Raw genomic sequence first — 82,205 nt, 5'->3', positions numbered from 1 at the left:
TGGAACGCCTGACCCTTCCACTCCTCACCAATGGTCGAATTCATCTGATTCACCTTCTGAATAGCCTGCTCGATCTCTTCCTTCGAGCGGGTATACACCTGAGCCTGCTGCTTCAACTCTTCCGGCGTAACACTAATCTGAGCCATGAAACGTTCCCTTTCTTGAAACTGCCCGAGACCGTAGCACGCCGCCAGCACACACAACAGGAGCCCCCGGGAGCCGCCACTACGCACCCCCACACCTCAGCCACGGACTGCGAGCGGTACTGCTCGATGGCTCCGCCGACAGGCACGCAACTCGATGTGGTGACCCGTGGCCAGATTCCCCGTCATTCCGGCGTTCCACTAGAAGATTCAATTGACTCGAAAGGTCAGGGCAACCGTCGATTACTGCCCGGGAGGACACCCGAACTAGTGCCAAAGCCGTCTCGCGATAAGGTCCGCCAAGACGTCGCCGCTCAGGCACGAAGTAAAACACCGATGGCGCAGACCGCGAAGGACCCGACATCTCGGAGAACCCGATCGCGAACGGAACGCAAAAACGGTTTATGCAAAAACCCTTACACGCCCAACCAAGACTCCACCGCCCCGGGCATCTGTGGCACCTCACGTCGCAGTTCCGTCCTGCATTGAAGCCCATTGACAACGCTTGAGCAATGAGAATCCGATACTCGTGACATAACCGAAATTGGCGGTTCCTCTGAGAGGATTACGTTATGAGAACAAACCCGTGAAGAAGAACCGCCACGGGTGTATCACGACGCGCCGCGAAGTCCTCCCGAGGAGCCGTCGATCCGTCACGAGAGGCCCGCGTTGCAGTGATGCGCGGGCCCCGCGCGACGGATCGACCGCGGAGTCAGCGCGCGAACGTCTCCGTGCGGCGTGCGAGGGCTGGGCCATGCGCGGCAAGGACCAGGTCGCGCACAGACGTCGCCGGGAGAGAGCCGGCGCCCGCCGGCAGCAGGTCCGGGTCGGAGGCGAGCACGAGCGGAGTGTCGGCGGCCGAGACCGGCAGTCGCCCGTGGGTGCCGCGCACCAGCGACGCGTCCAGCGGCACCAGGTTCATCGCGTACCGCAGCCCAAGCGCCTTCTTGGCGAGGTTGCCCGCCGCCTTCACCTTCACCAGCGGGTCGGCCGGGTCGAAGAAGAGCTCGGCCGGGTCGTAGCCGGGCTTGCGGTGGATGTCCACACCGCGGGCGAAGTCGGGGGCGCGGTCGTCGTCGAGCCAGTAGTAGTAGGTGAACCACGCCCCCGGCCTGGCGACCACGACGAACTCCCCCGAGCGCTCGTGGTCGAGGCCGTAGCGGGCCTGCGCCTCCCGGTCGAGCACCTCGTCGACGCCGTCGAGCGCCTCAAGGAGCGAGCGCACGCGCGGCAGGTCCGCCGCATCCTGCACATACACGTGGGCGACCTGGTGGTCGGCGACCGCGAATGCGCGCGAGGTCCACGGATCCAGCTGCTCCCGTCCCTCCTGCACGTAGACCTCGAGCAGGCCCTCACGGCGCAGGGCCCGGTTCACATCGACCGGGGTGTCGGCGCCGGCGATACCGTACTCGGCGACCACGATCACCGACGCGCCCAGCGCCTCCGCGTCATCGAGTAGCGGAGCGAGGACGACGTCCAACTCGGACGCGGCCCGGCGTGCCTCGGGCGAGTCGGGCCCGAAGCGCTGGAGGTCGTAGTCGAGGTGCGGCAGGTAGGCCGTGGTCAACTCGGGCGGGCCGGAGCCGTCCCCGGCCAGCACGTGCCGGGTCGCGTCGACCATCCACTGCGTCGAGCGGAGCGACGCGGTCGGCCCCCAGTACTGGAACAGCGGGAAGGCGCCGAAGCGCGAGACCAGCTCGTCGTGTAAAGCCGGCGGGCGCACGTAGGCGTCCGGCGACTTGCGGCCGTCGGCGTGGTAGATCGGACGCGGAGTGACGGTGACGTCGGTCGTCGCCCCCATCGCGTACCACCAGCCGATGTTCGCCGCGCGGTACGGCTCTCCGCTGAGGCGCCGCGCGGTCTCCCAGACCTTCTCCCCCGTGACTAGGCGATTGTGCTGGCGCCACAGGTGCACCTCGCCGAGGTCGCGGAAGTACCAGCCGTTGCCGACGATCCCGTGCTGCGCGGGCATCGTGCCGGTGAGCATCGTGGACTGCACGCTGCACGTGACCGCGGACAGGATCGTGTCCAACGGCAACCGTCCACCGGCGCGGGCCAGGCGCGACAGGAAGGGCATGTCGGCGAGCGCCGTCGCGGTCAGCCCCACGACGTCGAGCAGCAGCACGGGCCTCACAGCGCCGCCGCCTGAGGGAGCAGCGGTGCCAGCAGCGCATCACGGGAAGCGGTCGTGAGGAGGTGTTCGGCCGCCCAGGCGAGTTCGGCTCCGATACCGGTCGCGAGGTCGGCGGGCGCATCGGCGAGCACCGACCAGGTGTACGTCTCGACGTCGAGGTGGATGTCGTCGGACGGCCAGGCTGCGTCGACAGCCGAGACCGCCTCCGCGAGTACCGCTGTCGTGGCCGAGAGCGGTGGCTCGGGCCGGTGGTGCAACGGCACGTGGAAGTGCACGCGCCAGGGTCCCGTGCCGGGGAGAGTTTCGAGCGCCTCGGGCAGGTCGTCCACGCGGAGCACGCCGTCAACTCCGTTTTCGCGGGTCTGGTGCAGGTAGCGCTTCTCCACGAACGGAGTGAGCGCCGCGCGGCCGGCTGGATCCTCCAGGTGCAGTGCGGCCGAGGCCTGCACCTTCACCACGCGCAGCCCTGCGTCGCGGATGCGGCGAACCGCCGAGGCCGGGTCGACGAAGGAGACGGCGAGGTGGCAGGTGTCCAGGCAGACTCCGACAAACGCCGGGTCGACCACGCCGATCCGCGGGTGCAGCCAGTCGACGACATCATCGACGGTGTCGAGGATGCAGCCGGGTTCGGGCTCGATCGCCAGGCGGATGGCGTGGCCGGTGGAGCGGCGCAGGTCCCGCAACTCCTCCACCAGCAGGGCGAGCTGCCGGGTCGCCGCCGCATCGTCCGCGGCTCCCCAGCCCTCGCGCCAGCCCAGCGGGAGCGTCGAGATGCTGCCGTCCGCGCCCGCAGGCAGCAGGTCGGCGAGGACCCGCGCGCAGTCGATCGTGTACTGCAGGCGCTCCGGCGTGGTCCAGTCGGGCCGGTAGACGGCGAGCTTGACGACCTCGGCGTGGAAGGCCGCGTAGGGGAAGGCGTTGAGCGTGCGAACCTCGAGGCCGTTGCGCTGGAGGGCCGCCCGAAGCACCGCGCGGTCCTCCGCGCTGGCGACCAGCTGGGCGGCGAGGTCCCGCGGGATCCACAGGCCCACGCCGACCGTGTCGAGACCGGCCGCGACGCGGGCAGGTCCGGCGTACACGTCGAGCTGGCGGACGACTCCAGCCAGGTCCTCGGCGGGATGGACGTTGGTGCAGTACGAGAGGTGCATCAGACGACCTCCGCCACACGCGGCGCGCCCCGAAGCACGGAGTTGCCCTCGAAGGTGCGCCCGGTGTGGGCCGCATCGAAGCCCACGACGGGCGAGAGGTCCAGGCGTCCGCTCTGCCCGTAGAACTCGACCGGGTTCTGCCAGAGCAGCCGGTCCACGTCGGCGGCACTGAAGCCGGCGACGAGGAGGAGGCGGCCGGTCTTCGCGGTCGTGAGCGGATCGGAGCGGCCCCAGTCGGCGGCAGAGTTGACCAGCACGCGGTCCAGCCCAATCCGCTCGACCAGCGTCACCAGACGGGTTTCGTCCATCTTGGTGTCGGGGTAGATCGAGAAGCCCATCCAGCAGCCGGAGTCGCGGACGGCGTCGACCGTGACTTCGTTGAGGTGATCGACGAGCACCTGACCGGGCGCGAGCCCCGAGTCCGCGACCACCTCGAGGGTGCGGCGGGTGCCCGACTCCTTGTCGCGGTGCGGGGTGTGCACCATCGCGGGGAGGCCGTGCTCGCCGGCGAGCTCGAGCTGTTGCCGGAAGACCTGGTCCTCCTCCGGGGTGAGCGAGTCGTAGCCGGTCTCGCCGACCGCGACGACGCCGTCCTTGGCGAGGTAGCGGTCGAGCTCGGGGAGGACCGCGCGGCAGCGGACGTCGTTCGCCTCTTTCGGGTTCAGTCCGATGGTGCAATGGTGGCGAATCCCGAACTGCGCGGCACGAAAGCGTTCCCAGCCGATCAGGGCGTCGAAGTAATCGGTGAAGGAGCCGACGTTCGTGCGCGGCTGGCCGAGCCAGAAGGACGGTTCGACGACCGCGCGGACGCCGGCGTCGAACATCGCCTGATAGTCGTCGGTCGTGCGGGAGGTCATGTGGATGTGCGGGTCGAAGATGCGCATCGTCGCGCCTTTCTCATCGGTGGTGGAAGGACCCGGGTCCGGGGCGGCGGTCAGCACGGCAGGAGCACCGCCAGATCATCGGGGAGAGCACGCCCGGCCGCGCGGCGCTCGTCGGCGAAGCGGCCGGCCATCGCGCGCAACTCCGCGTCGCTGCGCTCGTGGAGCCCGGCGACCGCTGCGAGCGGGATACCCAGGAACACGAGCTTGAGCACGCCGTGCCGCCACGAATGCGCGTCGAGGTAGTGGTGAGCGAAGGAGCCCATCGCCGCGGCGACGAGCCGGGTGTCGTTCGCGCGCAGGGCGTCGGCGGCCAACTCGACACCGGCGGCCGTGGTGGCGGGGCCCGGGTCGGGCAGCGTTTTCCGTCCGGCCAGCGCGTTCAGTCCGGCCAGGACGCCGCGCCGCTCGGCGCCGTCTCCGCCGCGGTAGAGACGGAGGAGCAGGGCCGCCAGCTCCTCGTCAGCGAGCGCCTGCGCGGCCGTCTCGACGAGGCTCGCGCGAGCCGCGTCGTCCCGGCTGCCGTAGACGAGGCCCTGCGGATCCACGTCCGCCCGCAGCGGCTCCCGCCCGGCCTCGCGCCCCGCCGCGGGGAAGAAGCGCTCAATCCGGGACGGCCGCTCTCGGACGGCGGCTCGGGCGCTCGCGGTCCACGGGTGCTCGACGCGCGCGGAGGCGCCGCCGCGCGCCTCCTGTATCGCCGCGATGCTCGCGACGGCCAGGCGTGGCGCGTCGTGCGAGTGCCGGGGCAACTCGACCGCCGCGATCCCCTCGTAGCCGATCTCGGCGAGGGTGGCGAAAGCCGCAGCGAGGTCGAGGGAGCCGGTGCCGAGTTCGAGGTGCTCGTGCCGCTCCGGGAGCATGTCGTCGACCTGCACGTTCAGGAGCAGCCCGGCGGCGCTGCGCAGGGCGCCGACCACGCCATCCGGCTCGACCACGACGCAGTGCCCGAGATCGACCGTCAGCCCGAGGGCATCCGGGTCGCCGAGTTCGCGCCGCAGCAGCAGCGCGTCGGCGACCGTCTCGACCAGCATCCCGGGCTCGGGTTCGAAGGCTAGCCGCACGCCGTGACGCTCGGCCAGGGCGACCAGACCGCGCATCCGCTCGACCAGGAGGCGCCAGGCCGCGGCCCGGTCGCCGCCCGCTGGCACGACGCCCGACCAGAGCGAGACCGCATCGGCGCCCAGCAGCGCCGCGATCTCGATGGCGCGCTCCAGGAACCGCAGCCGCGGTTCCGCCTCCTCGTCGACCAGCGTGGGCCAGTGCTTCGTAAAGGGGTCGAGCAGATAGCGGGCGCCGGTCTCGATCACGACATGCAGGCCCAGCGCCTCGAGCCGCGACCGCAGCGCGAGGGTCTGCTCGCGGCAGTCGGCAGCGAATGGATCCAGGTGCGGATACCCGAGGGTGAGCGCGACGGCGCGGTAGCCGGCGGCGTGGATCACGGTCAGCGCGTCCTCGAGAGTGTGGTCGGCGAAGCCGTTCGTGCCGTAGCCGAGCACCGGGCCGGTCATGTGATGTCCGCCGTCCGCGGACGACGGAGCAGGAGGGAGCCGAGCGCGTCGAGCGCGAGCAGCGCCGCGCCGAGTTCGGGTCGCCGCAGCCCCGTGAGGGACGCCTGGAGCGGGATCATCCCCGTGATGCCTGCGCGGGTGGCGGCGCGAGCGGCCGCGGCCGTCGGCGTCCGCGCGGCTTCAAGCTGAGCCCGCAGCACCAGGAGCAACCAGCGCCAGAGGCCCGCGGCGACCACGGCGGCCGGGGCGGCCCTGCGTTCGGCGAGAGCGCCCGCCGCGATGGCGAGCGCGATCGTCGCGGTCCCGGCGGCTGCCGCCCCCGCGGTCACGGGAGTGGTGCCGTGCACCTCGCCGCGCGAGAGCACGGTGACTCCGAGCGTGTGCGCCGCGACGGCGACGGAGGCGGGTGCCGCGGCGCCCAGGCCCGACGCTCCCGCGCCGAGCAGCACGTCGAGCCCGCGGCAGGCCGCCATCACCACCGGGCCGAGCGGAGTCGGCTTCGCGAGCAGGTCGTACGACCAGATTCCGGCGGCGAGGGGCAGCGCGAGGGCGAGCGAGCGGCGACCGTCGGCGAGGGCCGCGACCGCGACTCCCGCCACGGTCAGACCCGCCGCAACCCCGAGCGCCGCCGCGCGGCTGATCCGCCCGGACGGGATCGGTCGCTCCGGCCGCTCCTTGGCATCGAGTGCGGCATCCGCGTAGTCGTTCAGCGCCATGCCCGCGGAGTAGAGGAGCGCGGAAGCCAGCGGCAGCGCGACGGTCCGCGCCCCGATCCCGCGACCCGCCCAGGCTCCGCCCGCGACCGTGTCACCGATCACCGTCAGCGCCGCCCGTGCCCGGACCAACTCAAGATAATCGCGCAACTCAGCCATCGCGGCGCTTCCCTGTCGCGACGGGTGCGCGATGCTCCGCGACAAGCGCCCCGGTGCGGGCGGCCCACGCCACAAGCTCGGCGGTCTGCTCCGCGAAACCGTGCACGTCGCTCCCCCACGGGTCCTTGAAGAAGAAGCCGAGCTCGCCGACCGGCCCCGACAGACCCGCCTCGTCGGCGAGCGCCAACAGACGCGCGAGGTCGAGAATCAGCGGAGCCGCCAGCGCGGAGTCGTACGCCGACCAGATCGTCTGCACCGTGATCCGCGAACCCAAGAAGCCCTCGGCGTGCACGTGGTCCCAGGCCGTCTTCACATCGCCGAGGTCGGGCACGTTGTCGATGTGCAGCGGAGTGACGACATCGTCGCCAAGGAGGCTGCGCAGTCCGCGGTTCTTCGAGACGAGCTTCGAGCGCACCGCCTCCGGGTCTGCGAGGGTCTGCCCATCCCCGCCGCCGAGGAGGTTGGCGCCCGCCCACGAGAGCACGCGCATACCGCGGGCGGTGAACATCGGTGCGAGCACGCTGCGCAGGAGGGTCTCGCCGGTCTTCCCGTCCTGGCCCGCGGTCGGGATACCCGCCTCGGCGGCCCACTCTTCCAGCGCCGGGAGGGCCAGCGCGGTCGACGGAGTGAAGCAGGCGTAGGGCGCGCCGGCGACGACAGCCGAGAGCGCGGCGATCGAGCTCGGCGGGAGAATCCGCTCCCCCGGGCGCGCGAGCGCGGCGCGCAGGGCAACGAGGTCGTGGAACTCGGGACGGTCGGCGGGAAGAACCTCGGTCGAGGCGACGTCGATCACGACAACGCGGGCGAGACCGTGGCGCTCGCGGAACGAGACGATGTCGGCGGCCCGACGGTCGATCTCCTCCTGCTGCGACGCAGCGTCGGCGGCGAGGGGACGCAGCTCGGCGTCGGTCGCGTCGATCCGCTCGGCTACCTCGGCGACGACCGAGGTCGGGAACATGCCACCGGCGGCAAGCCCCATCGCTCTCTCGAGCAGCCCCGTGGAGGACGGGTCGTGGCCGCCGACGACGATGTCGGCGAAGTCGGCGAGCGGGACGTCCTCGAAGGCGGGAGTCGCGGTGGCGCAGCCCGAGCTGGGCGCGGCGCCCGCGGCGATCGCGTGCAGGCCGACGGCGGCGGTCGTGGCGACGCTGCCGCGCGCTCCGATCAGCCAGAGGCCGATACGCTCGCCCGGTCGGGTGGTGGTGGTGTCGGACGAGGTCATCGTTCTCTCCTGGCTGGATGTGCTGTCGGGCTGAATGTGCTGTCTGGATGTACTGGACGATCGGTGACGGCCGCGACGGGGAGCGGACTCCGCCGCGCGGTCGAAAGAGAAGGGGAAGCTGCGGTGCATCGGCGGCCGACGACGGCTCGACCCACCTGCACAGAATCGCAGCGCGCGCGTCCCGCTCGTGCCGCGCGCCACAATTGCATCGGCGCTCAGCGACTGCTTTCCTCGGAGGTGCCCCCGACGACACCGACCACGTGACCGAGAGAAGGAGCTGAGCGTGAGCGAGCGAGCGGGGACCGCGACGGGCGACATGCTTCGGTTGTTCGCCGACGGGCGTCCGCGCACCCGAGCGGAGCTGGTCGAGGAGACGGGGCTCGCCCGCACCGCGGTCATGACGCGGCTGGATCTGTTCTTCGAACTGGGCCTGATCGCACACCTCGACCGTGCGCCGTCGACCGGGGGTCGCCCCTCGGCGCGGCTCGTCTTCGACCCGGCCGTGCGCTCGCTCCTGGCCATCGACCTCGGGGCGACCCACTCCACGATCGCGGTGACCGACTTCGACGGCCGCGTCATCGCCGAGCGGCGCGAGGAACTCGACATCGCGCAGGGGCCCGTGCCGGTGCTCGAGCACGCTCTCGACGTCTGCGACGACATCCTCGCGGCGGCGGGCGTCGCTCCGTCGGCGATCGCGGGCATCGGCGTCGGTGTCCCGGGCCCGGTCGAGCATGCCAGCGGTCGACCGATCCGACCGCCGATCATGCCCGGCTGGGACGGCTTCGACATTCCCGCGTGCGTCCGTCGCCGCTGGGACACCACCGTGCTCGTCGACAACGACGTGAACCTGCTGACCCTGGGCGAACGCGCCTCGCGGTTCCCCCATGCGCACGATCTGATGTTCGTGAAGGTCGGCACCGGCATCGGAGCGGGCATCGTCTCGAGCGGGCTGCTCCAGCGCGGAGCCCTGGGCGCGGCCGGTGACCTCGGTCACGTGCAGGTGCCGCGCACCGCTCCTCTCGCCGCCGGCGGCCAGGAGGGCGACCTCGAGGCCGTCGCGGGCGGCTCCGCTCTGGCCGCTGGCCTTGCCCGGTCGGGACGGGATGTGCACTCCGTGCGCGAGCTGATCGACCTGTTGCGGGCGCGCGACCCCGAGGCCGTGGAGGCGGCGCGGATCGCGGGACTTCAGCTCGGCGAGGTGCTGGCGACCTGCGTAAGCCTGCTGAATCCGTCCGTCATCGTGCTCGGCGGAGCGGTCGCGCTCGCCAGCCCCGAGATCGTCTCGGCCGTCCGCGCGGTGATCGACGAGCGCTCCCTCCCCCTGGCAACGCAGCGTCTCAAGGTGGTCACCGCCGAGCTGGGCGGCAGCGGAGGCGTGCGAGGCGCCGCGCTGATGCTGCGCGGTCACCTGCTCGCCCCGGGCACGGTCGACGCGTTCCTCGAGCACCTGCGTGCCGCGCACCGCGCCGCACGCTGAGCCGCCCACCCAGCGACGTGCAGGATCGTCTTCCCGACGTGCGATCTGCAGGACTCCGTGCGATGTGCAGGGGATTCGGTCCTCGCCGCCGTCCCGACGGGCCGGAATGGGCGTCCGCGGCGCGATCCCCTGCACATCGAACCGGCCGCCGCACCCGGTCAGGAGCCGACCTCCGCACGCTCGGGCGCCTGCAGCGCGGCGGCAACGGCCGCGTCGATCCGCCCCTGCTCACGCACCGCGCGCCGCCGCCGACGCACCACGCCCAACACGATCAGCCCACTCAGCAGAGCCAGCAGGAGCAGCGCACTCCACGGCACCGCAGCGGCGGCGGCGTCGGCGGACGCGACGGGCACCTCCGGGACGTCGGCGGTAGGCGCGGCCGCCCCGAAGTCGGCGGTGACGACAGTGCCCGAAAGCGCGGCCCGAGCAGTCGCGACGAAGAGCGGCCAGACACCCGCGACCGTCACACTGCGGGTAACGGTCGTGCCGGGCAGCAACTCGGGCAGTGGCTCCGGATCGGTCGCCGCGACCGGAGCGAGGCCGAAGAGCCCGGCGACGCTCAGCTCAGCACCCGGCGCGATGCGCGTGTTGCCCGCGTTGGTCACGGTGTAGTCGATGGTCGCGGAGCCGGGGGCAAACGGATTCCAGCCGCCGTCGTACGCGACAGTGAGGTCGTCGATCGCCAAGCGCGGGGCGAGGTCGCCGCCCACGCGGAGGTACATCCGCGAGCCGAGGCGCCGGTCGACCGAGACTCCGGTCTCGCCCTGCACCAGGATCGAGGAGACGACGCCCGCGGCGTAGTCGCCGGGCGTGACGTCGGCGGGCACAGCGAGTTCGAACGGCACCTGCACGCTCTCGCCCGCCGGCACCGTGATCTCGGGGGCCGCGAACGAAATCCAGCTGCCGAGCTGGGTCGAGGGCTCCGCGGCGGGGAGCAGGTCGAGCTGGCCGGCCTCGGTGATAAAGCCGTCGGAGCCGTAGACGCGGAATGTTTGGGGCTCGTCGTCGTAGTTCGACACAACCAGGGCGTCGCTCAGCTGTCCGCCCGGATCGAGCGCGTAGGCATAGTTCGGTCGCTCGCTCCCCTGCTCAGTGTCGGCGGGGCGCACCCCCCAGGTGACAGCGGCGTCCGCCTCCTGCGCACCCGCCTGCGCCGCGAGCCCTCCCGCCGCGAGAAGCGAGGCCAGCAGCAGGACAGCGGTGGTTCGAGAGGTGCGTGGCATGAGCCGAACTTCCATTCACGAAGGGGTTCCCCCGCGAGATGCCTCTTCGGCACGCGACACGCCGGGCGTGGCGTACCGAAGAGGCATCTCGCGGAGGGGGTGGGAGTGGTTAGCCGAGCGCGGTAAGCGTCAGCGTCGCCGTGTAGGTGCCGGTTCCGACCGAAAGCGGGAGCTTCAGGTCGAGGTCGGCGCCGAGGACCGAGGATCCGGTCGGGTGCTCGGCCGCGGCCGAGCCGAGGACGCGGGCGGTGGCGAGGCCGTCACCCGAGTCGAAGCCGGAGGGAACGGGAGCGCCGGCCACGGCATCACCGTCGTTCTCCAGGACCTCCGGGGTCCAGCCGAGGTACTTGCCCGAGACGGTCTGGGCACCCGCGCGGAAGTCGCTCAGCTGTCCCGAGACCGACCAGGCCGGCCCGTTGAGGCGCGAGTCGGTCACCCGGACCGGCACGAGCTCACCGGAGGCGGCGAAGTGGTCGCCCTTCTCCTCCGCTACCCCGAGGTTCACCAGGTTGCTGGTGCCCTCCAGGCTCCACGTCAGTTCACCCTCGCGCGCCTCCGGGACGATGACGGCCACGGACTGGTCGCCCTCGGCCGCAGCGCCCGCCGCGGTGCCGGTGAAGTCGCCCGAGACGGAGGCGGCGGAGTTGCCCGCACCGAAGTTGACGGCCGGCGCGTTCTCCGCGAGCACGATGCGCCCGCCGACCGTCGCACCCGCGAGCTGCACGTTTCCGGAGTTACCCGAGAGCGAGACATCCCCGCCGACGGTGTTGCCCAGCGCGCTCGGCGAGCCGTCCTCGTTCGCGCCCAGCAGGACGCCGCGCGAGGAGCCGCTCACCGTCAGCGAGCCGCCGACGATCGCGCCCTGCACGTTCACACCGAAGTCGCTGTCGGCGAAGACGGCGTCGCCGCCCACGCTCGTGCGATCAACGTCGACGTAGTTCGCCGCCGCGGTGCTCACGCCGCCCGCGACCGAGAGGTCGCTGAACTCGACGTCGATTCCTCCGGCCTCGACCATGCCGCCGACCGTGAGGTCACGCAGGTAGAGGAACCCGGAGCGGCTGCCCTCCGAGAACGACACGACATCGCCGGCGACACTGGTGCCGTCGATCGAGATGCCGTAGGCGTCGGTGCCGATGACGTCGCCGCCGATGGTCGCCGAGGTGGCGTCCAGCCAGGCGTCGTCACCGACGATGACGTTCCCGGTGACACTCACGTTGCCGAGCACGCAGGTCTCACCGGCGGCGACCGTTAGGTCACCGGTGATCGTCTGGTTGCCGAGCTCGGTCGTGCAGTCCGTCGTCGCTGCGAAGGCCGACGGAGCGGCAACCATCGCGAGGGAGGCGGCCGCGAGGACCGCCGTGGGCGTCTTCCACTTCATGGGGGTTCTCCTCGGTGCGCTCGTGCGCGTGGTCGTGCTGGAGGGGGTGCTTGCAGAGGTGCGCGCGGGGCGCCGACGCTCAGCCACGGAGCGCCGCGATCGCGGAGTAGCTGCGGGCAGCGGCCTCGAGGGAGTTCCCCGTGCTCGGCGGCGTCGCCAGGGTGGGAGCGGTGTCCTGCTCCCAGACGCCGAAGCGCTGCCCGCGGTCGCGCAGCTCCGAGAGGAACGCCTGGTAGGGCAGGTTGCCCGCACCAAACTCGACGATGTCGTAGCCGTTGGTATTCGCGTTGTTCGTCTTCCCGTCCTTGAGGTGCAGGATCGGGTACCGGCGCGGGTTGCGCTTGATGTAGTCGAGCGGCTCGAAGCCCGGGTAGAGCTTCTTGCCGACATACGCCCAATAGACGTCCATCTCGAGGTACACGTGACGGGGGTCGGTGTTGTCGTAGAACACGTCGTAGAGACGGGTCTTGGGGTCGTCCGAGCCGAAGGCGAACTCGCCCGCGTGGTTGTGCTGGTAAAGCTTCATGCCCGCGGCCGAAACCTGCTGGCCCCAGGTGTTCCACTCGTCCGCTGCGGCGCGGTAACCGGCCACAGTGTTGACGTTGGTGGGCGCGTTGCCGGTGCCGAGGTGCGGCGTGCCGAGGACCTGAGCGATCTCGATCTGCTTCCCCAACTCCGAGCGGAGCAGGTTGGTGCCGACGTGCGAGCCGACGGCACGCAGGCCGTTGTCGTCGAGCAGTTGGCGAATCTGCTGCGGCGTGATCGCGCCGATTTGGCCCTGGGTGTATCCGGCGAACTCGATCTCGCTGTAGCCGATACGGCCCAGCTCCTCGAAGACGGCCCGGAAGCCGAGCGACGAGACCTTGTCGCGGATGCTGTAGAGCTGGATGCCGATGCGGTTGATCGGGACCAGGCGCGTGGATCCGGACGAGGGCGCGGGGGCGGCCCCGGCGGGCGCCGCGAAGGCTCCCGCTCCGACTCCGACAGCGACCGTCGAGGCGGCCAGGGCCGTCATCAGCGAGCGCCGGCTCATCGGCTTGGCCGTGATGGATGCGTGGTGGTGCATCATTTCTCCTTCGAAATGGCAGGTGGTTCGGGGGGTGGGGCCGGCCCGGTCGGGCCGGCCCCTGCGCGGTCGTTACTGCTGGACGGTGAGGTTCAGCAGCGTCGACGCGGCAGTCGTGTTTGCCGTGGCGGAGTGGGTGACGGTGAGCTTGTAGCTCCCCGCGGCGAGCTTGGGCAGCGTCACGACGACGTTCCCGCTCTCGTCGAGGGTCCCGGTGAGCATGGCGACGGTGGAGAGGTTCCTCTTCACCATCACGCTCACCTGGCCCGTGCCGGCCACTCCGGTCGCGGTCTCGGCGCCGATCGTGACCTGCGCGCTGGCCCCGGGCTTGACCGGGTTCGGCGCGACAGTCGCGGTGAGCACCGAGGCGGCCTTCGAGACGATCAGACGGGCAGTGCCCTCCGACGCCTTGTAGGTGCCGTCCGCGCCGTAGGCGACTCGGAGGGTGTGCGTACCGGCGCCGAGGGTCTGCGGGAGGGCGAAGGTCGCCTTCCCCTCCTTCAGCGCGGTGCGCCCGAGCTCGGTGCCGCCTTCGAAGAGGACGACCTCTCCGCTCGGCGTTCCACCCTCACCGGTGACGGTGACGGTCGCCTCGCCCGGTGCCCCGAAGGTCACGCGGGGAGCCGAGAGCGCCAGAGTCGTCGTCGATGCGACGGTCGGGGCGTTCGCCGCGGCCAGGTCGATCGTGAACGACACGGTGCCGACGGTCGAGACGTTGCCGCCCGTGTCGGTGGCGCGGTACTGGATCGTCCGGGCGCCGTTCGTGGTGAACGGCACCGTGTACGCACCATTGGTGGCGCGGACCGTGGTCCACGTCGTCCCGTTGTCGGCGGAGTACTGCACGGTCGAGATCGCGCCGTTGTCCGCGGCGGTGAGGCCGAGGGTGACGGGCTTGTTGTAGACGCCGCCAACTCCGGTGGGAGCAGCGGGGTCGAGCGTCGCCGCCACGATCGGAGCCGTCTTGTCACCGGCGCCGACACCCTGGAAGGTGAGGGAGTCGAGCGACAGGCCGTTGGGCGAGGTCACATAGAGCGACCCGGTGCCCTGGGGAGCGTTGGCGAAGGGGACGAGGACGTCCTTCCAGCCTGCTCCGGCGGGGATGGTGGCGGTTGCGAAGGGAGCCGCGTCGGCAGCGTTCCACCGCAGATCCACGGTGCCTTCACCGGTGGCGCGGACCACGACGCCGGTCAGGTTGGCGAGGTTCACCGGGTCCCAGCGCAGGAAGGATCCCGCACCGAGTCCGCTGACCGCGTTGCCGCCGCTGGCGGTGGTGTCCGCGTAGGGCAGGACGCCCTCGCGGGCGGCGTGCTCCGCCTCCTGCGTCTTCGGGTTCAGCCGCAGCGTCGCCTCGGCCGCGGCCGGGGGCAGTCCGTTGAAGCCGGCGTCCGTGTAGGTCACGACGACGGTACCGTAGAGCAGGGCGCCGGGGCCGTGCTCAGGCGAGTCCTTCGACGTGGGGAACGCTCCCTTGGCACCGGTGCCGGTGACCTCGGGGTGAGCGTGCTCGTCGTGGCCCAGACCGTAGGTCCAGTTGACGCGGCTGCTGACGATCTGGTCGCCGTCCTCCGCGTCCTTGCCGGTCACGGAGTAGGGAATCGCGTCGCCCCACGAGAAGAACGAGCCGTTGCCGGGCGTCTGGATCTGGATTTCCGGCGCCTGGTTACCGACAGAGATGACCCGCGAGGTCAGGCTGAACTTGCCCTTGGCGTCGGTGACGCGCAGTCGGGCCGTGAACTGTCCGAGCTCGGTATAGGTCTTCTTGGCCGTGACTCCGGTGGCGTCGAAGGTACCGTCGCCGTCGAAGTCCCAGTCGTAGGTGAGCGCGTCACCCTCGGGGTCGGTCGATGCCTTGGCGTCGAAGGTGACCTCGAGCGGCGTCTGGGAGGCCGACAGCGGGGTCGCCGTGAAGCGCGCCTGCGGAGCCTTGTTGCCCTCGGCGTAGTCGATCCGGTACAGGCCCGCGTCGGGGTTGGCGCGGAAGAATCCGTCGCCGTACTCGAGCACGTACATCGACCCGTCCGGGCCGAATTCCATGTCCATCGGGTTGTCGTGGATCGGCTGCGCGGCCTGGCTGAGCGCCGTGTTGGGCAGGAAGTCTTCGATGTGCGTGACCGCGCGGTCCTCATCGAGCGTGAACGCCGCGATGTAGTCCTGCGAGAACTCGCCGAAGAAGGTCTTCTCGTTCCAGTACGCCGGGAACTTCGACGTGGAGGTGTTCGCCTCATCGAAGTGGTACACCGGTCCGCCCATCGGGCCCTGGCCGGAGCCGGTGCCGAAGTTGACGAGTTCGTCGAACGGCTGGTCGCCCGGGTTATCGCCGTAGTAAACGGTCGCCGGCTTAGCGTCCGGGATGTCGACAAGGCCGGTGTTCCAGCGCGAGTTGTTCTTCAGGTTCTCCGGGTCGAAGAAGCCACGGGGCGTCGCCGTCTCGAAGTTCCACTCGTTGTACGCCGCGTTGGGTCCGTGGACGTAGGGCCAGCCGGAGTTGTGTGGCTGGTCGAGACCGGTCGCATTCCACTCGACAAGGCCCATCGGGCCGCGGATGCCGTCGGCCGCAGCGGCCTTCGTGGCGTCGGGACCGTAGTCGCCCCACGAGAGGGTGTTCGTCTCGGCGTCCACGTCGATCTTGAACGGGTTACGGACACCCATCACGAAGATCTCGGGGCGGGTCTTCTCGGTTCCCACCGGGAAGAGGTTGCCCTCGGGGATCGTGTAGGTTCCGTCCTCCTGGACAGCGATCCGGAGGATCTTGCCGCGGAGGTCGTTCGTGTTGCCAGCGCCGCGACGGGAGTCGAAGCCCGGGTTCATCCGCGGCGCGTCGTTGTTCGGCGCGAATCCCGCGGCTCCTGGCGCGCTCGCCGGAGTGTTGTCTCCGGTCGAGAGGTACAGGTTGCCGTCGGCGTCCCAATCGAAGTCGGCACCCACGTGGCAGCACTGCCCGCGCTGGGTCTCGACCTCGATGATCTTCTGCTCGGTCGAGAGGTCCAGGCCCGATCCGGTCCACTTGAAGCGGGAGAGGCGGTTGACGCCCTTCCACTGGTCCCAGTAGCTGTCATCGGCGCCCTCGGGGAGCATGTTGGGGGCGGCACCGGTCGGCGTGTTGCCGGGGGGCGCGTAGACGAGGTACACCCACTGGTTATTGGCGAAATCGGGGTCAATGCCGACCGACTGAAGCCCGTCCTCGGAGTTCTGATAGACGGGGATCGTGGTCACGACTCGCGTGGTGCCGGTCTTCGGATCGGTGTGGCGGATCTCGCCATTCCGAGCCGTGTGCAGGACCGTCTGGTCGGGCAGAACGGCGAGGTCGAGGGGTTCGCCGACGTTCTTCGTCAGCAGCACCTTCTCGTAATTGGTCCAGTCGAGCGCGGACTCCGCGCCCGGCTCTGAGCCGTGGTCCACTCCATCGTGGGCCGAGGCGGGCAGGCCGAGAGCGGTAAGTCCGGAGACAGTTACCAACCCGGCGATGCCGAGAGCGAGAAGTCGCCTGATGCTTCTTCTCGAGGGTCGCTTATCATTCATGCGTGATGTGATTCCTTCAACGAGGTGTTCATCGCAGAGGCCGGGTCCGTTCCTGTCCGCACGACGTTGCGGACCCGGTCTCCTCCTATCCGGCCCTCGGGCCGGTGTCCTACAGCTCCTCCCCTTTTCTCGTAGTCCGATGGCGCGGCGCCCGGGTCGTCAACGACCTCGCGGCGGCGCCGGAGCAAGGCTCGGCGCGGGAGCGTTCCCGCGCCGAGCCTGGTCGGCGGGGTCGATCAGGATTCGAAGGCCGAGGGAAGATACTCGGAGACGTTGTCCTTCGTGACGACCGGAGCGAAGAGCTGGATCTGGCGCGGGACTCCCAGCGAGGTCGTGTCGCTCATCGACTTGTTCTGCTCGACGAGGCGGGCCAGCTTGATGCCGTCCGCTGCCTGTGTGGAGGGATAGACGACCGTGGCCTTCACGACAGTGTCGTCGGCCTCGATCGAGCGCATCACGTTCGCCGAGCCGGCGCCGCCAACGAAGAGGAATTCGCTGCGGTTCGCGCTGTCGATGGCCGCGAGGACGCCGACGCCCTGGTCGTCATCGTGGTTCCAGATCGCGTCGATCTTCGGCGCCGCCTGGAGGAGGTTGGCCGCGGCCTGCTCCCCGCCCTGCACGGTGAAGTCGGCGGCGACGCGGTTGCTCACGCTCAGGCCACAGCCCTTGAGCGCGTCCGCGAAGCCCTGGCTGCGGTCCTGCGTCAGCGGGAGGGAGTCGATGCCCGCGATCTCGGCGACGACGGCGCCGGGAGTGTCGCCCAGCTGGCCGCAGATGTAGGTGCCGGCGCTGACGCCCATCCCGTAGTTGTCGCCCAGGATCGTGGAGCGAGCCGCGAAGGGGCTCGAGAACTCGCGGTCGACGTTGATGACGGTGATGCCCGCCTCCATCGCCTGCGTCGCCACCTGAGTGAGCGCCGCTCCGTCAATGGGGAGGAGCACGATCGCATTCACGCCGTCATTGATAAAGGTCTCGACCTGGCTGATCTGCAGATTCACGTCGTTGGTGCCCTCTGCGGTCCGCAGCTCGACATCGTCGTACTTCGCTGCCTCGGCGATGGCGGCGCGGCTCACGGCGCCCATCCAGCCGTGGTCGGCCGCGGGAGCGGTGAAGCCAATGACGACCTTGTCGCCCGAGGCGTCGTTATCGGAGGCGGCAACGGCGGCGGCGCTCCCGCCAGCGTTGCCCGAGGCGACGGGAGTGTTCGAGATGCAGCCGGTGAGCATGAGGGCGACGGCGCCGAAAGCGAGTCCGGCCGAGCCGAGCCGTGCAGTCCGGGTAAGGCGGCTGCGGGAGAAGGGGCGTGCAGGCATGGGAATGATCTCCTTCGATCGATCCGTGGTGCCGCAGGGCACAGAGGTCCTGCGGGAAGTGACCTGAGTGGTCGGGTGGGTGCTGTGGAGGGGTCGGGGCCGAGGCCCCGGGGTCAGGATGTCCGGCTGCGGGCGGCGAAACGCTGCTGCAACAAAACGGCGGCGACGATGATCGCGCCCTTCGCCACGGCCTGGGCCGAGGTCGACATATTGTTTTGCGTGAAAACGTTGGTGAGGGTCGTGAAGATGAGGACGCCGAACACGGTGCCGACGATGGTGCCGCGGCCTCCGGCGAGCAGAGTGCCGCCGACGACGACCGCCGCGATGGCGTCGAGTTCGTACAGCTGGCCGTGAGTCGAGGTCCCCGCCGTGGTGCGGGCGAGCATCATGACCGCGGCGATACCGGCGGTGAGACCAGCAAGACCGTAGATGTACATGGTGTGTCGGCGGACCTTGATGCCCGCGAGACGCGCCGCCTCCGGATTGCCGCCCACCGCGATGGTGCGTCGGCCGAAGGTGGTGCGGTTGAGCAGAATCCAGCCGGCCACGGCGACGACCACGAAGATCAGCACGAGCACCGGGATACCCAGCACATCAGCGCGGAAGAAGTCCAGGAACGGAGTGACTGTGACGATCTGCGTTTGCCGATTCGAGATCAGCTCCGCGAATCCGCGGGCGGCGACGAGCATCGCCAGCGTCGCCATGAAGGCCACAACTCGCCCGTAGGCGATCAGCGCGCCGTTGATGAGACCGCAGACAAGGCCGACAACGACCGCGGTGAGCACGATCACCAGCCACGAGGTGTTCGCCGCGTAGAACTGCGTCGAGACCGTGCTCGCCCAGACTGTGGCCAGGCCCATCACCGAGCCCACCGAGAGGTCGATCCCGCCCGACGTGATGACGAACGTCATCCCAATGCTCAGCACCCCGATGACCGCGGCGAGACGGAGGATCGTGAGCACGTTCTCGACGCTCGCGAAGCGCTCCCCCGCCGTCGCGAATCCGACGATGCACAGGATCACCAGCGCCAGCACGAGGCCGATGTTGCGGCCAAGCGAGCCCTGCATCAGGCCGGCCAGCCCCGAGCGGGCTCGGGGTGGGGTCCCGCCGCTGGCGCCTCCGGCGGCGGCCGACGCGTGACGGGCGGCGTCCTCCTGCGGACCGCCGATCGACGGCGTCGCGGTATCGAGCTGTCCGCTCACGCTGCACTTCCTTCCATGACGAGATCGAGCACACGGTGCTCGTCGATCGAATCGGCGGGGCCCTCGTGGACCACGGCGCCATCGGAGATCACGAGCACTCGGTCAGAGAGTCCGAGGACCTCGCCGATCTCGCTGGAGACCACGAGCACGGCGGCGCCGTTCGTCGCAAGGTCCCGGATCAGGGTGTAGATCTCTGCCCGCGCGCCGACATCGACCCCGCGGGTCGGTTCATCCAGAAGCAGAACCCGACAGCCGCGCACCAGCCAGCGGGCAAGGAGCGCCTTCTGCTGGTTGCCTCCCGAGAGGGTGCGGGCGTCGCGGTCGACACCGGCGGGCCGCAGGTCGAGTGCGACCGCCTGCTCCGCCGCCGCCGCGCGCTCGGAGCGCTCGTCGAGGAAGCCGCGCTTGGCGAAGCGGTCAAAGGTCGAGAGGGTGATATTGCGGTAGACCGGCTCGTCTAAAAGCAGGCCCTGACTCTTGCGCTCCTCCGGGCACAGCCCGATCCCCGCATTGACCGCCGAGGTGACGGAGCCGGCGCGCAGCCGCTTGCCCGCCACGCTGACCGTCCCCGAGCTGGCGTGGCGTGCCCCGTAGATCGTCTCCAGAATCTCGGACCGACCGGAGCCGACCAGGCCCGCGAGCCCGACGACCTCGCCCGCGCGAATCTCGAGGGAGACGTCGGTGAAGGAGCCACGCAGGCCCAGGTTCTCAACCTTGAGCAGCGTCTCGGCCTCCGTGGCGACCTCTGGCCGGTCGGGGAACACGTACTCGACGGCGCGACCGGTCATCAGGGTGATGAGCTTCGAGGTCGGAGTGTCCACCACCTCGAGATTCTTGGCGACCGTCGCGCCGTCCTTGATCACGGTGATTCGGTCACCAATGGCGCGGATCTCCTCGAGCCGGTGCGAGATATAGACGATCGCGACACCGGATTCGGTGAGTTGGCGGACGACGTGGAAGAGGTTCTCGACCTCCTCCGAATCGAGTACCGCCGACGGCTCGTCCATGATGATGACCCGAGCGTCGTGCGAGAGGGCGCGAGCCATCTGCACGATCTGCTTGCCCGCCGCCGAGAGGCTGCCCACCTCGCGGTGCGGCGTGATCTCGGGGTGGCCGAGGCGCTTCATCAGCTCGCGGGTGATCTTCGACGCCTTGGATCGGGCGGTAAAGCCGCCGCGGGAAAGTTCGTGCCCGAGGAAAATGTTCTCGGCGACAGAAAGACCATCGACGACATCCAGTTCCTGGTACATCGTCGCAATACCCAGCGCGAGCGCGGCGGTCGGGGACGGGATCGTGACGACGGTGCCGTCCACGAGGATTTCGCCCTCGGTGGGCTGGTGGGCCCCGGCGAGGGTCTTGATGAGGGTGGACTTGCCTGCGCCGTTCTGACCGAGGAGGCAGTGCACCTCGCCCGGTCGGACATCGAGGTCGACGCCGTCGAGGGCACGGGCGCCGGGGAAGACCTTGACGATCCCGCGCATCTGCAAAAGCAGCTGCTGAGACTCGTCGGAGGTGCGGGGAAGAGGCTGTGCAGCAGTGCTGCGGGGGTCTGCGGTGACCATGCGCTCGAAGCTACTTCTACTTACGTCGCCGGTCAAGCAAAAGTTCTGAACCGATTCGAAGGTGATTTGGGCGCTTGTCCAGCGAGCATCGGGGCCGACTGCACCCGCGCCAGCACTGGGATCCGCGGGATTACGCGACATCTGGGGGTGTGCTTTGAGACATCACATCGTCGGGAGAGCGCTCTCCGAGAGCTCCGAGTCTTGTCGAGTACCTGTCGCCCGGGCGCGTCGCCGTCCGCCGTTCATCGGTCACGTCGCGATTGAGCGTGCTCGGGTCATTGCCGCTCGCGCCCGAAGGGGTTCTCGTGGCGCGTAATGGCGTCGTGAACGGCCAATAATGACCGCCGTCCTTCGATGCTCCTCAGCGGAACTCACGCTGGGCGCCTCGGTTCGGCTGGTCGGGAAGGGGCGGTGTGGTGGCGGATGTCGGTGCGATCGAGGAGGACGTTCCGTTCGATGCGGGGGGTTGCCGGCTCGGTGGCGTTGACGGATGCGGCGACCGCAGTCGAGGGGCAGGCGGGCGTCCAGCGGCTCGGGCGCTCCGAGCGCACAACCGGTCATCAACTGTTTGAGCTCCGCAAGCACGGTCCGTCGACGCCGATCCGACTCGCCGAGCAACTCCGCCTGAATCGCACGCTCGTTCGCCGGAATCTCCTTGCGCTCAAGCAACTTGGGATAATCGACATCGACCCGGCGCGCTCGGAAACCGATGTCCGCAAGCGCCACTTCTTCATTAATGACACAGCTCTCGCGGCCATCCTCGACACCGTGCAGACGCTTGCCGCGGATTCGGGAGGCCGAGAGTCGTAGCGGTGAGAGACCGGGCAACCGACCATGACCAGGTTCGGCCCGTCCATGACCTGACGCACGAGCTGGATCGCTCACCGAACTTCTCGTGACGACGCGGGTAAGGACGGTCAGTGCTTGGCACGATCGACCTCTCGCGAGGAGGATCGACATCGAGTTACGCGATCGACTCGACGAACACGTGTCGCTGCACGAGGGGCCCCCATCGCGCGTTTCCGTGGTGAAGCCCTCGGCAGTAGGTTCGACAAATAATTACGTCTAGATGTTAATAATTTGCTGAGGTCTGCTACAGGCCGGTGCCTGCGGCTCGCTCTTGGTCGCGATAGAATCCTCTATAGGAGGTGGTTGTCATGTCGATCGCTCAGAGGTCCAATGCTGATGCGGAGGCGGTTCGTCGTCTGCGAAGCCGGCAGGTCGTATCGCGAGTGTCCTATCTACGGGAGTTGCGTCGCGTAGCGCAGGACACGACGCAGAGGCAGCTCGCGCGTGTGATCGGCATTTCCCAGCCTTCCGTGAGCAGCGCTTTGAAGTCCGCCGCGTCGGTGCTCGACGTGCGCCCCGGCTTCTCAGGTGCGACGCCGTACGAGATTGCGCAGCGTTTCGACGCGGGCGAGTTGACGCGCGAGCAGACCATCGATGAGCTTGGCCGCTGGTCTTACCGGCCGGGGTTGCCCAGCGATGGCTACGACTGGTCGACCGCGGACGCGGGGGAGTTCGAGGATGTTGAGCGCGCACACACTGATCACTTGATTGACGGGGCGATGTACGAAGAGATCCTGATCCGCCACAGCGAGCAAGGTCGGTGACGGGCAAAGACTCGTCAGCGATCGCCGCGCACCGCGAGACGGTGCGCGAGTGGGCCCGGGTGGGCGGGCCGCTGAGCCCCGCAAGCGCGTGTGCGACGGTCAACAACCCTGACTGGTTCATCCGCACTCCCAACGGTGTGGACAGGCCCCTGTTGGAGCGTAAAGAGTTGCACGATCGCCTCGTCGCCGCGTACCGCGACGAGTTCCCCGACATCCGCGCGGAGCGGAAAGCGATCATCCTCGCCGGCCCACCAGGGGCCGGGAAGTCGACCGTCCTCGCGGACGTGCTCGGCGCTGACCGCAGCGCCTGGATCACCATTGACGCGGACGAGTTCAAGCGTGCCCTGCTCACCGAAGCAATCAAGGACGGCAGCTACGCTCGCTCAATCGTTCCACCCGAGGTCCGCGCCGCCGAAGCGGCCGGGGAGCGGTTTTTCCCGCTCGAGCTGGCTTCCCTTGTGCACGAGGAGTCCTCTCAGCTCGCGATCCGCGTCCGTAACGAGGCGGTGCGGGAGGGGCTGAACGTCGTGATCGACACCGTGCTCTCCTCACCCGAGAAGGCCGTTGAGCTGGGGCAGCGACTTGGTTCCGTCGGCTACAGCGTCGAGGTCATCGACGTGGAAGTCCCCTTCGAGTTGTCGGAATCACGCATCGCCGACCGCTGGCAGCAGTCCTACGAGCGCGCCCTCGCCGGCGACGACGAACTCGGCGGCCGCTGGGTGCCCAGCGAGTACGCCCGCGGCGTCTACGCCGGACCGGGCGGGCGGTCCCTGCCCGACGTCGCCGCGGAGCGGCTGGCTGATACAGGACCGACTGTGATGCGGTACCGCCGCTACAGCACCCCCGCCGAAGGGCAACCGCGCACGCTCGACGTCGACAAGTGCCGCGCCGCATTCGGAGAACCGCTGATCGACACGGCCCTCGACCGAGGCCGCTAGGCGTCAGTCCCTAGCGCCTTTCGTGCTGCGGCCTGGAATGCGTCGAGCGCGTCAATGAACGGCGAGGTGTCTCCGGTCCTCGGTTTATCAACGCTGAGCACCAGCTCGGTAACCAGCCGAGCGACGTTCCGAGGTCCCACGATATCCAGGCGCGTCTAGGTGCCCACCGTCACGGTGGACTTTCGCTACGTCGTCGGCCCGCCGGCTTCGCCGGGTCATCCTTCGCCGTGTTGGCACTGCAAGGCGCTCCGCCGCGCTGTGGGCCTCTCGGATGGACGCTCCGTGAGTGCGATCCCACTGTTCGCGAGTCGCGACTGACTATCGGCGAAGGCTCTACGAGCGGTAGCCGCTCGCCCGAAGAGATTCCTCAGCCTGGGTCCTCACCTCGCGTGCGAGCGTGCGGACGGTCGTCTCGACGAGCGACCGGACGCGGAGGCGCAGCGCCTCCGACACGACCGGGTACACCTCGCGGAGGAACGCCTGCAACACAGTGCGACTCGCCCCTTCTACGACAAGAAGATCCGCACCGTCTGTATCCGCCTTCGCCACAAAAGTGGTGAAGATTCGGATACCACGCCCCGCCGCGGGCGCCGCGCTCGACAATTCCATCTGTGGCGACCGCTGAGTGACCGAACGATAGCCGGGCGGGGGCTCGGCCGGCGTGTAGGCGCGTGTCACCTGTAGTTTGAAAAGGTTCTGACCAGGAAATTCAGCGGCGGACTCATGGAGAGTATCGACCATAAGCGCATCGAGCCGAGCCACCGCTTCATCCAGGGTCTCGTGTTGCAGGCCCTCTCTGCCCGTCAAGAGAGTCGAGAACTGAGCCATCTCCTTCTCGAGTTCGGGACTCTGTGCAGACTCGAGCTGCGTCCGGATGAGATTGACCGTATCGATCACGCAATCACGGAAGAAGACGGTGAACTGGCTGCCACGTCCAGCGTCCGCCGCCTCCAAGCAGTCGAGGTAGCGGCCCTTCTGGTCTGCGAAGATCACGATCGGCACACCGTAGGCCCGGTAGAGGTAGACCGAGGCGAGTGCGCGCGAGACCCGGCCGTTCCCGTCAGCAAAGGGGTGGATGCACACGAACGCGTAGTGCACGTAAGCGGCCTGAACGACCGGGTGCGCAGCGATGAACTCCGGCGATCGCAACTCGCCGACGAATCGAGCCATCTCGGGGGTGACGTCCAGCGGCGGCGCGTAGCTGTGAACGTGATTCGACGCGAGGTTCAAGGGATTGTTCGGATCGGTCTTATAAGCCCCCTTCACGAGAGGCCGCTCCTGCCAACCGATCGAGGTGAGCACTCGATAGGTTTTCTGAGAACGGCACAGGACTTCGTGGAGACCACGAATCCAGTACTCCGAGATCTCAACGTTCGCTGTCGCCGCATCGAGCACGTGTTCGTAGCCGGCCAACTGGTCGGCGATGACGCGCGCCACATCCTCGCCCTTCTCCTGCGGGATGCGCGCCCAGGCGACGGTTGTTGCAGCGACGGTGTAGGTGAAGCCGCGATCCACGTCGTAGAGGTTCTCGATAGCTCCCGTATCGACTGCCGCCCACTTGTTCGTGATGTCGAGCATTTGGCTCCACAGATCGCTTCCCGCCGCATCTCTGTCACTCGCGAGGAGGCGCGCGAATTCCTCGACGAGCGCGACATCCGCGGATCGCCCGTCCCACGACAGGAACGAGGGGAACGGCGCGTAGGGGTCGATGATGGGGTCGTCGTTCGACACGTCGTCTCCTCAGAAGTGCACCACGCTGGCTCCCGGATCGATCGACCGGACCAGTTCCTCCATCCTGTCCGATATCGGCAGGAGAGGACGGACCGCATCGCCGTCGGACGGACGTCGATCGGACCGGAGCGTGGTAGCGCCCGCGCCCGCACCCGTGGCAGGGTCGAGGAGCCGACGAAAGGACGACGATGTCGAACGACCGAGCTCTGCGAGTTGCGATGGTAGGGACCGCCTTCATGGGCCGCACCCACTCGCACGCCTGGCGCACCGCCTCCCGCTTCTTCCCCCTCCCGCTGCGCCCCGAACTGGCCGTGCTCGTGGGGAGCAACCCCGACACGACCGCCGAGCGCGCCGAGCAGCTCGGCTGGAGCGAGGCCTCGACCGACTGGCGCTCCGTGATCGCCCGTGACGACATCGACCTCATCGACATCTGCACTCCCGGCGACACCCACGCCGAGATCGCGATCGCCGCCCTCGAGGCCGGCAAGCACGTCCTCTGCGAGAAGCCGCTCGCCAACTCCGTCGAGGAGGCCGAGCGGATGGTCGCCGCAGCCGCCGCCTCCGGCAAGATCGCGATGTGCGGTTTCAGCTACCGCCGCACACCCGCGCTGGCCCTGGCCAAGCGCTTCATCGAAGAGGGGCGGCTCGGCGCGATCCGCCACGTCCGCGCCCAGTACCTGCAGGACTGGCTCTCCGACTCCGAAGCGCCACTGACCTGGCGCTTGCAGAAGGAGCGCGCCGGTTCAGGCGCCCTCGGCGACATCGGCGCACACAGCATCGACACCGCCCAGTGGCTGACCGGCAGCAGCATCACGTCCGTCTCGGCGACGCTACGAACCTTCACCACCGAGCGCCCCGTGCTGAGCGAGCAGGTCGGCCTCGGCGGGCGGGCCGGCGCCCACGCTCCCCGCGGCGCTGTGACGGTGGATGACGCCGCGGCCTTCATCGCGGCCTTCGAGGGTGGCGCGCTCGGCGTCTTCGAGGCGACCCGCGTGGCTACGGGACGCCGCAACGCAAACCGCATCGAGGTCAACGGCGAACTCGGCTCCATCGCCTTCGACTTCGAGCGGATGAACGAACTGGAGTACTACGACGCCCGCGACCCCGAGGAGGCGCAGGGCTTCCGCCGCATCCAGGTCACCGAGCCCGCGCATCCGTATATGGCGGCATGGTGGCCGACCGGGCACGGCATCGGCTATGAGCACCTCTTTACACACCAGGTCGTCGACCTGGTCGAGGCGATTGCCAGTGGCACGGCCGCCACGCCGACGTTCGCCGACGCGCTCGACGTGCAGCGCGTGCTCGACGCGGTCACCACGAGCGCCGCCGCCTCCTCCACCGCCACTCCGATCGCGCGCTGACCCCCTTCCGCGAGATGCCACTCGTGACGCCCCTCGTCGGCGTCACAAGTGGCATCTCGCAGCGGGGAGGCTGGACTCCTACTTACCCGCGATCTTCGCCGTGAGCGTGTCGGCCCAGGCTTGCGCGAGTCCGCGCATCTCAGCGTCGGTGGTCGTCGACGGCCCCACGATCTTGTTCTCGTCGAGAGCGAGGAACGCGGTGCGCAGGTCCGCTTCCTCGGAATCCGAGGTCGTCAACCAGTGCACCGCAGCATCGCGCGCCGCCGTGATGTTGCCCTCGAAACGGGCGTCGAGGAATTGCTGGAATCTGGTGCGGTACCCGTCGGAACTTGCGGTGTAGTAGGAACGCATCGCGGCCGCGACAGAGACGTCCTTTCCCTTGGTGAGAAGGCCGAGGACACATCCGTCCACATCGCCCTGGTAACGGTCGGTGTCGAAGTTCCTCCCTCGGTGCGCGATTGCCGCTAAGCCGAACGCGTGGGCATCGGATGTCGCGCCCGAGTTGCGGGCATTGACGTACTCCACGAGAGTCCTCGTGAGGTCGCTGGCCCAGCCAAGGAAGTCTCCCACCGTCGAGGTGGATCTGTTGGCGGGGAGTTCATAGCGACGAGCCCCCACCAACGCCAATGCCATGCGATCGGCGGACATCATGGTCGAGATCTCCGGACCGATAGTGTGGTAGACCCGCTCCCGCTTCTGCGCCTCGACGAAGGAGACGAAGTCTTTATTGACGTCGCCGGCCAGGCTCTCCCATCGCCACGTCGTGTAGCGGGGCGCTCGGAGGAACTGCAGCGTCAGCTCGTTCGGGCACCTCGGGGCGGCATCGGGGTGGGCTTTGAGAAACGCGACGGCCTGCAAGTACAGCCAGTCCGCGTAGTCGAAGAAGCTCTGCGGAGCGTCGAACTCCTTCGCCCCCTCGTCTCGACCGGTGGCGATGATTTTGTCGAGATCCATCGAGTCAGCACCCGAACCGATTGTATAGCTGTCGATCTGCTCGAAAGCCCACTCCGACGGGAAGGGCTGCGCAAAATTTCCGCCCCAGAGATAAGACTCGTCGGCGATGAAGCAGAGTCTGGCCAGCTTTTTCTCGATGATGATCCGACAGGCGAGACGGGAGCCGTATATTCCCACACTATAGGCGCTACCGACGCTGGCGAGACCATCCTTCACTCCCTGGAAGTGTGACGCGATAACGCCCCTCACCTCCTTTTCTGTCGCATCGAAGTCGACCGCAAAGTAGATCGTCACCCCGGCTTTCAGGCCGTAGCCACGGCCCGCGGCATGTGCCTTCTGCCCAGCGGCGTACCCGAGCGCGTAGGAGAAGAAACTGGCGTCGTCTCCCCCCTCCTGAAAGATAGGGAAGACCCGCAGGCCCGCATCGGTGATGATCTTCAGCTCGTCTGGCTGAATCTTCTTATTGTTATAGTCCGCCACCTCGGTATTGGTCAGGTACCGCCCGATGACCTGGTAGCCATTATCCGTCAGGAGCTTCGCGCGCGCCGTCGTGACATGGTCCACACTGCAATCGGCGGCTATCGCATTCTGGGCGGCGGTCCGATCGGGATCGCCATGAGACATCAGGAGCGAGGACCAGGTCGACAGATCGCCAACCCCTGTCTCAGGCAGCAGGACGATTTTTTGGAACGAGGTGAGGGCCTCGACCATAGCCGAGGTGAATCGGCCGTCATAGGGTCCGTCGGTGCAGTAGCCGTTGACGAGGAGCGATGCCTGAAGAAGATGGACGAAGTACTTCGAGGAGTCGACGGCACCGGCTTTCATGCCCGCCGCGTAGTCCTTCAACGCCGCTCGCGACTTGGGACCGAGGTAGCCATTGGCGACGTCATCGGCGAGGCCGGCCTCGTACTGGATGCCGTACACAAGTCCCTTATTGAACTGGGGCGAATACAACCCATCACAGGGAACGACGAAGAACGTGCCGCGGCCCAGATACCGCTTGTTGAGATCCTGTTGAATCTGACGCATCAGTGACGAGCCGCCGGACGCCAGGACGTAGGTATCGCTCGAGAGGAGGCTTTTCACGAGCTTGGGCATGAGGTCCGGGCCCGCGTCGATCCCGATCTCCGTTCGAATCTTCGCGATCGCCGAGGAGGTCTTCGCGTCGAATGTCTTCCACGTCGTTCCGCCATAGTATCCTTTGCACCAGAGAGCACACTGGACGATCGCGATGATGTTCTTGTTCGGCGTCATGTCATTGATCACCTTGTATTCGCTGGTCAACGTCGAGAGCATCTCGTCCGAGAATTCATCCGAGCGCTTCAGTTTTAGCTCGACCTGCAGGGCCCGGGTGAGAGCGATCCGCGTGGCCTGGTCGGCATCACCCGACTCCTTCACCGGAGAATAGCCCTCGGCACCCTTGTAGGTGGAGTTGACCCACTTCTGAGATTCTAGAATCCACTTATCCGCCATTTTTTGCTCCTCCTAGTTCTTTCCCTGTGGGACGTCACTGCCCTGCGGTGATGCAGAAGGCGTGAAGTCAGTCACTTCGTACTTGCTGGTTGCACGCGCCGCGTTCTCGGCGCCCTTCGGTCCCGAGAACGCGACGGAGGGGTAGACGACGTTCTGCACCGCGGGCACGGGATCGGGAGTCGTCGTCGAGACGGTGACCTCGATAGCCGATCCCGCGTCGATGCTCCGATGCAGCGTGATGGTGAGAGTCCTACGCTCATCCGTTGTCTCCTCCGAGACGTCGAATGCAGCCGCGTCCCACGGAACGGGGTGCTCCGTTGCCTTCGAGACGTCGTCGGCCCCCGAGTCGGCGAGAGCAGGCGCGATACGGGTGACTGTGCACGAGCTGCTGAGTCGGGAGTCGAGCACGATCGCGAGCACGGACTCAGCGGGTGCGGGCGCCGGCCCCACGCTGGTGCACGTGACCGAGACCGGTGAGCGGAACGCGCTTCCGAGCGAACGCCAGGACGCCTCCAGCTCGACGCCCCACGCGAGTCCGGATGCCGCGGGCGTCTGGGGAGTCCACTCGATTCTGGCGAGTTCAGTGTCCGACTCGTCGAGGATCGCCACCGTCATCGGCAGTGGATTGTCGATGTTCTCGTGCGGATAGTTGTCGCGGATGGTGAGGGGCACGTCGATAGTGAGGAGAGGGGCAGTCGGGCCGTCTGAGAGGTCGGGCACGGAGTACGAGACGGTCGACTGCTCAGGCGGCTCTTTCTGGGAGATGTCCGTCGAGATCACCTCGTAGCGGTCCTCATGGGCGACCACCGCCGCGCCCGAGGCGGAGAAGAGTCGAGTGTCGTAGCGGACGACGACGCGGCAACCGGCGGGCCGGCTGAGCTGCACTTGTTCGGACAGGGAGTACGCGAAGGCGTGGCGGGAGGCGAAGTCTCCACTCGGGATATCGAGCGTGGCGACCTCTCCGGGCACGATCGTGGCGGCGAGAGGAGGCGGAGCGGGTGCGGCGGAGGCAGCGGGCGCAGCGCCCGCGACGAGCACGGGAGCACTGGCGATGGCCGTGACGAGAAGCTGGCGTCGGTTGAAGAGCATCGTCTGGACGGTCCTTTCTATCGAAGGCGCGCCCCGGGCGGCTGCTCCGGAGCGCAGGCGGACGCGACGGTACGGCGCGCGGCAGTGACGAGGATGCGAGAACTCCCCGCGGGCACTCACATCCTCGAAAACCGTCCCGCGCGCCCTCGTCTCCACGCACTCCCGCGTCGCGAGCGACTCCACGAAGAAATTCCGCGACCAGCCGCTTTTTGCCTGATCCGTCGGCGTGTTGACGGCATCGACGGCGGCTCGCGGGGGGAGAAACTCGCCGACCGGCCAGAGCGGACGGCCGCGAGCGCCGGTCCTGCGACATAATGCGCCTATGAGCAAGAAAATTGACGCTGCGCATCGCGCGCTTGTGGCAGCCCTCGGCAAGCACGCTCGACTCGTGTCGGACAAGTCCGCGAAACCGCGGAAGGTCGAGCGGGCGGCCGCTGAACTGCGGGCAGCGACGAAGGCTTACGCAGCCCTGGTCTCGGCCCGCACCGGCACCGCAAGCCCCTTCGCCGACCTCGCCGATCCGCGGCTGGACAAGCCGACGATCACGTCGCTCCGGGCCGAGCGCGACGCCATCGCCACCAAGATCGCAAAGCACGAAGCCGGCGAGAACGGCGCGCTCGCGGGCTGAACGGCGTTCCGAGTCGCCCTGTTACGGACGAGTTTCGCGCTGATCGCACCACCTTCGTACGGTGGTCCCTGGGTTCCGCGCGGATGCGGCGTCACGCGACCGGAGGCCGGTCGCAGCGCTCGCGGTGACCAGCACCGCGCGGCGGACGCGCACTGCTCGGCTGCTCGCCACGGAAGGATCCCCACAGCATGTCCCTGCGCAGTATTTCCCCCCGCAGCATCTCCCTGCACATGAAACTCCTCGCAACCACCGCGATCGCCGCCTCCGCCGCTCTCCTCCTCGCCGGCTGCTCCAGCGCCGGGGGCGCAGACGCCACCGTGCGGATTGGCGTGGTCGGCGCGAGTGACCCCTACTGGGCCACCTACGAGCAAGCCGCGGCCGACGCCGGCATCGCTGTCAAAATCATCGACTTCAGCGACTACAACCAGCCCAACCCGGCGCTGACGGAGGGCGAAATCGACATCAACCAGTTCCAGCACATTGCCTACCTGGCGCAGTACAACGCCTCCGCCGGTGCTGACCTTGTGCCGATCGGCACCACAGCCATCTACCCGCTCGGCCTGTACTCCTCGAAGTACAAGGACGTCGCCGACATCCCCGCGGGCTCGACCATCGCGATCCCGAATGACACGACCAATCAGACCCGCGCCCTGCTCGTGCTGCAGTCGGCCGGGCTCGTGCAGCTGAAGGACGGAGGCACCGTGCTCTCGAACGTCGATGACGTCGAACCGTCCTCAAAGGTCCAGGTCACCGCTCTGGAGGCCTCGCTGACGCCGACCTCGCTCCCCGATGTCGCCGCGGCGGTCATCAACAATGACTTCATCGCCAACGCCGGTCTGAAGGCCGAGGACGCGATCGCGCAGGACGACCCGAATGACCCCTCCGCCCTGCTCTATGCCAACATCTTCGCGGCGCGCGCCGCCGATGCCCAGAACGAGACCTACACGAAACTCGTCTCGATCTACCAGGACACGCAGTCGGTACTCGACGGCGTCAAGGAGCAGTCCGGTGGCACCGCGGTCTTCTTGAAGACACCCGCCTCCGACCTCGAGCGTTCGCTCCAGTCCGCCGAAAAGGCCATCACCGCTGCCTCCTAACCGCCCTCCCCGCGCCTCCCCCCTCCCGCCCTCCGCGAAATGTCGCGAGAACTTCGCGAGATCGGGCCGTTCGGTCGAAATCCCCTGCCGCGGCAGCACATCTCGACCGGATCGGCGCATCTCGCGACATTTCGCGGCAAGGCGCGGCAAGGCGCGGCAGGGCAGGGCCGGCGGGACCGACAGAAAGGGCGCACCGTGCCGCTCATCCGATTGACCGACGTGCGCAAGGTGTACCCGGGGCGAGGCGCAGCGCCAACCGCGGCCGTGGACGGGGTGAGCCTCGAGATCGAGACGGGCGACGTGTATGGCGTGATCGGCTACTCCGGCGCCGGCAAGAGCACGCTCGCCCGGCTGATCAATGCGCTCGAGCCTGCGACGAGCGGCAGCATCGAGATCGACGGCCGCGAGACCGTCGGGCTCCCCGAGCGCGAGCTGCGTCGGCTCCGCCTGGGCATCGGGATGATCTTCCAGCAGTTCAACCTCTTCGGCTCGAAGACTGTCCAGCAGAACGTCGCCTACCCGCTGCAGGTCGCGGGCGTCTCGCGAAGGCAGCAGCGTTCCCGCGTCGAGGAGATGCTCCGCTTCGTGGGCCTCTCGGACCGGGCGCGCAGCTACCCGGAGCAGCTTTCGGGCGGGCAGAAGCAGCGCGTCGGCATCGCCCGGGCGCTCGCGGCGAGCCCGCGGATCCTGCTCGCCGACGAGGCCACGAGCGCCCTCGACCCGGATACCACCGGTGAGGTGCTCGCCCTGCTCCGGCGGATCAACGAGGAGCTTGGCGTGACCATCGTCGCGATCACGCACGAGATGGATGTCGTCCAGCAGCTCGCGACGAAGGTCGCGGTGATGGAGTCGGGTCGGATCGTCGAGCGCGGACCGGTCTTCGATGTGTTCTCGGCGCCACGAGAGCCGGTGACGCGGCGCTTCGTGTCGACCGTCGTCCGCTCTCTGCCCTCGGCGGCGGAGGCGGCGGTGCTGCGCGCGCGCCACTCCGGCCGACTGGTCACGCTGTCGTTCTCGGACGACTCCGCCTCGCAGGGCACTGTCTTCGCCGAGATCGCGGCCGCGGGCGTGCCGCTCGAGCTTGTCTACGGGGGCATCACGGATGTCCGCGGGCGCACTTTCGGCCACCTCACCCTCGCCCTCGACGCGCCGGACGACGTCGTCGACCCTCTCCTCGCCCGCCTGGGCGGCCGCGTCGCCCTCTCGGAGGTGCCCCGATGAACGAGCTGATCCCGCTTCTGCCCAGGCTGGCCCAGGCGACCGGCGAAACCCTCTACATCGTCGCGCTGAGCCTGGTGTTCGGCGGGCTCGGCGGGTTGCTGATCGGGCTGGGACTCGCCCTGACCCGCGGCGGCGCTCTCTACGCGAACCGTGTCGCCTACGGGCTCCTCAACGTGATCGTCAACATCTTTCGCCCGATCCCGTTCATCATCTTCATCGCCGCAGCCCAGCCGCTGGCTCGGCTCGTCGTCGGCTCAGGCATCGGTACCGACGCGATCGTGTTCACCCTCTCGCTGGGCGCGGCGTTCGGTATCGGGCGGATTGTCGAACAGAACCTGCTGACGGTGCAGCCAGGCGTCATCGAGGCGGCCCGCTCGGTGGGGGCCAGCCGGTTCCACATCGTGCGGACGGTGCTCCTCCCGGAAGCGCTCGCCCCGCTGATCCTCGGCTACACGTTCGTGTTCGTCGCCGTGATCGATATGTCGGCAGTGGCCGGGTACGTCGGCGCGGGCGGGCTCGGCAACTTCGCGATCCAGTACGGCTACCGGCAGTTCGAGCCGATCGTCACCTGGGCGGCGGTCCTGGTCATCATCGTCATCGTGCAGCTCGTGCAACTCCTGGGCAACATCCTGGCTCGCCGCATCCTCCGCCGCTAACCCCCTCCTGCGCTCCCACCCTCGTCCTCCCTCCGCGAGATCCCGCTGAGGCATCTCGCGGAGGGGGAGGGAGGGTTAGTAGCGGGGCTTGCGCTCCGGGCGCTCGGAGGAGCGACTCGGGCCGGCGGGACGGCCGGCGCGGCTCGGGCGGCGGTCGGGCTTGAGTTCGATCAGCTGCCCGCTGATGCGCGTGTCGGCCAAGCGATCGAGCACGTCCTGCGGCAGATCGGCCGGGAGTTCGACGATCGAGAAGTCCGGACGGATGTCGATGTGGCCGAAGTCGCCGCGGTTGAGGCCGCCCTCGTTCGCGAGAGCGCCGACGATCTGGCGAGGCTCGACGCGCTGGCGGCGGCCAACCTCGATCCGGTACGAGGCGAGGTTGCCGTTCGAGGGCCGCTGGCGGCGCTCCGGACGCTCACCACGCTCTCCCCGGTCGCCGCGATCCCCGCGGTCGGGCCGCGCGTCGCGCTCCTCGCGCTCGCGCCGAGCGAAACGGGGGTCGTCGGGCGAGAGCAGCAGCGGCTCATCCCCCTGCGCCACGATCGCCAGGGCGGCAGCGACATCCGACTCGACCACGTCGTGGTGCTCGACGTAGTGGCCGATGATGTCGCGGAAGCGCTGCAGACGCTCGGTGTCGGCCAGCGCCGCCGTGATCGCGTCGTCGAAGCGCGAGAGCCGAGTGACATTGACGTCCTCGACGCTCGGCATCCGCATCTCGGTCAGCGGCTGGCGGGTGGCCTTCTCGATCGCTGCGAGGAGGCGGCGCTCGCGCGGCGTGACGAAGCTGATCGCCGCTCCGCTGCGCCCGGCGCGACCGGTGCGGCCGATGCGGTGCACGTACGACTCAGTGTCGATGGGGATGTCGTAGTTGACGACGTGGCTGATCCGCTCGACATCGAGGCCGCGGGCAGCGACGTCGGTGGCGACGAGGATGTCGAGCTTGCCGGACTTGAGCTGCTCGACGGTGCGCTCGCGCTGAGCCTGGGCGACGTCTCCGCTGATCGCGGCGGCGGTGTAGCCGCGGGCCCGCAACTTCTCGGCGAGCGTCTCGGTCTCGCTCTTGGTGCGGACGAACACGATCATGCCCTCGAAGTTCTCGACTTCAAGAATGCGAGTCAGGGCGTCGACCTTCTGCGGATACGACACCATCAGGTAGCGCTGGGTGGTGTTGACGGAGGTCGTGGTCTTGTTCTTGACCGTGATCTCCTCAGGGTCCTTCAGATATTTGCCGGAGATACGGCGGATCTGCGCGGGCATCGTCGCCGAGAACAGCGCGATCTGCTTCTCGACCGGCGTCTCGGCGAGAATCGTCTCGACGTCCTCGGCGAAGCCCATCTTGAGCATCTCGTCCGCTTCGTCGAGAACCAGGTACTTCAGCGCAGAGAGGTCGAGCGTGCCCTTCTCGAGGTGGTCCATGATCCGGCCGGGCGTGCCGACGACGACGTGGACACCACGACGCAGGGCGGAGAGCTGAGTGCCGTAGCCCTGGCCCCCGTAGACGGGGAGCACGTGCACGCCGCGAAGGTTTGACGCGTAGCGCTCGAACGCCTCGCAGACCTGAAGAGCGAGTTCGCGAGTAGGCGCCAGCACGAGGGCCTGTGGCGTCTTCTGCGCCAAATCGAGGCGCGAAAGGATGGGCAGCGCAAACGCGGCCGTCTTGCCGGTGCCGGTCTGCGCGACGCCGAGGACGTCGCGGCCGGAGAGGAGGGACGGAATCGTCGCGGCCTGGATGGCCGAGGGCGTCTCGTAGCCGACCTCCTTGAGAGCCTTGAGGACGGGATCGCCGAGTCCGAGGTCGGAGAAGGTGAGCGCGGGGGCGCTCTCGGATGAGGTGTCGGCCTCGGGAGCGGAATCGGGAGTATCGGTAGACGCCATGGTGCAACGGTAGTGCTCAGACGCCGCACCCGTTCGAGGGAACGCGGAGAGGGCGGGATGGGCAGCCTCGTCCGCCGCGCGCAAGGGGGCCCCGCTCATCCGCCGCCCGGCCTAGCGTCGGGAGACAGGCATACCGAGGAACGGAGCACGACATGGCATCAGGAGTCGCAACAGTCTGGGTACCGGTCACCGATATGGAGCGAGCGGTCGCGTTCTATCGCGACACGCTCGGACTCGAGGTGACGAGCACCTCCGCCGACTGGTCGGAGCTCGACGCGGACGGGCTGATGATCGGTCTCAACGCGCGCGCGTCAGCCGGCGTGTCGGAGAAGGGCGGCGCGGTCATCTCGTTCCAGCCCGACGGAACGATCGAGGAGGAACTCGACCGTCTCGCGGCCCGAGGCGCCTCGATCGAGGGCGAGATCAGCGACCACGAGTGGGGGCGGATCCTCCCTTTTAAGGACTCTGAGGGCAACGACCTCCAGTTCTACTCGCCGCCGGCGAGCTGACCGCGGCAGGAGGCGCCTCGGCTGGAGGCGCCTCAGGCGGCGGCGTCGCGCGTCGCCGTCCGGATCCGGTACAGCGATGTACTCGCCGCGATGAAGAGATCGTGGCCGTCTTCGCCGCCGAAGCAGAGGTTGCCGACGACCTCCGGCACCGGTATGCGGCCCAGCGCGGCGCCGTCCGCGCCGAAGACCTGCACACCGTCAGCACTCGAGGTCCACACCCGGCCCTCCACATCCACGCGCAGGCCGTCCGGAACCCCCGGCTCGATCGTCGCGAGCACGCCGAGCGGAGTCAGCTGCCACTGCTCGCTGACTGAGAACGTGCGGATACAGTGCTCCCCCGTTCCGTCCCGGCGCAGGGCAACCGAGGTGTCCGAGACGTAGAGGATGCGCTCGTCGGGCGAGAAGGCCAGTCCATTCGGCTCCTGGACCGCGGTGGTCGCCACGCTCAGTTCGCCCATCGCCTCGACGAAGCGGAAGACGTGGCAACCGCCGTACTCGCGCTTGCCGGGGTGCCCCTCGTGCGGCTGCACGATCCCGTAGGGCGGATCGGTGAACCAGATCGCGCCGTCGGAGGCGACCACGACGTCGTTCGGCGAGTTCAACCGTGCCTTGCCGTGCCGCTCGACCAGCACCTCCACATCGCCGTCGACCTCGCGCTCGATGGCCCGACGACCGTGCGAGCACTGCACGACCCGCCCCTCACAATCCAGGGTGCGCCCGTTGGTGAATTCGACGTGCTCGCGGTGCACCCGCGTCTCGCCCGTTGCCGCGTCCCACTCCAGGATCCGGTCGCCCGGGACATCGCTCCACCGCACCACTCGCTCCCGCGGGAGCCAGACCGGCCCCTCACTCCATGCAGCCCCAGTGGCGACCCGCTCGAGCCTCGCACCGGGCGCCAGCAGCCTGCGCAGACCGGCGGCCGAGCCGCGGCCGCTCCTTCGTTGGTCGCCGCCGAAGAGCCGGCGCCGTATCCAACGCAGCGCTCGTCGCCGCGCCGCGGTCCGTTCGGCCGAATCAGCCAACGCTGGGGTCCCGATCACCGTCGCCAGCACCACCGCCACGACGAACTCTCGCCTCGTTGCCACGTCGGATTCCCCCCGATTGATGGATCGACAATCTCGATGTCTGCGGCCGGCCCACATCTCGTCACTGACGAACAGCGAACCGCTGGGCCAAGCCAGCAGATCGCAGCAAGGGCCGCACCGTGTCTCCCCCGAGACATCACCTGCCTATCAAAGATTCCTGGTGAGCGTCGCCTCCCTCGCGGGCGACTAGGACAGATCGCAGGTCGTTCAGCACGCTTCCACCGCGTGATTCCCTCGGCGGAGGGAGAGCCGCAGTTCCAGCGCCGGCTTCGTGGCGGAGGGAGAGAAAGCGTTCCGTCAGTAGATGATCGGTCAGAGATTTATGCAATGACCTCAGGAGTCTTCCGTGACATCGTCAGGAATTCGTCGCACATCCGTCATTACACTCGCTGCGTCTCCGCACGTGCGGATCCACCGAGGAGGTCGCCGTGCACTGTCGTCCATTCATCCCCGCGCTCTCCCTCGCGGCGCTCCTCCTGCTCTCGGGCTGCGCGAGCGGAGCGACTCCCTCACCCTCCGCCGCTCCAGAATCGGGCAGATCGATCACCGTGTTCGCGGCGGCCTCGCTGCGGGGCGCGTTCACGGCACTTGCCACCGGGTTCGAGAGCGCGCAGCCGGGCGCGCACGTCGAAGTGTCGTTCGCCGGATCATCCGACCTCGCCTCGCAGATCGTCAATGGAGCCCCAGCCGACGTCTTCGCGGCAGCGGATGAGCGCACGATGGCGAGCCTGACCGACGCGGGGCTTGTCGCCGGCGACCCCGTCGACATCGCGACGAACACGCTCGAGATCGCGGTGCCACCCGGCAACCCCGCGCACGTCGCCTCCCTCGCCGACCTCGCCCGGCCGGGTACAGCCACCGTGCTCTGCGCGCCGCAGGTGCCGTGCGGAGCGGCAGCCGCAGCAGTCGAACGAGCGGCGGGCCTGGACATCGCGCCGGTGAGCGAGGAGTCGTCGGTGACGGACGTGCTCGGTAAGGTCTCGTCCGGCGAGGCGGACGCCGGGCTCGTCTACACGACCGACATCCGCGGCTCCGGCGGCTCGGTCACCGGCATCCCTTTCGTCGAAGCCTCGGAGGCGATCAACACCTACCCGATCGCTGCGCTCACCGGAGCACGCGACTCCGAGACGGCCACCGCGTTCGTGGCCTACGTCTGTTCGGAGGCGGGACGCTCGGTGCTCGCGGCGGAGGGATTCGGGGCACCGTGAGAGTCGTGCGCGCGTCATAGCCGGGTCATCGAACGCTCATAGCTCGGCTAATCAGTCCGGCTACTCCGTGGCGCTGACCGCGAGCGTCGACACGCGCACGACGCCGACCGCTGCTCGGCGATGACGAGGTATCTCCCCGTCACGTCAACGACGAGGTGAATGAGCGAGGAACGGCCTCAGGCGTACAGCGCACGTCTGGAGGCAGTGGTGATGTAACCGAGCTGAGTCAGGAGGGCACGAGACACCGCTTTACCAAGTTCAACGGGTACGGCGTTGCCGAGTTGGCGTTGCGCGTCGGCCCGGGTGCCGACGAGGTGGAAGTCGTCGGGGAAAGACATCAGGCGGAGCATCTCCCCCACGCGGAGTCGGCGTGCGCGCTCGGTTCCGTTGGCGAGGTCGACGTTCTCCCAGTGGAACGGTCCGACCCAGGGCCCAGGCTGAGCCTGGACTGTCGAAGACGGTCGGTCGGGGTCGAGGCGGAGCAAGAAGGTCCAGTATCGGCTTCGCCATTCAAAGCGGTCGTGTCCGCCGTAGCGGCTCGTGTGCCACAGATAGTTCTGCCCCGGCGGTACTTCCGCGGCGAGCTGTCCGTATTCGCCATCGACGATTTCGTCGTCCGCCGCCAGCGCAAGAGGAAGGCCACGGAAGGCAGCGCTGGCGGTAACGTGCGGGATCTTTGTGGCATCGATCGTGCGGTCGCGCTCGCTCCATCCTGAGTGGGTCGGCTCAGGAAAAGTGAAAGCCTCGCCGTCTCGACGGCCGACGACGAACACTCGTCGGCGAAGCTGTGGGACGCCGTAGTCGGCGGCGAGGAGGACTTTCCACTGAGGGTTGTAGCCGAGTTCACCGAGGCTTCGCAGAAGCCGCTCGAACTGGGCACGGTGAGTCTTGTAGGTGAGGCCTTGAACGTTCTCAAGAATGAACGCCTCGGGTCGGGTCTCGCGAACCATACGCACATATTCGTCGAGCAAAGACGCATTGGGGTCTCGGCTCTCGCGCTTCTCTTCGAGCCAGAAGCCGGACTTGCTGAACGGCGTACAGGGAGGTCCGCCGATCAACAGGACGGGTTCTTCGCGATTGAGGCCCGCGGTCGCGAGCAGTTGCTCGGAGGGGATGGTGCGGATATCGCCCGTCAGGGTCCGCGCCTCGCTGAAGTTGGCGCGCAGCGTCGTCAGGGCCGGATCGTTGTAGTCGGTGGCGACCGCGATGCGGACGAGACCGGACCCCGGGTCGTCGCGCTCGAGCGGCCGCGCATCGGCGCGTTCGGTGGCGAGGTCGAGACCGCCGGCCCCCGAGAAGAGGCTGATGACAGGCAGGCCGTGTTCCATCGTCATACCTTCGTTCGTGCCTGGAGTCGGGGCGGGGAAGCGGGACCGCTTCGGCTCTCCAGTATCGTCTAGGTATCGTGCCCGGAACCTCTGACATCAGCACCCGACCGGCCGCCCAGGCCGCTGCTGGGAACGAGGGCCGGAAGTGACAGACGAACTCGCCGGTCGCGCCTACGCGGAGGTATACAACGTCTCGAGACGCAGCGACATCCACACGTTTCTCGTTCAGGCTGTCGAGCGGTCAGGTGGTCTCGTTCTTTACGCCAGCTCGCCGCAGCGCGCACCGGTCTATTTCGGCGTTCAACTGCCGAGCGGAGAACGGCTGGGGCTTCTCATCTATCCGTTCCGGATGACCAATCGCATCATCACGAATCGCCCGGACGACGAAATCCGGGGGCAGATCCGCTACGGCGGCGAGGACACGTGGAATCGTGAACACCGACTTGGGCGAGACGTTGCCGGCGTCGACATCACGCTCGTCCTCGGTGTCGACCTCGACGACGGGGTCCTCTTCGGCCTCGACCCGCAACTGTACGAAATTCTCCCGATGGGGATCTCCCTCTATGCCAATGCAGCGCAGATCGAGGAGATTCGAAAGTCGAGCTGGCACGTCTGGGAAAAGGAGAACCGGGCTGGATCGAAGCGGGAGGCTCCACGGTCGCCGACGCACCTGGAGACTTGGGTGGGCTTCACTCCGAACCGGCTCCTCGACTTCGCGCGGTTCGAACGCCAGGCAAGTAGCCTCGCCCTCGATCCTGCGTTGCGCTTCAGCGCGGCCGCGAGCGCGGGAACCACCCCTGTCCCGACGCCGTCGGCGCCGCACGCACTGGAGGAGCAGTTCGACCTCGACAGCCGGCAGATCATCGACATCATCGCCCAGCGCAACCGGCTCGCCGTCGCTGTCCGGGGAGGCGTCGCGGAGTACCACCTTGAGGCGCACCTCACCGAGAGCCCGAACGTGCGCGCCGTGGTCCCCCTGGACGTCGACGCGATGCACGACTTCACCGTCACCCTCGCCTCCGGCCAGACCCTGCGGGTGGAGTGTAAAAACGCCAGCCCCACTCGGTTCGCGAACGGCGACTACAAGGTCGAGGTGCAGAAGACCCGCGCGTCCCAAAGCGATCCCGCGAGCCGGTTCTACCGCATCACCGCCTTCGACGTCGTCGCCGCCTGCCTGTACTCCCCGACCGGAGCGTGGACCTTCCGCTTCGCGCTGACCAGCACCCTCACTCCGCACAAGCACTTTCCCGACCGCCTCGCCGCGATTCACCGCATCGACGGTTCCTGGAGTGAGACGCTCGCCGCGCTCCCCCTCTGAGCCGGGTCTCCTCCCCGGTGTCCCTTGGTGTCAGAGCAGCACTTGTCCCGTGCCGTCGTTCCCTCCGGCGGCTCGGCGCCGCAGGAGCAGGAGTGCAGTGAATACGGACGTAGGATCGGGGACATGCCGCAGATACGGGTTCGCGACGCCGCCGCTGCGCTCGGAGTGAGCGACGACACGCTGCGACGGTGGATCGAGAACGGGACGCTCACGAGCGCGAAGGACGCCTCCGGACGCCGCGTCGTCGATGGGCTCGAGGTCGCCAGGCTCGCTCGCGCCAACGCCGTGCTGCCGGAAGATCCGTCGCCCGTGGCACGCTCAGCCCGGAACCGCTTCGTCGGTATCGTCACGGACATCGTGCTGGACACGGTGATGGCGCAGGTCGAGCTGCAGTGCGGGCCGCACCGGGTGGTCTCGCTGATGAGCAGCGAGGCGGTTCGCGAGCTGGGGCTCGAGCCCGGTTCGCCCGCGGTGGCGGTGGTCAAGGCGACGACGGTGATCGTCGAGACGTCGCTCGCGCCCCGCTGATGGGCTCCGGCCTCCCGCGCTGGGTCGTGGTGGTCGCCGCGGTCGGTTCGCTGCTGGTCCTGCTGCCACTCGTGGCCATCCTCATCCGCGTCGACTGGCCGCACTTTCTGCCGCTGATTACCTCCGACTCCTCCGTCGCCGCGCTCCTGCTGAGCCTGCGCACCTCTGCGACGGCGACCCTCCTCTGCCTACTGCTCGGGACGCCGATGGCGCTCGTGCTCGCGCGCACGACTTTCCGCGGGCAGCGCCTGCTCCGCTCCCTCGTCCTGCTCCCCCTCGTGCTGCCGCCCGTGGTCGGCGGGCTCGCGTTGCTCGCCACGTTCGGGCGTCTGGGCCTGCTCGGCGGGGTGCTGGAAGCGCTTGGCGTGCGCATCGCGTTCTCGACCACTGCCGTGGTGCTCGCGCAGACGTTCGTGGCGCTGCCGTTCCTGGTGCTGACGCTGGAGGGGGCGCTGCGCAGTGCCGGCGCCCGCTATGAGGCTGTCGCGGCGACCCTCGGCGCCTCGCCGGGCACAGTGCTGCGCAGGATCACCCTGCCGTTGATCCTGCCGGGTCTGATCTCGGGCGCCATTTTGTCTTTTGCCCGGGCACTCGGTGAATTCGGCGCGACCCTCACGTTCGCAGGGAGCCTTGAGGGCACGACCCGCACCCTGCCGCTCGAAATCTACCTCCAGCGCGAGACCGACCCGGACGCCGCAGTCGCGCTGGCGCTCGTGCTGGTTGCGGTCGCGGTGCTCGTGATCGGCCTGGCGCACGGGCGCTCACCGCGCGGGGTCCGGGCGTGAGCCTGCGACTGGACGCGCGGCTCGCGGCGCGCGGATTCGCAGCCTCGGTTGACGTCGCAGCCGGAGAGACCGTCGTCGTCCTCGGGCCGAACGGCGCGGGCAAGTCGACTCTGCTCGCGCTGATCGCCGGACTGGTGCGCGCCGACTCCGGGACCGCGCTTCTCGACGACGCCCTGCTCTTCGACGACCGCCGCTGGACACCTCCGCACCGCCGCGCCGTGGCGCTGCTCGCGCAAGACCCCCTGCTCTTCCCGCACCTCAGCGCCCGCGAGAACGTGGCCTTTGGACCACGCAGCACGGGCCTTGGCCGAGCCTCGGCGCGGGCGAGGGCCGAGCGCGAGCTGGCCGCCGTGGACGCGCTCGAGCTGGCCGACCGGCGCCCGAGCAGCCTCTCGGGCGGGCAGGCGCAGCGCGTGGCGCTCGCGCGCGCCCTGGCGGGAGAGCCGCGCCTGATGCTGCTCGACGAACCGCTCGCCGCCATCGACGCGCGCGATGCCCCGGTGCTGCGGCAGATGCTGCGGACAGTCCTCGCCGAACGCTCGGCGATCGTGGTCACCCACGACGTGCTCGACGCCTGGACCCTCGCCGACCGGGTGGTCGTCCTCCGCGAGGGCCGCGTGGTCGAGGAGGGGCGGACCGAGCGGGTGCTCACCCGTCCGCGCACCGAGTTCACCGCCGAGCTGGCGGGGCTGAACCTGCTCGCGGGCAGACGCACGGCGCACGGACTACGGACGAACGAAGGCCACGAGTTCGCAGGAGTCGCGACAGAGCCGATGACTCCCGGCACCCCGGTGCTTGCAGCCGTTCGACCATGGGCTGTGGGGCTCGGGGACGGCGGGCTGCGCTCGATCATCACCGACATCGAGCCGCGAGGCGACACGGTACGGGTGCGCAGCGCGTCGTTGCGGGCCGACGTCGATCCTGCACGGGCGGCGGCGCTCGACCTCGCGCCGGGTCGCGAGATCGGCTTCGCGGTCGATCCCGAGGCGCTACTGATTTACCCGACCTGAGGAGCGCAGCACTCACAGAGCACAGGATTCGGGACGCGCCACGGCGGACCGCTCAAGACAGCCGCACACCGGTCAGTGCAAGCCCGGCCGCGGCACCGACGAAGGCGAGCGCCCCTGTTCCGAGGCCATAGGCCAGACCCGCGACCCATCGCCGGGCGAGCACCAGCCGCACGGTCTCGACGCTCGCAGTGCTGAAGGTCGTGAATCCGCCCAGCACACCCGTGCCGAGCACGTCCCGCGAGGCAGGATCGACGGCGCCGGACAGGGCCAACCCAACGACCACGCCGAGCAGCAGTGACCCACTCACGTTGATGAGCGCCGTGCCGATCGGCCAACGGACCGGGATCAGCGACCGCGCGACTCCGTCGACGACCAGCCGCGCCGCGGAGCCGATCCCACCGGCCACCGCGACCGCGAGCAGCAGTCCGACACTCACCACGCCTCCCCGCGGCGCCGGCCTGCGACCGCGATGCCCAGTGCGGCCGCGGCGAGACCGAGCACGAGAGTTCCACCCGTGTAGAGAAGCGACTCAGCGAGGTGCCCACCCTCGATCAGCGCCACGGTGTCGAGCGAGAACGTGCTGTAGGTGGTGAAGCCGCCGAGCACGCCGGTGCCGAGCAGAAGTCGCAGCCTGCGCCGTCCGCCCTCGTCCGGGCCGCGCCGCGCAAGCCCTTCGAGCAGCAGCCCCAGGAGGAAGGCACCGACGAGGTTCACGACGACAGTCGCGATCGGCAGCACGCCCACCCGGGGCAGCACAACGGCGAGCGTGAAGCGGCCCGCCGTACCCACCGCGCCACCCAGGGCGACCAGGAGGATCGCGCCCGGCCGCAGGAACAGGGGCAGCGTCACTCCGAAAGATCCCACGGCGCCGGACGCGCGGGATCGTGGTCGGCCCGCGGGACGACCAGGACGGGACGGTGCTGACGGTGCGCGAGGTGCGCGGCGACACTCCCGCCAAGGAACTCGGCGATGCTCGCGAGCACCCCCGCGTCGCGCGTGCCGACCACGATCATCCGCGCGTCGACCTCTTCCGCGACGTCGGCGAGTGCAAGCGCCGGTTCACCCGTGACCGCGCGGAGGGTCCACTGCACGTCGGTGCCGGCGAGTTCCTGCTCGACCGCCTCGCGCAACCCAGGCGGGAGGGTCGGGCTCTGCCCGCGGTCGGGCGAGGCCCCGACGAAGCCGAGCGGGATGCCGCCGGTCATTGGATCGACGTACTCGCCGACGAGAGAGGGGTCGACCGAGACCGACACGAGCAGCAGCGGCGCCCCGGAGTCGGCAGCGACCCGTGCCGCGGTGCGGAGGACCTCGGGGCGACGAACATCGACGACGCCGACGAGAACGGGGCCGGTAAGGCGGGGAGTGCTTCCGGCGGAGGGGGTGGGTGCGGTCATGAGGGGCTCCTTCCCGAGTGCGCCCCATCCTGGCACCGCGGGCTGAAACGCATCGGAGCGTGTCAGGAGACTTCCGTCAGGATCCGCCGTGACCGTTCCGTTATCGACCGACCCGAGTTAGAGTAATGCGTCGTCCGGTCCTGCGCCGGCCGAGAGGTGAGATCGGCCACGGCTTCCGGATCAGTCACGGGCCAGTACGTCCAGAACCGTCCTCGAGAGGAGACCGCACGCGTGTCGAAGCCAGGCATCCCCACCCCTGAGGACTGCCCCGGCACCTCGAGCACCGCGTCCGGTCGCCCGCTCACCCGCAGGGAGGCTCTCGCCGCCGAGAGGCGTGCCGCGCAGGAGGCAGGCGAGGTCACCGAGACTGACGCCGCGGCGGTCACCGCCGCCATCGGCTCCACGTCCCCGACGATCTCCGTCGAGATCCCGACCGTCGTCTCCGCCGCCTCCTGGTCGAACCGCACAGCACCTCAGCGCGCCGCCCCACCCCGCACCTCCGCCGCACCAGCCCGCTCTCGGGGCCTCAGCCGCCGCGCCCTCGCCTTCGGCACCTTCTCCGTGGTCGGTGGTCTCTTCGCCACCGCCGCAATCCCCGCGTATGGGGCCCGCAGCTCCTCCTCCACCGCGACCGGCCGGCCCGAAGCCGAGCGTGTCGGCCTGCAGAACCTCACCGTCTCGTCAGAGGCGGCCGGCCAGACAGCCGTGCGCGACGCGTTCGCCGCGCCGACCCAGGCGCAGCTCGACGAGGCCAGCCGGCAGGCGGCGGTGCTCTCCGGCGCGAACGGCGGCCAGTTCTCGACCGTGAAGACGCGCGCCGCCGGCGACGACTACCCCTGGCCCTACGAGACCACCGACGACAACGGCGGCGGACTCTCTCCGCTCGGCTACTACTACCGCGAGTGCGTCGACTTCGTGGCCTGGCGCCTCAACCGCGATGCCGGCCGCGCCTCCGCGCCATGGAAGTACACCTGGGGGAACATCACCCCGCTCGGCGGCAGCGCCTACGAGTGGCCCGACAATTGGGCCGCGAAGGGGTGGGCGACCAGCAGCGTGCCTCTTGTCGGCTGCGTCGCGTGGTGGACCTACAACCACGTCTCGTACGTGCAAAAGGTGAACGACGACGGCACCGTGCTCCTCGAGGAATACAACTACGGCGGCAAGCACAGCTACGTGACCCGCACGTTCCCTACGGCCAAGGTGCCCCTCTTCCTCTACCCGCCAGTTCTCTGACGTCGACCGTCCAGCCTCACGGGCGGCGCAGCACCACGTCGGGTTCGCGCGCGGCCGTATCGAGGGCTCCCGGGAGGACGTTGGTCCCCCCGGATCCCGCAGCGTCAGCTCGGGGGCGCCCCATTGCCGAGCCCGATCACGTGGTAGCCGAACGTCAGCGAGGTTCCGCGTGGGATCGACTCGCCGGCGTACACGGTGAAGCTCGTGCCGCCGTCGTGATCGAGATAAAGTCTGGCGGCGTTAGCCGTGCTGGTCGTCGGGCTCATGGTGACGACCGGCGGCGTGACGAACGGCCGCTTGAAGGTGACGGTCGCGAGAGGCTCCGCGGCGGCCATGTCCTTGCCGGTGTCGACCGTGATGTGACCGGCGATGTCGTTCCCCCGGATTCCACCCTTGCTCGCCGCTCACGACGCGTTCGTCCCGCTGTGGCGGGTGATCTCGGTGAAACGACCCGTCGCCGGCTCGGTCGGGTCAGCGTAGTTCGTTTCGGATGCCAGCAGCTGCCGGTTGAACACGACCTGTTCGTCGAACGACGCCGGCGGCACCAGCCCCATGCCGTTGAAGGCGCGCGAGCGCCGACTCCGGTTGTCCACAACGGGGCTGTCGACGGCAGCGATGACCCGGAATCGGTTCGTCCAATCCGCCAGCACCGCGCCGTAGTCCTTCCCCACGGTGACAGCAGGGACGCGAAGATCATCGAAGCGGACACCGCTGATCACGAAGTCCGCGCCCTTGGTGAGTGTGAATAGCGTGGAGTGCGCTGGCGTGAAACCATCCGGCGTCCCGCGTTGTGTGATCTCTCCGCCGATGAATTGCACGCCCCCGGGCCGGGCGATACCGTCCCTACTGTGATCGTGCTCCACCAGTGGTGACGCGAGTCCGAGGATGTACGAGGACAAGAATGTCAGCTGTCGGCTGTTGCCGAGCCGAAGCAGGGGACCCGTGTTGAGCCTGTCGTTATTGCCCTGATCCGCAGTCGATTCGACGTGCAGGCCAATGAAGGTCAGGTTCGTTGCGACGTCCTTCGCCGACGAACCCCACCCGATGTCGAGAGCCGCGTTCTTCGAGTGCTGGATCGTGAGCTGGTCGAAGATGTTGTAGTTAGTCTCGCCACCGTCGGACTCGATCACCATCGCCGCATCGGTGGACGTGCCGCAGCCATCGATGTAGACGTCGTGCCACCGGGAGTTGTTGAGCTGCTTGATTCTGATACCGGTTCCCGCGAAATTCAGCACCTGCACCATACCGAGACGCGCCTCAAACCCACCGGCGACCTCGATCCCGAGCGACCGCGACGGAGCAGACTGACTCCATCGCTGCCCACGCACAGCGAGGTTCTCCAGCGAGGCACCCGCGCCCAGGCGGAACATCGGTTCCGAGCTCATGTCTTCGTTGAACGGCTCGAACTGAACACCGTTGAACCGGGAGCCCAAGGCGAACTGGAACGCCGCGGCCCCGAAGCCGACGATGCGGACCTGCGTCTTCACGTCAAGCGAAGTGATCAGGTAACGGCCAGGAGGCACGAGCACCGCTCGCCGCCGATCCCCGGTGGCCGCGTCATCAATGGCTTTCTGAAACACCGCGATATCGTCGGCGCGACCGTCCCCGTTCGCGCCGTGATCGCGGACATTGATCCAGTACTCCCGATCCGGCTCCGCGGCAGCTGCTGGAGTCGCAGGAAGAAGCGCGCCACCAGCTCCCGCTACTCCCGCTAATCCAGCGAGAGTGCCGGTCGCAATGAATGCCCGGCGATTCGACTGAGTGCGTTCCTCATGTTCCATAACGGACATCATTCTGCACGCCCTCCGCATACTCCGGAGTCGGCATCGTGCGCGCCGCTGTGCGAAGGGTCCTCGCCCTCCTCCGCGAGATGCCACTTCGGTATGCGACTCGCCGGGAAATGCGTGCACAAGTGACATCTCGCGGGAGGTGTCACTGCTCGAACCAGCCCCGGGGGTGGTGGTCGGCGGTGAGGGGGGTGCGCGGGCGCGTCGGGCGGGCCCAGCGGACGGCGTTGGCCAGCACGCGCTTGATGTCGGGGTGGTGGTAGACGGGGTAGTCCTGGTCCCCGGGCGAGAAGTAGAACACCCTGCCGAGGCCGCGCGTGTAGGTCACTCCGGAGCGGAACACCTCGCCACCCGTGAACGTCGAAAGGAAAATTGTCTCCTCGGGAACCGGGATGTCGAAGTATTCGCCGTACATCTCTTGCTCGGGAATGATGAGCGGGCTTGGCACGCCCTCGGCGATCGGATGCGTGGGGGCGATCGTCCAGACCAGCTCGCGGTCGCGGTCGTTGCGCCACTTCAGCGAGCAGGTCGTACCCATCAGGGCCTTGAAGATGGACGAGTAGTGGCCAGAGTGCAGCACCAGAATCCCCATCCCCTCCTGCACGTGCCGCAGCACCCGCTGCACGACCTCGTCCGACACCTCCTCGTGCGCGATGTGCCCCCACCAGAGCAGCACGTCCGTCTGCGCCAGCGCCTCCTCGGTGAGGCCATGCTCGGGCTCGGGGAGCGTCGCCGTCCGCACCGAGACCGCGGAACCCAGCGACTCGGCGAGCCCGTCGGCGATCACGCGGTGGATGCCGTCGGGGTAGTGGCGCAGTACGGTCTCGTCGCCGCGGGTCTCGTGGCGGAACTCGTTCCAGACGAGGACCTTGATCGGGGCGCTCATGCGAGCGTCACCTCCTTCTTCTCGGCGGCGGAGCGGTAGATCGCATCGACCACGCGGCTGCGGTGCAGCGCGTACTCGCCGTAGTGGCCCAGGTAGCGAGGCCCTTCCGTGGGAGTTCCCGAGGCGATCGCCGCCAGGAACTCGGCGATGACCGCGCGGTGGTGGCCGGCCGGGACTTTCACGTCGGGGTGCGAGACGGTCGGCGCTCCGGCGACGTCGGAGTAGAGCGTGAGCGTCCCCTCCGTGGCGTAGTCGGCGATGTGCAGGCGCGCGCCGCCGGCTGAGCCGAGCAACTCGACCTCGATGTCCTCGTACACCTTCGAGTAGCTGGCCCAGGAGGCGTCGAGCTGGAGGGAGCGGCCGTTGTCGAGGCGCAGCAGTGCGCTCGAGAAGTCCTCCACCTCGAACGCGTGCGTGCCGGCGGCGGCCACACCGTGCGGGCGCCCGCCGCGACCGGAACGGCCGATCTCGCCGTACGCGACCGCCGAGACGCTGGTCACGCGCGGCTCGTCAAGCAGGTGCAGCGCGATGTCGAGGACGTGCGAGCCGAGGTCGATCAGCGGACCACCGCCAGCGAGTTCCTTGCTGGTGAACCAGGAGCCGATGCCGGGGATACCGGTGCGGCGCTGCCAGCTCGCGCGCGCGTGATAGATGTCGCCGAGCGGAGTGTCATCGAGGTAGTCGCGGAGGAACGCGACGTCGGCGCGGCGGCGGTGGTTATAGGCAATCTCGAGCACGCGATCATTCGCGCGCGCAGCCTCGACCATCTCAGCGGCCAGCTCGGCGGTGGTGGCGAGCGGTTTCTCGCAGAAGACGTGCTTGCCGGTCGCGAGCGCTGCGACGGCGATGGGGTGGTGCAGGTGGTTCGGGACGCCGATCGAGACGACGTCGAGGTCGTCGCGGGCGACCAGGTCCTCCCAGTCGGCGTAAAGGTCGGAGACGTCGCGGGTCGCGCCGAGTTCGTGCAGGCGCGCCTCCTCTTGGCCGGCAAGCGCGACGACGCGGGCGCCGGGGAGGGACTGGAAGGCGTCGAGATGAGTAGTGCCGGCGAAGCCGAGGCCGACAACGCCGACCCGCAGTTCGGTGGTGGTGTCTGTCATGCGCCGAGCCTACTCGAATCGATTCGAAGCGCTCCAGCGCCAATGCGTACGGCGACTCTCGCGTCATACAGCGCGCAGTCGCCGCGACTCTGTGCTCGGCTGGGCAGTGATAAAAGGGGAAGTGTGCGTCGACCGAACCCCTACCAGTCGTTCTATCTCGCGTGATGAGAGACCAGCCGTGGCGAGCCGTTCTCCCAACGACGCGGCTAGGTCGGGCTGTTCGGGCGGGAGGCGATCGGAATTCGGTTCGCCTGTGCGCCAGCCCCGTACGGACATCTGCTTGTAAATCCGTGTCCGATCTTCACGGGTGAGCTTCCCGAGGCGGTACGCGTGCTCGACAATTGCTTGCATCGACACGCCCCACTCCAACTTAAGGTCGGACAGCTTCCCTAGTGTGAGATTCCGCAATTCTGGAACGATGAGGTGCCGGGGCATCAAGAATTCGGCAGCGAACTCGTTCGCTTGAGCTTCCATGTCCTCGTCGACGTACGTCGAATGCAGAACAAGGTGTCCCAACTCGTGGGCGAGTGTGAGGCGTTTCCGGTCGGTGGGCAGCCCTGCGTTCACGATGATCACAGCGTGCTCGCCGGCCCACTGTGACATTCCATCGATGCGGTGCGTGCCGAAATCGTCTTCGACAACGATGACGCCGGCAGACTCAATCCACTGCACGAGAGATCGAATCGGCCCGATTGGCATATACCACGCAGTCCGAAGCAGAGCGGCCGCGTCCTGGGGGGAGCGATCAAGGGGGTCGACCTGGAGGACGTGGTTCTGCGCGGACATCGGTACTCGCTCTAGCAGGTAGGACGAGTGCATGCGGTGTGCGTTGAGGCGCGCTTCAACACGCTTCCAGTCCGAGGGCTTAGTTGTCTTCTGCCGGCGCATGTGGGCGTCGGTCGCGATACCTCCGCGGAGCTTGTAGTCGTGCGTCAGGAAGGCAGTCGTCACACCAAGTTGCTCCGCGAGGCGCTCCAGTACGTCCGACTCTGGGTCTCGCAAATTGTTCTCGTATCGCGACAAAGCAGCCTGGGTGATGGCAGCGCGCTCGGCGAGTTCTTCTTGGGTGATGTCTGCTCCACGTCGGAGGACCAGGAGCACATCCCCAATGTGAGCACTCATGCGCTTTCTTCCTCGGCGTCCTGCTCGGCTGCGACGCCCGACAGGTCCAGCTCCGGTCGAGCCGGAGAGACGGGGACGTAGCTGAAACCGGTGGGCGCCGCTGCGTCGGAGGTGAGGCGGATAGCCCAGATCGGAGTGTCCTTCCCGTCGCGGAACGACAGCACGGCCTCGCCGACTGCGCGAAGATCCGCGTCCCACTCGTACCCGAGTGCCAGCGCGAACGACTCGAGCCCGTCGAGGGTGAGGATGCTGTTGGACCAGAACAGCGAGCTTCCCTCTGTCGGGTAGGCGGCGATCTTGTTGTGCTGGCCGTGGCGCTTGATGCGAATCAGGTACTGCTGGCCGGAGTGGATCTCGCGCGTGGGTTCACGGTCGATGACCGTGATGTTGGGCGCACCTTCGATCGCGCGGACCAGGCGGTCCCAGATCCGTTCGTGCAGGAAGTTGGCGGTGAAGCGGTTGCTGAAGTTGGCAAACCATGCCGGCTTCCACCCGCGCAGCGCATCGAAGTCTTCGCGAGCGCCGTCAACAGCTTCGATGAAAGAGCCAACGAAGTCCGTCCCCAGGTTGGTGAGCACGCTCTCTTCAGACGGAAAGCCGGAGGAAATCATGCCAAGAAATATACCAAGCAGATTCCACAGCCGATCAGCGTCCTCGTCATCTTGTCCCTGGCGCCCCGCCCCGCCGCCCCCGTGATCCGCCCGGCGCTGCCGAGGCCCGCTGCCTCAGTTCACGTTGATGAGCGTGCGCTGCCAGCCGGAAGAACCGTCGGGCGCGACCGGCGCGCGGTCCTCGATCTGGACCATGCCGTTCTTGTCGACCGCGCGCACCGCGACGTAGTGCGAGCCGGGCTGAGCATCCCAGTCGACGAACCACTGCACCCAGGTGTCGAGATTGACCGGGGTCGAGAGCGTCGCTGTCTGCCAGTCGCCGCTGTCGATACTCACCTCGACCTTCTCAATTCCCATGGTCTGCGCCCAGGCGACGCCTGCGATCTTGGTCGCACCTGACGGGACCGGCGCACCGATACGAGGCGTATCGATCCGCGAGGACATCTTGATCGGGGCCTGCGCGGAGTAGCCGCGCGGCGTCCAATAGGCCTCGTCGGCCGCAAACGTCGTGACCTTCAATTCGGTGAGCCACTTGGTGGCCGAGACGTAACCGTAAAGGCCGGGGACGACCATCCGCACCGGGAAACCGTGCTCGAAGGGCAGCGCCTCGCCGTTCATGCCGACCGCAAGGATTGCGTCGAGCCCGTCGTCGGTGAGGGAGGCGAGGGGAGTCGACGCGGTGTAGCCGTCGATGCTGCTGGAGAGGACCATGTCCGCTCCGCTCTGCACCCCGGCCAGGGCGAGCACGTCGCGGATCGGGACGCCGAGCCACTTCGCGTTGCCGACCAGATCGCCGCCGACCTGGTTCGAGACGCAGGTGAGGGTAACGCCGTACTCATCGACGCCCATGTCGAAGAGCTGCTGGAGGGTGAGCGTCACCTCCTGGTCAACCATGCCGGTGACCTTCAAGGCCCAGGTGGACGGGTCGATGTTCGGCACGGTGAGAGCGGTATCGACGCGGTAGAAGTCGGCGTTCGGCGTGTAGAGCGGCGTGAGGCCCTCGATGTCGAGTTCGGCGCCGGCCGGCACAGAGACGGTGCTGCGCGGAGTCGGCAGGCGCAGCGCCTCCCGCACGCGAGTCAGCGACGATGTGGCGGCGTTGACGAGGCGGGCCCCGGTTCCGACGACGGCAGCGCCGACCGCGGTGATCAGGGCCACTCGGAAGAAACCACGGCGCTCGAGAGCCCCGGGGCGGGCCTCAGAGGCGGTTCCCCTCACCTCCGAGACCCGAGCAGCGCGCCAGCCACGCAGGCGCGAGAAGAGGAGATGCATGACGATGACGGCGACGATGATTCCGGCCAGCGTGGGCACCGCGGCGAGCGGCGTGGCTCCGGCGCGGGTGACGATGGCGGCAAGCGTCAGGCCGCCGGCGATGATGAGCAGCACCTGGCCCAGCGGCGGCCGGATCAGCTGGAGCACGCCTGCAATTGCGGCAGCCACCACGACAGCGGCGCCGACGCTCGCCAGCAGGAAGACCTTGTCGTTCTCGCCGAATGTCTCGATCGCAAACTCCTTGAGAGGCCGCGGAACGATGTCGACAATAAAAGCCCCGAGCGCGAGCACGGGGCTCGCGGTGCGGGCGACCGCGAGGGCGACAAGTTCGGCAACGGCGAGGAGGACGCCGCCCGTCACGACTCCGGCGAAGGCCGCGAGCAGAAAGAATCGTGCACGGTGCTCGCTGGCCCGGCGCACGGGTGCCGCTGTCTGGTTCATGGACAGGAGTGTTCGCCTCGGACCTGCCGATTCCCAGGGTGCCCCTAGTTTGGTCACTTAAGCGCTTTTTCCATAACGAAATGGTAACGCCCCGGCCCTGGAGGCGTACCACCGCCGATGGGCGGGGCGTCGGCATGCAGTGCGCTCTCGTACGATGCAGCAGCGCAGGTCGTTCCACCGGCGCGCGAGAGGGTAGGGGCGCACCGGTCATGACAGTTGTGCTCATCATCGACGACGACCCCCGCGTGCTGCTCGGCATCCGCGTGGCGCTCGAGACCGACGGCCACCGAGTCGTTACCGCACCTGACGGACGTACGGGTCTCGCCGCGGTCGCCGAGCACGACCCGGACGCTGTCGTCCTGGACCTGGCCATGCCGTTCCTGGACGGCCTCGGAGTCTGCCGTGCGCTGCGCGCGGCAGGCGACTCCGTGCCGGTGATGATGCTCACCGCCCACGATCGCGCGCCGCAGCGCGTCGCGGGGCTGGATGCCGGCGCCGACGACTACCTCGGGAAGCCCTTCGACGTGGACGAGTTGCGCGCCCGCGTGCGCGCCCTGATCCGCCGCAGCGCCCCCGCCTCCGCTGCTGTGACGTGGCGGGACGTCGTGCTCGACGGAGACCAGCGCCGACTGAACGGCCCCGGGGGCGTGACCGAACTGACCCGCCTCGAGACGATCGTCGCGGAGCTGCTGTTCCGCGACCCCTCCCGGATTCGCACGAGGGAAGAGCTGACCGAGGCGGCCTGGCCGGACGGTCCCGCGCCGACCTCGAACACGCTGGACGTCACCGTCAGCTCCCTGCGCCGCAAGATCACCTCCGCGACGGGCACCCCGGCGATCCGCGCCGTCCGCGGCCTCGGCTACCGGCTCGAACCGTGACGCGGAGGCGGGGCGGATCACTGCGACGCAGGGTCGCCGCGGTCGTCGCCGCAGCGGTGGCTCTCGCGGTCATCCTCGTGTCGGCGCTGACCTGGTTCGTCGTGTCCACCCAGCTCGACAGCTCCCTCAACACCGCCCTGGATCGCGAGGCGACCCGTGTGCAACGCCTGATCGCCGCGGACCCGGAGTGGACGAACGAGAACGGGAGCACCTGCCGCTTCGTCATCGAGCCGGCCTGCGTCCGACGGGTCGATGCGGCGACGGAGCCCGGTGAGGGCCCACTGCGGGTGAGCCGAGAGGCGCTCGCCGTGATCGATGGCTCCTCGCCACGCGAGCGGTACACAGCGGAGGGAGTGCGGGTGCTGGTCCTGCCGACGGGCGCGGGAGAGGCAGTGCTGGTGGGCCTGCCCACGCGACAGACCGACACGGCACTTCAGCGCACCGCGCTCGCTCTCGCCGTGGCGAGCGCAACAGGGATCCTGCTCGCGGCGGCACTCGGCGCACTCGCCGCGACGGCGGGCCTGCGTCCCGTCCGGCGCCTGGACGATGCCGTCCGGAGGGTGAGGGCGACGACAGACCCGCACGCCCCAATCGACCTTGGCGACACCGGACGCGACGACGAACTCGGCCGCTTGACGCGTTCGTTCTCGGCGATGCTCGGCGAACTCGCCGCCGCGCAGGACACGCAGCGCGACTTCGTCGCCGACGCCTCGCACGAGCTGAGGACTCCGCTGACCACCCTGCGCACGAACGTCCAGCTGCTCACCGGTGACCGCCCGCTCAGCGACCAGACACGGGCGGCGCTCCAGGCCGCACTCCTCAAGGAGCTCAACGCGATGACCCTCACCGTCGATGACCTCGCCGAGCTCGCTCGCGGCGATCGGGCACCTCGCGCCATCCTGGCCGCGACCGATGTCATTGACGCGGCACGCGAGGCCGTTGCGGCCGCGGGGCGCCGCTGGCCCAGCGCCGTGACGCTCAAGACAGAGGCGGAAGGCGTGCTGGCGCGTGTTCCGGAGGGACGCCTCGGCCGGCTTCTGGACGTCGTACTCGATAACGCGGGGAAGTACGGCGCAGGCCGCCCGGTCGTGCTCCAGGTCGACCGCGACGGGGATCGCCAGGTGATCATCCGCGTCGTGGATCACGGCGTCGGCATCCCGCCCGCAGAACGGGAGCGGGTGTTCGAGCGGTTCCACCGTGGGACGGCTTCCCGCGGGACCCCGGGATCGGGTCTGGGCCTGGCGATCGCCGCGCAGATCGTCGCGGATGCCGGCGGACACATCACCGCCGAGGACTCCCCCGGCGGCGGCACGACCATCCGGATTTCGCTCGCCGCCGCCTGAGCTCATCTCCCCCTCATCCGTCGCCCGGATGCTCACCCCATGATGCCCACGACCGCGATCCGTCTCCCCGCTGCCGCTCGCCCCGCCCAGAAGCGACGCAGATCACCGGCGCGCACCGCGCTCATCGTCCTCGTCGTGGTTGTGCTGCTGGCAACGGCCAGTCTGCTGATCCTCCCCCAGCCGCTCGCCGCCCTCGGAGCAACCGGCTCCATCCTCGGGACCCTCCTGCCGTGGTCGGCGGCACTGCTGCTCCCGACAGCGGTGCTGGGCCTGGCCGCCCGCTCGCGACGCATTATGGTGGCTGCACTCACGTTGGCGCTGACCTGGACAGTGATCTTTGTGCCGGCCTTGACCGCACAGCTCGATCCTGCGGCGGCGGAATTGTCGATCATCACCGAGAACCTGCACTCCGAGAACGAGGATCCCGCGGCCACGGCACGCTCTCTCGCCGCCCGGAACCCGACCATGATCGCGCTGCAGGAAGTCACTCCACAGGCGGCCGAAGCGGTCTCCGACACCCTCGCCGAGCACTATCCGCACGTCTACCGAGTCGGGTCCGTCGGCGTGTGGAGCACCCGACCACTCAGCGACGGCTCCCCGCTCGCACTCGGCCTGGACTGGAACCGGGCACTGCGCGTGGACGTCGGCACGGACCTCGGGGCCGTCCGCCTCTACGTCGTCCACGCGGCCTCACTGCGGGCGGGCGGCGACGACGACCGGGAGGGGATGCTTGCCGCTCTGGGGTCCGAACTCGCCGACGACGACTCCAGTCGGATCCTCGTCGCCGGTGACCTCAACGGCGGCTCCCTTGATCCGCTGGTCGCCCCTCTGCGCGCCCGGGTCAACGAGGCGGCCGACCTGCGCCCGACCTGGCCGGCGGACGCTCCCATCGTCCGGCTCGATCACGTCCTCGTTCGCGGGTTCAACGCCGTCGGCAGCGTCCTCCCCGCGAACGGCAGCGATCACCTCGGGGTCGAGGTGCTGCTGAGGTCGGCCCATCACTCCGGCGACGAGAGCTGACCGGACGAGCGGAGGCGCTTCGCGTAGCAGCGGACGTTGGGCTTCTCGCCCCAGTAGCCGTAGCCGGGGATGAGCGCGTAGCCGGCGCTCGCGTAGAGGGACATCGCCTCGGGCTGCTCGGTGCCGGTCACCAGGCGCAGCATCTCGATGCCCGCGCGCTCGGCCAGCCGCTCCACTCCGGCGAGCAGGACCCGGCTCATCCCCCGCCCGCGTGCGGCCTCGACCACGAACATCCGCTTGATCTCGCCGACCCCGTCTTCGACGGCGAGGGCCACGCAGCCGACCAGGGCGCCGCCCGACTCGAGCAGGAGGGTCGGCGCGTCGAGCGGGGGCCGCGGGCCGGTGTCGTCATCGCCGTAGCGGGCCAGGAGGTCGGCCTCCTGCAGGGCGAAGAGGGTGGTCACGGCAGGATCGGCGGCCGTCGTCTCGATCAGGCGGGGTTCGTCGGGCACTGCATGATGCTACGACGGGTCCGTCGCGTTCATAACTCAGGAAGGATGCCTCCGCCCGACCCGTTTTCCGCGGATCTCGGCGCCTCCGGACGAATCCTTCCGGAGTTATGAACGGGAGATCGTCGCAGCGGCACCCGCGACCGGACGTCGCTGCGTCCGCCGCCCGAGGGGGTCCGCGAAGTGCAGGCCGACCTCCGCGACCGCGACGCCGTAGGCACAGCCCTGGGCGGAGCGAGCCTCGACGCCGTCGTCGCGTTCACCCCGGAGCACGTGCAGCAGGACATCGACCTGTTCGCCAGCCGCACCGGCCGCCGGTGTCGAGGCCCGCCCCGTGCACATCACCTCCGACGCAATTGCCGCCGCCGATCCCGACCTCGGCGCCGGCCTGATTGGCGACAAGGCGCACTCGATAGTCTTCGGCACCGCAAAGATCCGCGGCGTCGTCCCGGCGTACTCCCCCTCGGTCCGCTTCAGCGATGGCGCCCGGGAGACCCCACGAGTGGTACGACGCCGATCCGTCGCGCCGCGCAGTCGACGAGCGGATGAACGACCTCCTCGACGCGCTGATCAGCACCTACCGGCCGCGCCCGCCCACCCGCTGAGGTCAGTCGATCGGGACGACCCGCACGAGGAAGCCGCCCGGCGTCCCGGGCCGCAGCTCCTGGTACTCGAGCGGAATTATGTACTCGTCGGTACCGACGGAGGTGACGGTGAAGGAGTCGTCCGTGCGCGTGCCTGCGAGGAACACCGTGTAGACGCGGGTGCCGTCGTCGAGGGTGCGCCTGCCCTCCGCCGCACCGACCCAGCGGTGCCCACCCGGATCGGCCGTGCCGGTCTCGCCGAGGGTGGCGTCGATGGCTGCGGGATCCACGCCCTCGGTGCGGATGGCGTCCCCGCACTCCCGCCAACTCCCGGTGAAGCCCGGGTCGACGGGGACACGCAGAACAGCATCCCGCCGTCGGGCGCAACGTGCAGGTCGCCGTAGCCGCCGACGATCTGCAGGTCGGACGGCTGCGCGGACGCAGGCGCGGACGCCGGGGACGATGTCGGCGGACCGCCGGGGGCCGACGTGCAGCCCGCGAGCGCGAGAACGAGCACAACCGCCGCTCCCGCTCGCCACCTCATTCCCGCAACCTACTGGAGCGGCGGCCTTGGCGGGAGCCGCGTCCTGTCGGCTCAGAGCAACTTGGCGACGAGGTCCTGCACGCGGCGCTTAATGTCGTCGCGAATCGCCCGCACCTCGTCGAGATCCTTCCCGTGCGGGTCGGCGAGGTCCCAGTCCTCGTAGCGCGTGCCGGGGAACACCGGACAGACGTCGCCGCAGCCCATCGTGATGACGACGTCGGATGCCCGGACCTGCTCAGTGGTCATCAGTTGCGGCACAGCCTGCGAGATGTCGATGCCCTCCTCCGCCATCGCCTGCACCGCGACCGGGTTGATCGAGTCTCCCGGCTCGGAGCCGCCGGAACGCACCTGGACAGAGCCGCCGGAGAGTTCGCGGAGATACCCCGCGGCCATCTGCGAGCGGCCAGCATTGTGAATGCAGACAAAGAGGACGGTCGGATCAGCCATAGAGGCTCCCTCGGTCGGAGGCGGTTGCTCGGGTGGAGCACCGCCGAGGGTAATGGGCCCTCTCGAACGACGGGTAGCCAGCCTCAGCCCCGCAGTCGCCGGTAGTGCCGCTGACGGATCGAAAGGATCGCGCCGCCGATCAGCGCGGCGATGAGCGAGCCCGCCAGCACGCCGACCTTGACGTGGTCATCGGAGTCGCTGCCAGCGCCGTAGGAGAGCTCGCCGACCAGCAGCGAGACCGTGAAGCCGATACCGGCGACGAAGGCCATGCCGATCACATCCGCCCAACGCAGCGACGCATCGAGGCCGATCCCACGGAAGCGGGTCAGCAGGAAGGTGCTGCCCGCGATGCCGAGCGGCTTGCCGATCACAAGACCGGCGATGATGCCCACTGCGATCGAATCCTGCAGCGAGTCGAGCAGACCGGTGAGGCCGCCGACCGTCACTCCGGCTGAGAAGAAGGCGAACACCGGCACCGCGACCGTCGAGGAGAGCACGCTCCATCGATCGGCGAAGTGCGCGGCGAGCCCGTCGTAGAGCGGCTCGTCGGAGGTGCCCACCTGCACCCGCGCCCGCTTCGTGGCGAGGACCGGCACCGTGAAGCCGAGCAGCACGCCGGCGACCGTCGCGTGGATCCCTGAGGCGTGCACGAGCGCCCAGGTCGCCACCCCGAGCGGGATCAGCACCCACCACGCGCGCACGCCGCGCTGCACGCACACCGCGAAGACCGCGAGCGGGATCAACGCCAGGGCGAGCATCAGGACGTCGATGCTCGCGGTGTAGAAGACAGCGATGATCGTGATCGCGATCAGATCATCGACCACGGCGAGCGTCAGGAGGAAGGTCCGCAACGCCGGCGGCAGAAACGTCCCGACCACGGCGATCACGGCGACCGCGAAGGCGATGTCGGTGGCGGCGGGGATCGCCCAACCGTCCAGCGCCGCTCCTCCACGGGGCAGGTTGACGGCGGTGAAGATCAGCGCGGGGACAACGACTCCGCCGACCGCCGCCACGATCGGCACCACGGCGGCGCGAACATCGCGCAGCGTGCCGGCGACGAACTCCTCCTTCAGCTCCAGTCCGACGACGAAGAAGAAGATCGCCAGCAGCCCGTCGGCGGCCCAGGAGCCGACACTGAGGTTCAGGTGCAGCGCCTCGGGGCCGAAGCGGATATCGCGCACGGACGCGTACAGGTCTGCGGCGGGGCTGTTCGCGATGACGAGCGCGAGCAGGGTTGCGAAGAGGAGGAAGCCGCCGCCGACGGTGTCCTTCCGCAGGGTCCGGCGCAGGCCCCGCCAGATCGAAGGGGGGACCTGATTAGCGGGCACGTGCGGCATAGGTCTTCCGTCTGGAGTGGTCGCGAGCGCGGGACTCGGGACGCGGATCAGGAGCGCGGGCGGGGAGAAAGCCGCACGAACCGAGGGTATCGGCGTGGTCCAAGGGCGGACGGACTCCCGATGATGTTCCCTACTCAGGATGGACGCGTGGTCGGGCGCCGGAATCCGCGTGTTTCGGCCGCGCGGACGGCATCCATCCTGAGTATGGAACAGGAGGAGGTCATTCAGGTCGCGGCGAGGACCTCAGAGAAGCGGCAAGCGCTGCGAGCGGCTAGCCGGCACAGGCGACCCCTCGATCGCGGTCATCCGCCCTTGGGAGGCATAGCCCCGCACAACGCTTGGCGGCAAAATATCCTGCAGCAGCGCACGCGCGCGCACCGCCACGAGCGCCGCCAGGGCGGGATGCACAGCATCCGGTCGCCGCAGAGACTCAAGGAGCTGAATCAGAATGTCAATGCTCTCGGCCCGTTCGGCCGCCTCTCGTGCCTGTCGCGCCCAGTTCGTGCCCATCGTGCGTTCTCCAGGGGATCATCATGCAGGCCGCGCTACCATCCGTCGCACTGGCGCAAGAGTAGACCCGCACGTCACCCCGATCTAGGGGCATCGTCAACCTGCCTCCGGCGCGGTTTTTTTAGCGCGCGCAGTCGCAAGGCGGGAGCGGACGAGGAGAAGCGTCGGGGTCTCCCGAGCGACCTTCGGGATCGCCTCGATTGCAAAGTCCTCGACGACTCCGGGCTCGAACACGATGCAGAACGTTGATCCTCCGTACTGGAAGAAGCCGACCTCGTCCCCCTTGTCGACTCGGGCGCCGGCCACGATCGGCTCCGCGAAGACGCACGAGGAGACGTCGAACATCCCGATGAACACGACCGCGACGAGCCCGATCGCCGGATCGTCCGCGTCGATGAGGAGGATCGCGCGCGTCGCGACGTGGGCGAGGTAACCCTGCGAGACGGTCACGTCCGAAGCATCCGCACCGTAGCAATCGGCCGCCGAGAAGTAGGTTCCGGGCACGACGACGGCACGCACGACGGTCCCGGTGACGGGCGCGTGCCAGCGGTGATAGTTGAGCGGGCTCAGGAACGCCTGGAACACGGTGCCACCGACGAAGCCCTCGACGGTCTCGTCGCCGGCTAGCAGATCCTCGAGGGAGTACAGCTCGCTCTTGGCCCAGAAATCGTCGCGCCGCTGCACCCCGCTTGCGATTCGGTACGGCGTCGCCTCGCACGGGCTGACGATGACCGCGGAGTCGTCCGCGCCGGCGACCGGTCGTCGGCCGTCCCGGAAGCGGCGGGTGAAGAAATCGTTCCACGACGCGAAGCCGCCGTGCTCGTCGTCCGCGTCGTACTGGTACTCGTCGAGATTGACCGCCTCTCGAGCCTCGGAACTGAGCCAGCCGGACTCCCCGTCCGTCAGCACCGAACGGGAGTCCGGACCCGAGAGAAAGGCCGACCACGCCTTCAGAATGTCGCGAAGCGCATCGTTCACCCGCTGGTCCCGGTAGAAGGCGAACCCGGCGGGAGTCGCGATGGTCCAGTCGAGGATGCCGACGAAGGGAACAATCACCATGAGGTCGGAACTGAACTCGGGGGCCACGTGCAGGAGCGCGTCGATCAATTCCAGCATTTGCTCGACGCTCTCGAGGCGCCGCCGCTCGTAGTCCCCGCCGGACGGCACCTGCTCGATCATCTGGTGCGCGTGCATCCGCAGGACGGGGTCACCGTCGATCAGACACCGGAACGCCTCGACGACCGGATGGAGAGGCTCGCGCCGCAGCCCGAACTCCGCCCACCCCCGGATCCACGACTCGAGCTGGTCTTGGCACTTCGGCAACCAGCCGTCGGGCCCACGGACATCTGTCAATCCCCCTGAAGTCACCCGTGCAGCATAATCAGCACGAGCACCGCGGACGCCTCTTCTGCGACCCCCGCGTAACCTCTCCTCACCGTCACGGTCAACGGATCCCCTGCACGCGGTCCGGTCCGTAGCGTCACCCGTGCGAGGAATCGCAGAGGAGGCGGCAGTGCTGCAAATCACGGTGCACGAGAGGACGTACCGGCTCGCATCGGGCGTGCGAATGGCCGAGATGAAGAAGGCTGTTCTCGAGGCGATGCGCGCCGCTCCTGCGTTCCTGGCCTTGCGTACCGCGGACAGCGGGCCGGTGGAGGTGACGATCGCGGCGACGACCACGGTCGTTCTCGAGGAGCAGGACGATCCGGTGCCGACCATCCCGCGCGCCGACGGTGCCGATCCGGACGATGAGGCGCCGTACGACATCGACTTTCTGTGATCGCTCCGCCATCAGTCGAGGAACGGCTGCGGTGAGGCTCAAGCGGAGGAGCGCCGACTGCTCCAAGACCCGAAGGGGGGTCATCTCCCGTTCACCGAGAGAGGGGATCATGTCTGCATGACGACTGATTTCGATGCCGACCAGGTCGTGCGAGACGTGACTGCGGCCGTGCGCAAAAAGTTCCCCGAGCAGAGCGAGGAGCAGGTGACACCCCTCGTGCGCGAAGAACTCGCCGGCCTCGTGGACCGCCCCGTGCAGGACTACCTCTCGGTGCTCACCGAGCGTGCCGTGAAGCGCCGGCTCAAGCGCGAGAAGCGCGACGGCGCGGCACCGAGTTGAGGCCGGGGTCGCCCACACATCGTCAGCCGAGACGCCCTCTTCTCCACCAGAAGAGACGCAGTCGACCACCAGAAGAGACGCAGTCGACGTCCCAGCTCACGGTGCCTTCGCGCCACGCCTAGGCTGATTGGATGACCGACACGGGGCTGCACCGGCACGACGTCCTCATTATCGGCGGCGGCAACGCGGGCCTCTCGACCGCGGGGCGCCTCCGCCGCTACGGAGTGTCGGACGTCGCGGTGATCGAACCCCGCAGCACTCACTTCTACCAGCCGATGTTCTCGCACGTCGCGGGAGGGACGGCCCCGGCCTCGAAGGCGACGCGGCCGCAGGGCTCCGTGACGCCGAAGGATGTCACCTGGATTCAGGACCGCGTCGAGTCCATCGATCCTGACGCGCACACGGTCACCCTCGCCTCCGGGCGACGGCTGAGCTACGGCCAGCTCGTCGTCTGCCCGGGCATCCAGAAAGACTGGGCGGCGGTCCCCGGCCTGGTCGAGGCGATGGAGTCGCCCGTTGGAGTCTCGAACTATGAGTACGAGTACGCGCAGAAAGCGTCGCGCGTCCTGCGCGATGTCCGCTCGGGCACGGTGGTCTTCACACAGCCCGGCGGACCGGGCACCTGCTCGGGCGCCGCTCAGAAGCCGATGTACCTCGCCTGCGACTTCTGGCGGCAGACGGGTGTGCTCGCGGACATCCGCGTCGTGCTCGTCGTGCCGACCCCGACCCTCTTCGGGATGCCGCTCATCGACGCCGAGCTGGAGCGCAAGGTCGCGGAGTACGGCATTGAGGTCCGGTACGGCCGGGAGCTGGTCGAGGTCGACGCCGCCCGGCAGACCCTCGTTATCGCCGGCTCGGACCGCGGCACCGCGCTGACCGGTCCCGACCGGGCGACGCGCTCCGTGGACGGCCCTCGCGAGACCCTCTCGTACGACGTCCTCCACGCGGTCCCTCCGCAGTCCGCTCCACACTGGCTCGCCGACACGGGTCTCACGGCGGAGGGCGACGATGGCGGCTTCGTCGAGGTCGATCCGCTGACCCTCCGCCATCCCCGGTACTCCGACGTGTGGGCGCTCGGCGATGCGGTCGCCACCGTGAACTCAAAGTCGGGCGGCGCGCTCCGGCAGCAGACCACCACGCTCGCGAGGAATCTCGTCGCGGCGCTGAAGGGGAAGCCGCTCCCCCGCGTCTACAACGGCTACTCCGTGTGCCCGTTCGTCGTCTCGCGCTCGACGGTCGTCTTCGCCGAGTTCGACGACCGCTACCGCCCGAAGCCGACGATCCCCTTGTGGACGGGCCTCGCGAAGGAGCGCCGCGTCACCTTCCTCGCCGACCGCTACGTGCTGCCCTGGGTGTACTGGAATCTGATCCTGCAGGGCCGCGCCTGATCGGGTCCATGCGTCCCCCAACGGGGCCACCCGAGCGGACAGTCGGGGGACGACGTGGGCTTGTTCCGCGTGCCCCAATACGCGGCCACCACCGGTGCGCGGTCAGCCGGTCCGGATCCGCTCGAGGAGCCGCCGGTGAAACGGCGAGGTCACGACCGCCGACGCTCTCAGAGTCGGACGACGAGCTTCACTGCCGAGACACCGTTGTGAAGGCGCTCGAGCGCCGGCTGGATCGCTCCAAGCCCCTCGCCCACCACCTCGGGAGAGGGGGCGCAGACGTGACGGCCCTCGGCGAGAGCCGACGGCAGGTAGTCGCGCCAGAGCATCGGGCCGACCTCGTTGGTCATCAGCGTGCTGCCCCAGATGTACCGCGCGCGGATCCCGCGGCGGCGGGCGCTGATCTGTAGCGCGACGTTTCCCCGCACCAGGCTCGCCATCGTCCGCGCGAATGCCGGTCCGAACGCCGCGCGGCGCGGCAGGGAGCCGAATGAGACGGAGGGGCTGGCCAGCGCGACCCGCTGGGCTCCGGTGGCCGCGGCTACGGCCACCGAGGGCTCGGCCGAGCCCGTCCCGATGGCGAGGACCCCTGCCACGTCGTGTCCTGCGAGCGAGTCGATCAGGTCGGCGACCACCGTCGGGCTGCGGTAGTCGAGCACGACATCGGCACCGAGTTCGTGCATCCGCTCGTGATTTCGGGGCGCCGCCGTCGTCGCGACGCGGTGGCCGGACGCGACCGCGAGCTGGATCGCGTTGCTTCCGACGCTGGTCGACCCGCCCCACACCACGACTGTCCGGCCGGTCGGACGTGGCGGCGTCGACGGGTGCGGCAGAGCGAGGTGATCCTTTTGGAACAGCGCGGTCGCCGCGGTGGAGACGCCGAGCGGCAGCACGACGGCGTCCTCGAACCGCAGCTCGGGCGGGATCGGCGCGGCGAGGTCCTCGCGGACGACGGTGAACATCTGGAAGCCGCCCTCGTCGCGGTGCCGGCGCCCCTTCTCCATCCCGACGGCATAGCCGACCACACGGTCGCCGATGGCGAAGCGCGTCACTCCGTCGCCGACGGCCACGACCTCGCCCGCGACATCCTCGCCGAGGACCACCGGGTAGGGCAGCCAGCGGAACATCAGGTTTCCGGTCCACTGCTTGAGTTCGTCGAGCGGGTTCAGGGCGAGGGCGCGGTTGCGCAGAAGGATCTCGCCGGAGCCGGCGACGGGCATCGGCGCGGCGGAGACGAGAAGGTCGGCACCCGGGGCGGGCAGCAGTGCAGCGGTGTTCGAGGGCACGGGAGGCTCCTGAGGTCGATCGGTTCGCGACGGCATGTCGTGTCATCAGCCTACGCCTGATGGCACTGCCTGTCGTCGTCTATCCTGAGCGGATGGCACGCTGGGCACCCGACGCCGCACTCCGCCTCGAGCGCGCCGCACGAGAACTCTTCGCCGAACACGGCTACAGCGGGACGACCGTGCCGGCAATCGCCGAGCGCGCAGGGCTGACGACGCGGACCTTCTTCCGCCATTTCGCCGACAAACGCGACGTACTCTTCCTCCGCGAACGCGAGTTCCCCGAGGTCGTCAGCCGGCTTCTGGTCGACGCGCCTGCCGGGCTGGATCCGCTGGCGTTGGCGATGCACGGCTTCGAGGCGGCGACCGGCGAGCTTGAGCGCTGGCGGTCCGAGATCATGGCGCGTCGGGCCGTGGTCCGCTCTGATCCCCGGCTCCGCGAGCGCGAACTTCTCAAGACGGCCGCACTGGCCGAGAGTGTGCGCGCGGCCCTGATCGCCGCGGGTGTCGAGGCCGCCGACGCGACACTCGTCGCGCACACTGCCTCCGCTCTCTTCGAGGTGGCCCTCGAACGGTGGATCACCGCAGCGGTGACGCCCTCGCTGCTCGACGTGCTCCGAGCCGAGCGCGCGCGGCTCGACGCGCTGGTATCGCCTCCGCCGAACTGATGTGCACGCCAACGTGTCCCGGTCGGCTCCCGGGCGTCGGCGGGGTTCAGGCCCCGATGGCCCAGGGAAATACGGGCGCGTTCGAGCGAGCGCCCTCGCGGGCCCGGGAGCGGTTCGGCTCGCCGAGGTCCACGAGCAACGCCTCCGACTCGCCGACGAGAGCGGCGAACCCCGACGGCGTGAGCCAGCTTGGACGCAGCGCGAACAGCAGATCCTCGGTCGCCGTGTTGCCGCTGGCGCCCGGAGCGAATGGGCAGCCGCCGAGGCCTCCGAGGGCGCCGTCCACGACGCTCGCTCCCGCCTTCACGGCGGCGATCGCGTTCGCGACGCCGGAGCCCCACGTGTCGTGGCCGTGGAACACAATCTCGCGCGCGGGCGTCTCCGCTGCGACTCGGCCGATCAGCGAGGCGACCTGGCCCGCGTGGGCCTGGCCGAGCGTGTCGCAGACGACCACGTCCTCCGCTCCCTCCGCCCGGTGGTCCTGAGCAATCGCGAGGACGCGGTCGGGATCGACGGCCCCCTCGAACGGGCAGGTGAACGATGTGGCGATGCACAGCTGAATCCGTCCGCCGACGCCGTGGGCGAACGCCACCGCGTCCGGCATCGCGTCCAGGCTCGCCTCGGTCGAGCGACCGATGTTGGCCCGGTTGTGCGAGTCGGATGCCGATAAGCAGTATTGGAACCGCCGGGCGCCGGCGGCCGCGGCGCGCTCGACGTGGCGCGGAGTCGCGACCCATACCCAGCAGCGTTCGAGTTCTTCCGGGGTCAGCGCCGCAATCACGTCGAGCGTGTCGGCCATCGGCGGCACGAGGTCGCCACGCGCCAGCGATCCGATCTCGAGCTCGGGCACGCCCGCGGCGAGCAGAGCACGGGCGAGGTCGACCTTGCGCTTGGTCGAGAGCAGCTTGCCGGTCAGTTGGAGGCCGTCGCGAAGGGTGACGTCGCGCAGGCGCGCGGCGGCGAGCGCGGTCACCGGTCGCCGTCCTCGATAGCAGACGCGCGCGTCGTCCCGGTGCGCTGGAGCATCGCCAGCACCTCCTCGGTGTCCTGGCCCAGGGCGGGCGCGAGAGTCCGGATGGGCAGGGAGCGCGCACCGAACACCGGCACGATCCCGGGGAAGCCGACGCTCGGAAGGGTCCCGCCGCCGTCCTCGACGTCGAAGCGCTGGATCATGTCGCGCGCGGCATACTGCTCGCTCGTGCTGATATCGGCGGCGGTGTAGATCGGCCCGGACGGAACGCCGTTCTCGTCGAGGACCGCGAGCGCCTCCGCCGAGGTCAGGCGGCCCGTCCATGCTCCGATTGCCGCATCTAGCTCGTCGCGCCGCCCCCACCGCAGCTCGTTCGTGGCGAGCCCCGGGTCCTGGCCCAGGTCGCTCCGCCCGATGATCGCCATCAGGCGCTGGAAGATCGCGTCGGCGTTTCCGGCAATGACGATGCTCGACCCGTCGGAGCAGGTGTAGGCGTTCGTCGGGGCGATGCCCTCCATCCGCCCGCCGACGCGCTCGCGGATGATGCCGTGCGCCTCGTAGTCGGGGATCAGCGACTCCGTCATCGAGAACATTGCCTCGTTCAGCGCAACGTCGACGATCCGCTCGACCAACGGAGCCGGACCCTGCCCGGCCGCGCGCCGCGTCTCGCGTTGGAAGAGCGCCATCATTACGCCGTACCCGGCGTACAGGCCTGCGATGGAGTCGCCGATCGACACGCCGACACGCACAGGCGGGCGGTCCGGGTCGCCGACGAGTTCGCGGAAGCCGCCCATCGCCTCCGCCACGGCCGCGAAACCAGGCCGGGCCGAGAGCGGGCCGGTCTGGCCGAACGCGGAGATGCGGCCGATCACGATGCCCGGATTCGCCTCGTCGAGCACGTCGGGCCCGATCCCCCAGCGTTCGAGCGTGCCGGGCCGGAAGTTCTCGAGCACCACGTCACACTCGGCGACGAGGCGCCGCACGACGTCCCGACCCTCCTCCGTCCGCAGGTCGAGGGCAATTGAGCGCTTGTTGCGGTTGATCGTGTGGAAGAGCAGCGACGTATCGGAGCCCTCGTGCAGCCGCCACCGACGCAGCTCGTCCCCAGTACCGGGGCGCTCGACCTTAATCACCTCGGCACCGAAGTCGGCCAGCAGCCGCCCCGCGGTGGGCGCAGCGATGAAGTTGCCGAGTTCGAGGACTCGGACCCCCGCGAGCGGGGCGAGCGGTGCCGACATCACTCCCCTTCCGACCCGATGCGCCGCCACTCGACGCTCCCCCGAGGCTAACGGAGCCCCCACCCCAGACCCGATCCGGCCTCCGAACGCGGGGGATCCGTCGCGGACGGCCCGTGCCACGCGCGTCCACGCACCACCCGCGACGGATCGACGCGGGGACGGGCGCGGTGAAGCGCCGCGCGTCAGCCGCGCGCGGTGCGGAGCGCGTCGGCCGCCTGCTGCGCGGCGCGGCGGACGTCGCGGTCGGGGTCGCGGAGCATCCCTGTCAGTGTGCCCTCGACGCTCGCCGCGAACTCACCCCTCTCGTCGCGACCCGACGATATCCCCGCGAGCGCCGCGGCGACGAGCGCACGAGCGCCGGCGGACCGGACGCGCGGATGCTCATCGGTCGTGAGGCGCCCCAACTTCTTCTGGCCGCCGAGCACGCGCTCAGCGCAAACGCGCGCGCACATCTCGCGCACCCGCCACGAGGCGTTCGCCAGGCCGGCGGTCACCGCGTCCGCCGCATCGTCGTCCCACACATAGAGCAGAGCGCGGGCGCCCCAGAGTTCGGGCCAGTACAGCGACGGAGCACCCTTCAGCACTCCGTCGGCGTGCTCGCCGCCCACGGTCAGGAGGAAGGATTCGCCTTCGTAGCCACCCGCGAGCAGCGACGCGGAGCGCAGAGCGACCGTGCGCTCCCCCTCCCGGGCGACCTGGGCGCGCAGACGCTCCTCAAGGGAGTCGGTAAGAGTGACGGTCGGTTCGTTGTCGCGTGCCATATGGCTCCCGACAGTACCCGCCCCGACACTCACCTCGAGCAACTCCTCACGCTCAGCGACCGCGTGACCGTGCTGCGCGGCTGGGCGCACCCTCTCTCGGCGGCCGAGACCGACGAGTTGGCGAGAACCAACGTCGAGGCGCTCAACACCTCGCCGGCCGACCGCGACGACGACTGACCCTCACCGCGGACGCATCGCCACCCCGCGTCATGGGGGCCCCGTCGAGTCGTCACGAACGGCTGTATCCGGCGGGGAACGGGCAGCCATTCGTGACGAATCGAAGCGGGTCGCGGGAAAGTCGCGGAAAAGAGGGGCGGGCTCGGGGAAAGCGGCGAGCGGGGCAGCGCACGCTCCTCCGTACCGCCCGGGACGCCGCTGAGGGACCTCTGTTGAGACCGGAGCGGACGCGATGACAAGCTCGAGAGTTGGAAGCCCCGCGGCGGTCCCGGGCACCTACTCCCTGGAAAGGCCAGCCATGCCCTCGGTCTCCGCGCACGTCGCCCACGTCCTCGCCTCCTCCGTCAGCCACGTCTTTGGGGTGATGGGCAACGGCAACGCGCACGTGATCGACGCGCTGGAGCGGCAGCCCGGCACCCGTTTCCTCGCCCTGCGCCACGAGGCCGGCGCCGTCGTCGCAGCGGACGCGCACTACCGCACGGGCGGCGGGATCGCCGCGGCAACGACCACGTATGGGCCCGGGTTCACGAACACGCTCACCGCGCTGGCGGAGGCGGCGCTGGCGCACTCGCCGCTGCTGCTCATCGTCGGCGACGAGCCGAGCACGGGGCGGCGGCCATGGAGTGTCGACCAGCCGGCGATGGCCTCCGCAGCGGGAGTACGGACCTTCACCGTCGGCTGTCACGATGCCGCGGCAACGACCTCCCGCGCACTCACGCACGCGCTCGCCGCGCAGGTCCCAGTCGTCCTCGCGATCCCCGCTGACCTTGCCACCGCGGATGCTGGCGGCCTGCCTGCCGTGCCGAGCATCCCGTCGGCCGCGCGCGTCGCACCCTCAGACGCATCAATTGCGCAGCTCGCCGCAGCGATCTCGACGGCCGAGCGCCCCCTGCTCGTCGCTGGTCGCGGTGCCTGGCTCTCGGGCGCCGCGGACGCACTCGGCGAACTCGCCGACCTCACCGGAGCCATCACCACCTCGAGCGTGCTTGGCCTTGGGCTGTTCCCGCGCGCCGAGTACGACCTCGGCGTGGCGGGCGGCTTCGGCGCGGAGGGAGCGATGTCGCTTATCCGCGAGGCCGACCTCGCAATCGTCTTCGGGGCGTCGCTCGCCCGCTTCTTCCTGCGATCCGGAACTCTCTTCTCCCCCGGCACGCACGTCGCGCAGGTCGACGTGGTCGACGCCGCAACGGATGATCGGGTCGATCACTACGTCCGGGGCGACGCGCGTCTGGTCGCCGAAGCGCTCGTGCGGAAACTCCGCGACCGGGAACCGGCACCGAAGGGCTGGCGTGACTGCGTCGACCCTGTTGTCCTCCGCGCGCACGAGGAGGGCGATCCCCTAGCTCCCGACGGCCGGCTCGACCCGCGCTCGACGGCCCGGGCGCTGGCCGAGCACCTTCCCGAGGATCGGGTCGTCGTGACCGACGGCGGCCACTTTCTCGGCTGGCCGATCATGTACTGGCCGTACACCTCCCCCGACCGCCTGGCGACGCTGGGTACCGCGTTCCAAGCGATCGGCCTCGGCTTCCCGGCGGTGGTAGGAGCGACGCTCGCGAGACCGGACGCCACCGTGGTGCTCGTCACTGGCGACGGCGGCGGCCTGATGGCGCTCGCCGACCTCGAGTCCGCGATCCGCGTGGCGGGCGGACGGGGACTGGCGGTGGTGTGGAACGACGCCGCCTACGGAGCCGAGTTGAACGTCTACGGCGCGCTGGGCCTCGCCGATGCTCCGATGCTGATCCCGGAAGTCGACTTCGCGGGTGTGGCGTCCTGCTTCGGCGCTGAGGGCGTGGTCGTCCGTGAGCTGGCGGATGTGCGGGCGCTCGCTGACTGGACGGCGCAGGATCCCGTGGAGCGGCCCTTCCTCCTCCTGGACCTGCGGATCTCGGCGCGGATCGTGGCGCCCTACCTCCACGACCTCGTTCGCGCCGCTGCCGCGCACTGACTGGCGGTGTTCGGAACCGAGGTTCAGCGGGCCCCAACCTGGACTTTGCGGGCTCTCGACGGATGTGAACCTCGGTTACAGACAGGAACGGGCCTGCGAGACTTCGAGGATGGAAGATGACGAGCTCGCCGAGCTGCAGCGGCGAGCCTACGGGCGCCGCTCCGACATCGAGCGCGATCCCGGTGCACTCGCCCGGCTGCACCACCTCGAGGCTCGGGAGCGGCGCGGCGCGAACGAGCCCGCACCGTCGCTCCTGACCCGGGATGAACCGACCCTCGCCCAGGAGGACGCGGTCGCTCCGCCCGAGGACATGCCGTCTGCGGGCGGCTCCGGAGCACCGAAGAGGCGCCTGCTCCTGCACCTCGCCGCCCTCGCCGCGACGGCCGCTCTCGCCGTCGGAGCGACCCTCGTCGTCACGAGCGCGGCGGAGCCGCCCGGCCGCGAGACCGCCGTGCTGCCGCTGACCAGCGGCACCGACATCCCGGGCTGGGAGGACCTCGGCTTCGAGGGTTCGCTCACCACCGAGGACTTCGACGGGCTCACCGTTGTCAAGCAGCGCAGCGGCGGGGACGGCGGGGCGTGCCTCTACGTCGTGCGCACCGTCGACCCGCGGGAGGGGCCTTTCCACTCGGGCTGCACAGCGAACTCCTTCCCCGCAATCGCCCAGTTCACGGTGTCCTCTGTGTCGCCAGAAGCCCTGCAGGAGCGCTTCCCCGTCGGCTCCGCGCTGCAATTCATCTTGCGCGGCGAAGAGGTGCACGTCGTCTCCGATGCCTCGACGGCGTAGCCCGTCGTGATCGCTGAGGCACTCAGCCGTCGCGCGGCGGCTGTGAGGACCTCTGGGCAGCGGTCGTGGATGGGTATCTCGTCGCCGCGCGCCACCGCCTCACCGGGCGTGAGAAGATTCTCCGTGTCGCGGCGACAAGCTCCGGGAATGCCGCTGATCAGGAGGCGAGAGATGGCGTCGACAGCCCTTGGGGGCGTGTATGTGCTTTCAGAGTCGGGAGTCGATCAATTGATCGAACTCGAGAGATCACAGAACAGTGCACCGTTGTCTTCTCCCGGGTTTGTTTCTCGTCGACCATCCGACCGAGAAAGCTTGGATCGAACATTGTCGGCCCTCCAGCGCCGAGTGAGTGGACGGTCGAGCCGAAAGGCGTGACGTCTCTTTCAACTGGGCGGATCGCGTACAACGTATAACACCGTACGGTCTACGCGATGGGCGGCTCCGAGCGGTCCGCGGCTCTGATGGGCCTGCCGGTCGTGCGGACGAAGCTGTTCATTTACATCATCAGCGGCCCGCTCGCCGGTCTGGCGGGAGTGGTCTACACGGCCCGCCTCGGCAGCGCGCAGAACATCACTGGCGCCGGCTGGAAACTCGACGCCATCGCGGCGACCGTCATCGGTGGCACGCTGCTCACGGGCGGCGTCGGCTTCGTCCTCGGCTCGGTGATCGGGGCCCTCGTGCTCGGCCTGATGAACGTCGTGATTACCCGCGACGGTGGCATCCCGCCGGAGACGACCACGATCATCACCGGCGGCATCCTGTTGATCTTCGTACCCCTCCAACACGCGGTCATGGCCCGGAGTAAGACGTAACCGGGCTCTCGACCCAGATCGGTGCCTCCCTCGTCCCCGTGGATGAGGGACGCACCGTCGCGTTCGGGCGGGGGCGAAGCACGGTCGCTACGCGCTGATTGGCCCCTCCGCTCCCATTTTTTAAATGATCGACATATGTTGCCCATAAGTGCCCAACCTCCACAATGAGGGATTGCCCGCACGGCCTCGGCCGCCCTAGAGTCGGCACCGTCAAACTTTGGAGAACAAATGAAGAGAACCAACAAATCGTCTCGCGAGATCGTGAGCCGCATCTTCGCCATGTTGTGTATCGTCGTGGCCCTTATTGGAGGGGCCTCGACCGCTGCGCTCGCCGAGGGGATCAACTCGACTAAGTCTGGATCCGATCTCACCGCAGGCCAGACACTGAAATCGCCCAATGGGACGTTTAGCGCAACGATGCAGACCGATGGAAACTTTGTAGTTTACTCCGGCTCGCAATCCACGTGGTCCAGTGGAACGAACGGAAACGCGGGCACAAAACTCTCGGTGCAATCCGATGGCAACCTTGTCCTATACTCCGCCGCAAATAAGCCGGAGTGGCAAAGTGGAACTAGCGGCACCGCCACCTCAACAGTTCTCACAATGCAGAACGACGGAAACCTGGTTCTGTACAGCACCGGCGGGATCTCCCTCTGGTCAACCCTCAACGGCCCGACCGGGTACAGCCAAGATCACATGGTGAATTCTCAGACACTGCGATCCACATGGGCACTCGTTTCGAGCAACCTGCGCTACAAAGCAGCAATGCAATCAGACGGAAATTTTGTCGTCTACGATAATTTAACTCCGACATTTTCGACCGCGACAAACGGCGGCAATCGGCTGGTTCTACAAGATGACGGCAACGTAGTGGTTCTCGCTAGCGACGGGAGTCCATTGTGGAACGCTGGCACTGGAGGATATTCAAGATCAACAACACTCACGATGCAGAATGATGGGTCTCTCGAGCTAACTTCCACCGGAGCCATTAAACTCTGGAGTGCCAGACTTGGGGACATTATCAAGCCTGCTCTCAGTGCGAGCATATCTGCGGACATCAATCATCGAAACGCTCAGTCCCTTGTCGCTGGAGCCGCTCAAATCAGCCAGTACCCGCAACCTACATCCAGTGAGACACAAGGCCGAGCGTCGTCGGTGGCTACACAAGACGAGCGCCTAAGAAGACAGCGCGATCTCTACGTAAATGCCGGAGAGAAGCTGACAAGCTTCTCGACCGATTACTCGATAGACTCGATCACAATAAGTGGAACGAGCGCTTCCGCGGTTGTTTCCGAAAGAACCTATCTGACAAGAGCCGGGGTAGCGTCTTCAGTGAACCAACACCAATCATTCTACGCTCTCCAGCAAACAGCTCGGCTCGAGTACGGCAATGAAGCCTGGAAGCTCCACAACCTGGACCATCGAGAGATTTCGGACGACAGGATCCCGGAAACGATCCTTCCCAGCAGCCAGTCCGTCGCGGCCCAGTCTGATGGCTCAGCCGCAAAGAAACTAGATCAGCTTATGGAATCAAAAAGTTTCTCTCAAAGCGACGATGCTCTTTCATCCCCGATGGTCGCTCAAGGCAAGGCGCAAGCAGAAAAGGAAGAGGCTGACAAAAAGATAAGTCTGCAATACGTATCCGGCTCACCGTACGACAAAAGGGCTGCGGTTCTTTATGCGCGTCAGCACGCCGAAAATCGGGCGCCCGCAACGCAGTTCAAGCCAAATGACGATGATTGCGCCAATTTCATCTCGCAAGCGTTGTGGGCGAGCGGCTGGCCACAAGTTGGAGGGCCCATTTCTGGAGACGGCGATGAACATAACTGGTTCGGCAATGCGGCAAAATTGTCTGATACTTGGGGCAAAGCTCAGCCGCTATTTGACTACGGTTTTCACACGACCGGCCGATTCCATTACGTTGACAACTCCGCGCGACCTGGACTAGGAGACATTACGTTCTGGATCTGGTCCAACAAAAAGACACACCTGCCAGGGAATAACGTCTTCGACCACGCGTCAATTGTCACCTCTCTCGACCCTAACGGAATGCCGTACTACAGCTACCACTCGGACGACATCCGTGACAAACCGCTCTCCGCAATCCTTGCTCAAGATCCGAACGCCATTTATTCCGATTGGAGCTACTAACATCAACTCAGATTGGTGGGAATCCCCCGAGCCGCCGCTTGCACTGCCAAGATCGCAGCGTAGCCGGATCCTTCGGCGAACCATTGGACTCTGCGCACTGCTTGTAGTGATTGTCGCAATCGTCGCGATTACTCTGATTCTCAACGATGACCCGACCGCCGGCACTGTGCCTCCGGTCGGCGCCGATCGAGCCACTGTGACCGATATTTTCACGGCTTTAGATGCGTCCGACAATGAAGCGCTCCGTCGAGTTACCCCGGCGACATCGGACGATCTCCGACAGGAAGTTGTTCGCAGCTGCGGAGACATCGACCCAGACGGGCGGTCCATCGACATCCATAACGACCTTGTGCCGACGCCCGTCGGTGTCGAAGTGAGCGGAACGTCACGACGAGGCAACTTGAGAGAAGTCTGCACGCTCAACCTACAATGGCTGCCGGATCAAGGGTGGCAAGTCTCGGCCCGCACAGGAGGACTGAACGATCCCTCCTGAGGGTCGTGAACTAGCGTCGATAACGGGACGCGCTCCTCTTCAGGGCGCGTAGCACAGGCGGGTCGCCAATTCCCCTGTAGCCGTGAGCGAGCGACCGATATGGCAGTTCTCCTGCATGACGCGGGTTCTGCGATAGCCCTGGCAAACACCCGCGTATTCTTTTTTCCAACGCGCAGGAACGGGCACACCTCCTCAGCGTTCAGCGGGTGAACGCGAGTCGGGCCTTACATCGACGCTCCTCCTGGGCCACCTTGTCGCGGTGACGGCCGGCACCCGGGCGGAACCGCGCTCCTTCGGACATCACCTTGTACGTTGAAACAGCTTCGATCAGCGGGAGCGATGTGTCCCAGCGCCGGTCTGGTCTACACGGCTCGTCTCGGCAGCGCGCAGAACATCACCGGCACCGGCCGGGAACTCGACGCCATCGCAGCGACCGTCATCGGCGACACGCTGCTCACCGGCGGCATCCTGCTCGTCTTCGTCGTCGTCACTGAGATCTTGCTCAGGGGACACCGGCTGCCGTATGGTCGGCAACCGCGAGCGATGCTCGAACGCGTCGGTCCTCCTCGGGACGCCGATGCCCCCTCCTCGGATCGGAGTGACCGCCATGAGTTCGGAGTGGTTCTTCTCTCCCGAGGCCGAGTTCCACCGGCCGGGAACCCGCGGCGGTCGGATCCTCCGTCGGATCGTCGGGCTCAGCGTGCTGCTGCTCCTGCTGGTCGCGATCACCGTTGTTGCCGCCATGATCAACGACGACCCGACGGCCGGCACAGTGCCTCCGGCCGGTGCCGACCGGAGCACCGTGGCCGACATTCTCCGCGCGCTGGACGCTTCCGATCCCGACGCCCTCGGTCGAGTCGTCCCGGCGACCTCCGCCGAGCTCCGCGAGCAGCTGGCCCTCAGCTGTGGGGACATCGCCCCGGACGGGCGGTACGTCGACATCCACGACGACCTAGTGCCGATGCGGGTCGGAGCCGAGATCGGCGGATCCTCGCGACGAGACGGATCAAGCGAGGTGTGCACGCTCGACCTGCGCTGGCTGCCCGATCAGGGGTGGAAGGTGTCGGCCCGCTCGGGAGCCTTCGCGGACCGCTGAGGGCTTTTCGAGCGGTCGGCTCAGCGCCGCGCGCTTCCGTCGCCGAGCAGGCGGTCGAGCAGTTCGCTCAGCAGGGCGCGCTGGTCGGAGTCGAGGGGGGCCAAAAAGGACTCCTCTGCAACGAGGTGGGTCGGTAAGGCGCGATCGGCGAGCGCCTTCCCCTCTGGGGTGAGTGTCACGATCCGCCCGCGGGCGTCGTCCGGGTTCGGCTCGCGGCGGATCAGTCCCGCCGCGTCGAGGCGATTGAGCCGCTGCGCGACAGCCGCCGTCGTCACCATGCTCGATGCGGCCAGGGCCGACGGCGAGAGCGAGTACGGAGCACCGGAGCGCACCAGCGTGAACAGCACGTCGAAGGACCCGGCGTCGAGGCCGTAGCGCGCGTGATCGGCCGAGATCTCGGAGTCGAGCTTCGCCGCGACGCGAGCGAGGCGTCCGATTACTCCCATCGGCGAGGCGTCGAGGTCGGGACGCTCGCGCGCCCAGGCGGCCAGGATCTCGTTGATTGCAATCATCGCGCCATTCTAGAACTGACGCTAAGCACTTAGATATACTACCTAAGTGCTTAGCAAACTGACTCCGTCTCTGACCGCCCTTGCGCCGATCCTCTGGGGTACCACCTACCTCGTCACCGCCACCGCCCTGCCGCCCGGGACGCCGCTGCTCGCGGCCGTGCTGCGAGCGCTCCCCGCCGGCCTGATCCTCCTCCTGGCCACCCACACCCTGCCGCGCGGCTCCTGGTGGTGGCGCTCCCTCCTCCTCGGCGCGCTCAACATCGGAGTCTTCTTCCCGCTCCTGTTCATCGCCGCCTACCGACTGCCCGGCGGCGTCGCGGCGACGCTCGGAGCGGTACAGCCGCTGATCGTGCAGACGATCGCCGCCCGCCTGCTCGGCGAGCGCCTCCGGCCGCGAGCACTCGTCGCCGGAGTCGTCGGGCTGGTCGGAGTGGGCCTGCTCGTCCTCCAGTCGGGCGCGCATCTGGACGCGCTCGGCGTCGCGGCCGCACTCGGCGGCACCTGCTCGATGGCACTCGGGATCGTGCTCGCGAAGCGCTGGCCCGCCCCGGTCCCTCCTCTCACCGCGACCGCCTGGCAGCTGACCTGGGGCGGGCTGCTCCTCGTGCCAGTCCTGCTCGTAGTGGAGGGACTGCCTCCGAGCCTGAGCGCCACGAACGTCGCGGGGTTCGCCTATCTCGGGATTATCGGCGGCGCGGTGGCCTACGCGCTCTGGTTCGCCGGTCTCCGCCGCCTGCCGGCAGTGACGAGCTCGTTCCTCGGGCTGCTCAGCCCGCTGGTGGCAACACTCCTCGGCTGGCTCGTTCTCGCACAGGACTTCACCCCCGGACAGGCGCTCGGAGCGGCCCTCGTCCTCGGTGCGCTCGTCGCGGTGACGACGGCCCCGCGGGGAGGGGAGTCGCCCCGGTGACGGAGGCGCTGACAGTCGCCGCCGCCCCGTGCCCGTGAGGGAACCCCGAACCGTCACCGATGTCCTGGGACAGAACCGTCACCGATGTCCCGAGACTTCACCGTCGAGGGCGCCCGCTACCCGGGGCTCCCTCGACGGTCCGGGGTTCCCCCGGCGCTGGGCCGTGCACCAGAGTGAACGGATGACCACCTCTCTGGAGGCGCCGACTCGGCGTCTCGGCCTCATCGCGCTCGTGGCGACCCTCGGGGGACTGCTGTTCGGCTACGACACCGGCGTCATCAACGGGGCGCTGGAGCCGATGTCGGTCGAACTCGGGCTGACCGCGCTGACAGAAGGGGTCGTCACCAGCTCGCTGCTCTTCGCGGCGGCGGTCGGCGCCGTCAGCGGCGGCCGCCTCTCCGATGCGATCGGCCGGCGCGCCACCATCCACCTGCTCGCCGTGCTCTTCCTCGTCGGGGCGCTCGTCTGCGTCGTGGCGCCGGGCTTTGGAGTGATGGTGATCGGCCGCGCGGTCCTCGGCCTCGCCGTGGGCGGAGCTTCGGTGGTCGTACCGGTCTACCTGTCCGAAATCTCGCCGTCCGAGATCCGCGGCTCCCTCGCCGGGCGCAACGAGCTGATGATCGTAATCGGCCAGCTCGCCGCCTTCGTCGCGAACGCCATCATCGGCACCGTGTGGGGCGAGCTGCCCGGAGTCTGGCGTGTGATGCTCGCCGTCGCCGCGCTGCCCGCCGCGGCGCTCCTGATCGGCATGACCCGCGTGCCGGAGTCGCCCCGCTGGCTGCTCGCGCACGGCCGACGCGAGGAGGCGCTCGGCGTCCTGTCGATGATCCGCACGCCCGAACGGGCCGAAGCGGAGGCGGAGGAGATCGCGCGATCGGTCGGCACCGCCGAGGGCCCGAAGGCCCCGCTGTTCCAGGCCCTCCGCGAGCGCTGGGCCGTCCGCATCCTCCTGGTCGGCATCGGCATCGGAGTCGCGCAGCAGCTCACCGGCATCAACTCGATCATGTATTACGGCCAGTCGGTGCTCAAGGAGGCGGGCTTCGACCATGACAGCGCCCTGGTCGCGAACATCGCCCCCGGCGCGATAGCCGTGCTCGGCGGGCTGATCGGCCTGCGGCTGATGCAGACGATGAACCGCCGCACGACCCTCCTGCTCGGCTACTCGCTGACGACCACGATGCACATCCTGATCGGCCTCGCCTCCCTCGCCCTCCCCGTCGGCAATCCGGCGCGGCCGTTCGTGATCCTCGTGCTGGTGGTCGCGTTCGTCGGCAGCATGCAGACGTTCCTCAATATCGTCACCTGGGTGATGCTGTCCGAGATCTTCCCACTGCGGATCCGCGGGGTCGGCGTCGGCATCGCGATCTTCTGCCACTGGCTGACGAACGCGGTGCTCGGCCTGTTTTTCCCCACCCTCGTCTCCGGCGTCGGCATCACCGGCACGTTCTTCCTCTTCGGCGCGGTCGGCGTCCTGGCGCTCGTCTTCATCGCGAAGCGCGTGCCCGAGACGCGTGGCCAAGCCCTCGAGGAGGTCGAGGCTGGCGTCGTCTCAGGCTCCCTCCTCCACCGCTGACCGCCGTTCCGCGAGGGAGCGGGCGCCTACTGGTAGGTGATGAGGTCGGGGAGCGGGCGGACGTTGGCCAGGGTCTCGGCGGGGGTCAGCATGGGCTTGTCTTCGTCGTAGAAGTTCTTCCACCCCCAGGCGATGTCCGCGGCTGCGTCCTGGTGCAGCGCCTCCCAGGTCGCCTGCTTGTCGGGCTGCGAACCCTGGCCGTCGACGTGGATGAGGAACTCGAGTTCAGGTCGGTCACGGCGGATGTTCTCGCGGTCCTGCAACATCGTGAGCCGGAACTGGTGCAGGACGAACATCTTCGGCGGCAGGCCCTCGCTGTGCACGAGGTCGGCGAGCCACTCCGACACGCTGTCGACCTCAGCGGCGGACACGCGGCCGATTTGCTGGAGCGGCTTTTGACCCGGCAGTAGCCGCCACTCTGGATCGAGGGCCAGCCCGACGTGCGGCAGCCGGAGCAGATCGGCGTACTGCTTCGCCTGCGTGAGGAAGTCGGTCAGCCCCGACTGCAGGTCGAGCACCACGTACATCCCGGTCTCCTGCGCGGCGTCGACGTAGGGGCGCAGGTCGGCAGGATCGAGCTCGTTCGAGTAGTTAGCGTCCGACCCAGGATCGCCGGCCGCGACCGTCGTGATGATCTCGAGACTCGGGACCACCTGCTTCTTGGTCAGCGCGCGATACGGCTCGGCGACCGCCTGAGCCCTGGCGATGGTCGGCTCAAGCCCCTGCTCGCCCAGGACGCCGAGCACCGGCGCTCCCGGGGTGCCATAGATCGCGACGAACAGGTGATTGCCGAAGGCGCGCTGGCCTCCGCCGGGCAACTGCCACCCGTTCGCGGCCGCGCGCACGGCCCACTCGGGCTCGGGCTGGGCGGCGAGCACGGGGCCCAGCAGCAGAGTGCAGGAGGCGTCAGCGTCGGCAATCGCGGTGACGGCGCCTCCCGAGGCGAGCAAATCGTCGCCGTCGACCATCGTGATAGGGACGCCTGCGGCCCGGGCGGTCGCGAACGCGGCGACGTCCGCGTCCTCGGCGCGGGCGAGACCGTGCAGGCCCGTCAGCACCTCGGCCCGCGGTGGGAGGGCGCCGAACGGAGCGTCCGCCGGTACCGCAGGGGTGTAGGCGGCGAGGTCGGCCAGCGTGAGGTCGGTGACGCTCACGCCAGTCGCCTGGGCAATGGCCGCGGCGTCGGGGGTCGAGACGACCACGCTGACTCCCTCTGGAGCGGTGACGTTGCCGATTGCGATAACCCGCGTGGCGCCGAGGCGCGCGAATTCGGCGGTAAGAGCCTCGGCGGCCGGAGCGGACACGGTGGGCGTCGGAGGATCGACGGAAGACGCAGATTCGGCGGGCGCGAAGTTGGCGGACGCGGAATCCGTGGACGCGGCCCCAGAGTCCGCCGTCGCCGCGGGCGTCGCTCCGGCGTCGTCTGCCGCGCCGATCAGCAGCGGCACGCCCCACGCGATGCTCACCTGGGCGGCGCGAATTCGCGAGGCCGGCACATCCTCCACGAGCACGACCAGCGGAGCCGCCGAGAAGAGGGCAGCGCTCGCGGCAAGAGCGTCCGGGACCAGGGCAACCGGACCGCTCGGCGCAGCCGTCCGGGTCCGCGGCGCCTCCTGTGGCCCGCCGTCCGGCGCACTCGCATCCGGCACACAGGCACTGAGGAGAGGGAGCGCCGCGAGCCCGCCGAGAACGACGCTGCGACGGGAGAGGCGAGCGCGGGGCGGGGCGGTCGGGGACGGTGTGGGCACGATGGGTCTCCTCTCGGAGCCCGGGCGGGGGCTCAGTTCGGCACGGATGTCCCGTCGACTATTGCAGCCCCCGCACCCCCATCACCCGGTCCCTCGCCGCGAGACGTCACTTGCGCGCGCCCCCCTTCGGCGTGTCAGGCGCCGCGGGGTCCCCTCGCCGCCTCCCGCCGCTCTCTCGCCGGAAACCGCACTTAGACCGTGCGCGGTGCCTGTGCGAGGTTCGCCTCAAGCTCGTCGCGGTTCTGGCGCACGACGTAGGCCGGACGGTTCCGCTCGACCCGCCACGACTCGCTCAGCGGCGTGATCGCGACGGTGTCGAAACCCATCCGGTCGTAGAGGTCGGTGACGAACTGAATCGCCTCGGGGTAGTCGCTGGAGGTAGCGAGCGCCCGGCGGTCGGGGGTGCCGGCCGGCGATCCCGACGTGGTGATGTCGGCCGCCAGGATGTGGTTGAAGGCCTTCACGACCCGTGATTCCGGCAGGTGCTGCTGCAGCATCTCGCTGGTCGTGGTCTCGCCCGCGTCGAGCGCCTCAATGTGCCCGTCGCGCTCGAAGTAGTAGTTGTTCGTGTCGAGCACGATCTTGCCGGCGAGCGGAGCGACCGGCACCTCCTCGAGGTTCTTCAGCGGCACCGTGACGACGGCGATTTCCGCGGCCTCGGCCGCCTCCTGTGCTGTAGCGGCGCGGGCTTTCGGGCCGAGTTCCGCAACGAGATCGGCGAGGGTCTCGGGGCCACGGGAGTTGGCGATGACCACCTCGTCCCCGAGGGCGATGACCGCCCGTGCTACCTGGCTGCCGATATTGCCTGCTCCGATGATTCCGTAGGTTGTCATGCTGGCTCCAACACGGTCGGATCGACGGCATTCCAGCGTGCGGCGGACTCACACGGCGCATCCAGGTGCGGCGGCTTCTGCGGTAGTTTCGGACGTCGGGCGCCGCCGCTCGACGCTGTCGGGCGTCGTCCCCTTCAAGCCGCCGCCTCAAGGAGCCCGTGATGCCGCAGTACGACCTCCCGCTCGATCTTCTGGAGCAGTACCGTCCGGAGCTGCCGCAGCCCGAGGGCTTCGCCGAGTTCTGGCGCGACACGATCGCCCAGGCGCGGTCGGTCGCGACGGACCCGCGCTTCGAGCCGGTCGACGCCGGCTTACGCCTCCTCGATACCTACGACGTCACCTTTTCCGGCTACGGCGGCCACCCGATCCGCGGTTGGTTAATCCTCCCCCGCGGCATCGAGGGCCCCCTCCCCGCCCTCGTCACCTACATCGGCTATGGCGGCGGTCGGGGCCTGCTTGAAGAGTGGACCGCGATGAGCGCTGCCGGCTACGCGCACCTCGTGATGGACACCCGCGGGCAGGGCTCGGGGCACCGCACCGGAGTGACGCCCGACCCCGTGGGCAGCGGTCCGCACGTGAGCGGAGTCATGACGCAGGGCATCGAGGCCCCCGCCGACCATTACTACCGCCGCGTGTTCACCGACGCCGTCCGTGCGCTCGACGTCCTCCGCGCACACCCCACTGTCGACGCCTCCCGAGTCGCCGTCTCGGGCGGGAGCCAAGGCGGC

General features: G+C 68.6%; 79 protein-coding genes (1 of these 79 cut by a window edge). 34 read left to right on the top strand and 45 right to left on the bottom strand.

Annotated elements, in window-relative coordinates; translation table 11 throughout:
- From B0H03_RS10835 to B0H03_RS10805, 7 genes are all read right to left on the bottom strand, one after another.
- Nucleotides 1-146, bottom strand: a 146-nt coding sequence (locus B0H03_RS10835) for a WXG100 family type VII secretion target (RefSeq protein WP_207774247.1), incomplete at its 3' end; no start/stop codon positions are given.
- Between the two features lie 709 nt (nucleotides 147-855).
- Nucleotides 856-2,277, bottom strand: coding sequence for an alkaline phosphatase family protein (locus B0H03_RS10830; RefSeq protein ID WP_104265550.1), 1,422 nt, complete (start codon nucleotides 2,275-2,277; stop codon nucleotides 856-858).
- Nucleotides 2,274-3,425, bottom strand: coding sequence for a metabolite traffic protein EboE (gene eboE, locus B0H03_RS10825; RefSeq protein WP_104265551.1), 1,152 nt, complete (start codon nucleotides 3,423-3,425; stop codon nucleotides 2,274-2,276). Before eboE ends, B0H03_RS10830 begins: the two co-directional genes overlap by 4 nt.
- A complete protein-coding gene (locus tag B0H03_RS10820; RefSeq protein ID WP_104265565.1) occupies nucleotides 3,425-4,309 on the bottom strand; it encodes a TatD family hydrolase in 885 nt (294 codons plus the stop codon). Before B0H03_RS10820 ends, eboE begins: the two co-directional genes overlap by 1 nt.
- A gap of 50 nt (nucleotides 4,310-4,359) precedes the next feature.
- Nucleotides 4,360-5,817 (bottom strand): EboA domain-containing protein, encoded by a 1,458-nt coding sequence (locus tag B0H03_RS17110; protein ID WP_104265552.1) that lies wholly within the window; start codon nucleotides 5,815-5,817, stop codon nucleotides 4,360-4,362.
- Nucleotides 5,814-6,689, bottom strand: coding sequence for an SCO3242 family prenyltransferase (locus tag B0H03_RS10810; protein WP_181075074.1), 876 nt, complete (start codon nucleotides 6,687-6,689; stop codon nucleotides 5,814-5,816). The genes B0H03_RS17110 and B0H03_RS10810 overlap by 4 nt, the downstream gene beginning before the upstream one ends.
- Nucleotides 6,682-7,911: an inositol-3-phosphate synthase gene (locus tag B0H03_RS10805; protein WP_104265553.1), complete on the bottom strand. Its 1,230-nt coding sequence runs from the start codon at nucleotides 7,909-7,911 to the stop codon at nucleotides 6,682-6,684. The genes B0H03_RS10810 and B0H03_RS10805 overlap by 8 nt, the downstream gene beginning before the upstream one ends.
- Before the next feature lie 283 nt (nucleotides 7,912-8,194).
- Between B0H03_RS10805 and B0H03_RS10800 the strand changes: the two genes are divergently transcribed.
- Nucleotides 8,195-9,388, top strand: a complete 1,194-nt coding sequence (locus tag B0H03_RS10800) for an ROK family protein (RefSeq protein ID WP_241560449.1) — start codon at nucleotides 8,195-8,197, stop codon at nucleotides 9,386-9,388.
- A gap of 158 nt (nucleotides 9,389-9,546) precedes the next feature.
- Here the strand turns inward: B0H03_RS10800 and B0H03_RS10795 are convergent, their stop codons facing one another.
- From B0H03_RS10795 to B0H03_RS10765, 7 genes are all read right to left on the bottom strand, one after another.
- Nucleotides 9,547-10,611: a DUF916 domain-containing protein gene (locus tag B0H03_RS10795; protein ID WP_104265554.1), complete on the bottom strand. Its 1,065-nt coding sequence runs from the start codon at nucleotides 10,609-10,611 to the stop codon at nucleotides 9,547-9,549.
- A gap of 109 nt (nucleotides 10,612-10,720) precedes the next feature.
- On the bottom strand, nucleotides 10,721-11,989 hold the full coding sequence (locus tag B0H03_RS10790) for an autotransporter outer membrane beta-barrel domain-containing protein (RefSeq protein ID WP_104265555.1): 1,269 nt from the start codon (nucleotides 11,987-11,989) through the stop codon (nucleotides 10,721-10,723).
- Nucleotides 11,990-12,068: 79 nt separating this feature from the next.
- Nucleotides 12,069-13,055: a sugar phosphate isomerase/epimerase family protein gene (locus B0H03_RS10785; RefSeq protein ID WP_237399531.1), complete on the bottom strand. Its 987-nt coding sequence runs from the start codon at nucleotides 13,053-13,055 to the stop codon at nucleotides 12,069-12,071.
- Between the two features lie 72 nt (nucleotides 13,056-13,127).
- Complete coding sequence (locus tag B0H03_RS10780; RefSeq protein ID WP_104265556.1) at nucleotides 13,128-16,574, bottom strand: PQQ-dependent sugar dehydrogenase; 3,447 nt, start codon at nucleotides 16,572-16,574, stop codon at nucleotides 13,128-13,130.
- Nucleotides 16,575-16,810: 236 nt separating this feature from the next.
- Nucleotides 16,811-17,887, bottom strand: a complete 1,077-nt coding sequence (locus B0H03_RS10775) for a substrate-binding domain-containing protein (protein WP_104265557.1) — start codon at nucleotides 17,885-17,887, stop codon at nucleotides 16,811-16,813.
- Nucleotides 17,888-18,000: 113 nt separating this feature from the next.
- Nucleotides 18,001-18,954 (bottom strand): ABC transporter permease, encoded by a 954-nt coding sequence (locus tag B0H03_RS10770; RefSeq protein WP_104265569.1) that lies wholly within the window; start codon nucleotides 18,952-18,954, stop codon nucleotides 18,001-18,003.
- A 131-nt stretch (nucleotides 18,955-19,085) separates the two neighbouring features.
- Nucleotides 19,086-20,570 (bottom strand): sugar ABC transporter ATP-binding protein, encoded by a 1,485-nt coding sequence (locus B0H03_RS10765; protein ID WP_104265570.1) that lies wholly within the window; start codon nucleotides 20,568-20,570, stop codon nucleotides 19,086-19,088.
- 537 nt (nucleotides 20,571-21,107) lie between these two features.
- On the opposite strand from B0H03_RS10765, the gene B0H03_RS10760 reads away from it, so the two are divergent.
- The 3 genes from B0H03_RS10760 (at nucleotide 21,108) to B0H03_RS10750 (ending at nucleotide 23,202) form a co-directional block, all read left to right on the top strand.
- A complete protein-coding gene (locus B0H03_RS10760) occupies nucleotides 21,108-21,461 on the top strand; it encodes a helix-turn-helix domain-containing protein (protein ID WP_104265558.1) in 354 nt (117 codons plus the stop codon).
- Between the two features lie 347 nt (nucleotides 21,462-21,808).
- The gene (locus tag B0H03_RS10755) at nucleotides 21,809-22,264 is read left to right on the top strand and encodes a helix-turn-helix domain-containing protein (protein WP_104265559.1); all 456 of its coding nucleotides are present in this window, start codon (nucleotides 21,809-21,811) and stop codon (nucleotides 22,262-22,264) included.
- Nucleotides 22,261-23,202 (top strand): zeta toxin family protein, encoded by a 942-nt coding sequence (locus tag B0H03_RS10750; RefSeq protein ID WP_241560451.1) that lies wholly within the window; start codon nucleotides 22,261-22,263, stop codon nucleotides 23,200-23,202. Before B0H03_RS10755 ends, B0H03_RS10750 begins: the two co-directional genes overlap by 4 nt.
- 333 nt (nucleotides 23,203-23,535) lie before the next feature.
- On the opposite strand, the gene B0H03_RS10745 is transcribed toward B0H03_RS10750, so the two are convergent.
- Complete coding sequence (locus tag B0H03_RS10745) at nucleotides 23,536-24,933, bottom strand: Fic family protein (RefSeq protein ID WP_104265560.1); 1,398 nt, start codon at nucleotides 24,931-24,933, stop codon at nucleotides 23,536-23,538.
- Between the two features lie 188 nt (nucleotides 24,934-25,121).
- Between B0H03_RS10745 and B0H03_RS10740 the strand changes: the two genes are divergently transcribed.
- A complete protein-coding gene (locus tag B0H03_RS10740) occupies nucleotides 25,122-26,294 on the top strand; it encodes a Gfo/Idh/MocA family protein (RefSeq protein ID WP_104265561.1) in 1,173 nt (390 codons plus the stop codon).
- A 78-nt stretch (nucleotides 26,295-26,372) separates the two neighbouring features.
- Here the strand turns inward: B0H03_RS10740 and B0H03_RS10735 are convergent, their stop codons facing one another.
- A complete protein-coding gene (locus B0H03_RS10735; RefSeq protein ID WP_104265562.1) occupies nucleotides 26,373-28,721 on the bottom strand; it encodes a glycoside hydrolase domain-containing protein in 2,349 nt (782 codons plus the stop codon).
- A 12-nt stretch (nucleotides 28,722-28,733) separates the two neighbouring features.
- Nucleotides 28,734-29,810, bottom strand: coding sequence for a hypothetical protein (locus B0H03_RS10730; RefSeq protein WP_104265563.1), 1,077 nt, complete (start codon nucleotides 29,808-29,810; stop codon nucleotides 28,734-28,736).
- A gap of 322 nt (nucleotides 29,811-30,132) precedes the next feature.
- On the opposite strand from B0H03_RS10730, the gene B0H03_RS10725 reads away from it, so the two are divergent.
- The 4 genes from B0H03_RS10725 to B0H03_RS10710 all read left to right on the top strand — a co-directional run bounded on the left by B0H03_RS10725 (nucleotide 30,133) and on the right by B0H03_RS10710 (nucleotide 33,412).
- Nucleotides 30,133-30,438 (top strand): hypothetical protein, encoded by a 306-nt coding sequence (locus B0H03_RS10725; RefSeq protein WP_104265564.1) that lies wholly within the window; start codon nucleotides 30,133-30,135, stop codon nucleotides 30,436-30,438.
- 230 nt (nucleotides 30,439-30,668) lie between these two features.
- Nucleotides 30,669-31,535 carry a MetQ/NlpA family ABC transporter substrate-binding protein gene (locus B0H03_RS10720; RefSeq protein WP_104354365.1) on the top strand — a complete coding sequence of 289 codons (867 nt, stop codon included), beginning with the start codon at nucleotides 30,669-30,671 and terminating at the stop codon, nucleotides 31,533-31,535.
- 195 nt (nucleotides 31,536-31,730) lie between these two features.
- Nucleotides 31,731-32,756, top strand: a complete 1,026-nt coding sequence (locus B0H03_RS10715) for a methionine ABC transporter ATP-binding protein (RefSeq protein WP_104265573.1) — start codon at nucleotides 31,731-31,733, stop codon at nucleotides 32,754-32,756.
- A complete protein-coding gene (locus tag B0H03_RS10710; RefSeq protein WP_104265574.1) occupies nucleotides 32,753-33,412 on the top strand; it encodes a methionine ABC transporter permease in 660 nt (219 codons plus the stop codon). The genes B0H03_RS10715 and B0H03_RS10710 overlap by 4 nt, the downstream gene beginning before the upstream one ends.
- Nucleotides 33,413-33,487: 75 nt before the next feature.
- On the opposite strand, the gene B0H03_RS10705 is transcribed toward B0H03_RS10710, so the two are convergent.
- Nucleotides 33,488-35,287, bottom strand: a complete 1,800-nt coding sequence (locus tag B0H03_RS10705) for a DEAD/DEAH box helicase (RefSeq protein ID WP_104265575.1) — start codon at nucleotides 35,285-35,287, stop codon at nucleotides 33,488-33,490.
- Between the two features lie 152 nt (nucleotides 35,288-35,439).
- Here B0H03_RS10705 and B0H03_RS10700 point away from each other — a divergent pair, with 152 nt between their 5' ends.
- On the top strand, nucleotides 35,440-35,796 hold the full coding sequence (locus B0H03_RS10700; RefSeq protein WP_104265576.1) for a VOC family protein: 357 nt from the start codon (nucleotides 35,440-35,442) through the stop codon (nucleotides 35,794-35,796).
- A 32-nt stretch (nucleotides 35,797-35,828) separates the two neighbouring features.
- Here the strand turns inward: B0H03_RS10700 and B0H03_RS10695 are convergent, their stop codons facing one another.
- Nucleotides 35,829-36,881: an SMP-30/gluconolactonase/LRE family protein gene (locus tag B0H03_RS10695; RefSeq protein ID WP_337189971.1), complete on the bottom strand. Its 1,053-nt coding sequence runs from the start codon at nucleotides 36,879-36,881 to the stop codon at nucleotides 35,829-35,831.
- Between the two features lie 428 nt (nucleotides 36,882-37,309).
- Here B0H03_RS10695 and modA point away from each other — a divergent pair, with 428 nt between their 5' ends.
- Entirely contained in the window at nucleotides 37,310-38,089 is a 780-nt protein-coding gene (gene modA, locus B0H03_RS10690) for a molybdate ABC transporter substrate-binding protein (RefSeq protein ID WP_104265578.1), read from the top strand.
- A gap of 176 nt (nucleotides 38,090-38,265) precedes the next feature.
- Here modA and B0H03_RS10685 read toward each other — a convergent pair whose 3' ends face one another.
- Nucleotides 38,266-39,417, bottom strand: a complete 1,152-nt coding sequence (locus B0H03_RS10685; protein ID WP_104265625.1) for a DNA cytosine methyltransferase — start codon at nucleotides 39,415-39,417, stop codon at nucleotides 38,266-38,268.
- Nucleotides 39,418-39,562: 145 nt separating this feature from the next.
- Here B0H03_RS10685 and B0H03_RS10680 point away from each other — a divergent pair, with 145 nt between their 5' ends.
- From B0H03_RS10680 to B0H03_RS10665, 4 genes are all read left to right on the top strand, one after another.
- The gene (locus B0H03_RS10680; protein WP_104265579.1) at nucleotides 39,563-40,735 is read left to right on the top strand and encodes a hypothetical protein; all 1,173 of its coding nucleotides are present in this window, start codon (nucleotides 39,563-39,565) and stop codon (nucleotides 40,733-40,735) included.
- Between the two features lie 123 nt (nucleotides 40,736-40,858).
- The gene (locus B0H03_RS10675; protein WP_104265580.1) at nucleotides 40,859-41,263 is read left to right on the top strand and encodes a TOBE domain-containing protein; all 405 of its coding nucleotides are present in this window, start codon (nucleotides 40,859-40,861) and stop codon (nucleotides 41,261-41,263) included.
- Entirely contained in the window at nucleotides 41,263-42,048 is a 786-nt protein-coding gene (locus B0H03_RS10670; protein WP_104265581.1) for an ABC transporter permease, read from the top strand. The genes B0H03_RS10675 and B0H03_RS10670 overlap by 1 nt, the downstream gene beginning before the upstream one ends.
- On the top strand, nucleotides 42,045-43,058 hold the full coding sequence (locus B0H03_RS10665; RefSeq protein WP_104265582.1) for a sulfate/molybdate ABC transporter ATP-binding protein: 1,014 nt from the start codon (nucleotides 42,045-42,047) through the stop codon (nucleotides 43,056-43,058). Before B0H03_RS10670 ends, B0H03_RS10665 begins: the two co-directional genes overlap by 4 nt.
- 52 nt (nucleotides 43,059-43,110) lie before the next feature.
- Here the strand turns inward: B0H03_RS10665 and B0H03_RS10660 are convergent, their stop codons facing one another.
- From B0H03_RS10660 to B0H03_RS10650, 3 genes are read right to left on the bottom strand one after another with little or no spacing between them, the layout of a single operon-like run.
- Nucleotides 43,111-43,494 (bottom strand): fluoride efflux transporter FluC, encoded by a 384-nt coding sequence (locus tag B0H03_RS10660; RefSeq protein ID WP_104265583.1) that lies wholly within the window; start codon nucleotides 43,492-43,494, stop codon nucleotides 43,111-43,113.
- Nucleotides 43,491-43,907: a fluoride efflux transporter CrcB gene (crcB, locus tag B0H03_RS10655; protein WP_241560452.1), complete on the bottom strand. Its 417-nt coding sequence runs from the start codon at nucleotides 43,905-43,907 to the stop codon at nucleotides 43,491-43,493. The genes B0H03_RS10660 and crcB overlap by 4 nt, the downstream gene beginning before the upstream one ends.
- Entirely contained in the window at nucleotides 43,904-44,452 is a 549-nt protein-coding gene (locus tag B0H03_RS10650) for a universal stress protein (RefSeq protein ID WP_104265585.1), read from the bottom strand. The genes crcB and B0H03_RS10650 overlap by 4 nt, the downstream gene beginning before the upstream one ends.
- 231 nt (nucleotides 44,453-44,683) lie before the next feature.
- Between B0H03_RS10650 and B0H03_RS10645 the strand changes: the two genes are divergently transcribed.
- Nucleotides 44,684-45,685, top strand: coding sequence for a CHAP domain-containing protein (locus B0H03_RS10645; protein ID WP_119854495.1), 1,002 nt, complete (start codon nucleotides 44,684-44,686; stop codon nucleotides 45,683-45,685).
- Nucleotides 45,686-45,789: 104 nt separating this feature from the next.
- Here B0H03_RS10645 and B0H03_RS10640 read toward each other — a convergent pair whose 3' ends face one another.
- The 7 genes from B0H03_RS10640 to B0H03_RS10610 all read right to left on the bottom strand — a co-directional run bounded on the left by B0H03_RS10640 (nucleotide 45,790) and on the right by B0H03_RS10610 (nucleotide 52,904).
- The gene (locus B0H03_RS10640) at nucleotides 45,790-46,020 is read right to left on the bottom strand and encodes an H-type lectin domain-containing protein (protein WP_104265587.1); all 231 of its coding nucleotides are present in this window, start codon (nucleotides 46,018-46,020) and stop codon (nucleotides 45,790-45,792) included.
- Between the two features lie 69 nt (nucleotides 46,021-46,089).
- Nucleotides 46,090-47,466 (bottom strand): glycosyl hydrolase family 28-related protein, encoded by a 1,377-nt coding sequence (locus tag B0H03_RS10635; protein WP_160487334.1) that lies wholly within the window; start codon nucleotides 47,464-47,466, stop codon nucleotides 46,090-46,092.
- A gap of 151 nt (nucleotides 47,467-47,617) precedes the next feature.
- Nucleotides 47,618-48,358: a ThuA domain-containing protein gene (locus tag B0H03_RS10630; protein ID WP_104265589.1), complete on the bottom strand. Its 741-nt coding sequence runs from the start codon at nucleotides 48,356-48,358 to the stop codon at nucleotides 47,618-47,620.
- Complete coding sequence (locus tag B0H03_RS10625; RefSeq protein WP_104265590.1) at nucleotides 48,355-49,458, bottom strand: Gfo/Idh/MocA family protein; 1,104 nt, start codon at nucleotides 49,456-49,458, stop codon at nucleotides 48,355-48,357. The genes B0H03_RS10630 and B0H03_RS10625 overlap by 4 nt, the downstream gene beginning before the upstream one ends.
- A 63-nt stretch (nucleotides 49,459-49,521) precedes the next feature.
- A complete protein-coding gene (locus B0H03_RS10620) occupies nucleotides 49,522-50,580 on the bottom strand; it encodes a helix-turn-helix domain-containing protein (RefSeq protein ID WP_104265591.1) in 1,059 nt (352 codons plus the stop codon).
- The gene (locus B0H03_RS10615) at nucleotides 50,577-51,191 is read right to left on the bottom strand and encodes a hypothetical protein (protein ID WP_104265592.1); all 615 of its coding nucleotides are present in this window, start codon (nucleotides 51,189-51,191) and stop codon (nucleotides 50,577-50,579) included. The genes B0H03_RS10620 and B0H03_RS10615 overlap by 4 nt, the downstream gene beginning before the upstream one ends.
- Nucleotides 51,192-51,305: 114 nt before the next feature.
- Nucleotides 51,306-52,904: a molybdopterin-dependent oxidoreductase gene (locus tag B0H03_RS10610; protein ID WP_104265593.1), complete on the bottom strand. Its 1,599-nt coding sequence runs from the start codon at nucleotides 52,902-52,904 to the stop codon at nucleotides 51,306-51,308.
- A 209-nt stretch (nucleotides 52,905-53,113) separates the two neighbouring features.
- Between B0H03_RS10610 and B0H03_RS10605 the strand changes: the two genes are divergently transcribed.
- From B0H03_RS10605 to B0H03_RS10595, 3 genes are read left to right on the top strand one after another with little or no spacing between them, the layout of a single operon-like run.
- Nucleotides 53,114-53,782: a response regulator transcription factor gene (locus tag B0H03_RS10605; RefSeq protein WP_160487336.1), complete on the top strand. Its 669-nt coding sequence runs from the start codon at nucleotides 53,114-53,116 to the stop codon at nucleotides 53,780-53,782.
- Nucleotides 53,779-55,125 (top strand): HAMP domain-containing sensor histidine kinase, encoded by a 1,347-nt coding sequence (locus tag B0H03_RS10600; RefSeq protein ID WP_104265595.1) that lies wholly within the window; start codon nucleotides 53,779-53,781, stop codon nucleotides 55,123-55,125. Before B0H03_RS10605 ends, B0H03_RS10600 begins: the two co-directional genes overlap by 4 nt.
- Nucleotides 55,126-55,164: 39 nt before the next feature.
- The gene (locus B0H03_RS10595; protein ID WP_104265596.1) at nucleotides 55,165-56,145 is read left to right on the top strand and encodes an endonuclease/exonuclease/phosphatase family protein; all 981 of its coding nucleotides are present in this window, start codon (nucleotides 55,165-55,167) and stop codon (nucleotides 56,143-56,145) included.
- Here B0H03_RS10595 and B0H03_RS10590 read toward each other — a convergent pair.
- Nucleotides 56,124-56,597: a GNAT family N-acetyltransferase gene (locus B0H03_RS10590; protein WP_104265597.1), complete on the bottom strand. Its 474-nt coding sequence runs from the start codon at nucleotides 56,595-56,597 to the stop codon at nucleotides 56,124-56,126. The two genes, B0H03_RS10595 and B0H03_RS10590, sit on opposite strands and share 22 nt — an antisense overlap.
- 105 nt (nucleotides 56,598-56,702) lie before the next feature.
- Nucleotides 56,703-56,936, bottom strand: coding sequence for a hypothetical protein (locus B0H03_RS10585; RefSeq protein ID WP_104265598.1), 234 nt, complete (start codon nucleotides 56,934-56,936; stop codon nucleotides 56,703-56,705).
- A gap of 137 nt (nucleotides 56,937-57,073) precedes the next feature.
- On the opposite strand from B0H03_RS10585, the gene B0H03_RS17260 reads away from it, so the two are divergent.
- Nucleotides 57,074-57,199 carry a hypothetical protein gene (locus B0H03_RS17260; RefSeq protein WP_258062064.1) on the top strand — a complete coding sequence of 42 codons (126 nt, stop codon included), beginning with the start codon at nucleotides 57,074-57,076 and terminating at the stop codon, nucleotides 57,197-57,199.
- Between the two features lie 2 nt (nucleotides 57,200-57,201).
- Here B0H03_RS17260 and B0H03_RS10580 read toward each other — a convergent pair whose 3' ends face one another.
- From B0H03_RS10580 to B0H03_RS10560, 5 genes are all read right to left on the bottom strand, one after another.
- On the bottom strand, nucleotides 57,202-57,468 hold the full coding sequence (locus B0H03_RS10580; protein WP_104354367.1) for a hypothetical protein: 267 nt from the start codon (nucleotides 57,466-57,468) through the stop codon (nucleotides 57,202-57,204).
- Between the two features lie 305 nt (nucleotides 57,469-57,773).
- Nucleotides 57,774-58,169: an arsenate reductase ArsC gene (locus B0H03_RS10575; protein WP_104265600.1), complete on the bottom strand. Its 396-nt coding sequence runs from the start codon at nucleotides 58,167-58,169 to the stop codon at nucleotides 57,774-57,776.
- A gap of 83 nt (nucleotides 58,170-58,252) precedes the next feature.
- A complete protein-coding gene (nhaA, locus tag B0H03_RS10570) occupies nucleotides 58,253-59,506 on the bottom strand; it encodes a Na+/H+ antiporter NhaA (RefSeq protein ID WP_104265601.1) in 1,254 nt (417 codons plus the stop codon).
- 243 nt (nucleotides 59,507-59,749) lie between these two features.
- Nucleotides 59,750-60,016, bottom strand: coding sequence for a hypothetical protein (locus B0H03_RS10565; RefSeq protein WP_104354368.1), 267 nt, complete (start codon nucleotides 60,014-60,016; stop codon nucleotides 59,750-59,752).
- A 96-nt stretch (nucleotides 60,017-60,112) separates the two neighbouring features.
- A complete protein-coding gene (locus B0H03_RS10560) occupies nucleotides 60,113-61,384 on the bottom strand; it encodes a phosphatidylserine decarboxylase family protein (RefSeq protein ID WP_160487337.1) in 1,272 nt (423 codons plus the stop codon).
- Between the two features lie 145 nt (nucleotides 61,385-61,529).
- Between B0H03_RS10560 and B0H03_RS16620 the strand changes: the two genes are divergently transcribed.
- The 3 genes from B0H03_RS16620 to B0H03_RS10550 all read left to right on the top strand — a co-directional run bounded on the left by B0H03_RS16620 (nucleotide 61,530) and on the right by B0H03_RS10550 (nucleotide 63,523).
- Nucleotides 61,530-61,796 carry a hypothetical protein gene (locus tag B0H03_RS16620; RefSeq protein WP_160487338.1) on the top strand — a complete coding sequence of 89 codons (267 nt, stop codon included), beginning with the start codon at nucleotides 61,530-61,532 and terminating at the stop codon, nucleotides 61,794-61,796.
- Between the two features lie 117 nt (nucleotides 61,797-61,913).
- Nucleotides 61,914-62,135, top strand: coding sequence for a three-helix bundle dimerization domain-containing protein (locus B0H03_RS10555; RefSeq protein WP_104265604.1), 222 nt, complete (start codon nucleotides 61,914-61,916; stop codon nucleotides 62,133-62,135).
- 131 nt (nucleotides 62,136-62,266) lie between these two features.
- Nucleotides 62,267-63,523 (top strand): NAD(P)/FAD-dependent oxidoreductase, encoded by a 1,257-nt coding sequence (locus tag B0H03_RS10550; RefSeq protein WP_104265605.1) that lies wholly within the window; start codon nucleotides 62,267-62,269, stop codon nucleotides 63,521-63,523.
- Nucleotides 63,524-63,690: 167 nt separating this feature from the next.
- Here B0H03_RS10550 and B0H03_RS10545 read toward each other — a convergent pair whose 3' ends face one another.
- Complete coding sequence (locus B0H03_RS10545; RefSeq protein WP_104265606.1) at nucleotides 63,691-64,806, bottom strand: zinc-binding alcohol dehydrogenase family protein; 1,116 nt, start codon at nucleotides 64,804-64,806, stop codon at nucleotides 63,691-63,693.
- A 59-nt stretch (nucleotides 64,807-64,865) separates the two neighbouring features.
- Between B0H03_RS10545 and B0H03_RS10540 the strand changes: the two genes are divergently transcribed.
- Complete coding sequence (locus B0H03_RS10540) at nucleotides 64,866-65,471, top strand: TetR/AcrR family transcriptional regulator (RefSeq protein ID WP_104265607.1); 606 nt, start codon at nucleotides 64,866-64,868, stop codon at nucleotides 65,469-65,471.
- 46 nt (nucleotides 65,472-65,517) lie between these two features.
- Here the strand turns inward: B0H03_RS10540 and B0H03_RS10535 are convergent, their stop codons facing one another.
- The 3 genes from B0H03_RS10535 to B0H03_RS10525 form a co-directional block, all read right to left on the bottom strand.
- Nucleotides 65,518-66,444: a beta/alpha barrel domain-containing protein gene (locus B0H03_RS10535; RefSeq protein WP_181075075.1), complete on the bottom strand. Its 927-nt coding sequence runs from the start codon at nucleotides 66,442-66,444 to the stop codon at nucleotides 65,518-65,520.
- The gene (locus tag B0H03_RS10530) at nucleotides 66,441-67,679 is read right to left on the bottom strand and encodes a CaiB/BaiF CoA transferase family protein (RefSeq protein ID WP_104265608.1); all 1,239 of its coding nucleotides are present in this window, start codon (nucleotides 67,677-67,679) and stop codon (nucleotides 66,441-66,443) included. The genes B0H03_RS10535 and B0H03_RS10530 overlap by 4 nt, the downstream gene beginning before the upstream one ends.
- 182 nt (nucleotides 67,680-67,861) lie before the next feature.
- Nucleotides 67,862-68,440 (bottom strand): HEAT repeat domain-containing protein, encoded by a 579-nt coding sequence (locus tag B0H03_RS10525; RefSeq protein WP_237399532.1) that lies wholly within the window; start codon nucleotides 68,438-68,440, stop codon nucleotides 67,862-67,864.
- Here B0H03_RS10525 and B0H03_RS16615 point away from each other — a divergent pair, their 5' ends adjacent.
- The 6 genes from B0H03_RS16615 to B0H03_RS16240 all read left to right on the top strand — a co-directional run bounded on the left by B0H03_RS16615 (nucleotide 68,441) and on the right by B0H03_RS16240 (nucleotide 74,805).
- Nucleotides 68,441-68,617 carry a hypothetical protein gene (locus B0H03_RS16615; protein WP_160487339.1) on the top strand — a complete coding sequence of 59 codons (177 nt, stop codon included), beginning with the start codon at nucleotides 68,441-68,443 and terminating at the stop codon, nucleotides 68,615-68,617.
- Nucleotides 68,618-68,915: 298 nt separating this feature from the next.
- Nucleotides 68,916-70,562, top strand: coding sequence for a thiamine pyrophosphate-binding protein (locus B0H03_RS10520; RefSeq protein WP_104265609.1), 1,647 nt, complete (start codon nucleotides 68,916-68,918; stop codon nucleotides 70,560-70,562).
- Between the two features lie 109 nt (nucleotides 70,563-70,671).
- Complete coding sequence (locus tag B0H03_RS10515; RefSeq protein WP_104265610.1) at nucleotides 70,672-71,349, top strand: hypothetical protein; 678 nt, start codon at nucleotides 70,672-70,674, stop codon at nucleotides 71,347-71,349.
- A gap of 431 nt (nucleotides 71,350-71,780) precedes the next feature.
- A complete protein-coding gene (locus B0H03_RS10510; RefSeq protein WP_237399533.1) occupies nucleotides 71,781-72,161 on the top strand; it encodes an ABC transporter permease subunit in 381 nt (126 codons plus the stop codon).
- A gap of 228 nt (nucleotides 72,162-72,389) precedes the next feature.
- Entirely contained in the window at nucleotides 72,390-74,312 is a 1,923-nt protein-coding gene (locus tag B0H03_RS10505; protein ID WP_104265611.1) for an amidase domain-containing protein, read from the top strand.
- Nucleotides 74,313-74,418: 106 nt separating this feature from the next.
- The gene (locus B0H03_RS16240) at nucleotides 74,419-74,805 is read left to right on the top strand and encodes a hypothetical protein (RefSeq protein ID WP_127844001.1); all 387 of its coding nucleotides are present in this window, start codon (nucleotides 74,419-74,421) and stop codon (nucleotides 74,803-74,805) included.
- A gap of 327 nt (nucleotides 74,806-75,132) precedes the next feature.
- On the opposite strand, the gene B0H03_RS17480 is transcribed toward B0H03_RS16240, so the two are convergent.
- Nucleotides 75,133-75,318, bottom strand: coding sequence for a hypothetical protein (locus tag B0H03_RS17480; RefSeq protein WP_160487340.1), 186 nt, complete (start codon nucleotides 75,316-75,318; stop codon nucleotides 75,133-75,135).
- A gap of 94 nt (nucleotides 75,319-75,412) precedes the next feature.
- Here B0H03_RS17480 and B0H03_RS16605 point away from each other — a divergent pair, with 94 nt between their 5' ends.
- Nucleotides 75,413-75,901, top strand: a complete 489-nt coding sequence (locus B0H03_RS16605) for a hypothetical protein (RefSeq protein ID WP_160487341.1) — start codon at nucleotides 75,413-75,415, stop codon at nucleotides 75,899-75,901.
- A 20-nt stretch (nucleotides 75,902-75,921) separates the two neighbouring features.
- Here B0H03_RS16605 and B0H03_RS10495 read toward each other — a convergent pair whose 3' ends face one another.
- Nucleotides 75,922-76,413, bottom strand: a complete 492-nt coding sequence (locus B0H03_RS10495) for a MarR family winged helix-turn-helix transcriptional regulator (RefSeq protein ID WP_104265612.1) — start codon at nucleotides 76,411-76,413, stop codon at nucleotides 75,922-75,924.
- Nucleotides 76,414-76,459: 46 nt separating this feature from the next.
- Here B0H03_RS10495 and B0H03_RS10490 point away from each other — a divergent pair, with 46 nt between their 5' ends.
- Together B0H03_RS10490 and B0H03_RS10485 are read left to right on the top strand one after the other, a co-directional pair.
- Nucleotides 76,460-77,323, top strand: a complete 864-nt coding sequence (locus B0H03_RS10490; protein ID WP_206612069.1) for an EamA family transporter — start codon at nucleotides 76,460-76,462, stop codon at nucleotides 77,321-77,323.
- Nucleotides 77,324-77,504: 181 nt separating this feature from the next.
- Nucleotides 77,505-78,896 carry a sugar porter family MFS transporter gene (locus B0H03_RS10485; RefSeq protein WP_104265613.1) on the top strand — a complete coding sequence of 464 codons (1,392 nt, stop codon included), beginning with the start codon at nucleotides 77,505-77,507 and terminating at the stop codon, nucleotides 78,894-78,896.
- A 26-nt stretch (nucleotides 78,897-78,922) separates the two neighbouring features.
- Here the strand turns inward: B0H03_RS10485 and B0H03_RS10480 are convergent, their stop codons facing one another.
- Together B0H03_RS10480 and B0H03_RS10475 are read right to left on the bottom strand one after the other, a co-directional pair.
- Nucleotides 78,923-80,644, bottom strand: coding sequence for a hypothetical protein (locus B0H03_RS10480; protein ID WP_104265614.1), 1,722 nt, complete (start codon nucleotides 80,642-80,644; stop codon nucleotides 78,923-78,925).
- 191 nt (nucleotides 80,645-80,835) lie between these two features.
- The gene (locus B0H03_RS10475; protein ID WP_104265615.1) at nucleotides 80,836-81,477 is read right to left on the bottom strand and encodes an NADPH-dependent F420 reductase; all 642 of its coding nucleotides are present in this window, start codon (nucleotides 81,475-81,477) and stop codon (nucleotides 80,836-80,838) included.
- A 161-nt stretch (nucleotides 81,478-81,638) separates the two neighbouring features.
- Here B0H03_RS10475 and B0H03_RS10470 point away from each other — a divergent pair, with 161 nt between their 5' ends.
- Nucleotides 81,639-82,205, top strand: the 5' portion of a protein-coding gene (locus B0H03_RS10470) for an acetylxylan esterase (protein ID WP_104265616.1). 417 nt of this gene lie beyond the right edge of the window; only the first 567 of its 984 coding nucleotides appear in the window; its start codon is at nucleotides 81,639-81,641; its stop codon lies off the right edge, out of view.

Origin of the sequence: Rathayibacter iranicus NCPPB 2253 = VKM Ac-1602 (genome assembly GCF_003149025.1) — a bacterium.
Taxonomy (GTDB): Bacteria; Actinomycetota; Actinomycetes; order Actinomycetales; family Microbacteriaceae; genus Rathayibacter; species Rathayibacter iranicus.
Note: the sequence above shows the minus strand (reverse complement) of the source record. Positions and strands in the feature narration are given on the sequence as shown.

Excerpts from the sequence above, each read along its gene's own strand:
- eboE (WP_104265551.1), bottom strand. The coding sequence starts at position 3,425 with ATGCACCTCTCGTACTGCACCAACGTCCATCCCGCCGAGGACCTGGCT.
- B0H03_RS10820 (WP_104265565.1), bottom strand. The coding sequence starts at position 4,309 with ATGCGCATCTTCGACCCGCACATCCACATGACCTCCCGCACGACCGAC.
- B0H03_RS17110 (WP_104265552.1), bottom strand. The coding sequence starts at position 5,817 with ATGACCGGCCCGGTGCTCGGCTACGGCACGAACGGCTTCGCCGACCAC.
- B0H03_RS10810 (WP_181075074.1), bottom strand. The coding sequence starts at position 6,689 with ATGGCTGAGTTGCGCGATTATCTTGAGTTGGTCCGGGCACGGGCGGCG.
- B0H03_RS10805 (WP_104265553.1), bottom strand. The coding sequence starts at position 7,911 with ATGACCTCGTCCGACACCACCACCACCCGACCGGGCGAGCGTATCGGC.
- B0H03_RS10795 (WP_104265554.1), bottom strand. The coding sequence starts at position 10,611 with ATGCCACGCACCTCTCGAACCACCGCTGTCCTGCTGCTGGCCTCGCTT.
- B0H03_RS10790 (WP_104265555.1), bottom strand. The coding sequence starts at position 11,989 with ATGAAGTGGAAGACGCCCACGGCGGTCCTCGCGGCCGCCTCCCTCGCG.
- B0H03_RS10785 (WP_237399531.1), bottom strand. The coding sequence starts at position 13,055 with ATGCACCACCACGCATCCATCACGGCCAAGCCGATGAGCCGGCGCTCG.
- B0H03_RS10780 (WP_104265556.1), bottom strand. The coding sequence starts at position 16,574 with ATGAATGATAAGCGACCCTCGAGAAGAAGCATCAGGCGACTTCTCGCT.
- B0H03_RS10775 (WP_104265557.1), bottom strand. The coding sequence starts at position 17,887 with ATGCCTGCACGCCCCTTCTCCCGCAGCCGCCTTACCCGGACTGCACGG.
- B0H03_RS10770 (WP_104265569.1), bottom strand. The coding sequence starts at position 18,954 with ATGCAGGGCTCGCTTGGCCGCAACATCGGCCTCGTGCTGGCGCTGGTG.
- B0H03_RS10765 (WP_104265570.1), bottom strand. The coding sequence starts at position 20,570 with ATGCGCGGGATCGTCAAGGTCTTCCCCGGCGCCCGTGCCCTCGACGGC.
- B0H03_RS10760 (WP_104265558.1), top strand. The coding sequence starts at position 21,108 with ATGCGGGGGGTTGCCGGCTCGGTGGCGTTGACGGATGCGGCGACCGCA.
- B0H03_RS10755 (WP_104265559.1), top strand. The coding sequence starts at position 21,809 with ATGTCGATCGCTCAGAGGTCCAATGCTGATGCGGAGGCGGTTCGTCGT.
- B0H03_RS10740 (WP_104265561.1), top strand. The coding sequence starts at position 25,122 with ATGTCGAACGACCGAGCTCTGCGAGTTGCGATGGTAGGGACCGCCTTC.
- B0H03_RS10735 (WP_104265562.1), bottom strand. The coding sequence starts at position 28,721 with ATGGCGGATAAGTGGATTCTAGAATCTCAGAAGTGGGTCAACTCCACC.
- B0H03_RS10730 (WP_104265563.1), bottom strand. The coding sequence starts at position 29,810 with ATGCTCTTCAACCGACGCCAGCTTCTCGTCACGGCCATCGCCAGTGCT.
- B0H03_RS10725 (WP_104265564.1), top strand. The coding sequence starts at position 30,133 with ATGAGCAAGAAAATTGACGCTGCGCATCGCGCGCTTGTGGCAGCCCTC.
- B0H03_RS10720 (WP_104354365.1), top strand. The coding sequence starts at position 30,669 with ATGAAACTCCTCGCAACCACCGCGATCGCCGCCTCCGCCGCTCTCCTC.
- B0H03_RS10710 (WP_104265574.1), top strand. The coding sequence starts at position 32,753 with ATGAACGAGCTGATCCCGCTTCTGCCCAGGCTGGCCCAGGCGACCGGC.
- B0H03_RS10705 (WP_104265575.1), bottom strand. The coding sequence starts at position 35,287 with ATGGCGTCTACCGATACTCCCGATTCCGCTCCCGAGGCCGACACCTCA.
- B0H03_RS10700 (WP_104265576.1), top strand. The coding sequence starts at position 35,440 with ATGGCATCAGGAGTCGCAACAGTCTGGGTACCGGTCACCGATATGGAG.
- B0H03_RS10685 (WP_104265625.1), bottom strand. The coding sequence starts at position 39,417 with ATGGAACACGGCCTGCCTGTCATCAGCCTCTTCTCGGGGGCCGGCGGT.
- B0H03_RS10675 (WP_104265580.1), top strand. The coding sequence starts at position 40,859 with ATGCCGCAGATACGGGTTCGCGACGCCGCCGCTGCGCTCGGAGTGAGC.
- B0H03_RS10670 (WP_104265581.1), top strand. The coding sequence starts at position 41,263 with ATGGGCTCCGGCCTCCCGCGCTGGGTCGTGGTGGTCGCCGCGGTCGGT.
- B0H03_RS10650 (WP_104265585.1), bottom strand. The coding sequence starts at position 44,452 with ATGACCGCACCCACCCCCTCCGCCGGAAGCACTCCCCGCCTTACCGGC.
- B0H03_RS10640 (WP_104265587.1), bottom strand. The coding sequence starts at position 46,020 with ATGGCCGCCGCGGAGCCTCTCGCGACCGTCACCTTCAAGCGGCCGTTC.
- B0H03_RS10635 (WP_160487334.1), bottom strand. The coding sequence starts at position 47,466 with ATGGAACATGAGGAACGCACTCAGTCGAATCGCCGGGCATTCATTGCG.
- B0H03_RS10630 (WP_104265589.1), bottom strand. The coding sequence starts at position 48,358 with ATGAGCGCCCCGATCAAGGTCCTCGTCTGGAACGAGTTCCGCCACGAG.
- B0H03_RS10625 (WP_104265590.1), bottom strand. The coding sequence starts at position 49,458 with ATGACAGACACCACCACCGAACTGCGGGTCGGCGTTGTCGGCCTCGGC.
- B0H03_RS10620 (WP_104265591.1), bottom strand. The coding sequence starts at position 50,580 with ATGAGTGCTCACATTGGGGATGTGCTCCTGGTCCTCCGACGTGGAGCA.
- B0H03_RS10615 (WP_104265592.1), bottom strand. The coding sequence starts at position 51,191 with ATGATTTCCTCCGGCTTTCCGTCTGAAGAGAGCGTGCTCACCAACCTG.
- B0H03_RS10610 (WP_104265593.1), bottom strand. The coding sequence starts at position 52,904 with ATGAACCAGACAGCGGCACCCGTGCGCCGGGCCAGCGAGCACCGTGCA.
- B0H03_RS10605 (WP_160487336.1), top strand. The coding sequence starts at position 53,114 with ATGACAGTTGTGCTCATCATCGACGACGACCCCCGCGTGCTGCTCGGC.
- B0H03_RS10595 (WP_104265596.1), top strand. The coding sequence starts at position 55,165 with ATGATGCCCACGACCGCGATCCGTCTCCCCGCTGCCGCTCGCCCCGCC.
- B0H03_RS10585 (WP_104265598.1), bottom strand. The coding sequence starts at position 56,936 with ATGTGCACGGGGCGGGCCTCGACACCGGCGGCCGGTGCGGCTGGCGAA.
- B0H03_RS17260 (WP_258062064.1), top strand. The coding sequence starts at position 57,074 with ATGGCGCCCGGGAGACCCCACGAGTGGTACGACGCCGATCCGTCGCGC.
- B0H03_RS10575 (WP_104265600.1), bottom strand. The coding sequence starts at position 58,169 with ATGGCTGATCCGACCGTCCTCTTTGTCTGCATTCACAATGCTGGCCGC.
- nhaA (WP_104265601.1), bottom strand. The coding sequence starts at position 59,506 with ATGCCGCACGTGCCCGCTAATCAGGTCCCCCCTTCGATCTGGCGGGGC.
- B0H03_RS10565 (WP_104354368.1), bottom strand. The coding sequence starts at position 60,016 with ATGGGCACGAACTGGGCGCGACAGGCACGAGAGGCGGCCGAACGGGCC.
- B0H03_RS10555 (WP_104265604.1), top strand. The coding sequence starts at position 61,914 with ATGACGACTGATTTCGATGCCGACCAGGTCGTGCGAGACGTGACTGCG.
- B0H03_RS10550 (WP_104265605.1), top strand. The coding sequence starts at position 62,267 with ATGACCGACACGGGGCTGCACCGGCACGACGTCCTCATTATCGGCGGC.
- B0H03_RS10540 (WP_104265607.1), top strand. The coding sequence starts at position 64,866 with ATGGCACTGCCTGTCGTCGTCTATCCTGAGCGGATGGCACGCTGGGCA.
- B0H03_RS10530 (WP_104265608.1), bottom strand. The coding sequence starts at position 67,679 with ATGTCGGCACCGCTCGCCCCGCTCGCGGGGGTCCGAGTCCTCGAACTC.
- B0H03_RS10525 (WP_237399532.1), bottom strand. The coding sequence starts at position 68,440 with ATGGCACGCGACAACGAACCGACCGTCACTCTTACCGACTCCCTTGAG.
- B0H03_RS16615 (WP_160487339.1), top strand. The coding sequence starts at position 68,441 with ATGGCTCCCGACAGTACCCGCCCCGACACTCACCTCGAGCAACTCCTC.
- B0H03_RS10520 (WP_104265609.1), top strand. The coding sequence starts at position 68,916 with ATGCCCTCGGTCTCCGCGCACGTCGCCCACGTCCTCGCCTCCTCCGTC.
- B0H03_RS10515 (WP_104265610.1), top strand. The coding sequence starts at position 70,672 with ATGGAAGATGACGAGCTCGCCGAGCTGCAGCGGCGAGCCTACGGGCGC.
- B0H03_RS10510 (WP_237399533.1), top strand. The coding sequence starts at position 71,781 with ATGGGCGGCTCCGAGCGGTCCGCGGCTCTGATGGGCCTGCCGGTCGTG.
- B0H03_RS10505 (WP_104265611.1), top strand. The coding sequence starts at position 72,390 with ATGAAGAGAACCAACAAATCGTCTCGCGAGATCGTGAGCCGCATCTTC.
- B0H03_RS16605 (WP_160487341.1), top strand. The coding sequence starts at position 75,413 with ATGAGTTCGGAGTGGTTCTTCTCTCCCGAGGCCGAGTTCCACCGGCCG.
- B0H03_RS10495 (WP_104265612.1), bottom strand. The coding sequence starts at position 76,413 with ATGATTGCAATCAACGAGATCCTGGCCGCCTGGGCGCGCGAGCGTCCC.
- B0H03_RS10485 (WP_104265613.1), top strand. The coding sequence starts at position 77,505 with ATGACCACCTCTCTGGAGGCGCCGACTCGGCGTCTCGGCCTCATCGCG.
- B0H03_RS10475 (WP_104265615.1), bottom strand. The coding sequence starts at position 81,477 with ATGACAACCTACGGAATCATCGGAGCAGGCAATATCGGCAGCCAGGTA.